The sequence below is a fragment of the Pseudomonas sp. 210_17 TE3656 genome, from assembly GCF_054821965.1.
Map to the genome: position 1 here is coordinate 1,062,015 of NZ_JBTRBC010000001.1, position 115,343 is coordinate 1,177,357.

Annotated in this window: 104 protein-coding genes, 5 tRNA genes, 2 pseudogenes and 1 riboswitch (2 of these 112 cut by a window edge); of the genes and pseudogenes, 33 read left to right on the forward strand and 78 right to left on the reverse strand. The window is 59.8% G+C overall.

What is annotated here, in order from left to right:
- From ACVI9W_RS05030 to ACVI9W_RS05175, 30 genes and pseudogenes are all read right to left on the reverse strand, one after another.
- A pseudogene (locus ACVI9W_RS05030) lies at positions 1 to 530 on the reverse strand (sensor histidine kinase); it reaches 686 nt to the left of the window's first position.
- A 204-nt stretch (positions 531 to 734) separates the two neighbouring features.
- On the reverse strand, positions 735 to 2,210 hold the full coding sequence (gene fleQ / locus ACVI9W_RS05035; RefSeq protein WP_038613372.1) for a transcriptional regulator FleQ: 1,476 nt from the start codon (positions 2,208 to 2,210) through the stop codon (positions 735 to 737).
- 170 nt (positions 2,211 to 2,380) lie between these two features.
- Positions 2,381 to 2,677 carry a flagellar assembly protein FliT gene (locus tag ACVI9W_RS05040; RefSeq protein ID WP_038613373.1) on the reverse strand — a complete coding sequence of 99 codons (297 nt, stop codon included), beginning with the start codon at positions 2,675 to 2,677 and terminating at the stop codon, positions 2,381 to 2,383.
- A gap of 9 nt (positions 2,678 to 2,686) precedes the next feature.
- Positions 2,687 to 3,082: a flagellar export chaperone FliS gene (gene fliS / locus ACVI9W_RS05045; RefSeq protein WP_461529366.1), complete on the reverse strand. Its 396-nt coding sequence runs from the start codon at positions 3,080 to 3,082 to the stop codon at positions 2,687 to 2,689.
- A gap of 126 nt (positions 3,083 to 3,208) precedes the next feature.
- Positions 3,209 to 4,594 carry a flagellar filament capping protein FliD gene (fliD, locus tag ACVI9W_RS05050; protein ID WP_038613375.1) on the reverse strand — a complete coding sequence of 462 codons (1,386 nt, stop codon included), beginning with the start codon at positions 4,592 to 4,594 and terminating at the stop codon, positions 3,209 to 3,211.
- A gap of 69 nt (positions 4,595 to 4,663) precedes the next feature.
- Positions 4,664 to 5,020, reverse strand: coding sequence for a flagellar protein FlaG (locus ACVI9W_RS05055; RefSeq protein WP_038613376.1), 357 nt, complete (start codon positions 5,018 to 5,020; stop codon positions 4,664 to 4,666).
- A 73-nt stretch (positions 5,021 to 5,093) separates the two neighbouring features.
- Positions 5,094 to 5,957 carry a flagellin domain-containing protein gene (locus ACVI9W_RS05060; RefSeq protein WP_038613377.1) on the reverse strand — a complete coding sequence of 288 codons (864 nt, stop codon included), beginning with the start codon at positions 5,955 to 5,957 and terminating at the stop codon, positions 5,094 to 5,096.
- 262 nt (positions 5,958 to 6,219) lie between these two features.
- A complete protein-coding gene (locus ACVI9W_RS05065) occupies positions 6,220 to 7,155 on the reverse strand; it encodes a ketoacyl-ACP synthase III (protein ID WP_461529367.1) in 936 nt (311 codons plus the stop codon).
- 416 nt (positions 7,156 to 7,571) lie between these two features.
- Positions 7,572 to 11,114 carry a glycosyltransferase gene (locus ACVI9W_RS05070; protein WP_461529368.1) on the reverse strand — a complete coding sequence of 1,181 codons (3,543 nt, stop codon included), beginning with the start codon at positions 11,112 to 11,114 and terminating at the stop codon, positions 7,572 to 7,574.
- A gap of 47 nt (positions 11,115 to 11,161) precedes the next feature.
- Complete coding sequence (gene rffA, locus ACVI9W_RS05075) at positions 11,162 to 12,316, reverse strand: dTDP-4-amino-4,6-dideoxygalactose transaminase (RefSeq protein WP_461529369.1); 1,155 nt, start codon at positions 12,314 to 12,316, stop codon at positions 11,162 to 11,164.
- Between the two features lie 24 nt (positions 12,317 to 12,340).
- Positions 12,341 to 13,720, reverse strand: a complete 1,380-nt coding sequence (locus tag ACVI9W_RS05080) for an NAD(P)/FAD-dependent oxidoreductase (RefSeq protein WP_461529370.1) — start codon at positions 13,718 to 13,720, stop codon at positions 12,341 to 12,343.
- Between the two features lie 10 nt (positions 13,721 to 13,730).
- Positions 13,731 to 14,498 (reverse strand): dTDP-6-deoxy-L-hexose 3-O-methyltransferase, encoded by a 768-nt coding sequence (locus ACVI9W_RS05085; RefSeq protein WP_461529371.1) that lies wholly within the window; start codon positions 14,496 to 14,498, stop codon positions 13,731 to 13,733.
- A 36-nt stretch (positions 14,499 to 14,534) separates the two neighbouring features.
- Positions 14,535 to 15,170: a class I SAM-dependent methyltransferase gene (locus ACVI9W_RS05090; protein WP_038613387.1), complete on the reverse strand. Its 636-nt coding sequence runs from the start codon at positions 15,168 to 15,170 to the stop codon at positions 14,535 to 14,537.
- Entirely contained in the window at positions 15,167 to 15,865 is a 699-nt protein-coding gene (locus ACVI9W_RS05095) for a WbqC family protein (RefSeq protein ID WP_461529372.1), read from the reverse strand. Before ACVI9W_RS05095 ends, ACVI9W_RS05090 begins: the two co-directional genes overlap by 4 nt.
- 110 nt (positions 15,866 to 15,975) lie before the next feature.
- On the reverse strand, positions 15,976 to 18,741 hold the full coding sequence (locus tag ACVI9W_RS05100; protein WP_461529373.1) for a glycosyltransferase family 2 protein: 2,766 nt from the start codon (positions 18,739 to 18,741) through the stop codon (positions 15,976 to 15,978).
- 54 nt (positions 18,742 to 18,795) lie between these two features.
- Complete coding sequence (locus ACVI9W_RS05105) at positions 18,796 to 22,362, reverse strand: glycosyltransferase (RefSeq protein ID WP_461529374.1); 3,567 nt, start codon at positions 22,360 to 22,362, stop codon at positions 18,796 to 18,798.
- Between the two features lie 81 nt (positions 22,363 to 22,443).
- Positions 22,444 to 24,021: a flagellar hook-associated protein 3 gene (locus ACVI9W_RS05110; protein WP_461529375.1), complete on the reverse strand. Its 1,578-nt coding sequence runs from the start codon at positions 24,019 to 24,021 to the stop codon at positions 22,444 to 22,446.
- Positions 24,022 to 24,034: 13 nt separating this feature from the next.
- Positions 24,035 to 26,071 (reverse strand): flagellar hook-associated protein FlgK, encoded by a 2,037-nt coding sequence (gene flgK, locus ACVI9W_RS05115; protein WP_461529376.1) that lies wholly within the window; start codon positions 26,069 to 26,071, stop codon positions 24,035 to 24,037.
- A gap of 10 nt (positions 26,072 to 26,081) precedes the next feature.
- Positions 26,082 to 27,287, reverse strand: coding sequence for a flagellar assembly peptidoglycan hydrolase FlgJ (flgJ, locus tag ACVI9W_RS05120; RefSeq protein WP_461529377.1), 1,206 nt, complete (start codon positions 27,285 to 27,287; stop codon positions 26,082 to 26,084).
- Between the two features lie 10 nt (positions 27,288 to 27,297).
- Positions 27,298 to 28,407 (reverse strand): flagellar basal body P-ring protein FlgI, encoded by a 1,110-nt coding sequence (locus ACVI9W_RS05125; RefSeq protein ID WP_461529378.1) that lies wholly within the window; start codon positions 28,405 to 28,407, stop codon positions 27,298 to 27,300.
- A 12-nt stretch (positions 28,408 to 28,419) separates the two neighbouring features.
- Positions 28,420 to 29,115, reverse strand: coding sequence for a flagellar basal body L-ring protein FlgH (gene flgH, locus ACVI9W_RS05130; protein WP_422416404.1), 696 nt, complete (start codon positions 29,113 to 29,115; stop codon positions 28,420 to 28,422).
- Between the two features lie 54 nt (positions 29,116 to 29,169).
- The gene (flgG, locus tag ACVI9W_RS05135) at positions 29,170 to 29,955 is read right to left on the reverse strand and encodes a flagellar basal-body rod protein FlgG (protein WP_157193521.1); all 786 of its coding nucleotides are present in this window, start codon (positions 29,953 to 29,955) and stop codon (positions 29,170 to 29,172) included.
- A 45-nt stretch (positions 29,956 to 30,000) separates the two neighbouring features.
- Entirely contained in the window at positions 30,001 to 30,741 is a 741-nt protein-coding gene (locus tag ACVI9W_RS05140; RefSeq protein WP_422416406.1) for a flagellar basal body rod protein FlgF, read from the reverse strand.
- Between the two features lie 190 nt (positions 30,742 to 30,931).
- Positions 30,932 to 31,120 carry a hypothetical protein gene (locus ACVI9W_RS05145; protein WP_096335684.1) on the reverse strand — a complete coding sequence of 63 codons (189 nt, stop codon included), beginning with the start codon at positions 31,118 to 31,120 and terminating at the stop codon, positions 30,932 to 30,934.
- 72 nt (positions 31,121 to 31,192) lie between these two features.
- On the reverse strand, positions 31,193 to 32,518 hold the full coding sequence (gene flgE, locus ACVI9W_RS05150) for a flagellar hook protein FlgE (protein ID WP_461529379.1): 1,326 nt from the start codon (positions 32,516 to 32,518) through the stop codon (positions 31,193 to 31,195).
- A gap of 30 nt (positions 32,519 to 32,548) precedes the next feature.
- Entirely contained in the window at positions 32,549 to 33,277 is a 729-nt protein-coding gene (gene flgD, locus ACVI9W_RS05155) for a flagellar hook assembly protein FlgD (protein ID WP_038613411.1), read from the reverse strand.
- Positions 33,278 to 33,292: 15 nt separating this feature from the next.
- The gene (gene flgC, locus ACVI9W_RS05160; protein ID WP_028945514.1) at positions 33,293 to 33,736 is read right to left on the reverse strand and encodes a flagellar basal body rod protein FlgC; all 444 of its coding nucleotides are present in this window, start codon (positions 33,734 to 33,736) and stop codon (positions 33,293 to 33,295) included.
- 3 nt (positions 33,737 to 33,739) lie between these two features.
- Complete coding sequence (gene flgB, locus ACVI9W_RS05165) at positions 33,740 to 34,147, reverse strand: flagellar basal body rod protein FlgB (protein ID WP_461529380.1); 408 nt, start codon at positions 34,145 to 34,147, stop codon at positions 33,740 to 33,742.
- A gap of 172 nt (positions 34,148 to 34,319) precedes the next feature.
- Complete coding sequence (gene cheR / locus ACVI9W_RS05170) at positions 34,320 to 35,147, reverse strand: protein-glutamate O-methyltransferase CheR (protein WP_422416411.1); 828 nt, start codon at positions 35,145 to 35,147, stop codon at positions 34,320 to 34,322.
- Between the two features lie 51 nt (positions 35,148 to 35,198).
- Positions 35,199 to 36,128, reverse strand: a complete 930-nt coding sequence (locus ACVI9W_RS05175; protein ID WP_038613417.1) for a chemotaxis protein CheV — start codon at positions 36,126 to 36,128, stop codon at positions 35,199 to 35,201.
- A 71-nt stretch (positions 36,129 to 36,199) separates the two neighbouring features.
- Between ACVI9W_RS05175 and flgA the strand changes: the two genes are divergently transcribed.
- The 4 genes from flgA (at position 36,200) to ACVI9W_RS05195 (ending at position 38,772) form a co-directional block, all read left to right on the forward strand.
- A complete protein-coding gene (gene flgA, locus ACVI9W_RS05180) occupies positions 36,200 to 36,952 on the forward strand; it encodes a flagellar basal body P-ring formation chaperone FlgA (protein ID WP_461529381.1) in 753 nt (250 codons plus the stop codon).
- A 168-nt stretch (positions 36,953 to 37,120) separates the two neighbouring features.
- Complete coding sequence (gene flgM, locus ACVI9W_RS05185) at positions 37,121 to 37,435, forward strand: flagellar biosynthesis anti-sigma factor FlgM (RefSeq protein ID WP_038613421.1); 315 nt, start codon at positions 37,121 to 37,123, stop codon at positions 37,433 to 37,435.
- Positions 37,436 to 37,480: 45 nt separating this feature from the next.
- Positions 37,481 to 37,948, forward strand: a complete 468-nt coding sequence (locus ACVI9W_RS05190; protein ID WP_038613423.1) for a flagella synthesis protein FlgN — start codon at positions 37,481 to 37,483, stop codon at positions 37,946 to 37,948.
- Positions 37,949 to 38,028: 80 nt separating this feature from the next.
- Entirely contained in the window at positions 38,029 to 38,772 is a 744-nt protein-coding gene (locus ACVI9W_RS05195; RefSeq protein ID WP_038613425.1) for a flagellar brake protein, read from the forward strand.
- 81 nt (positions 38,773 to 38,853) lie between these two features.
- On the opposite strand, the gene ACVI9W_RS05200 is transcribed toward ACVI9W_RS05195, so the two are convergent.
- From ACVI9W_RS05200 to bkdR, 3 genes are all read right to left on the reverse strand, one after another.
- A complete protein-coding gene (locus ACVI9W_RS05200) occupies positions 38,854 to 40,194 on the reverse strand; it encodes an MFS transporter (RefSeq protein WP_461529382.1) in 1,341 nt (446 codons plus the stop codon).
- 93 nt (positions 40,195 to 40,287) lie between these two features.
- Positions 40,288 to 41,529, reverse strand: a complete 1,242-nt coding sequence (locus ACVI9W_RS05205; RefSeq protein WP_461531794.1) for a glutamine synthetase family protein — start codon at positions 41,527 to 41,529, stop codon at positions 40,288 to 40,290.
- 228 nt (positions 41,530 to 41,757) lie between these two features.
- Complete coding sequence (gene bkdR / locus ACVI9W_RS05210) at positions 41,758 to 42,243, reverse strand: Bkd operon transcriptional regulator BkdR (protein WP_038613431.1); 486 nt, start codon at positions 42,241 to 42,243, stop codon at positions 41,758 to 41,760.
- 202 nt (positions 42,244 to 42,445) lie between these two features.
- Here bkdR and ACVI9W_RS05215 point away from each other — a divergent pair, with 202 nt between their 5' ends.
- From ACVI9W_RS05215 to lpdA, 4 genes are read left to right on the forward strand one after another with little or no spacing between them, the layout of a single operon-like run.
- Positions 42,446 to 43,678, forward strand: a complete 1,233-nt coding sequence (locus ACVI9W_RS05215) for a 3-methyl-2-oxobutanoate dehydrogenase (2-methylpropanoyl-transferring) subunit alpha (RefSeq protein ID WP_038613433.1) — start codon at positions 42,446 to 42,448, stop codon at positions 43,676 to 43,678.
- Between the two features lies 1 nt (position 43,679).
- Entirely contained in the window at positions 43,680 to 44,738 is a 1,059-nt protein-coding gene (locus tag ACVI9W_RS05220) for an alpha-ketoacid dehydrogenase subunit beta (protein ID WP_157193530.1), read from the forward strand.
- The gene (locus ACVI9W_RS05225) at positions 44,739 to 46,031 is read left to right on the forward strand and encodes a dihydrolipoamide acetyltransferase family protein (protein ID WP_461529383.1); all 1,293 of its coding nucleotides are present in this window, start codon (positions 44,739 to 44,741) and stop codon (positions 46,029 to 46,031) included.
- A 2-nt stretch (positions 46,032 to 46,033) separates the two neighbouring features.
- Positions 46,034 to 47,419, forward strand: a complete 1,386-nt coding sequence (gene lpdA, locus ACVI9W_RS05230; RefSeq protein ID WP_461529384.1) for a dihydrolipoyl dehydrogenase — start codon at positions 46,034 to 46,036, stop codon at positions 47,417 to 47,419.
- A gap of 63 nt (positions 47,420 to 47,482) precedes the next feature.
- Here the strand turns inward: lpdA and ACVI9W_RS05235 are convergent, their stop codons facing one another.
- Positions 47,483 to 48,379, reverse strand: a complete 897-nt coding sequence (locus ACVI9W_RS05235; RefSeq protein WP_461529385.1) for a LysR substrate-binding domain-containing protein — start codon at positions 48,377 to 48,379, stop codon at positions 47,483 to 47,485.
- A gap of 204 nt (positions 48,380 to 48,583) precedes the next feature.
- Between ACVI9W_RS05235 and ACVI9W_RS05240 the strand changes: the two genes are divergently transcribed.
- On the forward strand, positions 48,584 to 49,258 hold the full coding sequence (locus tag ACVI9W_RS05240) for a glutathione S-transferase family protein (protein WP_461529386.1): 675 nt from the start codon (positions 48,584 to 48,586) through the stop codon (positions 49,256 to 49,258).
- 78 nt (positions 49,259 to 49,336) lie between these two features.
- Here ACVI9W_RS05240 and ACVI9W_RS05245 read toward each other — a convergent pair whose 3' ends face one another.
- Genes ACVI9W_RS05245 through ACVI9W_RS05280 form a run of 8 tightly spaced genes read right to left on the reverse strand, consistent with a single transcriptional unit; the run spans position 49,337 to position 58,798 of the window.
- Positions 49,337 to 50,791 carry a pyridoxal phosphate-dependent decarboxylase family protein gene (locus ACVI9W_RS05245; protein ID WP_461529387.1) on the reverse strand — a complete coding sequence of 485 codons (1,455 nt, stop codon included), beginning with the start codon at positions 50,789 to 50,791 and terminating at the stop codon, positions 49,337 to 49,339.
- 22 nt (positions 50,792 to 50,813) lie between these two features.
- Positions 50,814 to 52,121 carry a SidA/IucD/PvdA family monooxygenase gene (locus ACVI9W_RS05250; protein ID WP_461529388.1) on the reverse strand — a complete coding sequence of 436 codons (1,308 nt, stop codon included), beginning with the start codon at positions 52,119 to 52,121 and terminating at the stop codon, positions 50,814 to 50,816.
- A 1-nt stretch (position 52,122) separates the two neighbouring features.
- Entirely contained in the window at positions 52,123 to 53,094 is a 972-nt protein-coding gene (locus ACVI9W_RS05255; protein WP_461529389.1) for an ABC transporter substrate-binding protein, read from the reverse strand.
- On the reverse strand, positions 53,091 to 54,230 hold the full coding sequence (locus ACVI9W_RS05260; RefSeq protein ID WP_461529390.1) for an NAD(P)/FAD-dependent oxidoreductase: 1,140 nt from the start codon (positions 54,228 to 54,230) through the stop codon (positions 53,091 to 53,093). Before ACVI9W_RS05260 ends, ACVI9W_RS05255 begins: the two co-directional genes overlap by 4 nt.
- Positions 54,223 to 55,737: a methionine--tRNA ligase gene (locus tag ACVI9W_RS05265; RefSeq protein WP_461529391.1), complete on the reverse strand. Its 1,515-nt coding sequence runs from the start codon at positions 55,735 to 55,737 to the stop codon at positions 54,223 to 54,225. Before ACVI9W_RS05265 ends, ACVI9W_RS05260 begins: the two co-directional genes overlap by 8 nt.
- Entirely contained in the window at positions 55,734 to 56,102 is a 369-nt protein-coding gene (locus tag ACVI9W_RS05270) for a cupin domain-containing protein (RefSeq protein ID WP_461529392.1), read from the reverse strand. The genes ACVI9W_RS05265 and ACVI9W_RS05270 overlap by 4 nt, the downstream gene beginning before the upstream one ends.
- A complete protein-coding gene (locus ACVI9W_RS05275; RefSeq protein ID WP_461529393.1) occupies positions 56,099 to 57,469 on the reverse strand; it encodes an aspartate aminotransferase family protein in 1,371 nt (456 codons plus the stop codon). The genes ACVI9W_RS05270 and ACVI9W_RS05275 overlap by 4 nt, the downstream gene beginning before the upstream one ends.
- A gap of 3 nt (positions 57,470 to 57,472) precedes the next feature.
- Positions 57,473 to 58,798: a lysine N(6)-hydroxylase/L-ornithine N(5)-oxygenase family protein gene (locus ACVI9W_RS05280; RefSeq protein WP_461529394.1), complete on the reverse strand. Its 1,326-nt coding sequence runs from the start codon at positions 58,796 to 58,798 to the stop codon at positions 57,473 to 57,475.
- A 593-nt stretch (positions 58,799 to 59,391) separates the two neighbouring features.
- Here ACVI9W_RS05280 and ACVI9W_RS05285 point away from each other — a divergent pair.
- The 4 genes from ACVI9W_RS05285 (at position 59,392) to ACVI9W_RS05300 (ending at position 66,481) form a co-directional block, all read left to right on the forward strand.
- Positions 59,392 to 60,309 (forward strand): LysR substrate-binding domain-containing protein, encoded by a 918-nt coding sequence (locus ACVI9W_RS05285; RefSeq protein ID WP_461529395.1) that lies wholly within the window; start codon positions 59,392 to 59,394, stop codon positions 60,307 to 60,309.
- 359 nt (positions 60,310 to 60,668) lie between these two features.
- A complete protein-coding gene (locus ACVI9W_RS05290) occupies positions 60,669 to 61,829 on the forward strand; it encodes an efflux RND transporter periplasmic adaptor subunit (protein WP_461529396.1) in 1,161 nt (386 codons plus the stop codon).
- Positions 61,830 to 61,835: 6 nt separating this feature from the next.
- The gene (locus ACVI9W_RS05295; protein WP_461529397.1) at positions 61,836 to 64,916 is read left to right on the forward strand and encodes an efflux RND transporter permease subunit; all 3,081 of its coding nucleotides are present in this window, start codon (positions 61,836 to 61,838) and stop codon (positions 64,914 to 64,916) included.
- Positions 64,917 to 64,954: 38 nt separating this feature from the next.
- On the forward strand, positions 64,955 to 66,481 hold the full coding sequence (locus ACVI9W_RS05300; protein WP_461529398.1) for an efflux transporter outer membrane subunit: 1,527 nt from the start codon (positions 64,955 to 64,957) through the stop codon (positions 66,479 to 66,481).
- 39 nt (positions 66,482 to 66,520) lie between these two features.
- On the opposite strand, the gene ACVI9W_RS05305 is transcribed toward ACVI9W_RS05300, so the two are convergent.
- Positions 66,521 to 67,426, reverse strand: a complete 906-nt coding sequence (locus ACVI9W_RS05305; protein WP_461529399.1) for a LysR substrate-binding domain-containing protein — start codon at positions 67,424 to 67,426, stop codon at positions 66,521 to 66,523.
- A gap of 132 nt (positions 67,427 to 67,558) precedes the next feature.
- Between ACVI9W_RS05305 and ACVI9W_RS05310 the strand changes: the two genes are divergently transcribed.
- The 3 genes from ACVI9W_RS05310 (at position 67,559) to ACVI9W_RS05320 (ending at position 69,885) form a co-directional block, all read left to right on the forward strand.
- Positions 67,559 to 68,194, forward strand: coding sequence for a glutathione S-transferase family protein (locus ACVI9W_RS05310; protein WP_461529400.1), 636 nt, complete (start codon positions 67,559 to 67,561; stop codon positions 68,192 to 68,194).
- Positions 68,195 to 68,218: 24 nt separating this feature from the next.
- Positions 68,219 to 69,265, forward strand: coding sequence for an LLM class oxidoreductase (locus ACVI9W_RS05315; protein WP_461529401.1), 1,047 nt, complete (start codon positions 68,219 to 68,221; stop codon positions 69,263 to 69,265).
- A gap of 80 nt (positions 69,266 to 69,345) precedes the next feature.
- Entirely contained in the window at positions 69,346 to 69,885 is a 540-nt protein-coding gene (locus ACVI9W_RS05320) for a methylated-DNA--[protein]-cysteine S-methyltransferase (RefSeq protein ID WP_461529402.1), read from the forward strand.
- Between the two features lie 78 nt (positions 69,886 to 69,963).
- On the opposite strand, the gene ACVI9W_RS05325 is transcribed toward ACVI9W_RS05320, so the two are convergent.
- The gene (locus tag ACVI9W_RS05325) at positions 69,964 to 70,977 is read right to left on the reverse strand and encodes a sensor domain-containing diguanylate cyclase (protein ID WP_461529403.1); all 1,014 of its coding nucleotides are present in this window, start codon (positions 70,975 to 70,977) and stop codon (positions 69,964 to 69,966) included.
- A 205-nt stretch (positions 70,978 to 71,182) separates the two neighbouring features.
- Here ACVI9W_RS05325 and ACVI9W_RS05330 point away from each other — a divergent pair, with 205 nt between their 5' ends.
- Positions 71,183 to 71,797 (forward strand): hypothetical protein, encoded by a 615-nt coding sequence (locus ACVI9W_RS05330; RefSeq protein WP_461529404.1) that lies wholly within the window; start codon positions 71,183 to 71,185, stop codon positions 71,795 to 71,797.
- An 86-nt stretch (positions 71,798 to 71,883) separates the two neighbouring features.
- On the opposite strand, the gene arsH is transcribed toward ACVI9W_RS05330, so the two are convergent.
- The 4 genes from arsH to ACVI9W_RS05350 all read right to left on the reverse strand — a co-directional run bounded on the left by arsH (position 71,884) and on the right by ACVI9W_RS05350 (position 73,648).
- Positions 71,884 to 72,585, reverse strand: a complete 702-nt coding sequence (gene arsH / locus ACVI9W_RS05335) for an arsenical resistance protein ArsH (protein ID WP_038613443.1) — start codon at positions 72,583 to 72,585, stop codon at positions 71,884 to 71,886.
- Between the two features lie 12 nt (positions 72,586 to 72,597).
- A complete protein-coding gene (locus ACVI9W_RS05340) occupies positions 72,598 to 73,068 on the reverse strand; it encodes an arsenate reductase ArsC (protein WP_461531795.1) in 471 nt (156 codons plus the stop codon).
- A 23-nt stretch (positions 73,069 to 73,091) separates the two neighbouring features.
- Positions 73,092 to 73,439, reverse strand: coding sequence for a metalloregulator ArsR/SmtB family transcription factor (locus ACVI9W_RS05345; RefSeq protein ID WP_461529405.1), 348 nt, complete (start codon positions 73,437 to 73,439; stop codon positions 73,092 to 73,094).
- 132 nt (positions 73,440 to 73,571) lie between these two features.
- Positions 73,572 to 73,648, reverse strand: a tRNA-Arg gene (locus ACVI9W_RS05350).
- A gap of 42 nt (positions 73,649 to 73,690) precedes the next feature.
- Here ACVI9W_RS05350 and ACVI9W_RS05355 point away from each other — a divergent pair.
- Positions 73,691 to 73,846, forward strand: coding sequence for a hypothetical protein (locus ACVI9W_RS05355; RefSeq protein WP_461529406.1), 156 nt, complete (start codon positions 73,691 to 73,693; stop codon positions 73,844 to 73,846).
- Between the two features lie 103 nt (positions 73,847 to 73,949).
- A complete protein-coding gene (locus ACVI9W_RS05360) occupies positions 73,950 to 74,165 on the forward strand; it encodes a hypothetical protein (RefSeq protein ID WP_461529407.1) in 216 nt (71 codons plus the stop codon).
- A gap of 3 nt (positions 74,166 to 74,168) precedes the next feature.
- On the opposite strand, the gene phnN is transcribed toward ACVI9W_RS05360, so the two are convergent.
- A complete protein-coding gene (phnN, locus tag ACVI9W_RS05365; protein ID WP_461529408.1) occupies positions 74,169 to 74,765 on the reverse strand; it encodes a phosphonate metabolism protein/1,5-bisphosphokinase (PRPP-forming) PhnN in 597 nt (198 codons plus the stop codon).
- A gap of 343 nt (positions 74,766 to 75,108) precedes the next feature.
- On the opposite strand from phnN, the gene ACVI9W_RS05370 reads away from it, so the two are divergent.
- The gene (locus ACVI9W_RS05370; protein WP_038616878.1) at positions 75,109 to 75,435 is read left to right on the forward strand and encodes an Arc family DNA-binding protein; all 327 of its coding nucleotides are present in this window, start codon (positions 75,109 to 75,111) and stop codon (positions 75,433 to 75,435) included.
- Between the two features lie 64 nt (positions 75,436 to 75,499).
- On the opposite strand, the gene mgtE is transcribed toward ACVI9W_RS05370, so the two are convergent.
- The 8 genes from mgtE to alaS all read right to left on the reverse strand — a co-directional run bounded on the left by mgtE (position 75,500) and on the right by alaS (position 82,245).
- Entirely contained in the window at positions 75,500 to 76,942 is a 1,443-nt protein-coding gene (gene mgtE, locus ACVI9W_RS05375; protein ID WP_157193543.1) for a magnesium transporter, read from the reverse strand.
- Positions 76,943 to 77,274: 332 nt separating this feature from the next.
- Positions 77,275 to 77,351, reverse strand: a tRNA-Arg gene (locus ACVI9W_RS05380).
- Positions 77,352 to 77,428: 77 nt separating this feature from the next.
- Positions 77,429 to 77,505: transfer RNA gene (locus ACVI9W_RS05385), tRNA-Arg, on the reverse strand.
- 77 nt (positions 77,506 to 77,582) lie between these two features.
- Positions 77,583 to 77,659 (reverse strand) — tRNA-Arg (locus tag ACVI9W_RS05390).
- Between the two features lie 108 nt (positions 77,660 to 77,767).
- A tRNA-Ser gene (locus ACVI9W_RS05395) sits at positions 77,768 to 77,858 on the reverse strand.
- A gap of 72 nt (positions 77,859 to 77,930) precedes the next feature.
- Complete coding sequence (gene csrA, locus ACVI9W_RS05400; RefSeq protein WP_002554426.1) at positions 77,931 to 78,119, reverse strand: carbon storage regulator CsrA; 189 nt, start codon at positions 78,117 to 78,119, stop codon at positions 77,931 to 77,933.
- A 183-nt stretch (positions 78,120 to 78,302) separates the two neighbouring features.
- Positions 78,303 to 79,538: an aspartate kinase gene (locus tag ACVI9W_RS05405; protein WP_038613454.1), complete on the reverse strand. Its 1,236-nt coding sequence runs from the start codon at positions 79,536 to 79,538 to the stop codon at positions 78,303 to 78,305.
- A gap of 88 nt (positions 79,539 to 79,626) precedes the next feature.
- Positions 79,627 to 82,245 (reverse strand): alanine--tRNA ligase, encoded by a 2,619-nt coding sequence (alaS, locus tag ACVI9W_RS05410; RefSeq protein WP_461529409.1) that lies wholly within the window; start codon positions 82,243 to 82,245, stop codon positions 79,627 to 79,629.
- Positions 82,246 to 82,539: 294 nt separating this feature from the next.
- Positions 82,540 to 82,692, forward strand: a riboswitch (FMN riboswitch).
- Between the two features lie 93 nt (positions 82,693 to 82,785).
- Between alaS and ACVI9W_RS05415 the strand changes: the two genes are divergently transcribed.
- On the forward strand, positions 82,786 to 83,292 hold the full coding sequence (locus ACVI9W_RS05415; protein WP_461529410.1) for a 6,7-dimethyl-8-ribityllumazine synthase: 507 nt from the start codon (positions 82,786 to 82,788) through the stop codon (positions 83,290 to 83,292).
- Between the two features lie 29 nt (positions 83,293 to 83,321).
- Here ACVI9W_RS05415 and astE read toward each other — a convergent pair whose 3' ends face one another.
- The 13 genes from astE to acs form a co-directional block, all read right to left on the reverse strand.
- Positions 83,322 to 84,329 (reverse strand): succinylglutamate desuccinylase, encoded by a 1,008-nt coding sequence (gene astE / locus ACVI9W_RS05420; protein ID WP_461529411.1) that lies wholly within the window; start codon positions 84,327 to 84,329, stop codon positions 83,322 to 83,324.
- Between the two features lie 10 nt (positions 84,330 to 84,339).
- Positions 84,340 to 84,630, reverse strand: a complete 291-nt coding sequence (locus ACVI9W_RS05425; protein ID WP_461529412.1) for a topoisomerase II — start codon at positions 84,628 to 84,630, stop codon at positions 84,340 to 84,342.
- A gap of 14 nt (positions 84,631 to 84,644) precedes the next feature.
- The gene (gene astB / locus ACVI9W_RS05430) at positions 84,645 to 85,994 is read right to left on the reverse strand and encodes an N-succinylarginine dihydrolase (protein ID WP_461529413.1); all 1,350 of its coding nucleotides are present in this window, start codon (positions 85,992 to 85,994) and stop codon (positions 84,645 to 84,647) included.
- Between the two features lie 24 nt (positions 85,995 to 86,018).
- Entirely contained in the window at positions 86,019 to 87,485 is a 1,467-nt protein-coding gene (astD, locus tag ACVI9W_RS05435) for a succinylglutamate-semialdehyde dehydrogenase (protein ID WP_461531796.1), read from the reverse strand.
- A complete protein-coding gene (gene astA / locus ACVI9W_RS05440; protein WP_157193550.1) occupies positions 87,482 to 88,507 on the reverse strand; it encodes an arginine N-succinyltransferase in 1,026 nt (341 codons plus the stop codon). The genes astD and astA overlap by 4 nt, the downstream gene beginning before the upstream one ends.
- A 74-nt stretch (positions 88,508 to 88,581) precedes the next feature.
- Positions 88,582 to 89,601, reverse strand: a complete 1,020-nt coding sequence (aruF, locus tag ACVI9W_RS05445; protein ID WP_157193551.1) for an arginine/ornithine succinyltransferase subunit alpha — start codon at positions 89,599 to 89,601, stop codon at positions 88,582 to 88,584.
- Between the two features lie 133 nt (positions 89,602 to 89,734).
- Complete coding sequence (locus tag ACVI9W_RS05450; RefSeq protein WP_461529414.1) at positions 89,735 to 90,955, reverse strand: aspartate aminotransferase family protein; 1,221 nt, start codon at positions 90,953 to 90,955, stop codon at positions 89,735 to 89,737.
- Positions 90,956 to 91,283: 328 nt separating this feature from the next.
- A complete protein-coding gene (gene argR / locus ACVI9W_RS05455; protein WP_038613475.1) occupies positions 91,284 to 92,264 on the reverse strand; it encodes a transcriptional regulator ArgR in 981 nt (326 codons plus the stop codon).
- A gap of 98 nt (positions 92,265 to 92,362) precedes the next feature.
- A complete protein-coding gene (locus tag ACVI9W_RS05460) occupies positions 92,363 to 93,127 on the reverse strand; it encodes an ABC transporter ATP-binding protein (RefSeq protein WP_045189755.1) in 765 nt (254 codons plus the stop codon).
- Between the two features lie 66 nt (positions 93,128 to 93,193).
- Entirely contained in the window at positions 93,194 to 93,892 is a 699-nt protein-coding gene (locus ACVI9W_RS05465) for an ABC transporter permease (protein ID WP_038613479.1), read from the reverse strand.
- Positions 93,889 to 94,578, reverse strand: coding sequence for an ABC transporter permease (locus tag ACVI9W_RS05470; RefSeq protein WP_038613481.1), 690 nt, complete (start codon positions 94,576 to 94,578; stop codon positions 93,889 to 93,891). The genes ACVI9W_RS05465 and ACVI9W_RS05470 overlap by 4 nt, the downstream gene beginning before the upstream one ends.
- Positions 94,579 to 94,668: 90 nt before the next feature.
- Positions 94,669 to 95,454: an ABC transporter substrate-binding protein gene (locus tag ACVI9W_RS05475; RefSeq protein ID WP_038613483.1), complete on the reverse strand. Its 786-nt coding sequence runs from the start codon at positions 95,452 to 95,454 to the stop codon at positions 94,669 to 94,671.
- Between the two features lie 576 nt (positions 95,455 to 96,030).
- Entirely contained in the window at positions 96,031 to 97,992 is a 1,962-nt protein-coding gene (gene acs / locus ACVI9W_RS05480) for an acetate--CoA ligase (RefSeq protein ID WP_422418375.1), read from the reverse strand.
- A gap of 405 nt (positions 97,993 to 98,397) precedes the next feature.
- Here acs and ACVI9W_RS05485 point away from each other — a divergent pair, with 405 nt between their 5' ends.
- A complete protein-coding gene (locus ACVI9W_RS05485; RefSeq protein ID WP_038613487.1) occupies positions 98,398 to 98,658 on the forward strand; it encodes a DUF2790 domain-containing protein in 261 nt (86 codons plus the stop codon).
- A gap of 122 nt (positions 98,659 to 98,780) precedes the next feature.
- Here the strand turns inward: ACVI9W_RS05485 and ACVI9W_RS05490 are convergent, their stop codons facing one another.
- Entirely contained in the window at positions 98,781 to 100,340 is a 1,560-nt protein-coding gene (locus tag ACVI9W_RS05490; protein ID WP_342622903.1) for a sigma-54-dependent transcriptional regulator, read from the reverse strand.
- 292 nt (positions 100,341 to 100,632) lie between these two features.
- On the opposite strand from ACVI9W_RS05490, the gene phhA reads away from it, so the two are divergent.
- The 5 genes from phhA to ACVI9W_RS05515 all read left to right on the forward strand — a co-directional run bounded on the left by phhA (position 100,633) and on the right by ACVI9W_RS05515 (position 104,634).
- Positions 100,633 to 101,421 (forward strand): phenylalanine 4-monooxygenase, encoded by a 789-nt coding sequence (gene phhA / locus ACVI9W_RS05495; protein WP_038613490.1) that lies wholly within the window; start codon positions 100,633 to 100,635, stop codon positions 101,419 to 101,421.
- 42 nt (positions 101,422 to 101,463) lie between these two features.
- The gene (locus ACVI9W_RS05500; protein WP_038613492.1) at positions 101,464 to 101,820 is read left to right on the forward strand and encodes a 4a-hydroxytetrahydrobiopterin dehydratase; all 357 of its coding nucleotides are present in this window, start codon (positions 101,464 to 101,466) and stop codon (positions 101,818 to 101,820) included.
- Positions 101,820 to 103,013 carry an amino acid aminotransferase gene (locus tag ACVI9W_RS05505; RefSeq protein ID WP_461529415.1) on the forward strand — a complete coding sequence of 398 codons (1,194 nt, stop codon included), beginning with the start codon at positions 101,820 to 101,822 and terminating at the stop codon, positions 103,011 to 103,013. The genes ACVI9W_RS05500 and ACVI9W_RS05505 overlap by 1 nt, the downstream gene beginning before the upstream one ends.
- Before the next feature lie 186 nt (positions 103,014 to 103,199).
- The gene (locus ACVI9W_RS05510) at positions 103,200 to 103,328 is read left to right on the forward strand and encodes a hypothetical protein (protein WP_256584467.1); all 129 of its coding nucleotides are present in this window, start codon (positions 103,200 to 103,202) and stop codon (positions 103,326 to 103,328) included.
- Between the two features lie 100 nt (positions 103,329 to 103,428).
- Positions 103,429 to 104,634 carry an MFS transporter gene (locus ACVI9W_RS05515; protein ID WP_461529416.1) on the forward strand — a complete coding sequence of 402 codons (1,206 nt, stop codon included), beginning with the start codon at positions 103,429 to 103,431 and terminating at the stop codon, positions 104,632 to 104,634.
- Here the strand turns inward: ACVI9W_RS05515 and arfB are convergent.
- The 7 genes and pseudogenes from arfB to ACVI9W_RS05550 form a co-directional block, all read right to left on the reverse strand.
- A complete protein-coding gene (arfB, locus tag ACVI9W_RS05520) occupies positions 104,628 to 105,041 on the reverse strand; it encodes an alternative ribosome rescue aminoacyl-tRNA hydrolase ArfB (RefSeq protein WP_038613496.1) in 414 nt (137 codons plus the stop codon). The two genes, ACVI9W_RS05515 and arfB, sit on opposite strands and share 7 nt — an antisense overlap.
- An 86-nt stretch (positions 105,042 to 105,127) precedes the next feature.
- Positions 105,128 to 106,546, reverse strand: coding sequence for an amino acid permease (locus ACVI9W_RS05525; RefSeq protein WP_461529417.1), 1,419 nt, complete (start codon positions 106,544 to 106,546; stop codon positions 105,128 to 105,130).
- Between the two features lie 628 nt (positions 106,547 to 107,174).
- Entirely contained in the window at positions 107,175 to 108,314 is a 1,140-nt protein-coding gene (gene rluB, locus ACVI9W_RS05530) for a 23S rRNA pseudouridine(2605) synthase RluB (protein WP_461529418.1), read from the reverse strand.
- Positions 108,315 to 108,479: 165 nt separating this feature from the next.
- A pseudogene (scpB, locus tag ACVI9W_RS05535) lies at positions 108,480 to 109,238 on the reverse strand (SMC-Scp complex subunit ScpB); the annotation flags it as partial.
- Between the two features lie 14 nt (positions 109,239 to 109,252).
- The gene (locus ACVI9W_RS05540; protein WP_167335151.1) at positions 109,253 to 109,951 is read right to left on the reverse strand and encodes a segregation and condensation protein A; all 699 of its coding nucleotides are present in this window, start codon (positions 109,949 to 109,951) and stop codon (positions 109,253 to 109,255) included.
- Between the two features lie 128 nt (positions 109,952 to 110,079).
- Positions 110,080 to 110,709, reverse strand: a complete 630-nt coding sequence (locus ACVI9W_RS05545; protein ID WP_461529419.1) for an L-threonylcarbamoyladenylate synthase — start codon at positions 110,707 to 110,709, stop codon at positions 110,080 to 110,082.
- A gap of 13 nt (positions 110,710 to 110,722) precedes the next feature.
- Entirely contained in the window at positions 110,723 to 111,586 is an 864-nt protein-coding gene (locus tag ACVI9W_RS05550; RefSeq protein ID WP_038613506.1) for a PHP domain-containing protein, read from the reverse strand.
- Positions 111,587 to 111,652: 66 nt separating this feature from the next.
- Between ACVI9W_RS05550 and ACVI9W_RS05555 the strand changes: the two genes are divergently transcribed.
- The 6 genes from ACVI9W_RS05555 to ACVI9W_RS05580 form a co-directional block, all read left to right on the forward strand.
- Complete coding sequence (locus ACVI9W_RS05555; protein ID WP_461529420.1) at positions 111,653 to 112,249, forward strand: septation protein A; 597 nt, start codon at positions 111,653 to 111,655, stop codon at positions 112,247 to 112,249.
- Position 112,250: 1 nt separating this feature from the next.
- A complete protein-coding gene (locus ACVI9W_RS05560) occupies positions 112,251 to 112,550 on the forward strand; it encodes a YciI family protein (RefSeq protein ID WP_038613510.1) in 300 nt (99 codons plus the stop codon).
- Positions 112,551 to 112,669: 119 nt separating this feature from the next.
- Entirely contained in the window at positions 112,670 to 113,074 is a 405-nt protein-coding gene (locus tag ACVI9W_RS05565; RefSeq protein ID WP_038613512.1) for a translation initiation factor 2, read from the forward strand.
- Between the two features lie 7 nt (positions 113,075 to 113,081).
- The gene (locus ACVI9W_RS05570; RefSeq protein WP_038613514.1) at positions 113,082 to 113,759 is read left to right on the forward strand and encodes a response regulator transcription factor; all 678 of its coding nucleotides are present in this window, start codon (positions 113,082 to 113,084) and stop codon (positions 113,757 to 113,759) included.
- A gap of 119 nt (positions 113,760 to 113,878) precedes the next feature.
- The gene (locus tag ACVI9W_RS05575; RefSeq protein ID WP_461529421.1) at positions 113,879 to 114,292 is read left to right on the forward strand and encodes a Spy/CpxP family protein refolding chaperone; all 414 of its coding nucleotides are present in this window, start codon (positions 113,879 to 113,881) and stop codon (positions 114,290 to 114,292) included.
- 66 nt (positions 114,293 to 114,358) lie between these two features.
- Positions 114,359 to 115,343: the 5' portion of a sensor histidine kinase gene (locus ACVI9W_RS05580; RefSeq protein ID WP_461529422.1), read on the forward strand. The gene runs 335 nt beyond the window's last position; the window shows 985 of its 1,320 coding nt (coding positions 1-985); the start codon lies at positions 114,359 to 114,361; its stop codon lies off the right edge, out of view.

A 115,343-nucleotide genomic window follows, 5' to 3' on the forward strand; every position in this document is an offset into this window, starting at 1 on the left:
GCCAGCTCACCCTGCAGGTGACGGGTTTCGGTCAGGTCGTTGAGCAGCACCAGCTGGCCTGGCTCAGCATCCAGCGAACGGGTGGCAATCGACAGGCGTCGACCATCACGCAGCGACACTTCGTGGCCGTCATCTTCACGCGGGGCGAAACTGCGGGCGATCACCTGGCGCCACAACTCGCCCACCAGCGGCTCGCCAAGCAAATCACAGGCGGCAGGATTGGCCTCACGCACAAGGCCCTGGCCATCAATGACAATGACCCCGCCCGGCAACAGATCAAGCAGGTTCTGCAGACGATTGGCCAGGCGCTCCTTCTCAGCGAGCTCGGCCATGCGCTGGGCACTGACTACCGCCAGCTCACCTTTGAGCTCGGTAACCCGGGCTTCGAGCAGGTTATAGGATTGATTCAGCTGACTGGAGACCTGGTCGAACAAGGCGAAGGCCTGTTCCAGGCCAAGACGACTTTCCTGCTCGGCAGCGTTCTGCCCCTTCGATTTGGGGACACTGGAGATGGGGGCGGCCTGGGGCATCATGCTCTCTCGCGTGGCTGACCGTCATAAAACGGTATGTTGCCTGCGTTATAGCAATAGCCGTGCCGGATAACCTGAGGCTTTGTGCCGCGAGCCGCCAGACAGAGCAGCAAAGGCCGATGAGACGGGCGCTACAGCCCTTTGAATGGTAGGGATATTGTGCACGGCGGAGCGTCCTTGCTCTCCACCCTGGCAAGACAGGCGTCAATCCTCCGCCTGTTCTTCCCCATCACGGCGGCTCATGCCGTACTTGCGCATTTTTTCCACCAGGGTCGTACGCCGGATGCGCAGACGCTCGGCGGCGCGTGCAACGATGCCATTGGCGTCATCCAGCGCCTGCTGGATCAGCCCCTGCTCCAGACCGCCCAGGTAGTCTTTAAGGTCCAGGCCTTCGGGCGGCAGCATGGCGTGGGTAGCGAAGCTCGGCGAGCCACCATTGATTGCCACACGCTCTTCCAGGTCCGAACGCAAGCTGTCGACCAGATGCTCGTCTTCGTCATCGACGTAGCGGAATTTCTTTGGCAGCTCCGTCACGCCGATTACACCGTAGGGGTGCATGATCGCCATACGCTCGACCAGGTTGGCCAGTTCGCGGACGTTGCCCGGCCAGCCATGCCGGCACAGGGACATGATTGCCGCCGAGTTGAAGCGGATCGAGCCACGCTTTTCGTGCTCCATGCGCGAGATCAGCTCGTTCATCAGCAACGGGATGTCCTCGACACGCTCACGCAGCGGGGCCATCTCGATGGGGAACACATTGAGGCGGTAATACAGGTCTTCGCGGAAGGTGCCCGCTTCGATCATGCTTTCCAGGTTCTTGTGGGTCGCGGCGATGATGCGCACATCGATACCCTGGGTCTTGTTGCTGCCAACCCGCTCGAAAGTCCGCTCCTGCAGCACGCGCAGCAGCTTGACCTGCATCGGCAGCGGCATGTCGCCGATCTCGTCGAGGAACAGGGTACCGCCATTGGCCAGCTCGAAGCGCCCAGCACGACTGGTGATGGCACCGGTAAAGGCGCCCTTCTCGTGACCGAACAACTCGCTTTCCAGCAGTTCGGCCGGGATCGCTCCGCAATTGACCGGCACGAATGGCGCTTCGCGGCGCTTGGAATGGTAGTGCAGGTTACGTGCAACCACTTCCTTGCCGGTGCCCGACTCGCCGAGGATCAGCACGCTGGCATCGGTATCGGCCACTTGCTGCATCATCTGGCGCACGTGCTGGATGGCGCGGCTGGTGCCCACCAGGCTGCGAAACAGGTTCGGCTCGCGCTGGCGACCGCGCTCACGGGCCTGGTCGTACATCTCGCGATAGACCTGGGCACGGTGCAGCGAATCGAGCAGCTTGCTATAGCTCGGCGGCATTTCAAGGCTGGAAAGAACGCGGCGGCGCAGCTCTTCCGGCAACTCGGCAGAAGAAATTTCACCAATTAACAGAACCGGAAGGAACTCATCCCACGCAGCCACTGTCTTAAGCAAGCCCATCAGACTTGCCGGAGCGTTCACGGTCCCGATCAGGACACAGAGTACTTCACGACTGGATGACAACGACTCAACCACCTGCTGCCAGTCTTGGCTTGAGCAGGATAGATTTTCTTCGCCAAGAAAATTCAAAACCACCGCCAGGTCGCGGCGGCGGGCGCTATCGTCATCGATCAGCAGAATTTTGGTTTCACGCCACATGCAATAGCAACTTCCCTAGTCATCTCGGCGCCCTATTGTGGGCAAGCTCGACATCATTCCGACTGAACGGTCAGTGTTCGGACGTCTGAAATTTGAAAACAGCCACTAGTTAAGTCAAAAAACCGCACAGAGTCAAATTTATGGCGCCCTGTTTCTGGTTTTGCCCAGCTTCAGCTGAACAAATGGTATACCTTTGCCGCGTTTTTGGCTTGCCGGATCTGCGTCATCTCATCGACTATTGTTTGACGCTCGTCACTTGCAACCTCAATTAGTTGCCGGTACACCCTGAGCAACTCTTCAAGACTGCTACGCAATACATCTTCGTTGACCGATGCTTCGGCCAGCACATCATCGACACACAACCGGCAGTTGACGTCGAGCTCACTGATCGCCTCCCAGTCGCGACTGGCCAGGGCACCCAGCAATGCTTCGCGGGTTTGTTCGATACGTTCGAGCACGACACTCATCACAGCCTCCTAGAGTTCGGCAGGTTGATCGCCGATTCCATCCCAACCTTCCTTGAGGGTAATCAGCAAACGGGCTACCTCATTGAGGATTTCCGGGTCGTTCTGCACGTTGGCTTCGACCAGGCGTTTGCTCATGTAGGAATACAAGCTATCGAGCTCCGCCAGCGAGTCGCCATGATTTTCCAGATCCAGACCTTCGCGCAGACCGCCGACAATACCAATTGCCTTGCCGATCAGAATGCCGCGCTGGGCGATGTCATTGCGCGCCATGGCACCTTTGGCCTGGGCAATGCGATCAAGACCACCCTGCATCAGCATCTGCACCAGTCGATGCGGGCTGGCCACCGAGGTCTGGGCCACACCGTTGACTTTCTGGTACTGCCGAAGGGCCAACATCGGATTCATGTTCTACCTCGTCACAACTAAAAGGTTTCGTATACCGCTTATATCGCCTAGGCGTCAAAAAACTTTAGGGGAAAAGAAAAAGCCCGGCACACCCAAAGGATGTTGCCGGGCTTTTGGCGATCAATATCACTTCTTGGCTTGAGCGTTCATGGCCTCGAAAAGCGAAGTAATACCAGCGGCCTGAGACTTGAGCTTGCCGACCGCGACATCCATCGCAATGTATTTCTTGGTCAGCGAGTTGGTCAGACTTTCAATTCGAAAATCCAGCGCCTCCTGCTGCGAAGCCAAATAACGTTGCGAGCGGTTGAGCGCATCGTTGCGCTTGTCGAGTGAGCCACCCGACTGCAGGAACGGCTCAATGGCCTTGTTCATCCGCGCGATCACGCCATCTTCCTGGGTGAACAGCTTCTGTACTTCACCACCGAGCTTCTTGTCGTTCAACGCTGCCTTGAACTTGGTATCGTTGAATTCGAGGGTACCATCCTTGGCGGTGTTGATACCCAGCTGACTCAGCGAGGTCAGGCCACCACCGGTTTGCGCAACTGCCAGCTCGGAGCGTATCGCGGCCAACAACGAACGCGAGGTCGGATCACCGGTCAGCGACCCCAGAACCGTATTGCCCTCTGCATCCTTGCTCACCGCAGTCAGACCGTTAACCGTCTGGACCAAAGCGTTGTAGGCATCGACGAAGGACTGTACATCTTTCTTCAAGCCGTCACTGTTGAGGCCGACTGTCACCGTCGACTTCTCACCCTGAGCTTTCAGCTCCAGGGTCAAACCACTGACAGTTTTATCCAGCTTGTTGGATTTGCTGGTAATCGTCATGCCATCGATCATGACCTCGGCATTGCCTGCCAGCTCACCGATACGACCAGCCGCATCACCCGCCATTACAACAGTGTTGTTGATGGCCAGCTCGGGAATGCCGCCGACTGAAATATCCGACAGTTCCCCGGTAGTTGTCGAACCAAACACCAGACGCGACTTGCCACCATCATTGATGATGTTGGCGGAGATGCCATCTTTGCTCAACGTGCTGTTGATGCTGTCGCGCACCGTCTGCAGGGTCGCATTGGCGCCTACTTCGACCTTGTAGACCTTGCCGTTCTGAGTAATTTCAAGGGTGCCCGGGGAAATCGGCGCGTCGGAGCCTGCGAACGTCTTACTGGCTACTCGCGAAGAGGTGGCAAGCTTGAGAACTTCGACCTGGTAGGTGCCGGCCACCGCCGAGTTATCGGCTATCGCCGTTACAGCCTTGTCATTGCTGCTGGTTGCAGCAAAGGCGAGAAAGGCTGGCGCGTCTTTGTCATTGAGCTTCTTCAACGCCGCCTGATACGTCGACAACGCACTCTTGAGCGAGGCAACGCCAGAGATCATCGCCGAGTTATTGGCCGTCTGGCGCTTGATCTGACTCGACTTCGCCGCAGTATCAGAATCAACCAGTACTTTGACGATTGCACCAATGTCCATTCCTGAACCGGTGCCGATGCTCGCTGTAATTGGGCTTGCCATGAGTAACTCCCTCTCCGTTGCACTGCTCCCTAGCAAACAACTCTAGCGAACATTTGAATCTTTAAGGTATCAGACCTTGGCGTCGAACAGCAGACTGCTCACGTCGCTCAGGCTGTGGGCGATGCGCAGCACTTCTTCCGATGGAATCTGGCGGACCAGTTCACCGGTTTCACTGGCGATCACTTTAACGACAATTCTGCCGGACTCTTCATCCGTGGAAAATTCGAGATTGCGGCGGTTCGAGGCGAGAAACTTCTCGATATCCTTGACCGCGGTTTTCACTTGTTCAGTTTCAGACTTTTTGTCCCCGGCAGGTGCCTGGGCTTCATTAGCTGCCTGGACCACCTGGGTCGCCGCCTTGTCGGTGGCCTGTTCGGCCGGGCGTGCAGCCGGATAAGACAAGTTCAGCTTGACGCTCATATCCATGTCTACAACCTCTTAATGCAAAAAGCGGGGAAGCACCACACGTGCGCTCCCCCGCTCACAGCCGTTAAGCAGATTAGCCCAGCAGCTTCAGTACAGCCGATGGCAGCTGGTTAGCCTGGGACAGAATCGAAGTCGAGGCTTGTTGCAGAGTCTGCTGCTTGGTCAGCTGGGCAGTTTCAGCAGCGAAGTCGGTGTCCTGTACGCGGCCACGGGCAGCTTCGGCGTTTTCGTTGATGTTTTGCAGGTTGTTGATGGTGCTGGTCAGACGGTTTTGCGCGGCACCCAGGGCGGCACGGTTATCGTTGATCGCATCCAGAGCGCTGTCGATAGCGGTCATGGCGCTGCTGAAAGCAGCTTCGGCGGCAGCGCTGGTGGCACCCTTGATGTTCTTACCAGCCAGTGCAGTCAGAGCCGGGTTGGTACCACCGGTGGTCTTCATCGCACCGCTCAGGGAGATGGTGATCTGGTTTTGCGTACCGGTGTTGGAACCAACCTGGAAGGTCATGACGCCAGCGGTGCCGTCCAGCAGGTTTTTGCCGTTGAGCTGGGTGCTGTCGGCAATACGGTCGATTTCCAGCAGCATCGCCTGGAACTCTTTGTCCAGTGCGTCACGGTCAGTTGGGCTGTTCGAGTCGTTTCGCGACTGAACGGCCAGTTCACGCATACGCTGCAGGATGTTGCTCTGCTCTTGCATCGCGCCTTCAGCGGTCTGGGCGATGGAAACACCGTCGTTGGCGTTTTTGATCGCCATGGTCTGACCACGGATCTGCGAGGTCATACGGGTAGCGATCTGCAGGCCAGCGGCGTCGTCTTTAGCGCTGTTGATTTTCAGGCCGGAAGACAGGCGGGTCATCGAGGTGCTCAGTGCATCGGAAGCACGGTTCAGGTTTTTCTGAACGCCCAGAGAGGTGGTGTTGGTGTTAACGGTCAAAGCCATGACGAATTCCTCGTTGGATTGGGTACTACGGCTTCCGGCCTTGGCAATTCGCCGAGGGTGGCACAGAGAACCTTCGTAGTAGTTATCGTCGTCAGGGCGGGTTGCTTTAGCGGATTTTCAAAAAAAATTACTGGCATCCTGCCACCCCAATGAAATCGGGGGCTTCTGACCTCAACCCCTTTACTGCAGGAGCCTTGCGCAGATGCGCCACAAATAAAAACGCCGCCCGGGAAACGGCGGCGTTTTTTATTGCATACGACGGTCAGTCGCGTCGTTCGATGATCGCAGAGCCCCATGACAGCCCCACACCAAAGCCACTCAAGGCGACGCGCTTGTGCTGCGAGCCAAGCACATGTTTTTCCAGCAGCAACGGGATGCTGGACGACACGGTGTTACCGGTCTCACTCATGTCCTTGACGAACTTATCCCTGTGCTCGCCTTCCTTGAAGCGCGCGGACACGGCATCGACAATCGCCGCGCTGCCCTGATGCAGGCAATACAGGTCGATATCCTCGGCTTGAAGCTGGCTGGCTTCGAGCAGCTGCTGCAAATGAGCCGGGACCTTGACCAAGGCGAAGTTATACACCTGGCGCCCGTTCATGAAGAACTTGCCATCGGTGGTGCGCAGGTGCTCGGCGCCGCCGCCATCGCTACCGAACAGTGACTTGCCGAGCTGCCAGGCGGCGTCCTCCCCCATCCACGTCGCCGTTGCGGCATCGCCGAACAGCATGGTCGTGTTGCGATCTTCAGGGTCGACGATCTTCGAATACGGATCAGCAGTGATCAGCAGGCCGTTCTTCAGACCTGCAGCTTCCATAAAACCTTTCATGGCATAAATGCCATAGACATAGCCGGAGCAACCCAGCGAGATATCAAAGGCGGCAACCGTGGTCGGCAGGCCCAGCTTGTGCTGGACGATCGCGGCGGTATGCGGCAGGCCTTCGGCATCACCGTTCTGGGTGACGACGATCACCACATCGATAGCCGCCGGATCAAGCGCCGGGTTGGCAGCGAACAACATCCGGGCGGCCTCGACGCCCAGGTCGGAGGTTTCCTGGTCAGCTTCCTTGCGCGGCAGGAAGGTGGAACCGATCTTGCCGAAGATGAAATCCTGGTCCTTGCCGAACTTCGCACCCTGGGCGTAGTTGTCGACACCCTCTACAGGTACGTAACTGGCGATGCTTTTGATGCCAATCATTGTGGCTTCCCAATGGAAAAGGCGAAAATTCACGGGCTTTGCGACCAAGGCCTATGCCTTGCACGGCGCGTCGACGTGGCTGCCCGCTGACTCAACAGATTAGAGATGCACGTTTCGACTGCCAAGTCACGCAATCTTGCACCGCATGTCTGCGGACCCAAAAATCACCCCGGCCAACCGGCCAGACGCCATCATTCAATGTACCGGCCGACGCACCACTGGGTTTGGGCGCATATCTTGCGTATTCAAGGTTGATCAGGGGATTACCCCTGAAACGATACAGGACACCTCAATGAAGGTCTGCTACACCTATCGAGGATACCTGTACCACCTGCCGGGTTCGATCGTTCAAGTCATGGAGAAACGACCGATTGTCGCGGAACCGCAGAGCTTGCGCGGTGAAAATGCGCTGGTGATCAATCAGCCAGCCAGGCGCGTCGCCAGCCCTCCAGCCTTTGCCCTTCCAGCAACCATTCACTACGCACGATCGCCTGCAGGGAATCGCCCAGGGCCGCAGAAGCACCAAGGTCCTCCAGGTGCAGGCGGATCGCCCGGACCCAGTCGGCGGTCTGATTGTTCACCCGCGACAACGGCAAGGCATCGCCGCCGGCAAAGCCTGCAACCCGACTACAGATGACCGCCTGACCGCAAGCCGCATGCTGAAGCACGCGCATATCGCCGGAGCACGCATTGACCAGGTTTTCAGCCATGGGTACCAGGGCAATGTCCAGATTCAGGGCCGCCAAATCGACACCCAGGCAATGCGGCTCCACAGCTGCGTGATGCTCTGCCAGGTACGGCCGCAAGGCGGCAGGGCAATCGCCCAGAACCACCCAGTCGACTTCACCCGCCAGCATCGGCACAACCTCGGCGAGCAAGTACGCATCATGGCAGCCCAACCATCCCACACGCGGCTTCTCCCCCGCGCGCCGAGCCCCCTGCAAACGCCCCCACGAGGGGGGCAGGACGTTCTCGAGCAGCCGTACATCATCGTGCTGGTCCCGCACCAGCTCGGCCAGCGCTGCCGTGGCAACCAACACCCTGTCAGCCTGCATCACCCCGAACCGGATACGCTGCTCCAGATCCTCGGCAGAACGCACCTGACCATCGCCGATGCCCTGCAGATAACGATCCAGATCATAGACCTTGAATGCCTGCGAAAAAGCACGCAGGCGACGCAACGCCAACAACCCCGAATCATCCAGTGGACGCTGCAGCACGATGCTTGAAGGGTTGTAGCGTTCTATCTCCATCGGCGACAGCACTCCAGCGATCACCGCACCTTCGATACGCCCTGCGTCGCGCAAGGCCTCCATAGGCCCCAGCAGGCGCGAACTTACCGCGCCGTCCTGATCGGCCGCGCAGGCAAGCACGGTCGGTACCATCCCCCGCAATGGTCGCCAGCTCATATCGCCCCCCTGGACGGCAAACTCCTCGCCCGCACTCAGCGAGAAGTTGACGTTGTACGCTGGGTCACGTGCCAGCTGCGGCAACCAGCGCGCATACAGTGCATCCTCCTGATCGGCGCTGGCCGGCTCGTCCTCCGAGGCGTCCAGCAAAAGCCGGGCGTGGGGCGTCCAGACATTCAGGTAACCGGCCTGAAGCAGCCTGAGGCACAGGTCCACAGCCACCCAGCGAGAAAACAGAGGATCAATGTCGAAGCCACCGGACTCAATGAATAGCGAGCGGCGCACCATGAGGCATTCGCCACCGACAGCCGAACAATCCTGTTCCAGCCCAAGACGCCCCATGTAACCGGAGTCCTGCGCGGAGCGGCCTTCGAAGGCGCGCCCAACCCCGCCACCCAGCCCCAATACCAGGGCCGCCTGGCGAACAGCACTGTCGCGGGTCACCAGCTTGCAACCAACGGCACCCACTTCCGGGCGCTGCGCATGGTTGAGCAACGCCTGCAGCCATTCGCCATCGAGCACGGCGCTGCCGGCATCCAGCCACAGCAGGTATTCACCCCGGGCCTCCTCCACTGCCGCGTTGCACATGGCCGCACGCGTGTAACCGGGCTCGAAGCGCAGGATGTTGAAGCGCCCTTCCCCCATCCGCCCGACCATCGCAAGCCAATCCAGCAACACGGGATCATTACTGCCCGGCTCAATCAGCAACACCTCATAGTCGGCAAAGGTTGTCTGCGCCATCAAGCTCTCCAGGCAGCGCTGGAAGTGCAGCAGCTGTCCTTCGAGGAAGATGACGATGCTGACCGAAGCCTGCTGCTGGTGTGCATAGTCGATACGGTAACGACCCGGCGCTGCCGCCAACGGCAGCGCTTGAGCAGCGGTATATCCACGGCCTTGCAAATGCGCTTCGATGACCGCGCACTCGTCGGCACATGCCTGCAACTGCAGGGCATTGCCGATCAACAACGGCTCGCTAACGTGACCGACGCACCCCAGCCCCCGCTCGCTGATCAAGCGCAGTTGGAAATCAAGTTCGAACGCCCGGCCACCCGCCTGATTGAAGCCCCCAAGCTGGCGCCAGGCATCGCATCGGTACAACCAATGCCGCGACAGGTAGCCTGGGAAGGCCAGCAACATGTCCAGATTCAGGTCGGGGCGCAATGCGGTATCGACCACTCCCTGCGCTTGGCACAGGGCTTCATCCGCATAGACAGCCAGGCAGTCCATGGGAACCCGGGTCAACTCCAGTGCCGTCAGCAACAAGCCGCTGGCGGTGAATTCGCTGCCGGCGTTCACCAACATGAACCAGTCGCCGGTGTGCCCACGCAGACAGGCATCGATCGCAAGGACCGGCCCTGCTGGATCGCACTGCACCCATTGGACGGCACGCAGTCCTGGATTCTCCTGCCCCAACACGCAAACCTGCACACCCGGGTACAGGCCACGATCGAGGCTGTCCAGGGTGAGCGCCAGCGCCACGGGGTCACCGTGGTCGACCACCAGCACAACAAAGCGCGCATCAGTTGCATCCGCCAGCCGGTCTTCGATCAACCGCATCTGCTGCGGCTGTGGATAACGTTGCCGCAGCCAGTCCCGCACGCCCAGCTGATTGCCCACAGCCTCACGACGGGCGGATGCCTGGGTCTTGGTGATGAAAACGTCCAGCTGGCTCCAGAACGGCGCCGTTCGCTCGACATAGCGTTGCAACGCGCCATCCAGGCCGGCCTGGGCATGGATCAGCGCATCGTCGCGGTCCAGCATGGCAAAACCAGCGCTGCCGACGAAGCTGGCATCGAGAAACGCCTGATCGATGCCGTGCCCGGGGATGAAGATGACCGGGCATCCGCAGAGCACCGCAATTACGCAAGTCATCGACCACTCATGGGTGTACATCACCTCTGCCCGTCGGAGCAGTTGCGCCAGCTCTGGCAGTGTCAGGGCTTTGGCCATGCTCAGCAGACGAACATCCGCCGGCAGTATCGAGTAGTCAATGGTGTCGAGAGGAAAGCGATTCTGGTAGAGGTAACGGCCTTCACGCTGACTGTGCGGCTGCCCGGCACAGAACAGGTCAACGTCGATTGTCGGCAGGCACAGCAAATCACCGTCCGGGTGGCCATGATCTTCGGCAATCAATTTGCCCGAGTAGAACAGCAGATCGCTGGGCGCAGCCTCCATGCCCCGGCCAGAGATGAACCCCTCGAAGTTCAGCAGGAAACGCGCCACGACCGAACAGTTGAACGGATTGCCCGCGGCAACTTCCGGATAGACCGCAATCGGCACCCGACCTGCAAGCTCGTGACGCTGCCTGGCCTCGTCGTCAAGCAACGGCGTCTTCAGCTCCGGGTTCACCACCTTGCCGCCGCAGATGTACGCCTCTCGTCCATTCAGGTTGAGCAGATGGCAGAGGTAATGGAGCGAGGCGATCCCCGATGAGGTCTCCCGGTAATCCGGCGCCATGATGTAGTACGGGTGCTCCGGCCGGGCATACATCAATCGGAGACGCTTCATGGCCTGCTCCAGGCCCGCGCCAACCTGCACGGAATTCGACATGGGGTGAAACTCCAGAAATCAGCTGAACAATCGCGAGCCTAAGGCAGTCACGCCTCCCGAGCACCTGCGAAGAATTGGAAGATGGCTGCGCACACCTGAGCAACCTGGCGGCTACTCATGTCGGAATAAAGCGGCAGGCGCACCAGGCATGCAGAAACCTCCTGCGTGACGGGCAAGTCACCGACACTGCGCGAGTAACGCAATCCGGCAGGGGAGTCATGCAGGGGGACGTAATGGAACACGGCATAAATGCCCCGTTCGCGGAGAAACTCAATCAGTTCACCGCGCTCTTTGTTACTGCGCATCAGCAGATAGAAGATATGCGCATTGGCCGGCTTGCCGCCCTGGGCACGGGGCAAGGTGAAATAGCCGTCCGCTTCAAGGGACGCAAGCTGATGGTAATAGGACTCGTACAACGAGCGGCGATGAGTGTTGATACTTTCCCCCTGCTCCAGCTGGGCATACAGGAAAGCAGCCGTCAGCTCGCTGGGCAGGAATGAGGAACCCACGTCGACCCAGGTGTACTTGCTCACTTCCCCGCGGGAAAAAGCTTTGCGGTTGGTGCCTTTCTGCCAGATGATTTCAGCCCGCTCGATTAACCTGGGGTCGTTGATGAGCAGAGCCCCACCCTCACCACTGATCACGTTTTTCGTTTCGTGAAAACTCAGGCAACCCAGATGGCCCAAGGTCCCCAGTGCACGGGTTTTCTCCCGGGCAAGGATCGCCTGGGCGGCGTCCTCGATGAGGATCAGCCCGTGCTTGTCGCACAGGCGTAGCAGGGCATCCATGTCACAAGGCTGGCCCGCGTAATGCACCGCGACGATCGCCTTGGTCTTCTCGGTGATTGCCGCCTCCACCAGGCGCTCGTCCAGGTTCAGCGTATCCTTGCGTACATCCACAAAGACCGGGACTGCGCCGCGCAGGACAAAGGCGTTTGCCGTGGATACGAAGGTGAAAGACGGCATGATGACTTCATCGCCCGGCCCGATATCCGCCAGGATCGCCGCCATCTCCAGGGCCGCCGTGCACGAATGCGTCAACAGTGCCTTGGGGCATCCCAGGTTGACCTCCAGCCATTCCTGGCATAAGCGCGTGAATTGCCCATCGCCAGCGATACCGCCATTCATCACCGCCTGCGCGATATAGAACAGCTCTTTGCCAACGACAAAAGGCTTATTGAAAGGAATGATCTGCTTGCTCACATTCGTGACTCCGGCGTTCTGGCTTCAGGCAAAGTCCGAGAGGGAAAGGTAACCACCCAACAGCGCGTCCAGGAAATCCACCTGAACGGTCTGCTCGAGCCCATGCTTGTCGAAGAAGGCACGTGCACGCTGGTAGTAGTAATGCTCCACCGCCTGGTCAGCATCGGTATGACCGGCATCAAAGCCATGCTGCGACAACGCCGAGCATTTGACCGCTGCATACTTGCGACAGCATGCCTCCACCGACTGATCTAGCCATGCACTGCGCTGCGGTCGGGTGAAGTGGAAATAGTCTTTGGCCTGCGCCGAAACAGACTTGTCCAGCAGCAATGCAGCCAGGTTGTCAGCCAGCCATGGTGCAAAATGGTAGCCATCCCTGCGGGTGCCGGAGGCAATGAAAGTGTTGTCGTTAAGCTGGCCGATGACCGGGTAGCCATCAAGGCTCAGCGGGCGGTAGCCGAAGTTGTAGCGGATGAACCCACTGGTGCGGTGCAGGTGGTTGACCTGATTGATCGCACCGTTGATCAGCGCCGCCACCGACTCTGCCCGCGGGAAGTGTTCGTCGGCGGTGGTTACCAGGTTGGTGGCCCCAACGACGAACTGGTCGTCCTGATAGGGCGCATGGTAGATGCCACAGGCGCCGCCACGGTTGGGAGTACGCAGTACGTAGCGCCCCTTGATGCCGGGGTTCTTCAACACCACGGTCGCGCCGACACCATTGACCACCCGAATGCAGCCTTCCTCGTCCCACAATCGCGTCGCCATACTGCCATTGGCCAGCACGACACGCTCCCCGCTCAGCACGCGCCCGTCTTCCAGGGTCACGCCACGAGTACGACCATTGACCTTGTCCAGCGATTTCACCACGCCGTCGACAAAACGCACACCGCGTCTTTCCAGCGTTGCCTGCAGCGCATGGATCACACCATCCGGATTAAGCACGCCTTCGCGCGGCAGGAACAGCGCCTGACGCGTGCGATAGTTCGCCCCTGGCACATAGGCGGGTTCAAGGTGCGGGTCGACACGTTCGTACGGCTCGGCGAATTCGTCAAGGTATCCGGCGATCGCATCGAACGCGGCATCCTCGAAGCTGTTGGAGGCGTTGTTATTCACCAGCACGGTACCCAGGCGATAGTACTCGGCGGGAATCTCGAACTCTTCGACAAAGCTCCCCCACAGACGGGCTGATGCCTGGCTCAACTCGAACTTCAGACGGTCACGCGGTTGATCGAGTGCGCCCGGCTCGAGCTCGGCGAAGGAGTTGAGCATGGCCGCGGCGGCCATGGAAGCGCTATAAGGACGTGTAGCCGGTCCAACCACCTGGATGCGCTCACCTGGAACACTACGCGACAGGCCTGCGGCGATAGCCAGGGCAACCATTCCATTGCCAACAATCAGAAACATGGGGCGCTCCTTACAGCAGCTTGACGATGCACAGTGACGGGTAGGTTTCCGAGCGTTTGATCTCGTGACGCACCTTCCCCAGAATCTCGGCGACATAGGCATAGCCCTCGCCCGGCAGGAAGTCGCGCTGCAACTGGAAGAACACCAGCAATGCGCCAGGCACGCAGCGTGGCAAAATCTGCTCCAGGGCAAATCGGGTCGGCCCCTCCAGATTCATGTCGAAGAAAGCGAGGGCCACCAGCAGGTTGCGTTGCTGCTCGATGAACTGCGGCAAGGTGTCCTTGATATCCCCTTCCACCACCTGATGCCCGCCTGGTACTTGAGGCAAAGCATTGATGCCTTCATGGAGGGTCAGCAAGTGACGCAGGTAATCCGCATAGCCATTGCCAGTGTCATAGCAACCGTCCTGGAAATGCGCGTTGGCAACCTGTCCGTCGCCGGTATGGGATTTGTAGCCGGCAAAGGTATCGAACGCCGCGATCCGGCGCTGTTTGTTGAACGGTTCAAAGATCGCGCGAAGATTTTCACAGAGCACGGCGTTCTGCCCACGCCACGTACCGAAGTCCAGTACCGAGCCAGGCAACCGGACAATCTCACGATAAAGATCGGAAACCGCCAGCATCCGCGCTAACGATGCGGAGCGGATGAACAAGCCGAGATTGCGCTCTTTTTCGGCATCATCCAGAGGCGCGTTGTGGAAAGCCTGCCAGAGCTGCTCACGGGCTTCGAGCTGGCTATCGCTGGACTGTGTGACGGAGGTGGAACCGCTTTTGAGCATAGTATTCGCCAAGAGACAGAGTGGTCGGACAGGTCGTCAAGAAGCCTTGCGCACAAGCAAGGTGAACTCGTACAAACCATAATCATGCAAGAGTGCCACCTCTCTGGAGTAGTTTCTTTTGCACAGATCAAAGTAGAAGCAGGGATCACCGTAATAGAGGTAATCACGCATGAAAGGAGGGTCTGAATAAGAGGTCAGACAGTTGAAGGCGAAGCCCTTGCGACTGCAGGCATCCATGGTGCGCAGCACGTCGGCGATATATGCCTCCCAGGTTGCACGCGGGGTATCCTGGCAGACATTGAAAATGCCACTGGCCACCGCGTAATCCGCCTGCCATGGGGCACTTTCGGCCACCTCGAAGCGCACCGCGTCGTTGGCCGGATGCTGTTGGCGGGCTGCCGCGATCATCTGTTCCGACAGGTCGTACCCATGGTAATCGACCGCCAGGCCATGCTCACGCAACCACGTCAGCAGCGCACCGTAGCCACACCCGACATCGATCAGGCTGAACCCTTCCTGCTGTTCTTTGGCAGGCACCAGTTTTAGCAACTGGGCAAACCGCAGTTGCTGCGATGCGCTGCCGTTCCAGTCGACCCCTTCGGGGGTGGCACCATGTGCACGGATTCGCGATGAGTAGTAATCCGCCACATCTTGCATGATGTCCGTGCTCATGAACGTCGCTCCAGAAAAGTTGACGCATCGCTGCCCGTGTTGAACAACAAGTCGATGACACTGACGGCATGTTGAAACTCGCCGAACAACTGTGGGTACTCGGGATAGCCGGCATAACTCATGTACGACACTTCGAGCCCGGCAGTGGCAAAGGCCGCTTCGTCCAGATAGCAGCTGGCCGCAGGCCCCGAAAGATACTCGGTGGCATCCAGGGCCTGACATAGCTGGATCAGCCGTTCATTCTTACCCTCGCTGCGCCCCAGGTCCTCGGAGCGATACAGCGGCGTGTGAATATCGAGCAACGCGCACAGGCCGCTGATGAACAGCTCATTGATGCGAGAAAGACTCTCGATGCTGGCAGCCTGCTCGTAGAGGGCGCGAATCGGTGCCTCCATCTGGGTAAAGCAAGCCGCTCGCCGGTAGCTCATCTCGATGGTCTTCCAGTGTTTGGCTGCCCAGTCCGGTTCACTGACCTGCACTTCATTGATCAACTGCTCGTATCGCCCACGGTTCTTCACCGGGACACTCAACCAATGCTCGCCCTGGGCAGTCTTGATCTTGTTGCGATTGCGCCAGTCCCGCCGGGTGTACTGGACATCGTCATACAAGATGAACGCATCGACGCTGCGAATCAGATCGAAGTATCCCTTCCAGGGGATGTAGTTCGACTGCACCACAGCTACTTTCTTTTGCATCCTGAACCTCACGTGCGCAACGCAAAACCGAGTCACTGGCCTGTCAATAAATCGCCACCAGACATGAAAAAGCCGGGTACTGGACCCGGCTTTTGCAATTCCCGCGCCAGCTATCCCAACTGCGCGAGCCATTGCAGCTGTGAACGCGAGGCATCCACGTCATTGCCGCCACCGAACTGCACTCGTGCGTTGAACGCCGTCGGCCACCGGGCTGCCAACGCCTGACTGAGGCTGGCGTCCGGGGTTGCCACGGCACTGACGAGCAATTGCGAACGAGGTGTCCAGACCACCATCAGCCCCGTTTCAGCCACCGCCAGGCACAGGTCGATATCTGCGCCAGCGGCTGCCTGCAGCCCGCCAAAATGCTCGAACAGCTCCTTGCGCACCATCAGGCAATCGCCGGACACCGCCGGGCAGCTGCGCACCGACAGCGACCAGCTGTGCCTGGCACCCACCTCAAGCGGCAGCCCTTGCCATGGCGCATACACCTGTGGATCGGCGAGCAACTCATAGCCCGCATGGGCCAGTGTGCCGTCAGTCGCGTGCAGGCATGCGCCGACGACACCGACCTCCGGACGCTGCGCCTCATTGAGCAAGGCCTCGATCCACGCCGGAGTGATCACCTGGCAGCGCTCTGACAGCAGCACCAGATAGTCACCACGGGCCTGACTGGCCGCCAGATTCAGCAACTCGCCACGCGATGCACCTGGCTCAACGCCCAGCCAGCGGATGCGCCCGGCAAAAGCCTGGGATGCGCTGACCTCGGCTTCAAGCACATCACTGGCACACGCCACCAGCACTTCGTAGCGTGGATAGCGGGTACGCTGCAGCACTGCGGTCAGGCTAGCCTGGAGCTGCGCCGAGTCCCCTTCGAACGCCAACAGAATGCTGACCAGCGGCGTGGCCGAATGACGGAAATCGATAACCAGGCCGGACGCTCCCTGATTGCTGATCTGGCTGCGATAACCCAGTTGCGTCAGGTGCCGGTTGAGAATCGCCTGCGCCTCTGTGACCAACGCTGGCGAGGCCTGCTGGCCGATGACCAGATAATCGTCCATATGGGCCAGGCTGCCCTGCCCCTGCTCCTCCACCAGACGCAGCAACAGGTCAAGCTCAAGGGCCTGGCGATGAGTCTCGCTGTAACCACCCAGATCGAGCACGGCCTGGCGACGCACCAGCCAATGCCGGGACATCAAGCCCGGCTGGCTGCGCAGCAGGTCCAGATTGCCCCCTGGACGCACCACGCTGAGCAGGCGCCCCTCGGTATCACGCTGGACTTCGTTGGCAGCGATGGCCTGACATGCAGGTGCCTCGCCAAGCTCCACCGACAAGCGCTGCAATCCACCGGCAAGCAACACGTCACCGGCCTGCAGCAGCAGCAACCATTCGCTTGGCAGTTGGCGTACGACCTGGTTCAGGTGAGTCACCCAGTTGCTTTCAGTCACCCGAATGAAGTGCAGGGTGTCGCGCGCCGTGGTGATCGTCGGTGGATTGCCGCCTTTGAGCACCACCAGCTTGAAGTTGCGCACGCCACTGGCCAACAGGCTGTCAAACGTGGCTTGCAGTGCCTGATCGTCATCCTCAAGGTCCACAACCACAAAGGCGATTTGCGGGGCCGGGTGCTTGGCCAGATGCGCCATTACGCGCTGGCGTCCCGCCTGATCCGGCGTGGCCGCAGCGATGGCATCGAGCACCTGGCCGGAAGGAGTGGCACGCAGCCTTGCCTGCATGTCGATACCCGGCACCTGCTCAAGGCGCTGGAGCCAGTTCTCCAGTTCACGAGCGTGATCGATATCGTCATCGTCGTTCAACATCGGCATCAGTTGCTGGCAGACGTCCAGGTTGAACAGACCCAATGCCAGCGCTTGCCAATAGCGTTGTTTCAAGCTCTCTGCGACATCATTGGGATGTTCCTGCATCAGATCGCGCTGGCGTACCCAGATTCCTTCCAGGGCCTGCTGGTGTTTCTGGCCAGTCGGCCAGGCATGGCAGAGAAACTCCAGTGCTGTCAGCTGATTGAACAAGGCACTGTTGTAATACGGCAGCTCAACATACTGGCGCGGCTCGAAAGCACGCTCAGGATCATCGACAACACTGTTCCACGGGGACGTGAACAGCAGCGGCTCCTCGCCTTGGTCATAGGTACCGCGAACGAATCGATTGAGCAGCACGATCCCCGCTTCGTCGGCGCACAGCCCCTGATGAGCAGCGTCCCATTGGCGCAGCGTGCGCACCACCTGATTCAGGTGCTCTTCGCGAATCACCGGCGTCAGTGTGCAAGGCACGTACTCACAGATCACATCGGTCTGTTCAAGGTGAGCGATCTCTCCCTGAGCCAGCACGGCGCAGGACAAGGCCACGCGCAAGCCGGCAAAGTCCAGCTCCCCCGGCACGATAGCCAGCGCCTGCTGCAAGGCCTCGACACGCAACACCGCGCGCCAGGCCTGCTGACCCGCCAGAGCATACTGCTTCAGACGGGCAGCCGCGCCCTCTTCAGCCAGTGGCGCAAACGGCGAGCCAATCTTGTGATAAGCCACTTGCGCGTTACCCGGGGCATAGGCCAGGGCATAGCCTTGTACCGCCACGGCCTGGGACTGCTGATGCAGGCACGCCGCAGCGCTGTCCAGTGACGCCGCGAGGACGAAATCGGCATCCAGGGCCAGGGTCACGAAAGGTGTGGTGACTTGCGCCAGCGCCTGCGCCAGACGCTCGCGGCACAGCTCGGCCGGCGTGGCCGCAAGCAGCGACTCCAGTGGCAGGCAAGGGACGCCGGCCTGGTCATAGTAATGCAGCGCACGGACACGGTGATCCGCCTGCTCATGTCCCAGCAGGACAACGGTCACATCACTGCGCGACCCAGTTGCGATTTCGATCATAGTGCACCTGTTCAAGTTATCGTTTCAGCATCCGGCCGCGCCGGGCGCCAAGGTTCAGTCAGCCAGCCAGGCGTTCGCCCAATGCTGCAGATGGTGTTCATTGAGCACAAAGTCGCGCAACACGGCTTCGCGCAGGGCATCACCCTGGCGGTAACTCGCCAGCGGATCGCCAAGATGCATGCGAATTGCCTCCAGCCACTGCTCGGTGGTGTTCTCGCGTACTCGCGTGCAGGGCAGATAGCCGGCATAGGCCTTGGTGTCGGTACAGATCACCGGGAAGCCGCAGGCGCCGTACTCCAACAACCTCAGGTTGCTCTTGCAGTCGTTGAACAGGTTCTGTTCGAGCGGTGCCAGGGCCAGGTCGAGGTTGAGGCTGGCCAGTTTGCGAGGATACTGAGCAAAAGAAATGCCCGGATGGAACTCCTTCACATAGGGGCGCAACACGTCCGGGCACATACCAAAGAATACCCAGTCGACCTCGTCCGCCAGCGTCTTGACCACATCCAGCAGCAGTTCCAGGTCACCCCGGTGACTAGTACCACCCGCCCAGCCCACCCGTGGCCGCGCGCTGCTCTGGCGCTGGCTGAAAAGGCCGGTCCACAGCTCGGCGGCGAGCATATTGGGCACCACACGGATATCGCTGTGCATGCTCGACAAGGCATCGGCCAACGGCTCGGTGGAAACCACTACGCGGTCACACAGAGCAATGGCCTGACCGACCAGTTCGCGCATATTGCTCGGCATATTGCGCGCATGGTCGTTCTTCTTCGGCGGATCGATGACGTAGTCGTCGAGCTCGTAAATCCGTCGCGCGCTGGAAAAGCGCTTGTACTGGGCAATGTCCTCGACGCTCCCCCAGCCGTAACGACACTGCAGGATCACCACATCGGGCTTTTCCCGTTCCAGCTCGATCAGGCCTGGAGAGGTGTAATCGAGCCGGCCTTGAATCCAGCCACCAAGTTCCAGCTCGGTGAAGGGCTGGATAACCCGGTAATGCCCTACTGCCGTGGTGTTACCCGGCAACCCCAGCACCGATGGCATGGCCCGCGCGATAAATGGATCCCAACCGCTGCGCAGGCCCGGTTCAAAATTGAAATTCGCCAGCTTCAGGCTGAGATTGCGATTGTAGGCAGGGTCCAGGGCGACTCGGGCCAGCCAGCGTTGAAGAAACGCCGCCTGGTCCGCTTCGCCGTTCACCGTCAACCCATTGTCGGCAATGGGCTGCCTGGCAACTCTCGAGAACGGTGTCCAAACCACCAGGTAGCCCAGTTCGTGCGCCCGTAGACACAGATCGGCATCGAACAAGGCACTCTGCAAGGTGGCGGTATCCAGCCCCTGCAGCTCTTTGAACAGCTCACTGCGGACCAATAGGCAGTCGAGGCTCAGCGCGCTCCAGTTCTGCACCAGGCTCAGTCGGCTCATGTAACCGCCTGTAGTCGCCGCGCAGCCGAGGAATGAACTACAAGCAGCGCCTCCCAGGCCCAACGCCAAACCAGCCGAAACCACCTCACCCTTGCTGTCGAGCAACTTCGGGCCAACCAGACCGACTTCCGGACGCTGGGCCTGATGCATCAACTCGTGAAGCCACTGGCTGTCGAACAGCAGACAACCGCAATCGAGCAATAGCAGGTAATCGCCACGGGCCTCGAGGCTGGCCTGGTTCAGGCTCGCGGCCTGGCCCTGGGCTGCAACCGCAATAACGCGCAGTTGCTCACTGCCCAGCCCGGCCATCGCAGCCAACCACTCACGAATCTCGGCGGGCGCGTCATCATCAACGACCAACAGCACTTCAAAGTTGCCATACGCAGTATGCTCAAGCAGCGATTCGACACAACGGATCAATGCCGACAGGTCTGCCCCGGCATAGATCAGTATCGACACACTCGCCGCCCACTCATGCTGGTAGGTCACCCGGCTCATCATGCTGCCGTCGATGCCAGTCACTTGCGCGCTTACCCCCAAGCGCTGCAAGTGCGCCTGCACCACACGTGATGCCTGGGCATGACCGCTCGGCTCGCTCAACCAATCGGCAAAACTGCATTGACTCTGCACCAGCACTTCGGCGATGTGCTCCACCACTTGCAGGCCATGGGCCTCGACCATGCGCCAGAGCAGGTCATGTGCAGCCAGGCTGTCGAAGCCATCATCGAAGCCGCCCAGCGCACGCACCGCATTACCTTTGAAGGCCAACATGCGACCGACATAGGGCAGGCTACGCATCAGGTCGAGGTTGAAGTCCGGTTTGAAAATCGGCTGCGAAGGCGCAAGGTTGTCATTGGCGCCTTCATCGGTGTACAGGCACAGGCTGTCAGTACGCAGCGCCATACGCTCGGCCATGATCACCAGGGCGTGCGCATGCAGACGGTCGCCAGCACGCAGGAGAAAGAACCAGTCAGCCTGGTGGTCATTGTCCAGCCACTGGTTGAGCTGGACAAAACCGGTACCCGAGCGGACCAGGTACTGCACCTCTGTATTGACCGCTCCCAGGAGCGATGCCGGGCCGAGGACAACAATGCGCTGGGCGGCATAGGACTGTATTGCCAGGCTGTCGAGGGTTACGCGCAACGCGGCTTCATCGTCGTCGCAGATAATCACCGGAACAATCCGTGGCTGGCTTGCCCACTGCTCGATACGTTTGGGCAACAGACGCAGTTGTCCCGCCGACAGCGTGCGGCACTCCAGCCATTCAGCGTATAGCTCGGAAAAACTGAGACTATTGCTGCCGACCTGCTGATTGAAGTTAGCCATCTGCGCGGAAAAACTGAGCCGCAGATCAAGCTCCTTCCAGACCTGTTGCGCACTGCCGTTGTAGGCCGACAACGGAAGATAACGCACCCAACCGTTGGCCGGAGCGGCCTCACCGGTACGCGCCTCCAGCATCTGCAGCAGCCACTCGGTCTCGACTTTGAACGCTTCGGTCATGCCGCTCTGGTGACTCAGTCTGCCGGGGTAAACACGCTCCAGGCTCAGTACCTGATTGAGGCTGCACAACTGACCACGCCGCAGCAGACAGGCGTACAAGGCCATGTCCAGGCGCGCGACAAAACCCTGCCCTTCCTGAACCAGGGTTGCCAGGTAGTCCGCCACTTGCGCCCGACGAAACAGGGCGTGGCTGATCCCGCCAAACAGGTTGACCGCATTGTCGGCAATGCTCTCCAGCAGATCGGTGCCATTGAACACAGCACTCTGCGTCGACAAGATGAAGTTGAGCGCGCGCGAAGGCAGCAAAACGTCGTCGGCAGCACATAGCAAGCGCAGGCTGGTGACCATGCTGACGTGCGCCCAGTCGCTCATGACCCTGGCTTGCTGGCTGATGCAACTGCTGAACAGGATATCGTCGTCGCAGAGGAACTTGATCAGTTCCCCGGACGCGTTCATCAGACAGGCCTGGAGGTTACGGGCAAAGCCCAGACGTTCGGGGTTGCGCACATAGTGCACGGGCACCGCTGAGTCCTTGCGCAACTCCTCGCAGATCGCCTCGATCTCTGCACCCGGGCTGTCGTCGCAAACAACGATCTCCAGATTCGGGTAGTCCTGGGCAATCGCGCTGGCTAACGTGCTGCGGAAAAATTCGGCATTGAAAGCTGGAATGGCGATGCTGACAAGGGGCTGTTCGTTCACCGAGGAAAACCTTGAAGAAGATCTATGCGCCCACCCTACTGGGTAAAGCAGGCGCACGAACCATTAACGCGAAGGAAGGGTTCAGAGCCGGTTGAACAGGCTCAGCGAAGAGATCTTGGAAAACGCCAGCTGCGAGGCTTGCAACATCGTCTGCTGCAGGTTCAAACGCATCAGCACCTCGGCAGGATCTGCATCGCGGATTGAGCCCTGGGTCTGGGTATTGGCCATTTTCAGGCTTTCGTTTGTGTCTGCCTGCACATCCAGCGCTGCGCCTCGGGCACCGATCGAGCTGATGGATTCGGCAACCTTGTTGGCACCACTTTCCAGGTTACCGATCGCCGAGTCCAACGCTGCCTGGTACTTCTGCTTCGAGGCAAGATCGTTATCCACCGGCATCTCCAGCGCCTTGCGGAACTGCGAGATGGTATCGAGGATGTTTTGAGTCTGGTGGGTGTCGACCTTGACCGAAAACTGATCGCCGCTCTTTGGCTCATTTGGCGCAGCGGTGAAGTCAAATTCGACACCGGCAATGGTGGCTTTGCTACCCGTCAAGCTGCCGGTGGCAACGGGGCGGGCATCCGGCCCCATAGGCTGGGCATAGACTTCATAGGCGGTATCGCTGGTGAACTTGATGATCGCGCCACTACCCGGAAAGGCATCGTGGTAAGCAGCAGGATCGACGATGTTGGCGCCGGTCATTTGCGATGACGACGGGTTGCCCGGGCTGCGCGAGCCACTGATCGAGTCAGGCTTGGAAGCCAGGTTGAAGGTATGGCCCGCGATGGCTGCATCCGGGTCGGCGCTGTCGCCGGGCTGGAGGTTGATGTCCAGGCGCATGTCGACACCACGGAAACCGATACTGCCAGCCGGGGCATTCGGATCGAGGGTACCGCCCCCCGTTGCCTCCAGCGTGACATCGTTGTTATTGGCATCGGTGATCTTGAATTGGGTGCTGCTGGTGAACGTGATGGTATAGGGTTCGCCGCTGCGGAAACGGTCGTTGTACACCGTACTGCCGGTGAGCTGGCCATCGGAAAGGCGCACACGACCATCGTCCGGGGTTGGCGCGGTGAGCGAGGTCTGGCTGCGGCTGGTATTGAGTGCTTGCTCGAAGACGCTGTAACCGCTGTCGTTGGTGGCCATGCTGAGCATGTCGCCGACCTGCAGGCTCAGGGTGCTTTGATCGCCCTGGTAGCTGTAAGTACCGTCAGCGTTGCGCACGTAGGGCGGGGTGTCGCCACGCGAGCCGGAGAAAATGTACTTGCCGTTCTCGTCACGGCTGTTCATCAGGCTGTAGAGCTGCTCTTCGAGCTGACTCAACTCTTGGGCGTTGGCCTTGCGATCGGCATCGGTAAAACCACCGCTACCGGAACTGATCGCCAGCTCCTTGACCCGCGCCAGCACGTTGGTGATGGAGGTCAGGGTCGACTCGGAGGTCGCCAGGCTGTTGCGCACACTGGTGATGTTGCCATTGTACTGATCGAGCAGATTGCTCTGCTGCTGCAGTTGCAGCAAGCGCGCAGCCCCTACCGGATCATCGGCAGCCGTGCGCACACGAATGTTGTCACTGGCCTGCTGACCGGTCTTGACCAGATTGGAGAAGTTGTTCGAGTAGTTCGAAGCACTGGTCTGGTAGAACTGGGAAGTAGAAATACGCACGGTCTACCACTCCTTAAAGGGCATTGATCAGCGTGGAGAAGATTTCCTGCGCCGCTTTGATGATCTGCGACGAGGCCGTGTAGTACTGCTGGTACTTGATCAGGTTGCCGGCTTCTTCATCGAGCTGGACGCCCGACAGCGAATCGCGCGAAGCCTTGGCCGAGGTGTGCAGGGCCGTGGTCGAATCCACGTCCATCTGTGCCTGGGCAGTCTTGCCGCCGACGTTCTCCACCAGTTTGCCGTAGGCGTCGGTGAGGCTGATGCCCTTGCCGTTGGCACCGACTTCAACCGTACCCTTGGTTTGCAGGTCGATCACCGCCTGGCCGTTACGGTTGTTGTCCGAGCCAGGACCAGTCAGCGATACGGTGTAGTTGTCACCTTCCTTGGGCGCTCCGGACACTTCCATCTCGAAGGTGAAGGTCTTCTGGACACCGTTGGCATCGTTGATCGGCGCTCCGGTGGAGTCGACCATCGGCACCGAGAACTGCAGCTTGTTGGCCTGGCCTGGAATAATGGTGCCGGAGCCCAGCGGGTCACCCTTGGCGTCGAGCAGTTTGTAGGTCTGCGGCGTGGTTTTGTCATCACCGAACACCAGCTTGACCGGCGTCGAATACTTCAGGCCGTTCTGCAGATCCAGGCGTTGGGCCGGATCGTAGATATCCAGCGACGAGGTCAGATCAGGCTGACCGATGATGCCGGTGCCCTTGTTGCCCGAGCCGCTGGTAGCGGTCAATGGCGAGGCCAGCGCCAGGCGCTTGGGATCGGTGAGGACGGTGTCGAGGTTGCTCGCCGCATTGCGGGTCGGGGTGATCTTGAAGCTGTCACCGGCGCTCATGCCACCACTATTGAGCTTGAGGGTGAAACCGTCGATTACCTTGGGCGGATCATCGTTGATATCGAAGGTGCCCATGTCGGTACCTTCCGGCAGCTTCTTGACGCTGTAGCCGGTGGCGCTGGTGAAGGTCACCTGGTAGTCGCTGGTACTCAGCTTGCCGGTGTCCTTGATAACCACATCGAGCATGCCGTTGCCGGTGTTGCCGGCTTTGGCGATGCTGCGCTGGCTGATCAGTTCAGGGCTGTTGATGTTGTTGAACAGCGCGGCACCGAACTCGCCGTTCTTGTCGATACCCTGGGCCAGCTGACGGTTGATCTGGTCAGCCATGACCAGCGCCACGCGCCCCAGTTCATTGAGCGACGGGTCGAGCACTTCACTGCGATAACGCAGCAGGCCGCCGATCTCGCCGCCGTTGAGGCTGGAAGTGACGTCCATCACCGTGGTGCCACGGTTGAGCTGGATGCTGACCCGGGTCGGGTCGTTCTTGCTCGGCACGGTCTGCAGGGTGTTGATGGTTTTGCCCATCACCAGCGGCTGGCCGTTCTCCAGATAGATATCCAGGTTGCCTTCACGTTCGACCACCTGGGTACCGACCAGCTCGGACAACTGACGCACCGCTTCGTTGCGCTGGTCGAGCAGGTCGTTCGGGGTGCCCTGCATCTGCGAGATCTGGTCGTTGTACTGGGCAATGGTTGCCGACAGCTTGTTGACCTGCTCGGCCATCGACGACAGGTTGCCGTTGATGTTGCTGTTCTGCTCGTTGAGCTGGTTGGCGATGGTGTTGAAGCGCTTGCTCAGCGATTGCGCACTGGTCAGCAGCAACTGGCGCGAAGCATCTTCATTGGGCTTGGCCGCCGCGCTCTGCATGGCGGTGAAGAAGCTCTTCAAGGCGCCGGTAATGCCAGTGTCGGCATCGGACAGCATGCTGTCGAGCGGCGCGACCTGATTGAGGTAAGCCGCCGCATCGCTGTTCAGCGAGGTGGTGGTACGCAACTGGTTTTCCAGGTAGGCGTTGTACACCCGGCGCACATCGGACAGGGTCGTACCGGTGCCGATGAACACATTGCCATTCTGCTGCGAACCGTTGGCCCGCTGCACGTTCTGCTGGCGCGAATAACCAGCGACATCGGCATTGGTAATGTTGTTACCCGTGGTGTGCAGGCCTGCCTGACTAGCGCCGAGCCCCGACATTCCGATGTTGATCAAACTCGCCATGGTTCAAACCTTATAGTTGCGTAGTGGTGCCAATCGCTGCGTAGCTTTCGTAGGATTTCATTTGCCTGGCGATCTGCGAGATCTTGCTCGCGTAATCCGGGTCGGTTGCATAACCGGCCCGTTGCAGCTCGCGTACAAACTGTTCCGGTTTATCGGCAGCCTTGACCGCTTCTTTATAGCGAGCGTTGTTCTGCAACAGGCTCACCAGGTCATGGAAACTGTCCTGATAGGAATCGTAGGAACGGAACGCCGCCGTCTCCTTGACGAACTGACCATCGCGAAACTCGCTGGTGATCGCCCGCGCCTGTTCGCCCTGCCAGTTGCCGGTGGCCTTGATGCCAAACAGGTTGTGACTGCTGCGGCCATCGGCCTGACGCATGACCGACTTGCCCCAACCGGTTTCCAGCGCGGCCTGTGCCACCAGGTAACGCGGATCGACACCGATGCGCTTGGCGGCCTGCTCGGCCATCGGCAGCATGGTGGCGACAAAGTCATCCGAAGAACTGAAGGCACGCTTGGCCGGCGCCAACGGCGGCTGGGCCATGGCGCGACCGTAAATGCGCAGGTTGCCTGGCGCGGCAAAAGCTTGCGCCGGTTGCCAGTCACCTTTGACCACGGCGTCGCCAGCCAGGGTCGAACGCCCGGGAATCGGCGCCGTGTTGGTGGTGGCAGGTACAGCCCCGGCCGCCGGTACCAGGCCCGCCAGCAAGCGATCGGTGAGCTTGCCCGGCAACGCCAGACGACGGGAGTTGAGCGCCGCCACATCGTTGCGGGTGACCGCAGTTTCCTGTGGCCGCTCAGGCACGCCGACTGCTGTCGCGCCCAGTGGCCGCGCCTGGATATCGAAGCGCGGGAACGGACTGCTGCTGCTCGCCGCCGACGCAGCTTTCTGCTTGGACAGCTGACGCATCAGCACCTCCTGCAGACCGATACCGCCGCCTTCGCGGGACATACTCACCGCCAACTGCTGGTCGTACATCTGCTGGTACTGCTTGGTGGTTTCGGTGTTGAGCGGATTGTCCTTGGCCAGCACATCGCTGGCCGAACGCATCGACTTGAGCATCTCGTTGAGAAACAGCGATTCGAATTCCTGGGCCACTTTGCGCAGGTTGGCGTCGCTGTCGCGGTCGCCGACCTTCAACGAACTGAGTCGATTGAGGTCGGTATAGGCACCGCTGTCAGCCGTGTTGGCTATCGGGTTTTTCGGCATATCCATGCGCCAGTCCTCAGATCACGATCAGGTCGGCTTGAAGCGCACCGGCCTGCTTCAGGGCTTCGAGGATTGCCATCAGGTCACTCGGGGCTGCCCCCACCTGGTTCACCGCACGGACGATTTCATCCAGCGTGGTGCCCGGGCCGAACTTGAACATCGGCTTGGCTTCCTGCTCGGCATTGACCCGCGAGCGCGGCACCACCGCGGTCTGGCCATTGGAGAACGGCCCCGGCTGGCTGACGATCGGGTCTTCGGTGATGGTCACGGTCAGGCTGCCGTGGGTGACCGCCGCAGGCGACACTTTGACGTTCTGGCCGATAACGATGGTGCCGGTACGCGAGTTGATGATGACCTTGGCCACCGCCTGGCCCGGATCGATTTCCAGGTTCTCGAGAATCGACAGGTAATCGACACGCTGGCTCGGATCGAGCGGCGCGGTAACGCGCACCGAACCACCGTCCAGGGCCTGGGCCACACCCGGACCAAGCAGTTCGTTGACCTTGTCGACGATACGCTTGGCGGTGGTGAAGTCCGGACGATTGAGGTTCAGGGTCAGGCTGTTGCCCTGGTTGAATCCGCTGGGCACGGCACGCTCTACCGAAGCGCCGCCGGGAATGCGCCCCGCCGACGGTACGTTGACGGTGATCTTCGAGCCGTCACGGCCTTCGGCATCAAAGCCGCCAACCACCAGGTTGCCCTGAGCGATCGCATAGACGTTGCCGTCGATACCCTTGAGCGGCGTCATCAGCAAGCTGCCGCCGCGCAGGCTCTTGGAGTTACCGATCGAAGACACCGTGATGTCCACTACCTGCCCCGGCTTGGCGAACGCCGGCAGGTCGGCATGCACCGAGACCGCCGCGACGTTTTTCAGCTGCACGTTGCCCGAACCTGCCGGCACCTTGATGCCGAACTGCGACAGCATGTTATTGAAGGTCTGCAGGGTGAACGGCGTCTGGGTGGTCTGGTCACCCGTGCCATTGAGCCCCACCACCAGGCCGTAGCCGATCAGCTGGTTGCTACGCACGCCGGAAATGCTGGCGATGTCCTTCAGGCGTTCGGCCTGTGCGGCGTACGCGACGGACATCAGAAGCGCGGCGGTGATCAGCTGCTTGAAGTTGAACATGGTCATCCGAACCTAGAAAGGCCAAAGCGGGCTGAGGAAGAAACGGTCGAGCCAGCCCGGCTGGCTGGCATCGGCAAACGAGCCGGTTCCCGAGTAGGTGATGCGCGCATCGGCAACCCGGGTCGAAGGCACGGTGTTGTCGGTGGCAATGTCGTCGGCGCGGATCATGCCGGCGATGCGCACCAGCTCGTCGCCGGTGTTGAGGGTCAGCCACTTCTCGCCACGCACGGCAATGATGCCGTTGGGCAGCACATCGGCAACGGTCACAGTGATCGAGCCGGTCAGGCTGTTGCCCTGCCCTGCTTTACTGTCGCCTTTGGTTGCACGATCACCGCTGTACCCGGCGCTCAGGCTCAAATCGCCATCGCTGAACGGGTTGTTGGTGGTCATCGAAGAGCCGAACAACGAAGTCAGAGCGATATCGGCCTTGCTGTTCTTGGCGATCTGCGAGTTGGCGTTCTTGCTCGCCTGGGTCCGCTCGTTGAGGGTGATGGTGATGATGTCACCGACCCGGAAAGCCTTGCGGTCGCTGTACAGGTTCTGATCGAAACCGGCCTGGTAGATCGAGCCGTTGTTGGCCGCTGCCGGCAGTGGCGTACGCGGCAATACCGGCGCGTAGTACGGATCATTGGGCTTGGGCGTCGGCGCAACGCAGCCGGCCAGCACGCTGACCCCACTCAGGGCAAGTACGCAAAACAAACGACTCATGACTCTGACCTCACGGTGTAACAGGCGCCGTTAAAGCGACCTCGAAGACTTCACTTACAGGTTCTGGGTAACGAACGAGAGCATCTGGTCGGCGGTGGAAATGACCTTGGAGTTCATCTCGTAGGCACGCTGGGTGGTGATCATGTTGACCAGCTCTTCCACGGTGCTGACGTTGGAGTTTTCCAGGGTCTGCTGCTGGACCACACCGAAACCGTTCAAGCCTGGAGTGCCAACTTGCGGCGCGCCGCTGGCGGCGGTTTCCAGGAACAGGTTGCCACCGGTGGCCTGCAGGCCGGCCGGGTTGATGAAGTCGGCAGTCTGGATGTTGCCGATCACCTGCGCCGCCGGGTTGCCTGCGGTGGTGATCGAAACGGTGCCGTCACGACCCACAGTGAAGGTCTGCGCCTCAGGCGGCACGACGATCGCCGGCTCCAGGGCGAAACCGCTGGCGGTGACGATCTGGCCGTCGGAGTTCAGGTGGAAGGTACCGTCACGGGTGTAGGAGACGGTGCCATCGGGCTGCAGGATCTGGAAGAAACCGCGACCATCAAGCGCCATGTCCAGCGGGTTCTCAGTGGTCTGCAGGCTACCGGCGATGAAGCTCTTCTGGGTACCGACGATGCGCACACCGGTACCGGTTTGCAGGCCCGAAGGCAGCTCGCTGTCCTGGGTCGATTGCGCACCCGGCTGGCGCTGGGTTTGGTAGAGCAAGTCCTGGAACTCGGCACGATCACGTTTAAAGCCAGTGGTCGAAACGTTGGCCAGGTTGTTGGAAATGACGGTCAGGTTTTTGTCCTGTGCGGACAGACCGGTTTTACTGACATAAAGTGCTGGAAGCATGCCGTTCTCCTCGCGCGCCTGTATTCCGGCGCTACGCCTGTGTGATTAGCCGATCTGCAAAACCCGAGCCATGGCTTCGTCGCCTTCTTTGGCCGTGGTCATCATCTTGATGTGCAGTTCGAATTGCCGAGACAGCGCCAGCACCGAGGTCATTTCCTCGACGGCATTGACGTTACTGTTCTCAAGGAAGCCCGACACCAGCTTGACGTTGGCATCGGCCGGCGCAGGTTGGCCGGTGGTGGTGTGGATCAGACCGTCCAGGCCTTTGGTCATGGTCTTGAGGTCGGGATTGACCATCTTGATCCGGTCAACTTCGGCCATCACCCGTGGCCCCTCGCCCATGGCGCGGATGGTGATGGTGCCGTCTTCACCGACCTCGACTTTCTGCTCCGGCGGCACGGCAATCGGCCCGCCGTTACCCATGATCGGCATACCGTTGGCGGCACGCAGCACACCCAAGGCATCGATGTTCATGCTCGCGGTACGCACATAGGCTTCACTGCCATCAGGCGCCTGCACGGCGATAAAGCCGTCACCACCAATGGCCACGTCCAGGTCACGCCCGGTTTCCAGCATCGAGCCTGGCGAAAAATCCGTCGCCGGGCGCTCGGTCATGGCATAGGCGCGCGCCGGAAAGCTGTCACCAAACACCGGCATCGAGCGCGCCTGTTCCAGGTCACGCTGAAAGCCGGTAGTGGAAATGTTCGCCAGGTTGTTGGCATGCGCCTTCTGCGCCAGCGCGTTCTGGCTGGCACCGGTCATGGCCACGTACAGCATCTTGTCCACAGTATTTCTCCCCTGCGCTGGCGAACACTTGCCGCTCGCCGCTGCTTTGCAGTGCTTGAAGCAAGTTTCAAACCAACTTTGCAGAAGTGGCCAAAAGCCCCGCCAGACAAGGACTTGTTCGCCGCACAGGTATGCAACCGGGAGAAGCGCCGTCGAAATTACGGCGCCAGCTTGCCGCTAGCGGCAAGCCTCAGTAGTCGCGGCACGCCGCGTTATTGAAGGGACCGGCGAAGCGCTTCCAGCCATCGCCCGGAGAAAACTGGGCACAGACCAGGCGCCCATCTGCCTGGCTTTCCCAGCGATACCAAGGTGCGGCATCAGCCCTGACCTGAGTCATCAGCAACACCGCAAACACCGCTAACGCCAATCGTTGCAACATGATCGATACCTCTGAAACGACAGACCCCTTCCGAGAAAGGGGTCCGTCCACACCTAGCACTTCACAGCAGCATCAGGTCATCTGAATGATGGTCTGCATGATGGTGCTCTGGGTAGAGATGGTCTTGGCGTTCGCCTGGTAGTTGCTCTGCGCCTTGATCAGCTCGACCAGCTCAGTGGTCAGGTTGACGTTGGAGGCCTCCAGCGAGTTGGAGGCGATAGCACCCAGAGTACCGGTCTTCGGCGCGTCGATACCCGGGATACCCGAGGAGTAAGTCTCGGTCCAGCGCGTACCACCCATAGGCTGCAGGCCCTGCTCGTTGGCGAAGGAAGCAATGGCAACCTGACCGATTGCGCGCGACTGCTGGTTGCTGAAGCTGGCGAACATCACACCGCTGGAGTCGATGCTCAGGCTCGACAGAATACCGGTAGCGTAACCGTCCTGGCTCTGCGACAGACGCGTGGTCGGGGTGTTGTAGGAGGTGGTATCAGTCATGTCGATGGCGATACCGCCAGCGCTAGCCTCGGAACCATTGGAGCCCCACACCGGCGGTTTGGCATTCGGATCGGTAACGGTGGCAGGAATCCAGCCGGTCAGCTTGAACACCTTGTTCACCACTTCGTAGCCAGAACCTGCAGCACCCGCGGTCATGGTATCGACACTACCGTCAGGCTTGAAGGTGATGACGCCTTCCAGTGGCTGCGGCGGCTCCTGAGTAGGATCGAGCGGGTTACGGCCATCGACCAGGGTGTAAGACTTCCACTCATTGGTGTCGGTCTTGACGTAGTACTGATCCATGATGTGCTCGTTACCCTGGCTGTCATAGATCTTGGTGGCGAAGGTCTTGTTCCAGGTGGTGTCGTCGGTTGGATCGAACGTGGTGGTGCTCGGGATGACCTTGTCCGACGAGTTCAGGTTGATGCCCTGATCGATCGAGGTAGTGGACTTTGGCGCCAGTGCCGAGGTGTCGATCTTCAGGTCGGTCAGCACACCGTTGATGATCTTGCCGTTCTCGTCCACACCATAGCCACGCAGGCGCAGACCATCAGCGGTGGTCACGTAGTTGTCTTTGTTGGTCTGGAAGGCACCGGCACGGGTGTAGCTGAGCGAGCCGTTGTCGCTCAGGACGAAAAAGCCCTGACCCTGGATACCCATGTCCAGCACGTTGCCGGTATTGGTGATATCGCCATTGGTGAACTGCTGCGAGACCGAAGCCAGACGCACGCCGTTACCGACGCTCTGGCTGCCGACGCCGAGCTTGTTGGCCGAGTAGACGTCGGCGAATTCCGCACGCGAGGATTTGAAGCCGGTGGTGGCAACGTTGGCAATGTTGTTGCCGGTCACGTCCAGTTGTTTGTTGGCTGCATAGAGACCGCTAAGGCCGATATTGAATGACATCTTTCACTCCTTGTGCCGCGTTAGCCGGCTCTATATACCGATGGTTTGGACTTTGGACAGCGCAATGCTGCCCAGGCCGGCAAGATTGAGCATCATCTCGCCGCCGGTCTGACTGATGGTGACGCTGCTGACCGTGGCCGGCAGCATGGTGTACATGTCATGCTGCTTGCCATCGATGGTGGTCTTGGCGGCAAAGGTGTAGGTGCCAGGATCGACCTTCTCACCCGCGTCATTGGTGCCATCCCAGACGAAGGCGGCATTGCCGGCCTTCTGCTCGCCCAGGTCGATGGTCTTGACCACCTTGCCATCCTTGTCGGTGATGGTGACGGTGGCATTGCTCAGCGACTGCGGCACCACCACCGAGCCATTGAAGCTCTTGGTGGTGTCGACCACGGCCTTGTCGGTCTGGGCGATCACCGAGCGACCGACCAGCGACGACGCCTGCAGCGCCTGGGACGATTTGTAGCTGCCAGAGATCGCAGTCACCGACTCATTGAGGGTGGTGATACCTTCCAGGCTACTGAACTGCGCCAGCTGGGCGACGAACTCGCTGTTGTCCTGAGGATCGAGCGGGTTCTGGTTACGCATCTGGGTAACCAGCAACTGCAGGAACGCATCCTTGCCCAGGGTCTGGTTGCCGGTCTTGCTGTTGGTTGCCGAAGCAACGCCACTGGAGTTGGTCTCGGAAGTCTTCTTGACCGACGCCTTGAGCACGTCGTTCAGGTTTACACCGGCGGTGGTGTCGTTAACGCTTGCCATTGGCTTCGTCCTTTATCACTGACCCAGGGTCAGGACCTTCTGCATCATGGTCTTGGCCGTGTTCATCAGCTCGGCGTTGGTCTGGAACGAGCGACTGGCAGAGATCATGTCCGCCATCTCCTCGACCACATTGACGTTCGGGTAGTAGACATAACCGTCTTTGTTCGCCGCCGGATGATTCGGCTCGTAGCGCGCTTCAAGGTTGCTTTGATCCTCCACCACACCGAGCACCTGAACACCCTGACCGGCCTCGCCCTGATCCTGGAACAGCGACTGGCTGACACCGCCCTGGGCTTGCTGGAAGGTGGTGGCAAACACCGGATGGCGCGCGCGATAGGTCTGATCGATGCTCGACGAAACCGTCTCGGCGTTGGCAATGTTCGAAGCGACGGTGTTCAGACGCGTGGTCTGCGCACTCATGCCGCTACCGGCAATGTTGAAGACACTGGCGAGGGACATGACTTACTCTCCGCGCAGGGCCGATACCAGCCCTTTGAATTTACTGTTGAGCAGCGTGAAGCTGGCCTGAAAACCTACGGCGTTTTCCGCGTAGCTCGACTGTTCAAGCTGGGCATCGACGGTGTTCTGGTCGATCGACGGCTGCATCGGCGTGCGGTACTGCAGGGTTTCATCACCCACGCTCAGGCCTTCAGCCTCGATGTGCCGGGTATTGGTACGATCCAGCGCAAAATGCCCCTTGCTTGTCTTCTCGGCCTGAGCCGCCAGGACTGAGGCGAAGTCCATGTCACGCGCTTTGTAGTTCGGCGTGTCGGCGTTGGCGATGTTGTTGGCCAGCACCTCGGCGCGCTGGGCGCGAAAGCCCAATGCCTTTTCGTGGATGCCGAGCGCTTTGTCGAAGCTGATGCTCATGTCGGGGAAACCTTCGAAGGTTTTTCGTTGACTGAGCTAGAGCAAGAGCCATGCCAAAAAACAAAACCCCGTAAATACGGGGCTTTGAGTGATTTGCCGCTGGCGGCAATGCCAGAAAAGCGGCAAAGGATTTCCGCTCGGCGCCAGCAAAGCGGCAATTCTGGAGAGCGGCCTACTTGGCCTGGTAGATGATCCCCGGGCTGCACTGAACCATCTGGTAATGATCCGGCAAGCCATTGAGCGCTTCGGACGCCCCGAGGAACAGATAACCACCCGGCTTGAGCGTGCTGTGGATACGCAACAGGATGTCTTTCTTGACCTGGGCCGAGAAGTAGATCAGCACGTTGCGGCAGAACACGATGTCGAACTTACCCAGGCTTGCGTAACTGTCGAGCAAGTTGAACGAGCGAAATTCCACGCGACTGCGAATCGGCGCCTTGATCGCCCAGCGCCCGGGCGCCTTGACATCGAAGTAGCGCTGCAGACGTTCCTGGGACAATCCACGGGCAATCGCCAGGCTGTCGTACTCACCGGTCTTGCAGTTATTGAGCATGGCGCCGGACAGGTCAGTGGCAACAATCTGCGCCCCCATCTTCAGCTGGCCGATGTTGCTGCGCTCGAACTCATCGATCGCCATCGAGATCGAGTACGGCTCCTGCCCCGAGGAACAGGCGGCCGACCAGATACGCAGGCGCTGTCCGGGATTGGCCTTGATCTGCTCAGGCAATACCTTGTTCTTCAGCACTTCGAAGGGATAGGTGTCACGAAACCACAGGGTTTCGTTGGTGGTCATGGCATCCACCACCAGCTCGCGCAAACCGCTGCGCGGCTGGCTCTGGATACGCTGTACCAGTTCGGTCAGGGACTTGATGCCCTGCTGCTCCATCAGCTTGTTGAGACGGCTGGAGACCAGGTACTGCTTATTTTCGCCCAGCAGGATGCCACAGGCTTTTTCCAGGAAGACCCGGAACTGTTCGAAATCCAAATTACCCGTAGACAAAGATGCCGCCTCTTAAATCGTGTGAACCGCCAGGGGCACAGCCCCCGGCCGTTAGTGCGTGGCCTTGATGCGATCGACGACGCGTTGGGCGAGGTCGTCCGGCTTGAACTTGGCCAGGAAATCATCGGCCCCGACCTTCTTGACCATCGCCTGGTTGAACACTCCGGAAAGCGAAGTATGCAGGATGATGTGCAATTTTTGCATGCGCGGGTCGCTGCGAATCTCGGCCGTCAGGGTGTAGCCGTCCATCTCCGGCATCTCGATATCGGAGATCATCATCAGGAATTCTTCTTCCGGACGCTTGCCCTCATCCACCAGCTTGCGCAGGTACTCGAGCGCCTGGCGGCCATCATTGAGCGCCACCACTTCGACCCCGACCGTCTGCAGGCAACGACTAACCTGCTTGCGCGCCACCGACGAATCGTCGACCGTCAGTACCCGCAGCAGCACTGCCTTGTCCTGCACCTCGGCATCGACCACCCCGGCAGAAATCGACTCGGACGTCGGCGCAACTTCGGCGAGGATCTTCTCCACGTCGATGATCTCGACCATCTTGTTGTCGACCCGAGTCACCGCCGTCAGGTAGTGATCACGCCCGGTACCCTTGGGTGGCGGATGGATCTCCTCCCAGTTCATGTTGACGATGCGCTCCACCGAGTGCACCAGAAAGCCCTGGGTCTTGGTGTTGTACTCGGTGATGATCACAAAACTCTTGCTGACATCTTCACTCAGACCGGGCATACCGGTCGCCATCGCCAGATCGAGGATCGGGATGGTTGCCCCACGAATATTCGCGACACCGCGCACTACCGGATTGGACTTGGGCATCACGGTCAGGGGTGGACATTGCAGCACCTCCCGCACCTTGAACACGTTGATCCCGTAGAGCTGCTCGCCATTGAGACGAAACAGCAACAGCTCCAGGCGATTCTGCCCCACCAGTTGCGTGCGCTGGTTCACTGAATCCATTACACCAGCCATGCAAGACTCCCTCACCAAACGCTTCGAACTTCGTACCCAGTCTCGGCACGCGCTTTGCTTTTTTTAATCGTATGAACACGAAAACGACATTTTTCCGACGCCTGACCGGCCACCTGACCAGCTATCTTGCTGCGCTGTGCCTGCTGATTCCGGGCACCCGACTTCTGGCTGACGCTTTCACCTTGCCTGAACAGCTTATCGGCGTCACCCAGGGGTTTCTTGAATTCACTGTTGAAGACTACCTGGCCAGCAGCCAGACCCAAGGCCGCTACGAAATCCAGGTCAACACCCTCGACCCGCGCCTGCGCATGCCGCAGTGCGACCGGCAACTGGACGCCAATCTGGAAAGCCCGGCACAGCCGCTGGGCCGCGTGACCGTAAGGGTGCGCTGTAACGGCAGCTCACCTTGGACGGTGTTCGTGCCCGCCCAGGTACGCCTGTTTCGCAATGTTGTCACCGTGGTGCGCCCGCTCAAACGCGAAAGCATTGTCGGCGAACAGGACGTCAGCCTGCGCGAACGTGATGTCGGCGCGCTGAACCAGGGGTTTCTGAGCGATCTGGAACAGGCGATCGGGCTCAAGGTTATCCGACCGACGGTCATGGATCAGGTGCTGACCCCTCAACACCTGGAACAGGCCGAAGTGGTCCGCAAGGGTGATCAGGTGGTCATCACCGCCCGCAGCGGCACGCTCAGTGTACGCATGCCAGGCGAAGCCCTGAGCAAAGGCGGCCTGAGCGAACAGATCCGGGTACGCAATCTCAACTCCAAACGGGTGGTCAAGGCCAGGGTAACCGGGCCCGGCCAGGTCGAAGTGTCCATGTAAACGGGAGAACCACGAAGAACTCTGGCGATAAGGAACCGCTTTTCCTAAACTGTGTCCCATTGGGTGCCCGGAACCTGCTGCGCAGTCTGCACTGCAATTGCGCCTAAAGTTTCTTTCGGGTTGGCCGAAAACAAGGCAAGCGTCCCTATACCCAGAGGTTTTCTGATCATGGTCATCGACTTCAGTCGTTTGAATAACTCCCCGTCGGTTGCCGGCGTGCGTACCGGCAACAGCCAGGAAAGCACTGCCAGCAACACCGCCGCCAAGGCCGATTCCGTCGCCCAGGGCAGCGCCAGCGGGGAAGCCGTACACCTCAGCCACGAGGCCCAGCAGTTGCAAAAGGTCAGCGACAAGCTGCGCGACCAGCCGATTGTCAACAGCGCCCGGGTGGCGGAGTTGAAGCAGGCGATCGCCGACGGCAGCTACCAGGTCGACAGCAACCGCGTCGCCAGCAAACTGCTTAATTTCGAAGCTCAGCGCTAGCCCCTGGCGCGCTGACTTCAGGACGCTTGAACCAAAGAGCCAGCCATGCACGACACTACCTTGCTGCAATTGATCGAAGATGATTTTGCTCCAGCGCAACAATTGCTTGAATTGCTGCAGACCGAGTCGATCGCCCTGCACGGCCGTGACATGCCGCTGCTGGAAGACATTCTGGCGCGCAAGCAATCGCTGGTAATCCTTCTTGATCAGCAAGGTCGGCGGCGCAGTGAACTGCTTGCCAGCCTTGGCCTGAGCCAGGACCGCGAAGGTGTTGCACAACTGGCCAGCCAGTCATCGCTGGGCGAGTTGCTGCTGCAACAGCTGGACGTACTGGGCAAACTGCTTGCCGACTGCCAGGCCGTCAACGAGCGCAATGGCCGCTCGATCCAGCTTCAGCAAAGCACCACAGCCAATCAGATCAGAATCCTCATGGGCGGCGAATCACCGTCGCTGTATGACGCTCGGGGATCGACCTCGCCCCTTGCCAAGCCACGGGCGCTCAGCCAGGCTTGATTCCCTGTATCAAGGCACGGAACATACTGGCAAAATGCCGTTACTTGCGTGTGCCGTTTATGCCTGGAGATTGATTACCCGTGTTCAATGAAGCAGAAGCTCCGCAGCCACCAAAGGTGCTCACCACTCCTTTGGAAATTGCCGCCAACTTGCGGTCGCTGCAAGAGAGCCATGACCCGCTGATCATCACCTTCCACGAACGCAGCCAGCGTTTCCAGAGCTATGTGGTCGAGGTCGACCGCGAAAGCAATCGCCTGGCGCTTGATGAAATGGTCCCGCGCGACGGTGAGCGCTACCTGGAGAACGGCGAGCCGTTCCGGGTCGAGGGCTTTCATGATGGTGTGCGGATCGCCTGGGAGTGCAATACCCCGCTGAGCATCAGCGAAGTTGACGGCCATCGCTGCTACCGTGGCGCACTGCCGACTGCAGTGGCCTACCACCAGCGCCGCAATGCCTTCCGTGCTGCACTGAAACTGTCGCAACTGGTCGACGTCAAGCTCGATGGCGACAAACTCAAGGGCAATGGTGAATTGCGCGGCAAGTTGCTGGACATCTCCGCTACCGGCTGCAAGCTGCGCTTTGAAGGCAATGTCGAGGAGCGCCTGCAACTGGGTCAGGTCTACGAGAAATTCGCCTCCGGCGCACCGCTGGGTTTGTCCCAGGTCGAAGTGGAGCTGCGTCATCTGCATTTCGAAGAGCGCGTCAACACCACCTTTGCGGGTGTGCGCTTTCACAACCTGAACGGGCAGATGCAGCGCAAGATCGAAACCTTTGTCTATCAGCTGCAGCGTGAAGCGCGACGGTTCGATAAAGACGATTACTGAGTTTCACAGCATCGCGGGGCAAGCCCGCTCCCACCGGATATTCACCCTCCCAGTGGGAGCGGGCTTGCCCTGCGATAAAGTTCACACCGGTGCCGGTTTCTCCTCCGTCCCGGCTGCATCACCCTCCTCCTGATCGCTATCCTCCTCGGTATCCTCAGCCGCCACCGGCGTCTGCATCTGATCCTGCACGCTCTGCTCATCAACCCGCGGATCGAGTGCGGCCGACAAGGGCGAACCCGCCGCCGGCATGGCCACGTGATTGAGCGGCGCATCGTCGACCTGGTGCAGACCGGTGACCGCCTTCGGCCGAATCCGCCAGACCAGCACCAGGGCAAAGAACACAAAAAAGGCATACAGCATCTGCGTGCCGAAAACCTTCATCAGCACCCCCGCCACCAGCGGCCCGATACTGGCGCCGACACCGTAGGTCACCAACAGCATGGCAGTCAGCGAAACCCGCCGCTCGCTTTCCACATGGTCGTTGGAAAAAGCCACCGCCAGGGGATACAGACAGAACTGCAGCAACGACACGGCAAAGCCGGCAGCGAACAAGACAACCAGCGGCACCGTCGGCATGATCGCCAGGGGCAACGCGGCAATCGCCAGGCCCACGGCTACGCTACGGATCAAGACCGCGCGATCATAGCGATCCGACAGCCAGCCCAACGGCCACTGCACCAGCAGGCCGGCAAAGATGCAGCAGCCCATGAACAGACCGATGTACTCGGTGCTCAGCCCTTGCTTGGCTGCATACAACGGCGCCAGACCATAGAAAGAGCCAACGATCAGCCCCGAGCCCAGCACCGTGCTCAAAGACTGTGGCACCCGCTTGATAAAGAAGCGCGGTTCCATCGGCGCCGGGCGCAATGGTGCCGGGTGAATGCGCCGGGTCATTGCCACCGGCACCAGGCACAAGGCAAAACACATGGCCACCAGCATCAACAGCTCCGGCCCCAGTTGCGGATGCGCGACCAGTATCAACTGCCCCAGCACCAGGCCCAGGTAGGAGGCAATCATGTAGCCGCTGAACACCGCCCCACGCTGTTTGGCATCCGCCTGCTCGTTGAGCCAGCTTTCAATGACCATGTACTGGCACATCATCCCCAGACCGACGATCACCCGCAGCACCACCCAGGCCGGCAACCAACTGACCAGGCCATGCCCGAGCACCGCCGCACCGACGATCCCGGCACAGGTGGCATAGGCCCGGATATGGCCAACCCGGGCAATCAGGCGGTGACCGATCTTGCCGCCCAGGGCCAGACCGAAATAGTTGGCCGCCATGAGCGCACCGACCCAGAGGCTGTCGACATGATCGGCAGCCAGGCGCAAGGCCAGGTAAGTACTCAACAAGCCGGAACCAATCAACATCATCAGCGCAGCGAAATACAGCGCGCGAAAAGACTTCCAGATCTGTCGCATCAGCGTCCCGAACGGCCCCTTGAGCAGGTGGAAAAACTGCTTGAAAGCATAAGTGAAAATAACCGTGCTGCAGGTCTGGGGACTAAAAAAACACTAGGCCTGAGCCGCCAGCACGCGACGCTCCCACGGGGTGATTTCATCGAAGAAACTGGTCAGTTCCAGCGTCTTGGTGGCGATGTAGCCGTCGATGAACTCGGCACCGAACAACTCCCGTGCAAGCGCACTGTGCTTCAGACGCTCAAGCGCCGCATGCAAGGTACATGGCAGGCTCAAATGCTCCGGCACCTCGAACTCACCCTGGATAGCCGGCGCAGGCTCCAGCTGCTGCTCGATGCCATACAGACCGGCGGCAAGGCTGGCGGCGATAGCCAGATAGGGGTTAGTGTCCGCACCGGGCAAACGGTTCTCAACCCGCCGCGCCACCGGCGAACTGGCCGGAATGCGCAGGCCGGCAGCGCGATTGTCTTCTGACCAGCAGGCATTGTTGGGCGAAGCGTAAGGGTGACACAGGCGCTGATAGGAATTGACGTTCGGCGCAAACAGCGCAGTGAAGTCCGCCATGCAGGCCTGCAAGCCACCGATGAAATGACGGAAGGTCGCAGTCGGTTTGCCGTCGGCGTCGCTGAACACGTTGCGGCCGCCGTTGATCTCTACCAGGCTCTGGTGAATATGCATGGAACTGCCCGGCGTGTGTGCCAGGGGCTTGGCCATGCACACCACGGTCAGGCCATGCTTGAGCGCAACCTCTTTGAGCAAATGCTTGAACAGCAGGGTCTGGTCGGCTAACAACAAAGGATCGCCGTGCAGCAGGTTGATCTCGAACTGGCTGACACCCATTTCATGCATGAAGGTGTCGCGCGGCAAGCCCAAGGCTTCCATGCAGCGATAGACCTCGCTGAAGAACGGGCGCAGGCCGTTGTTGGAACTGACGCTGAACGCCGAATGCCCCTCTTCGCGACGACCATCCTTGCCCAGTGGCGGCAGGAACGGCTGGTGCGGGTCGGTATTGGGCGCGAAGACAAAAAACTCAAGCTCGGTTGCCACCACCGGTGCCAGGCCGCGGGCTGCGTAACGCGCAATCACCGCCTTGAGCAAACCACGCGTGGAAAGGCCTGAGCTTGCGCCGCTCAGTTCGACCGCATCACAAATCGCCAGGGCACGCGGCTCGTCGCTCCAGGGCAGACGGTGGATCTGCTGAGCATCGGCTACCAGGGCCAGGTCGCCATCGTCGCTACCGTAGAAGCGCGCTGGCGGATAGCCACCCATGATGCACTGCAGCAACACCCCTCGGGCCATCTGCAAACGCCGGCCTTCGAGAAATCCTGCGGCAGTCATTACCTTGCCGCGCGGCACGCCATTGAGGTCCGGCGTAACGCACTCGATCTCATCAATGCCGCTCAATCGCTCCGCGAGCGCACACTGGCCACTGGTCGTCATGACACTATCCTTATTGTTTTCGCATGCCGTGAAAGGCGATAGCTACAACATAGGCACCAGGCGTTCGGAATTTCAAGCACCCAGACTGGGCATGATCGAAATTTTCTACAGGCCTGATTTCTGCAGTCACCCGGGCAAGGTCATGCCATTGGCCGGCAACGGCAAGGCAGTCTTGTAGCGCACCTGCTTCAAGGCAAAGCTGGAGCGGATGTTGGCCACGCCGGGCAAACGCGTGAGGTAATCAAGAAAGCGTTCCAGCGCCTGGATGCTTGGCAGCAACACCCGCAACAGGTAATCCGGGTCCCCGGTCATCAGGTAGCACTCCATGACCTCCGGGCGCTCGGCGATTTCTTCTTCAAAGCGGTGCAGGGATTGCTCCACCTGCTTTTCGAGGCTGACATGAATGAACACATTGACGTCCAGCCCCAGTACTTCCGGGGCCAGCAAGGTTACCTGCTGACGTATCACGCCCAGCTCCTCCATGGCCTTGACCCGGTTGAAGCAGGGCGTCGGCGACAGGTTGACCGAGCGCGCCAGCTCGGCGTTGGTGATCCGGGCGTTTTCCTGAAGGCTGTTGAGAATACCGATGTCGGTGCGATCCAGTTTGCGCATGAGAAAATTTCACCTGTTTTTTGTCTTTATAAAGAATGTTTATCCGCAAGCCCGAACAAAGGCAATGAACTTGAGAGAAATATTCTTCAGGCGCCCGAATATCATGTAGGACAAGACTGACTCCCTGGTCACAAGCCGGGGTTTCAGCAGCGACCGCTTCAAAGCTCAACAAAAACACAAGACAGAGCGAGCGTAAAAAAGCATGAACGAGTACGCCCCCCTGCGTCTGCATGTGCCCGAGCCTACCGGCCGGCCAGGCTGCCAGACTGATTTTTCCTACCTGCGTCTGAACGATGCCGGCAAGGTCCGTAAACCTCCCGTCGATGTAGAAGCCGCCGATACCGCGGATATCGCCTATAGCCTGATCCGCGTACTGGATGACAAAGGCAATGCCCTGGGCCCATGGGCCGAGGACATCGGTCCCGACGTCCTGCGCCAAGGCATGCGCACCATGCTCAAGACCCGGCTGTTCGACAGCCGCATGGTGGTCGCCCAGCGCCAGAAGAAAATGTCCTTCTATATGCAGAGCCTGGGCGAGGAAGCCATCGGCAGCGGTCAGGCCATGGCCCTGAACCGCACGGACATGTGCTTCCCCACCTACCGCCAGCAAAGCATTCTCATGGCCCGCGACGTGTCGCTGGTAGAGATGATCTGCCAGCTGCTGTCCAACGAGCGTGATCCGCTCAAGGGCCGCCAGTTGCCGATCATGTACTCGGTACGTGAAGCCGGTTTCTTCACCATCAGCGGCAACCTCGCGACCCAGTTCGTCCAGGCTGTCGGCTGGGCCATGGCCTCGGCGATCAAAGGCGATACCAAGATCGCCTCGGCCTGGATCGGTGACGGCGCCACCGCCGAATCCGACTTCCACACCGCCCTGACCTTCGCCCACGTATACCGCGCGCCGGTGATCCTCAACGTGGTCAACAACCAGTGGGCAATCTCCACCTTCCAGGCGATCGCCGGGGGTGAATCGACCACCTTCGCCGGTCGTGGCGTCGGTTGCGGCATCGCTTCGCTGCGGGTCGACGGCAACGACTTCATCGCCGTCTACGCCGCCTCGCGCTGGGCCGCCGAACGCGCCCGCCGTGGCCTGGGCCCGAGCCTGATCGAATGGGTCACCTACCGCGCCGGCCCGCACTCGACTTCGGACGATCCGTCCAAGTACCGCCCCGCCGACGACTGGAGCCACTTCCCGCTTGGCGACCCGATCGCCCGCCTCAAGCAGCACCTGATCGCCATCGGCCACTGGTCCGAGGAAGAGCACCAGGCGGTTACCGCCGAACTCGAGGCCGAGATCATCAAGGCGCAGAAAGAAGCCGAGCAGTACGGCACCCTGGCCGGCGGCCAGATGCCAAGCCCAGCGTCCATGTTCGAGGATGTCTACAAGGAGATGCCGGAGCACCTGCGCCGGCAGCGCCAGGAACTGGGGATCTGACATGAACGATCACACCACCACTATTCAGTTGGAAACCGCCATGGCGACTACCACCATGACCATGATCCAGGCCCTGCGCTCGGCCATGGACATCATGCTTGAGCGCGATGACAACGTGGTCGTCTATGGCCAGGACGTTGGCTACTTTGGCGGCGTGTTCCGCTGCACCGAAGGCCTGCAGACCAAGTACGGCAAGTCGCGGGTCTTCGATGCACCGATCTCCGAAAGCGGCATCGTCGGTACCGCCGTGGGCATGGGCGCGTACGGCCTGCGCCCAGTGGTCGAGATTCAGTTCGCCGACTACTTCTACCCGGCCTCCGACCAGATCGTCTCCGAGATGGCCCGCCTGCGTTATCGCTCGGCGGGTGAATTCGTCGCCCCGCTGACCCTGCGCATGCCGTGCGGCGGCGGCATCTACGGTGGCCAGACCCACAGCCAGAGTCCTGAGGCGATGTTTACTCAGGTCTGCGGCCTGCGCACCGTTATGCCGTCCAACCCCTACGACGCCAAAGGCCTGCTGATCGCCTCGATCGAGAACGACGACCCGGTGATCTTCCTTGAGCCCAAACGCCTGTACAACGGCCCGTTCGACGGCCACCACGACCGCCCGGTAACCCCGTGGTCGAAACACCCGGCTGCCGCCGTCCCCGATGGCTACTACACCGTGCCGCTGGACAAGGCCGCCATCACCCGCCCCGGCAATGACGTCACCGTGCTCACCTATGGCACCACGGTTTACGTGTCGCAAGTGGCCGCCGAGGAAACCGGTGTCGATGCTGAAGTCATCGACCTGCGCAGCCTGTGGCCACTGGACCTGGAAACCATCGTCGCCTCGGTGAAAAAGACCGGCCGCTGCGTGGTCGTCCACGAAGCCACGCGCACCTGCGGTTTCGGTGCCGAGCTGATCGCGCTGGTCCAGGAACACTGCTTCCATCACCTCGAAGCCCCGATCGAGCGCGTCACCGGTTGGGACACCCCCTACCCGCATGCGCAGGAATGGGCGTATTTCCCCGGTCCCTCACGTGTGGGCGCGGCATTGAAACGGGTCATGGAGGTCTGAATGGGCACGCACGTCATCAAGATGCCGGATATCGGTGAAGGCATCGCACAAGTTGAACTGGTGGAATGGTTCGTCAAAGTCGGCGACACCGTCACCGAAGACCAGGTCGTGGCCGATGTCATGACCGACAAAGCCACCGTGGAAATCCCCTCGCCGGTCAGCGGCAAAGTGCTGGCGCTGGGCGGGCAACCCGGTGAAGTCATGGCGGTGGGCAGCGAGCTGATCCGCATCGAAGTCGAAGGTGCGGGCAATTATCAGGAAGGTGCGGCAGCACCGGCAGCACCGGCAGCTGCAGTTGCCGCCCCGGCTCCGGTCGCGGCCAGCAAGCCGGAACCACAAGCCGAAAAACCTGTGCCTGTCACCGCAGCCGCGCCAGCCAGCACACACGCCCCGGCCCCGATCGTCCCGCGCGAAGCCAACGAGCGCCCTCTGGCCTCGCCGGCTGTGCGCAAACGTGCCCTGGATGCCGGTATCGAACTGCGTTACGTACATGGCAGTGGCCCGGTCGGCCGCATCCTGCATGAAGACCTGGATGCCTTCCTCACCCAGCCGACAATAAGCACGCAAAGCGCACCGGGCGGTTACGCCAAGCGCAGCGACAGCGAGCAGATCCCGGTCATCGGCCTGCGCCGCAAAATCGCCCAGCGCATGCAGGACGCCAAGCGCCGCGTCGCGCACTTCAGCTATGTCGAAGAGATCGACGTCACCGCCCTGGAAGAGCTGCGCCTGCACCTGAACAAGAAGTGGGGCGACAGCCGCGGCAAGCTGACCCTGTTGCCGTTCCTGGTACGCGCCATGGTCGTGGCCTTGCGTGAATTCCCGCAGATCAACGCCACCTACGACGACGAAGCCCAGGTCATCACCCGCCACGGCGCGGTGCATGTCGGCATCGCTACCCAGGGCGACAACGGCCTGATGGTACCGGTGCTGCGCCATGCCGAAGCCGGCAGCCTGTGGAGCAACGCTGGCGAAATCGTACGCCTGGCCAATGCCGCGCGCGGCAACAAAGCCAGCCGTGAAGAGCTGAGCGGTTCGACCATTACCCTGACCAGCCTCGGCGCCTTGGGCGGCATTGTTTCCACGCCGGTGGTCAACACGCCGGAAGTGGCCATCGTCGGCGTCAACCGCATGGTCGAACGGCCGATGGTGATCAACGGCCAGATCGTCATCCGCAAGATGATGAACCTGTCCAGCTCGTTCGATCACCGGGTGGTCGACGGGATGGACGCGGCACTCTTCATCCAGGCCATCCGCGGCCTGCTCGAACAACCTGCCAGCCTGTTTGTGGAGTGACCATGCAACAGACCCTCAACACCACCCTGCTGATCATCGGTGGCGGCCCTGGCGGTTATGTCGCGGCCATTCGCGCCGGCCAGCTGGGCATTCCCACGGTTCTGGTCGAAGGCCAGGCCCTGGGCGGCACCTGCCTGAACATCGGCTGCATTCCCTCCAAGGCGCTGATCCATGTCGCCGAGCAGTTCCACCAGACCCGACAGCACAGCCAGCAGTCGAACCTGGGCATCAAGGTCTCGGCGCCGAGCCTGGACATCGGCCAGAGCGTAGCCTGGAAAGACGGCATCGTTGATCGGTTGACCAGCGGTGTCGCCGCCCTGCTGAAAAAGCACGGGGTCAAGGTGATCCATGGCTGGGCGAAGATCCTCGACGGCAAGAGCGTCGAAGTCGATGGCCAACGCATCCAGTGCGAGCACCTGCTGCTGGCCACCGGCTCCAGCAGCGTCGAATTGCCGATGCTGCCGCTCGGCGGCGCGGTCATCTCTTCCACCGAAGCCCTGGCGCCGAAAGCCCTGCCCAAGCACCTGACAGTGGTCGGCGGTGGCTACATTGGCCTGGAACTGGGTATTGCCTACCGCAAACTCGGCGTCGAGGTCAGCGTGGTCGAAGCCCGCGAGCGGATTCTGCCGACCTATGACAGTGAGCTGACCGCGCCGGTAGCCGAGTCGATCAAAAAGCTCGGGATCAAGCTTTATCTCAAGCACAGCGTCGAAGGCTTTGATGCCGACAGTCAACGCCTGCAGGTGCGTAACCCGGACGGCGAATTGCTGCAACTGGATACCGATCAGGTCCTGGTCGCCGTAGGTCGCAAACCGCGCACCCAAGGCTTCAACCTGGAAAGCCTGGCGCTGAAGATGAACGGCGCGGCGATCGCCATCGACGAACGTTGCCAGACCAGCATGCGCAATGTCTGGGCCATCGGCGATCTCAGCGGTGAACCGATGCTCGCCCACCGGGCCATGGCCCAGGGCGAGATGGTCGCGGAAATCATTGCCGGCAAAACCCGGCGCTTCGAACCCACTGCCATTGCCGCAGTGTGCTTCACCGATCCGGAACTGGTGGTGGTCGGCAAGACCCCGGAGCATGTCGAACAGGAAGGCCTGGACTGCATCGTTGCGCAGTTCCCGTTCGCCGCCAACGGCCGGGCCATGACCCTGGAATCAAAAAGTGGTTTTGTGCGCGTGGTCGCGCGTCGCGACAATCACCTGATCCTTGGTTGGCAAGCCGTCGGCGTCGGCGTTTCGGAATTGTCGACGGCGTTCGCCCAGTCCCTGGAAATGGGCGCCCGCCTGGAAGATGTGGCCGGCACCATCCATGCCCACCCGACCCTTGGCGAGGCAGTCCAGGAAGCGGCATTGCGGGCACTCGGTCACGCCCTGCACCTGTAACACACTGAAGCGGCTGCGGCCGATTTGACCCGCTGTGCGCAAGCGCAGCGGGTCTTTTTTTGCCTACGCAGCCACACCCCGAACCTCATTGAGCACCCATTCGCAGAACGCTCTTACTTCCAGGCGCTCGGCAGCCTCCTTCTGACTGACGATGTAGTAGGAAAACTGCGCAGGCCAGGGCTTGTCGAGCACCTTGATCAATTTGCCCGCGGCCATTTCCTGCCTTGCATGGTCTTCGGATACCAGCGCCAGGCCCTGGCCGGATTCGGCCGCACGAATCAACAGCAAATCATCCTCAAAGCTCGTGCCGCGCTCGCTACGCGGATCTGCTGGCACACCATGGGCACTGAGCCAAAGCGCCCAGTCGGCGCGGTCGGTGTCATGCAGCAAGGGGTAGTTCAGGCAGTCCTGCGGCTCTTTGACGGGCGCGCCCGCGGCCAGCAGTTCGGGACTGGCCACCGGCACCATCACCGGGGTGATCAAACGCGTCACATGCAGGTCCGGATAATGTCCCAGGCCGTGACGCAGGGCGATATCCACTTTGTCGCGGCGCAAGTCGACCAGACACCCGGTGGTCTCGACCCGCACCTCGATCTGCGGGTACATCCGCGTAAAGCCGCCCAGACGTGGTACCAGCCAGGACGCAGCAAAGGCAGGCACGGTGCTGATCGTCAGCACCTGCCGCTCCTTCACACCTTCCAGGCCACGCACAATGCTCTCGATCTGACCGAATGCTTCATGCAACAACGGGTGCGCCTGCGCTCCCGCCTCGGTCAGGCGTACACCGTGATGTTCGCGAATAAACAGCGAAGTACCGACACGCTCTTCCAGTAGACGGATTTGCTGACTGACTGCCCCGGAAGTGACATTCAATACCTGCGCGGCTGTTTTGATACTCCCGTAATGACCAACTTCAACAAACGTACGCAGTGCGAGCAATGGAATCGAAGGCTTGATCATGGTTTAGTTTTTCTATCCTTACTTTTAAGCATTTATCGTTTCCCATCCACAATAAAGCAGGACACCCTATTCCTTCAGGAGCTTTGTTTTATAGGCCGAGTAACGATGACAGCTTCGAGGATAAACAGTTTCGAAACAAATTCAACGGTGAATTTTTCTTAACCCAGGGTATAGAAAAACACAGGGCGCAATTTACGTTCTGTGATGTTTCCTGCGTCGCCACGTTCTTTAAACCTGCGCGACATCACGCTCAGTGAAGGCCAATTAATGATTTATCTTTATGCAGACAATACGCCCGAAAGTTTCAAGGTAACTATTACCCTGGAGGAGCTTGGCCTGAAGTACCAGCTTGAAGATATCGACGTAAAGCAACCGCCCCCGGCCTTTATGGAGCTCAGTCCGCGAGGCAGAATCCCGTTGCTGATTGATGACTACAGTGGCGTGTGCCTGCAGGAAACCTCGGTGATCCTTTTCTATCTGGCAAGCAAGGCAGACAGCCTTCTACCCCGCCACCAAGGCAACTGGGCCATCCTCAACGAGCTGGCAGCACACACGGCCGATATTCCTCCGGTCTTACAGCAATGGCGGTACTTTGCCCACGAAGACACCTCGCGCAATACCGAGGCGATTGAACATTTTCGTAGCATGGCCAACACCAGGTTGCACGCCCTCGATAGACGATTGCGCGAACAGCCTTATTTAATGGGAGAGCACTACACGATTGTCGACATTGCCAACTTCGCCTGGACCCACGGTATCCAGTTACTTGGTTTTGACTTCAGTCACTTCAAGGACTTGAGTGACTGGCACCAACGCGTTGCAACAAGGCCAGCGGTGCAGCGCGGGCTTGTTTTACCCGCACCGGCCTTTGCGCACTGAGCAGGTGGCCAACAGCATTCTGCTGGCCACTTTTCAGGCAACCCCGACTACCTTTGGAGTTGTTGAGCATCCCGCCTTTCAGCCCGCCTTGCGCACGGCATCGCGGGCCTTGTTCAGTTGCTCCAGCAGATTGTCGACGTCCGCCGTGGTCGAACGGTAGCTGGTGATGCAGGTTCGCAAAGTCTTCTCCTTGTTGAAGGTGGTCGATGACAGCCAGACCTGGTTGGCGGCCAGCGTCTGGGCCAGGATCTGTTCCACATCGGCCTTGCCCGCGTCCTTGAAGCAGATAACCGGCAGTTGCGTGGCGTTCACCACCACCCAGCCGTGCTGCTCAAGTGAAGACTTCAAATAGGCGCCCAGCTCGACCTGATAGTCGATCATCTTGCAAAAGCCTTCGCGACCGAGAATCGCCAAGGGGATGAACAGCTTCAATCCATTGAAACGCCGCGACCACTGCATGGAGTTGATGTAGGGATCGATATTGACGTCGTCGCCCGCCGGCATGTAGTTGGTAGAAACCGCGAACGGCTCGTTGAGCAGGGTTTTGTCGGCGCAGATGAACATTCCGGTACCCATGGGGGCGGTCAGCCACTTGTGCGCGTCCAGGGTGATGGAGTCGGCCTGATCGATGCCGCGCAACAGCGGGGAATGACTTTCGCTGAGCAGGATCGCGCCTGCCCATGCCGCATCGACATGGAAATACAGGTCGTGCTGCCTGGCCACATCAGCCATCTGCGCCAGCGGATCAATTACTCCGGCGTTGGTTGTGCCTGCAGTCCCTACCAGCATGAAAGGCAGGAAGCCGAGCCGACGATCTTCGGCGATGGCGGTGTTCAGTTGCGCGATATCCATTTTTCCGTGGCTATCGACCCCGACCAGACGTACAGCGTTATGCCCAAGCCCGGACTGCAGTGCAATCTTCAACCAGGCGAGGTGGCTATCGGCCGAAATGTAGAACACCGGTTGTGAAGCTTGAGATTGCAAGCCTTGCTTGGCGAACCCTGGGACCTTACGGGTCAGGGCGCAGATCATTGCCGTACAATTGGCCTCTGCGCCGCCGGTGGTGAAGGCGCCTCCGACGTGCGACGGGGCAAAGCCCGCCAGCAGGCCCAGATAGCGGATGAGCTTCTCTTCGATATCCACACAAGCCGGCGCGTGACTCCAGACAGCCAGTTGCGGATTGTAGAGGGCCGTAATGAAGTCGGCGATGCCGCCCCAGAACGAAGTGGTGGGATTGAACAGGCCAAAGTAATTCGGGCTGGTCACATGCACCATGCCCTGCTCCATCATACCCACTACATCCTTCAATACTGAGGCTGCCGAGTGGCTGCCATCAAAATCGTAGCGGGACATGACCCCGGCAATGTCCGCCTTGGACATCGACGGATTCACCTTGATCGTCGAGATGTCAGCGACATAATTCTCCACCACATCTTTGAGAAAGCCGAAAATTTCTGTGCGCTCGCCTTGCTCTGGAAAGAATGAGCTGATGATTTCGCGACTGACATCCGGGTCGATACGTGTTGCACTCATGATCAAACGTCCTTGAATCACATCAGATGGAATAGTCGAAAGGAACAACCACACTGGCCTGCAACGCGTCGAAGATTACGCCGGCACGGTAGGCAACCGCGGAGAACGACTGACCATCACTGATGCCATGCGTACGCTCCGACAGACCGTTGACATAGATCTGAACCCCCTCGCTGTTACGCAGCTTCACTTTGTACTGGCCATCGACTTCCAGCCCGCCTTGAGTGTCCTTGACCAGGTACTCTTCCAGCGGTTTCAGCAAGCCTGGCACCATCGGCTGTTGATAACCGGTTCCCAGCGCAATGGCATCGACAACGTATTCACTCAGCGCCCCGGTAAAGGAGTCACGCAGCGTCACGTGGTACCCCTCGGCAGTCTTGGTGAGGGTCAGAATTTCCGAGTTCACCGCCATTTTCAGGCGCTCCCGGCCGACGATCTCGTCTTCATAAATCACCGAGTAGAGATGCTGACTCTCATCAACGTCGATACCCGAATAGTTGGTGCTTTTGACATGACTGAAGAAGCGGTTGCGCCCTTCTCCATCGAGGCCTTTGAAGTACTCGATGTTCTCCGGCAGAAACACCAGGTTGGGGAACTGCCCCAGCTGCGCCACCTTGAAGCCGATCGAGCGATGTACCGAGACAACATGGATATCGTCTTTCTTCGCGATCAGATCAGCAATCACCTCACCGGCACTCTGCCCCGAGCCCAGCACTAACCAGCGCTTGGGAATGTCACCATTGAATGCTTTGAGCCGATCCAGGTACTCACTGGCATGAAATACATGGGTGCCCATGCTTTGCTCGAACAGTGGCGGAACATTCGGCGTCGAGCCGTTGGAAAGAATCAACTTGCGGGTTTCATACGTGAAGCCCTGCCCGCTGACCTTGAAACCACTGAGCTGGCCGTCCTTCAGAATCGGCTCGATGGTGCTGACCGCATGGTCGTAACGCACGTACTCCGACAGTTTTCCGGCAACCCAGGTCATGTAGTCCGACCATTCGAAACGACTTGCCGGACGCCCCAGCAGACCGAACTTGAACAGCCGGTTCTTCTCCTTGAGGTACATGGCAAAGCTATACGGGCTTTGCGGGTTGCGCGGGGTCACCAGGTCACGATAGACGTGGTGGTTGATATCGGTATTGCTCAACAGCAGGTTCGGGTGCCAGGCACAGCTGGCAGCTTTTTCCAACGCCAGGAACGCGTGTCTGCCGCTGCCACCATGGGTGGCGAATTCTTCATCGTAGACACAAGCCAGGGCCAGGCCCGCCGGACCAAACCCGATGCACAGGGTATCGATGTAATGGTTGGACGTCGTCGCATGATTCATTTCAGGACACTCGATTAGTTTGAATGAGTTCGACTGGTCGCATCTGCTGATTGTCGTTGTTGGTCCACAGGCACAGCGCAGCGCGGCGCTGTTCGCCCTTGATGAAACTCAACGTACCCAGAGAAGTGGTGAAAGCGCCGCGATTGAGGTCGGCAATAAAGTCGTCGGAGGTCGCCTGCAGTTCGCTGACGATTTCCAGCGCCGCGATCGTCTCGAGAAAGAACACCCCAGGCATTTCACCGTAGCGCCGGACATATTCGCGCACGCATGGCGCCTCAGGATTGATCAGCCCGGCAGGCGCGAAGCCAACGCCGCGAATGCGCCCTGCGTTGATCGACGCTGGAATGCCCAGATGTGCACAAGCGGCATCGTCGGTGAGGATGAAATCGCGGTGTACTTCCTTGCTCTCGCAGGCCTGCAGAAACATCTCACTGCGGGCTCCGGTGCCGATGAAGACAATGCTCGAGTCTTTTTCAGCCACGCCAGAATCACGAGGCCGGCAGGCCAGCGTCGACTTGAGAAGGCCGGCCAGGTTCTGTGCATAACTGGATTCGTCGGTGTAGACCTCGATGTTGAACTCATCGCCTGGCGCGAACAGGCCCAGCATGGTCTCGACGATATCCCGGTTGTTTGCGCACACCCGGAACACCGAATCCCGATCCAGCGTCAGGTTGGTTTCCGTCGCGGAGGGCAACAACACGGCAATCCCGTGCTCGGCATAGAAACCGGCGGCACCGATTGCCGAGCTGCTTGCATAGTGCCCCACCACTACATCGACCCCCTGGGACACCAGGTAGTCGGCGGCGTGCGCGCCCCCTTCCAGCGAGCCATAGTCCTCACAGAGGATGAACTCGATCTCGTCACCTACGAACAGATCCTTGTAGATCTGCAAGGCACGCAGGACCGTCTCGGTGTGTATCGACCTGGCAGGATCCAGAATAGCGGCGAAGCCGCAGCGCAGTGATTTTTTCATTGGACCAGATCGACCTCGGGAAAACGTGCAAGGCCGTACACTGCGCTACCTTGTCCGAGTACCGGCCGCCCCTGGGAGCGCCCCGACAGCAACGTATTCTTGACGTTCTGGGCAACGGCCAGCGCGATCTTGTAGCCAATGCCGCAGAAGCCGGTGGCGGCAATGCAGCGATGATTCGCGTCGACGAAATCCAGTACCGGGCGACCATCCACGGTGTAAGAGTCAAAACCCTTGAGCACCGAAACCACATCATCGGCACGGTGATTGATCTTCGATCCCCCTAAGCGCGCGAGGATATCCGGCGCAATCAGCTTCTGGTCATAATCGAGCGCCTCGGGATTTTTCGCCGACACCCTGATCTTCGACCCGGCCTGGTAGAAGCCTCGATTGAGCGGGATAAGGTGGGTGCCGGTCTTGGTGTCGATGATCGGCAGGGGAATCTCGTGAGCGGTCGACAGGCTGGCCAATGGAATGCTCTTGGTATCAATCGGCAAGAACTCACAAAGGTCACCGGACCAGGCCCCTGCGGCCAGCACCACATAATCGGCCTCAAGCACGACATTCGCGCACCGCACCGTGACGCCACTGGCCGTGGTGCTGAAGCTGTCGACCTGAGTGTGCTCCATCACTGTATTACCAGCAGACTTGACCATGAACGCCAGATCACGCGCGGCCTTGCGGATATCACCAAAGCCGCCCTTGGCCTCATAGAGAACGGTGCGCACGTTGTCAGCCGAGTAGCAACCGCAACTGAGCTCGTAGGCTTTTTGTGCGCTGATCAGTTCCAGCGGATACAACGCATCGCTATAGGTGTTGATGCACTCGTTGATCGAGTCATAGTTGAGCTGGGTCTTTTCGCAGGCATAGAGAATCCCCGAGCGTTTCAGACTCTGGGCGAATACCTGACCTACCCGGGTCTCTTCCATCATCTCGATGCTCAGACGCGAGAGCTTGGCAATCTCCCGATCCGGGTCGTATAAACGAAACAAGGCCCCTGAAAATTTGGTTGCGCCATTGCCACCGATCGTCTCCTTTTCCAGCAAGGTGACCTGATGGCCTTCGACAGCCAGATTGGCGGCAATGGTGGTGCCGATGATCCCGCCACCAATGACGATAATACGTGCTGAATTAGTCAATCCGAGGCTCCTTGCCTGATTGTTCAAGGCCCAGCAGCGAAGAGAAGGTGTCCAGTTCATGCGCACTGAGCTGACTGCGCAGGACACCGGCGAGCTTCGGCATGGTTGGCGCACAGAGCAGAGTGAACAGCACCATCAGATTGCGCCGTACTCGGCCCTGCTCGATATCCATGTCCAGCGCCTCAAGCATCACCATCAGCATCTGCGCAATGTGCTTGATCGAAAAATTGTCATGCCGGGAACACTGCTGCCATTGCTCGACAACAGCTGCTTCGAAGTCAGACAACAACAGTGCATCGGAGGTATGCGCAGCCTGCGCCTGATCGAAAAACGCCGAGGAAATCTTCGGCAGCAGTTCAACGAAAATGCGTTTGCGCCAGGCCCAGAACTCTTCAGGGGAAAAGTTCTCGGTCTGCTCCTCTGGAGCGATCAATGACACGTAAAAACGCACGCTGTCGGAACAGGCATCACACACCAGGTCGCGAACCCAGATGGCATGACCGCGACTGGTCGAGAAATCCAGGCCATCGAGCTTCAGGAATGCATTGGTGTAAAACGCATTGCTGAACTTGAACTGCTCGTTCAGCAACACCTGCGCGGGATAGGCCAGCACATGGCTGTAGGAACAATCTATGCCAAGGAAATTGACCATGCGCGTCTTGTCGCTGAACAACAGCTCATAGGCATCGCGCGCTTGTTCGTTGCTCTCGGACAGCGCCTTGAGCGCGGCAAAGTAACCCGCCTGCCCCATGAACCAGGTATGCACCCGGTGCGCTTCATCATCATAGAGCTTGAGGCCCGACTCATCGGGACGGGTCACGCCCCAATCGAGCACGCCACGGGCAAACGCGTCGTCGATCCAGGCCCTGAGCTGCGGACGCATTGGCGACTGGGCCAGCCGTGCGCGCAACGCCGGAGCCACCGCAGAAAACTTGAGAAACTTGCGTTCCACCGGCAGGTGAGAAACCGGTTGTTTACACAGAATGCACTTCAGATCCTTCATTTCCAGGGCATTCGGTGCCATCGCACAAAACTCGCACTGACTCGGGTCAGAGCTGTTGCCACAATGGTTGCAGCCGCCCCGGGCGAATGCTTCGTAACCCCATACCTGGCAATGCTCACAGTAGGGCTCGATACTGGGCTTGGACTGGATCAGGCCACTGTCCAGGCCATGCTCGTAGAGCATCCGCGCAGCCGCTTCGAAATGACTGTTCTGGTACGACTCCAGCCAGTAGTCGACCTCAATGCCGACCATGCGCAGCGACTGCTGGATCTTCGCCGAGTTCTCCTTGGCCAGTGCCACTTCATCACCGGAGATTTCCATGGCCTTGCGTCGCAGGTACGACTGATAGTCATCCGAATAAGACACCAGATAACACGGGTTGCCCCTCAGACGCTGAGTTCGGGTAAAGATGTCGGCACTCAGAAACGGACCGGCAATATGGCCGATGTGCAGATCACCATTGGGCGTCGGCGGAGTAATGGTGACAATGAACTGATCATTCATGGCTGTTCTCCCAGCGACTTGAGAAAGTCTTTCGAACTTTCCCGGTCCCACCAGATCGAATAGAAGTGAAAGTCTGCCTCGCTGTCATTGATCACCGAGTGCTCGGTGTTCAACGGCAGCAGAATCAGATCGCCTTTTTCAGCCACCACGAATTCTTCACCGACCCGGACATTTGCCCGGCCATCGATAGCGATGAACAATTCATACTCATCATGGGAATGGCGCCGACTCTCGGTACCAGGACGAACCACGCACCAGGCGCCACCGAAGGGCGACTTCATGCCCTCCCAGGGCAGCAGCCTGGAACCATCCAGGTCATACTCATGAACCAGCGCCCCCCAGTTCATCTTGCGAAAGACCGTCATTGCCCGGCCTCCTCGCTGGCATCGAGCGCACTCATGTGCTCGGCCAGAACCTGCTCCAGAACCGCCAGCGCCTGGTCGACGCTTTCAGCGCTGACATTCAACGGTGGTAGCACCCGCAGAACGGTATCGTCGCGCCCGCCCAGCTCGGTGATCAGGCCATGGCGCAACGCGCGCTGCTGAATCTTCGCCGCCGTTGCTTCACAGACTTTGCCCGTGCGCGGGCTGAGAATTTCGACCCCCAGCATCAAGCCAAGACCGCGAACCTCACCCACCAGGGCAAAGTCCCGCTGCAGGTTTTCGAGGCGGCTGCGGATCTGTTGCGAGCGCTCGCGGACATTGCCCAGCACATCATCGCGCTTGAACACTTCAATCGCCTTGGCGCCTGCAACGAATGCCAGCTGATTACCGCGGAAGGTGCCGATATGACTGCCCGACGGCCAATTTTTCAGCGACTTCTGGTAGAACATCAGTGCCGATGGCAAGCCAATGCCACTGGTACCTTTTGAGGTCACAAAGATGTCCGGAGTGATGCCGTACTGCTCGAATGCATACCAGGTCCCGGTGCGTCCGCAGCCGGTCTGGATTTCATCGATGATCAGCGGAATGGAAAATTTCTTCGCTACCCGGGCAACCCGCTCGACAAAGGTTTTGTCGGCCACATAAGCCCCGCCTTCGCCCTGTACCAATTCAAGGATGATCGCCGCGACATTGCCAAGCCCGGAATTGACATCTTCGAGCGCCGACTCCAGCAGCAGCGCAGCATCCACTTGTGCCTGGTTCAACACAGCGCTGGCTTGCGAGCGGGAAGTCGATCCATAAGGGAAGAAATGCACACCCGGCATTTTCCCGGGCACATTCTTTTTCATGCTGCGGTTGCCGGTCAGCGACAGGGCACCGTTGGTACAACCGTGGTAACCACCGCGGAAACTGATGACTTCATCGCCACCGGTAACCGCCTTGGCCAGTTTGATCGCAGCTTCCACCGCATCTGCACCGGTCGGACCGCAGAAATGCATGCGGTAGGTGTCACGCACCGCGGCAGGCAGCATACTCAAATGCGCATCGGTAAATTGCTCTTTGGCCAGCGTCGGAAAATCCAGGCCCATGCACAGTGTCCCGGCCTGCTCTACAACTTGAGCAACAACTTCCGGATGCGAATGGCCCAGTGGCAAAGAGCCGGCCCCCGAAAGGAAATCAATAAATACGTTGCCATCAAGGTCTTCTACATAACAACCCTGGCCTTTCGCCAATGAAATAGGCAGGCGTTTAGGGTAGGAAATCGCCGTCGACTCCTGCTCGGACTGTTTGAGCAACGCTTGTTGTGAACGAGGTCCTGGGATGTCAGTCTGCACGCTTATTTTATTCATGGCTCAGGCTTCTGTTTTCATCATGTTGGCGGACGCGGTACGATGCCCGCGAAGTTGATTGATCGACTCGACAATATTCTTCGAACGAATCGACACCAGACTTAACGAGCCGGCATCACCCATCCCGTGGGAAGACTCGCAAAGTCCGTTCAGGTACAACCCCAACTCATCAAGACCGTCCAGCTCCAGGCGATAATCACGACCGACCTGCATATCACCAGACTCATCTTTTTCCAGGAGTGGCTGTAATGTATTCAACAACGGCGGACAGGCCTCCTGATGCGCCAACCGGCCGAAATCACGAAAACCGGTGGCAGAAATAACCAGATCGACTTCCAGTGAAGTAATTGCCTCATCGCTGTGCGCCGCGACCAACTCCAGTGACACCGTCGAATCGATCATCACGGCGCTGACAATTTCCACTGAGTTGTGCACTTTCAGTTTATTGTTGCCAAAATGCCTGTCGCGATACAGGGTCCGGTACAACTCATCCAGCACATCGGCGTCGGACGCTGAGTAGTTGGTCAGATTCAGATCATCCTTGAGCCGTTGTTTATGCTCAGGCTTACTGCTGTAAAACAGATCAACAAACCCAGGAAAGTAAACTTCCCCAGTAAACGGCGAGGTATCTTTCAGGCGATAACCAAATTTTCGCGATACGCCATGAACGGCCACATGGGGAAACTTATCGGCCAGGTAGATCATGATTTCGATCGCCGACTGACTGCCCCCGACGATTGCAACACTGGTGATTTCACCGGCATTGAGTCGATCGATAATGGTGTTGAACTTCGCCCCATGCACCAGCTGCTCGCGGCCCAACCCGCTGAGCACCGGCGGAATGAACGGCGTGCGCCCGGTTCCCAGGACCAGATTCATGCAGGTATAGGTCTTGCCCGCCTCGGTTTTGATCTCGAAGCGTGCTGTGCCCTCGGACTCCGGCAGCGCACGGATGCTGCTGACAACCGTGGAGTACTCCACCGACTCATTGAAATGTTCAGCGGCCCACTTGATGTAGTCACGATATTCATAGCGATAGGGAAAGTACAGGCCCATGTTCAAGTGCTCGAACAACCGCCCCTTCTCGAACAGGTAGTTGGTAAAAGAATAATAGCTTCGCGGATTGCGCGGTGTGGCCAAGTCACGCAGCGGATGGTTCTGAATATCGGAGTTGGCCAGCAACAAACCTGTTTGCCATTCACTCGATGCTTCTTTTTCCAAGAACAGACATCGCGCCCCCGGCGACTCCTCTTCCAGCGTAATTGCCAGCGAAATATTCGAAGGCCCGAAGCCCACACCAATTATGTCGTAATGCGCAGATGCACTCACCCTTAGCCTCCTTCTAATATTGAACCGTCCATACAACACTTTGGCGATACCAACACCTCGCCCAACGAGCACTTGTTACACCGAAAATACCGACTATGCTTATTGCTTAAGAGTTGGTCCTACCAACAACCAGCAAAACGCTATCACTTGCATTTACCGATGCATAATCATTTTATCTAAAGACACTGTTTAGTTTTTCTAAGGTCAAGTCTTTACACAAACTATTGCGCAACTGAAAAATTACCGTCACACTTTTTCAGTACACCGTAGATCAACCTTAAAGTTACCCACGCACAAAAAGTAATAAGCTTATTCTTTTTTTGCTTGGCGCCACCAAGATTGCCAAGGGGCGTTGCCAATCAGTCAATTCGTAACCATTTGTTTCAAGAGTCAGAAAGCACCAGACATCTGGTCTTAGCGTGGCTTCTTAGTTAGCCAAGGCAGGCGACGCCTGAAACCACGGCATCGTGAAAATGCACTCTGTGTAAAGCGAGGCAGTGATCGTTGAAATACGCAGCGCTCATTGTTCAGGTTCCACGCTGTGGTAGCATCGCGGCGCTTTGAATAAGATCATCAATACAAGGAGCATATCGATGACTGCCGTCTTACCGCTATTGGCACTCAGGGCTTTTACTGAAGTCGGCAGACGAGGGAGCGTTAAAGCTGCTGCGCAATCCATGGGGGTATCGCCCGGCGCAGTCAGTCAACAAATCAGAATTCTCGAAGACCGTGTCGGCTTCTCGCTGTTTTTGCGCACCTCCAAAGGCATCAAACTCACGGCACGTGCCGAGCGGGTTTACGACACCCTGCTGATATCCTTTGACAACATCGACAAGTCGTTGAAATCGCTGCGCGCGATGCAGTACGAGCATAAAGTCTCGATCAACACCACGCCGGCATTCGCCGCTTCCTGGCTGATCCCCAAACTCACCGAGTTCTATAGCAAGTACCCCCACATAGAAATAAGCATCGAGTCGTCCAACGAGCTGGTCGACCTGAAGCGCAGTTCCACCGATATCGCCCTGCGCCATGGTCTGGGCAACTACCCGGGACTGAGCACCATGCGCCTGATCGCACCACGCCTGATTCCAGTCGCCACCCCCGCGCTGCTGGCCAGTGGCCCTGCCATCCATAATGTTGAAGACTGCCTGCATTACACCTTGCTGCAGGATTCGGACCGGGCGGACTGGCACTTATGGCTGCAGGCCCACGGTATCAACGATGATGTCCGCGCACGCAAAGGGCCAAGTTTCGAGGATGATTTTCTGCTGGCCCGTGCCGCCGCAACCGGTCAGGGGCTGGCTCTGGTTCCAGAGTTCTGCGTCGAGGAAGAGTTGCGCGAAGGCAAATTGTGCGTTGCCCTGGAAAAAACCTGGCCTGCGCGGTTTGCTTACTACGCCGTGACACTCCCGGAAACACTGCGCCGCTCGGAGATCAGAGAAGTACTCAACTGGCTGATCGAACAGACCCATGACGAGCAGGTGTTCGAACAGGACGTGGCGCTGGGTTAGCCGCGCCATTCCCCCAGCAGCCGCACGCACTCCACAACCGCTGTTGCCTTTCCAGATCCGCCAGGCCAAGACACTCCTGCCACCCCCAGGCTTGCAGACATCTTTTCAGAGACCGCCCTCCAGTCGAACAGGTTTAGAAAAACTATCCCGAAACCTCAGGGAATATCGTTTTTCCTCTTGCTAAAAGCTCAATAGTATCCGGATACCAAAATCCATAAAGCTTTAGCAAATCTCACCTTTCGGCTGGGGAAAATCATGTCTACGACACCTGTCATCCAAGTACTAGCTCGATATCGACACGCCTTGCGATCAGTTCAGCCTGGCTTATGCCAGCCGCACACTCTGGGCCGAGGCAAATCATGAAGACTCAAGCACAGCACCCTCAGCGTTTCTCGAAGCCGCTGGCATTCACAGCCCTCGCCCTGCTCTGCGCCATTGGCGGACTTTACCTCTACGACAACCATCGCAAGCACGCGGCTGAACAGGCAGCGCTGGCTACGGGTGAAGCAGATCCGATTCCTGTTGAAGTAGCCGCGGTGCGCAGCGAGGTGCTTCCGGCAACGGTCAAGGCCATCGGCACCGTGGTCGCCGATCATCAAGTGCTGGTCGCCGCCGAAGTGGCCGGGCGCATCACCAAAGTGCATTTCACCAGTGGCCAGACCATCAGTGCCGGCACCCCCCTGGTGCAACTGAACGACGGCCCGCTGCGCAGTGAACTGGAACGTCGCCAGGTCGCTTTGCGCCTGGCCCAGACTCACCTGGAACGGGCCAAGCGCTTGCGTGGCCAGACCATGTCCAACGCCGAGTACGAACAGCACGTGGCCGCCTATGACGAAGCCCGCGCGCTGGTCGCCCAATCACAGGAAGACATTTCCCAACGCCTGGTACGCGCACCGTTCGCCGGTGAGCTTGGTCTCAGGCGCATCAACCTTGGCCAGTACGTGGAAGCTGGCACGCCGATCGCCACGTTGACCGACAACCGCGTGCTGCACATTGATTTCACTGTCCCCGAGCGCAATCGCGCAGCGCTCAAGACCGGCCTGCAGGTACGGGTCAAAGGTGATGGCGACAGCGCCAGGACCATCGCCGGGCAAATCACGGCAATCGATCCGCAGGTGGACAAGGAAAATCACGCCATACGCGTACGTGCCACCCTGCGCAAGGATGCCCAAGACGCCTTGTGGCCCGGTAAATTTGCCCACGTCGCACTCGAACTGACGCCCGGGCCTGCCGTCACCACCATTCCTACCGTAGCTCTGGAATCGTCGCTAACCGGCGAGCGCATCTATGCCCTGCGAGAAAGCGAAGGAGCGTTGCGCGCGCAGCTGGTTTCCGTGCGTACCGGTGCGCAATCGGATGGCCGCACCGAAGTGCTGGGCAACACCTTGAACGAAGGCGATCTGGTGGTCATAGCCGGTCAGATCAACCTGCAGGACGGCGTCCTGGTTGCGCCCCGGCAAACCGAGGCACTTGCCCCCGGGAGCGAAACTGTCGGCTCCTACACCGGTAAAAAGGAATAGACCGCCATGGCTTTCACCGACATTTTCATTCGTCGCCCGGTGCTGACGCTGGCCTTTGCCTTGCTGATCGCCCTGGTGGGCATTCGCGCGCTGATGGACCTGCCCCTGCGCCAGTACCCCAAGATTGAAAGCGCCGTGATCACCGTCACCACCGAGTACCCGGGCGCGCCGGCCGAGCTGATGCAAGGCTTTGTCACCACCACCCTGGCCCAAGCGGTCGCCACCACCCAAGGTGTCGAGTACTTGAGCTCATCCTCGGAACAGGGGTTGAGCACCATCACCGCCTACCTGCGCCTGAACGCCAACTCTGACGCGGCCCTCACCGAGGTACTGGCCAAGGTCAACGAGGTACGCTACCTGCTTCCCGAAGAAGCCTACGACCCGGTGGTAGTACGCCAGGCTCCCGGTGCGATCGGGGTGATCTATGCCGGTTTCAGCCCTGAGCAAGGCGAACCGTTGACCGGCATCACCGACTACCTGATGCGCGTCGCGCGCCCCATGCTGACCACCGTCGAAGGCGTGGCGGCAGTCAACGTACTGGGCGGACAGAACCTGTCGATGCGTATCTGGCTCGACCCACTGCGCATGGCTGCTCACGGCATTACTGCTGCCGACGTTGACCGGGCCATCGAAGAAAATAACTACCAGGCGGCGCCCGGCCAGATCAAGGGGGCGCTGGTGGTTGCCAACGTCCGTATCGACACCAACCTCAACACGGTCGAAGGCTTCAAGCGACTGGTAGTGAAAAAAGGCGAAAGCCTGGTGCGCCTCGAAGATATTGCCACGGTCGAAATCGGCACCCAGAGCCGCGACCAGATCACCGGCATGAATGGCGAGGCAGCGGTGTACCTTGAGGTCATGGCGACACCCGGGGGTAACCCGCTGACCATTTCACGCCAGGCCAGGCAGGTACTCGACAAACTGAACCTGCCACCGGGAGTGAAAATGGCGATCCCCTACGATGTCACGGTGTTCATCGATGCCGCGATTGACAACGTCCTGGTCAAGTTCGTGATTGCCGGCCTGGAAGTGGTGCTGGTGATTTTCCTCTTCCTTGGTTCCATGCGTGCGGTCGCTGTACCCGTGCTGAGCATTCCGCTGTCGCTGCTCGGCGCGGCCGCGATCATGCTTGCCCTCGGCTTCAGCCTCAATCTGTTGACGCTGCTGGCGATGGTCCTGGCCATCGGCCTGGTGGTCGACGATGCGATTGTGGTGGTGGAAAACGTCCATCGGCGCATGGAAGAAGGCGAATCATCATTACAGGCCGCCAAGAACGGCGCCCGGGAGATTGCCGGCCCGGTGCTGACCATGGCCGCAACCCTGGTTGCGGTGTATGCGCCGCTGGGACTGATCGGCGGCCTGACCGGCGCCTTGTTCAGCGAGTTTGCCTTTACTCTGGCGGCCGCCGTCGCAGTATCGGCAATTGTCGCCCTCACCGTTTCACCAACCGTGGCTGCCAAGCTGCTCAACCACGGTTCACCCAGCCGCTTTGCACGCGGTGTCGAGTCCGTCACCAACCGCGTGGTCGATGCCTATGACCGTGTGCTGGGCAAGGTACTCAAGGATGTTCGCCTGGCGCTGGTGATTGGCCTGGGGGCCATGGCAAGCCTGCCCGTCCTGTTCAATGGCCTGCAGTCGGAGCTGGCTCCGGCCGAGGACCAGGGCGAAATCGTCGTCGATATGAAGGCACCGCAAGCCAGCAGCCTGGAGTTCCTTGAAGCGCAGGCCAAACGTGTCGAGGCGACCTTGCTGTCCATTCCGGAGACCGGCACGGTCTATATGGTGGCAGGCGTTGGCGCCTCGTTGAACAAGGGTTGGGCCGGGGTCATGCTCAAGCCCTGGAGCGAACGTGAACGCTCGGCCGAAGAGATCATGGCCGAACTGCAAGGCAACCTCGCCTCGGTGGAAGGCATTGCCGGATCGGCCTTCCTGCCTGCACCACTACCGGGATCGGTAGGTGGTTTTCCGGTGCAATTGGTGGTGACGTCTGCCGCCAGGCACGAGGAAGTCTATGAAAACATGGAGAAGGTCAAAGCCGCGGCACGTAACAGCGGACTGTTCGCCTTCGTCGACTCCGACCTGACCTTTACCAACCCCACCGTGCTGGTACGTGTCGACCGCTCCAAGGCTCACGACCTGGGCCTGGACATGAAGGAAATCGGCGATACCTTTGCCCGCCTGGTAGGCGAGTCCTATGTCAACCGCTTCGGCGCCCAGGGCCGCTCCTACGATGTCATCCCACAAGCGCCGCGAGACCAGCGCCTGACCGCAGAGTTTCTCGAAAGCTACTACATCCGCACTGCCAGCGGCGGACAGGTGCCGCTCTCGACAGTGATCAGCCTGGAGCGCGGGGTCGAGGCCAACGCCCTGACCCAGTTCAATCAACTCAACAGCTCGACCCTGGTGGCGATCCCGGCACCCAACGTCACCCTCGGTCAGGCCGTGGCCTTCCTGCAGCAAGAAGTCGCACAGCTGCCGGCAGACTACCAGCATGACTTCCTCGGGGAATCACGCCAGTACCTGCAAGAACAGGGTGGCTTTGCGATCACCTTCGCCTTTGCTCTGGCCTTCATTTTCCTGGTGCTGGCAGCGCAGTTTGAAAGCGTTCGCGACCCACTGCTGATCCTGACCACCGTCCCGCTGGCGGCCTGCGGAGCGCTGACAGCGATGTTCTTCGGCTTTGCAACACTGAACATCTACACCCAGATCGGCCTGGTAACGCTCATAGGCCTGATCGCCAAGCACGGGATCCTGATCGTCGAGTTCGCCAACGCCGCACAGCGTAACCTGAACCTGGACAGGGTCGAGGCCGTACGTGCCGCTGCCCGCACCCGTGTCCGCCCAATCCTGATGACCACTGCGGCGATGATTGGCGGGCTGCTGCCGCTGCTGTTCGCCAGCGGCGCCGGTGCTGGCAGCCAGAGCTCGATCGCGGTGGTGCTGGTGGCGGGCCTGATGGTCGGCACCTTGTTCACCCTGTTCGTCCTGCCTGCGGTATACGCCCGCTTTGGCCGGCAATTGGCGGCCACAGCCACACAACCACAGGCACACGATCAAGCGCTGCAGGCAACCCCTGATCATCTCTGACCCATGCCTTCAGGACCGCTCAGCGAAAAGGATATCCAATGACAATCATCGAAAAAGTTTCCACTCCCACCGGCGCTCGATTATCGCTGACCCTGGGCTTGCCCTTGGCCCTGGCAATACTCAGCGGCTGTTCGCTCACCCCCGATTACTCACGCCCGGACGACGCCGGGAACTGGGTGTACAAAGAAGCGCCGGCACTGCCACAGCATCAGGCTGGTTCCTGGAAGCAGGCACAGCCGTCTGAAGAGCAGCTTCGCGGCCAGTGGTGGCGGGTGTTTGGCGACCCGCGCCTCGACCAGCTTGAAGAACAGGCCGTACTGGCCAACCCCGGACTGCAGGCCGCCGCTGCGCGGCTCAAGCAAGCGCGCGCCTTGCAGCGCGACGCCCGCGCAGAAAAAATGCCACGCATCGATGCTGCCTTCGGTCCATCGCGCCAGCGCGAGTCTCCGGCCTCTCAGGACCTGCCCGACGGTGGCCCGGCCAACACCTTCACACTGTGGCGCGCAGAGCTGGGTATCAGCTATGAAGTTGACCTGGCCGGAAGGATCGACGCGCAAGTTGAAGCGGCCACGGCCGAACTGGAGAAAAGCGGCGCACTGTATCGCACAGTACTGCTGGCTTTGCAGGCCGATGTCGCGGAAAACTACTTCCTGATTCGTGAACTGGACACACAACTGTATGTCTATCGACGCACCCTGGAATTGCGCAATGACACCTACCGCCTGATCAAGCACCGTCACGACAATGGCGATGCCGGCGAGCTCGATCTGGTCCGCGCGCACAGCGAACTTGAGGCCGCACGCTCCGAAGCGCTGGGTGTCGAGCGCAATCGCGCCTCGGCAGAACACGCCCTGGCCATCCTGCTCGGACTTGCTCCGGCAACGTTCAGCCTCGAACCCCAGTTGCTCACAGCGAAAGACATCGAAATCCCTCCTGGCCTGCCCTCTTCCCTGCTCGAGCGCCGACCGGACATCGCCGCTGCAGAACGTGCCATGGCGGCAGCCAACGCGCGCATCGGCATCGCTAAAGCGGCGTTCTTCCCGAAGCTGGAACTCACGGCTTCGGGCGGTTTCGAATCCAGTGAACTGGGTAATCTGTTCGAGTGGTCCAGCCGCACCTTCCTGCTCGGTCCGCTGGTAGGCGCCGCGATGACGCTGCCCTTGTTCGATGGTGGTCGTCGCCAGGCCGGCGTGGACTACTCGCGCGCAGCCTACGAGGAGGATGTAGCGCGCTACCGGGAAGTGGTGCTCAAAGCGTTCGCGGAAGTCGAAGACAATCTTGCGCTCTTGCGCATCATGGCCGAACAGAGCCGCGCGCAGCAGATCGCCCTGTCAGCGTCGGAGCGGGCAGCACAGCTTTCCCACCTGCAATATCGCGAAGGCTCGCATACCCAGCTCGATACCATTGATGCCGACCGCACCATGCTCGCCCAGCAACTGGCAAGTGCCCGCCTCAACAGCGACAAGGCGCGCTCAACCGTGCGCCTGGTCCGGGCGCTGGGTGGCGGCTGGGAAGATGCGCTGCAAAAGCAGCACGCCATTGTCAGCAACATCCGCAGCGAATGATCAAGCGCCGCCCTGGCTATCAGCAGGGGCGGCGTTTTCTTACAAAGCAGGCAGCGCTGCCATACTGTTGGCCTCGGCAACGACCCAGTCGATAAACGCCTGCACCTCGGGACGTTGCGTGGCATCCGGACGCGTGACCACGTAGTAGGCAAAACGTGACGGCCAGGGCTTGTCCAGCGCCACAACCAGTTTGCCGGAGTCGATATCTTCCTGGACATGAGTGTCCTGGACCAAGGCAATACCCTGCCCTGCTGCGGCTGCACGCAACAACAACAGATCCTCTTCAAAACTCATCCCGCGCCGCGCCTCGTCTCCCACTTGCACACCATGGGCTTGCAACCAGAGCACCCAGTCGGCGCGATCACCGTCTTGCAGCAGCGGGTAGTCAAGGCAGTCGGCAGGCTCACGTATCTGCGGCCCCTGGGCGAGCAATCCTGGACTTGCAACCGGCAGCAACACCGGCGCCATCAGCCGGATCGACTCCAGCCCCGGATAACTGCCCAACCCATGACGCAGCGCCACATCGATTCTGTCGCGTTTGAAGTCGACAATTTTCGCCGAAGCCTCCACGCGCACTTCGATCTCCGGGTGCAGCTCACTGAAACGCCCGAGGCGCGGCACCAGCCAGGCCGAAGCGAACGAAGGCACCGTGCTGATGGTGAGGGTTTTTTCCACCGCCAGCGTTTCCAGAGTGGAAAGCGACTTCTCGATCTGGTCAAAACCGCGCAACAAGCCAGGGTGTACACGCGCCCCCGCTTCGGTGAGATAGACCCCATGGCGTCCGCGCACAAACAGCGCTACCCCTATGCGCTCTTCCAGCAAGCGGATCTGCTGACTGACCGCCCCCGGCGTGACACCCAGGCTTTCAGCTGCTGCTTTCAAGCTCCCCAGGCGCCCTGTCTCAGTAAAGGCACGCAGTGCGAGCAACGGTAAGACTGCTCCCATGTGTCTATCCTCAGTTTAGAAAATCTAACGCGCCGAAGGAGAATTCATCGTTTCTCAATCAAGCGGCTCATCACTAGGATAGCAACTGAGGCACTGACTAGAAAGCAGCATATCTAAGGTAGACAGTGGAAAATGAAAACCCCTGATTTAATCCTTTATACCGATAGTTCACCTAACGGATTCAAGATCACCATTGCCCTTGAAGAGCTGGGACTGCCATACGTACTCAAGCACGTACGCATCGAACAGGGAGAACATCGCCAGCCTGACTTTCTGAAACTCAACCCGCACGGCCGTATTCCCGTTCTGGTCGACGAAGATACCGGCGTCACCTTGTTCGAGTCTGCGGCAATCCTGCTTTACCTGGCCGAAAAGACCGGCCGCCTGCTGCCCAGCAATCTGATCATGCGTTGGTCGGCGATCAAATGGTTGATGTTTCACACCTCGAGCACGGGTCCGATCCTCGGGCAACGTGTGCACTACGAGCTATTTGAAAGCACACAGAACCCAGCTGTGATCGAACGCTATCGGCGCCTCACCGAAGACGCCTTCGCCACGCTCGACAACCAGCTCAAAGACAACTACTGGCTGGCCGGCTCGGAGTACAGCATCGCCGACATAGCCACCTTCGGCTGGATGCACATTGCCCGCATCATCAATTTCGACTTCAGCCACTTCACTCACCTGAGCACCTGGTTCGAACACGTCAGCCAGCGCCCTGCAGTGCAACGTGGCATCAGCAAACCCCAACCCGCGACCGGCCCCTGACACTTACCGCAGAAGAGAATCGGCATGAACGAGACCGTGATACGCACCGACCGCACAACCACCCGAGGCGCCAGCGCGCCAGCCTTTGCCGGGCACCCTGGCTACAACCGGATGTTCGCAGCAGACCAGCTGACGCTGGGCATCTTTCTGCCATTGCGCTTCTACGAAGGTGACATGAGCGTCCTGGTCGGGCAGGCCGACCTCGTCAGCGAGATCGACCGGCACGGGTTCGCTGCCGCCTGGGTCAGGGACGTGCCGTTGTTCGATCCGTACTTCGGCGATGCCGGGCAAGTCTTCGACCCCTTCACCTACCTGGCCTACCTGGCCGCCAGGACCAAGCGAATCAGCCTGGCCACCGGCAGTGCGATTTTTTCCCTGCGCCATCCGATCGACCTGGCCAAAGCTGCTTCGACGATTGACCAGCTGTCCGGTGGCCGTCTGGTCATGGGGATTGCTTCGGGTGACCGGCCTGTCGAGTTTCCAGCTTATGGCCTGGAGCACAGCGAACGCGGCGAACGCTTCGCCGAAGCGGTGAGCTACTTCCGTCAGTTACTGCAAAAGGAAGAAAAAACCATCGTCTCTACACTCGGGCACCTGAGTGGGGCGCAGCTTTTGCCCAAACCTGCCACAGGCAACATTCCTTTGCTGGTCACCGGCTCTTCACGCCAATCCATGCAATGGCTGGGTGAACATGCCGATGGCTGGCTGACCTATCCGCAATCAACGCAAAACATTGAGGGCCCGAGGCGACTTGCGCAGAAGATCAGCGCCTGGCGCAGTCAAATTCCAGACCGGGGTTTCCGTCCCCACGTCACCAACGAATGGATCGACCTGCACGAGAACCCGAACTTTGCCCGCAAAGAGCTGCGCGGAGGTTATGTGCTTCAAACCGGGCGCAACGGTTTGATCGATCTGCTCAGTGAATGGCGCGAGGCCGGCGTCAACCATGCGGCGATCGGTATCCACCTGGCACAACGTCCTGCGCACGAAATCATTCAGGAACTGGGTGAAGAGGTGCTGCCATTGTTCCCTTCTCACGATGGACCGAAGCCTCTTCCACAGCACTGGTAAACAACTTGCACGCAGCTGCCGGAGTGCCCTTGCAACGCCGGCAGCCTGCAATACCTTCAGCCATCACAAGGACCATTCGGATGCACCTCGCCAGGACGACCTTCTACCGCGGCCACTTCGACAGCCAACTGGGGCGGATAGACCTTTTGGTCGATGGCAACGGTGCACTGTTGCGACTGGACTTCGCCTTACCCGGAGCGCTTTACACACGTGTTGAATACGCCAATGCCGTTTTCCAACAGGACGCAGTCAGGCAAATCAGCCAGCAATTGAACGAGTACTTCACCGGTAGCAGGACCGACTTCGATATTGAACTCGCACCGACCGGCAGCCGTTTTTTACATGAGGCCTGGGCATTGCTCAGGACGGTGCCCTACGGCACCACCACTACTTATGGCGCACTTGCCAAGGCCATGGGCAAACCAGGATCGGCGCGCGCCATCGGCATGGCCAATGCGGTGAACCCGATCTCGATCATCGTCCCCTGTCATCGGGTTATCGCCGCCAGCGGCGCCCTGACCGGTTATAGCGGCGGCCTGGACAAAAAGCGTGGCCTGCTTGTGCTGGAAGCCGAGCACTCGCGCAACGACCTGGCGTGCGCACCCGACAGGCAAACCTGAAGGCAGGCGCGCCAGCGCCTGCCATTTACTGACAACAAACACTTTTTCTACCCACTGTGCGCATCGCGGTGGGTTTTTTTATTCACCCACCCGGTCCTTGCCCGCCGTCTTGGCCCGATACAACGCCTGGTCGGCTCGCGCCATCAGCTGCGCCTGATCCTCGCCATCCAGGCGCTGAACCACGCCGTAGCTCATGGTCAGTTGGCACTCGCCTATCGGCGGCGCCTGCTCCAGCACCTGGCGAATGGTCATCGCCAGCCTGCGCGCATCATCAAGTGACGCGCCGGCCAGCACCACGGCAAACTCATCACCGCCCCAACGCGCCAGTAGCTGCGACTCACGCAAACAACTTCTGATGCGCCCCACCAGGTCGACCAGGGCGCTATCACCCCGCGCGTGACCGTATCGATCATTAATCGGCTTGAAGTCGTCCAGATCCATAACGATCAACGACAGTGGCTGACGAAAACGCCGGGCGCGTTCACATTCTTGCTGCAGGACTTTTTCCAGGCGATAGCGGTTGGCGATAAGGGTCAGGGCATCACGTTCAGCCAGGTCGCGATTTTCGTCCAGTTGACGCTGCAACTGCTGATTGACCCACGACAGTTCACGCGTACGCTCGGCGACCAGTGCCTCGAGTGAATGATTCTGCTGCTCCAGCTGCTGCAACAAACGCTTGCTGGCGTCGATGTTGCGATGGGCGCCGAGCATCCGCGCCACCGAGCCATCCGGGTTGCGCGCAATGATATGGCCGCTGTCTTCGATCCACAGGTAGCTGCCATCCTGACATTTGCAGCGGTACTGCACTCGATACTGTTCAGCGCGCTGGGTGATGTAGGCCTCAAAATGCTCCATCACCCGCGGATAGTCGTCGGGATGGATGACACTCTCCCAGGTGAACACCGAGTTATCCAGCGAGTGGTTGGCATAGCCAAGCATCTGGTACCAGCCTGGATTGCGGTAGACGTATCCGGTATTGGCGTTCCAATCCCAGATACCGTCACTGATCAGATCCAGCAGCGTTTGCAGCTGCGCGCGCTCAAACGTTACAGAGGGAACCCCGGATCCTGTCGATTCAGGTGCTTGACTCATGGACTTTCTCCCTTGTCCGGACGTCGTCGTTCCAGTCTTGCCTTATCACGGTCTCACTGATTGATTTGCCGTCGACGGCAAGGAATTTCCCCTTCTAGGCAAACATGCTCCGAGGGTGCGTCGACCGCTCTACTGCACAACCCCTAATAGAGTAGAGCCTAACGGGACGTTGACCAGCTGGCACAGGTTTTGCCCTTGATGGAACGTGTTCCTGCATTCATTCAAGGAGATCGATCTGGTGAACATCGTCAATGGAGTCGGCTGGCAACAGCAGGTAATCAATCCTATACGCAGCACGCCTGAGGCAAGCGCCGAGTTGCAGGCCCAGTTTCGCGCCCCGGTTGCCACCAGCGGCGCGGCCGCACAACAGCAAAATAGCGGCAACACTGCACAGCAGAACGCCGACGATGCCCGCGAAGAAGCCTTCGCCAAGCTCAAGGTACAGTTGCAAAACCCGGATATTGCCCGACGCGAACAGGCCAGTGCCGCTGCAACTGACACTGCGACTACCGGCGCCGCCCAAGAGTTTCGCGACTACATGGCCCTCTCGCCAGCCGAGAAGATCAAACTCAAACTGCTCAACGATCTGGGCATCACTGAGGAAGAGTTCGACGCCCTGCCCCCAGAGCAGCGGGAGATAATCGGACGGAAAATTGCCGAACTGCTGAACAAAGAAACCGAACTGCAATCGCTGGCCACGCTCAATGCGCATATTCAGGAGCCTGAATTGTCGGCGAATCTGGTGGCGCAGCTGACACCGACGGACTCGACACAGACCAGTACCGCCGACGATCCGCGGGAAAAAGATCCCCTGCTTTGAGCGAAAACCGCAAGGCGATTAGCCAGCCAGTTGTAAGGCCCGCCGGTGAGGCGGGCCAGTCAATGGTAGTGAGGTTAACGTCAGCCTCAGATCGAGCGCTGGTTTACACGGGCCGAGAGTTGCTCGGCGCTCTCCTTGCGCTCCGAGTAGCGATCCACCAGATATTCCTGCCGGTCGCGAAGCAGCAGGGTGAATTTCACTAACTCCTCCATCACATCGACGACCCGGTCGTAGTACGCCGACGCTTTCATCCGGCCTGCTTCGTCGAACTCCATGAACGCCTTCGGCACCGAGGACTGGTTGGGGATGGTGAACATCCGCATCCAGCGACCCAGCACCCGAAGCTGATTAACCACGTTGAACGACTGTGAACCGCCACAGACCTGCATGACTGCCAGCGTCTTGCCCTGGCTGGGGCGGATGGCGCCTAGCGCCAGCGGAATCCAGTCAATCTGCGCCTTGAACACTGCCGACATCGCGCCATGCCGTTCCGGCGAACACCAGACCTGTCCCTCTGACCACAACACCAGGTCACGAAGCTCCTGCACCTTGGGATGCTCTACAGGGGCATCGTCAGGCAGGGGCAACCCGCAAGGATTGAACAGGCGGGTTTCTGCACCGAAGTGCTCCAGGAGTCGTGCAGCCTCCTCCACCAACAGCCGGCTGAACGAGCGCTCACGGGTTGATCCATACAACAACAGAATGCGCGGCTTGTGATCGCTGGGGCGGCTCGCGCCCGATGCACCGTCGAACAGGGAAAGGTCCAGGTTGGGTAGTTGCTCTGACATATGTCCTCCTGCTCAGAGAGCGCCGATTCGATCCAGCTCGCGCTGGAGCTGATCGCGGCCGAGATGGCTAAAGGGAAGGTCGAAGAATGCTTTGCAGCGTTGCTCAATGCGGCTCAGCGTTGCGCGGAACGCCGCAGCAACCACAGCGTCGTCCCCCCTCACGTCGGATGGATCTTCCAGGCCCCAATGGGATTTCAGCGCCGGGCCGAAGTACACCGGGCAGGTTTCGCCCGCCGCCTTGTCGCAGACGGTAATGACGATATCCGGAGGGCTTTCCTCGAAAAAATCGTTGCCTTTGCTGCTCAAACCTTCAATGGAAATGCCGGCCTGCTGCAGCGTGGCCAGACTGAGCGGGAGTACCACTCCCTTGGGAAAGCTGCCGGAACTCACCGCCTCGAATCCTTCCGGCGCCAGGTGATTGAACATGGCTTCCGAAAGAATGCTGCGACAGCTATTGGCCGTGCACATGAACAGTATTCGCATGGAAAATTCACTCATCAGGGGATTCAGCAACAAGCCGCATCGCGGACAGGACGTTCATCCATGTTCTGCAGACGCGACGCGTTGCTTTGCAGCCAGTCGCTGTTTGCCTGGAATGTCACCTGCAGGATTTCGTGCACCCAGCCAGGAAGATCTGGATTGAGGCGGTAATAGACCCATTGCCCCTGGCGACGATCCAGCAGCAGACCGCTGCTGCGCAATTGAGCGAGGTGACGGCTGATCTTCGGCTGACTGTCGTCGAGTGCGCACATCAGCTCGCAGACACAAAGCTCGCCCTGATTGGCGATCAGCAGAGTGGCACGGGCACGGGTCTCATCCGCAAGACTTTTGAAGACCTCAGGAGGAGTGATCATTCGGAACAGCCTTTATATATGGATAATCGAATATACGGATATCCATATATTAAAAGCAATACGTTTTTCCGTAGAGCCGATCCATTGCGGTCTGCCGATACCAGCAGCTATGCGAAGAAGTTTTGAGCAAGATGGTGTCCCAGGGCAGGTTCGAACTGCCAACCTTCCCCTTAGGAGGGGGATGCTCTATCCAATTGAGCTACTGAGACGCTGGGCCGGCAACGAGCGCTGCACGACGGAGGACGGCGTGCATGTTAACCAGCATACCGGCATTTGTCATGTCATCCGTGGGCTTTTTGCCTGTAGCTTTTAGCCCGCTGGCGATGGGGATCGTGCATTTTGCAACAAGGCAGTGGGCCATTACTGCAAAATGCACGGATAAATCGCGCGAAAATCAACATAAGTAATTGATTTTAAAGGATTAAAAACCAGAAAAAGACTGGCATGCAGCGTGCAATTTGATAACAAAGTTGCCCGGCAACCGCCCTTCACTGCTGTGGAGTATGCCTGATGAACCGCACACTGCTTTTGCTCAACGTCCTGGCATTGGCTGTACTGCTGGCCTTGATGCTGCAACCGCAAGGCGCAGTGGCAACCTCCCCGGCCGGAACAGCGCCGGCAATGGCTCCACAGCTGACAGAATTCGACACCGCTACAGAAACGGTGCCGGCCTCGATCCAGCCGCCCAGGCTGCAACCCACATCCGAACAGCGGCTGACCTTCTAAGCCTCAACGGCCAGCAAGCAGACCCTGTTGACGCAGCAACTCGAGCAATCGTTCCACGGTGTCTTCGAGCCGGGCGGAGTTATCCAGCACGTACACATCCTCACCAGGCAGCTGCAGTTGCTGGCTGCGCGCCAGGCGACGCTCGATATCCTCCAGACTCTCCCGGCCACGGGCGAGCAGGCGCTGACGCAATACCTGGGGCTCGACAGTCAGCAGTACCGCCAGAAGATCAGGATAGCGTTGCCGCGCCTCGGCCAGGTGCGCGCGCGAGCCATTGACCAGCACGTTCCGCCCCTGCTGCAACCAGTGGTCGATCTGCACCGGGATGCCATAGTCCAGACCATTGGCTCGCCAGCACAGGGCAAAGTCGCCCTCGGCATGCATGTGTGCAAAACGCTCAGGCGAAACGCCAACGGCATCCTCCCCCTTGGCTTCAGCCGAACGAGTGATCACCCGTCGAGCAATTGCCAGGTGGTGAGCCGCCAATGCTTCGCGGGCAGCATCAATCAATGAGTCCTTTCCGGAACCAGAGGGCCCCATCAAATAAACCAGACGCCCAGGGAGTGCTGTACGGGGCGCGGCGCTTGCGTCATGCTGCATAGCCACTATGCTCATCGGTAAGGAAGCCTGCGCATTCTAGACGCTTTCAACGGCCTTTTTCGCCTGGTACCAACAGGTGATGGCAAAGACAGCGACGGATCGCTGAATGAAAAATGAAAACTTTTCAAACCAGTCCTCATTTCTGATAATTGGTACTGGCAAAACGCCTCCACCCGGTTCAATATTTGTCACAGAATTGACGCCAAGGAACCGGCGACAATGAGGCATGATTCACACCTCATTCACAATTCAGGTTGAACATTTTGTCGCCGTGATGGTCGTACTGAGATCGTGCGGCCAATTTCGAGAACCGCTTCCCCCTGAACTAAAACCGGTCAATTATATGCGCCCAATGAAACAGGCTGTTTACTCTAGCCGCACCGCTGACAAATTCGTCGTCCGCCTCCCCGACGGAATGCGTGAGCGCATTGCCGAAGTAGCGCGCCACCACCATCGCAGCATGAACTCGGAAATCATCGCCCGCCTGGAGCAGAGCCTGATCCAGGAAGGAGCCCTGGGTGACGAGCTGAGCATGCGCCTGGACAGCCCGGAGCTGTCGCTGCACGAACGTGAATTGCTGCAACGCTTCCGCCAACTTTCCCATCGCCAGCAGAACGCGCTGGTGGCCTTGATTGCTCACGACGTCGAGATGGCTGCGGACGCTTCCTGATTCACTGCCCGCCGCAATAAAAAAAGCCAGCGAATGCTGGCTTTTTTGTGTTCCGGTGGGGCGCTTACAACAGGAAGATGGTCGCAAGACCAAGGAAGATAAAGAACCCGCCACTGTCGGTCATGGCAGTGATCATCACGCTGGCCCCCATGGCCGGGTCGCGCCCCAGGCGTGCCAGGGTCATTGGAATCAACACGCCCATCAGTGCTGCAAGCAGCAGATTGAGGGTCATTGCCGCGGTCATCACCACACCCAGCGACCAGCTGCCATACAGCAGATAGGCCACCACACCAATCACTCCGCCCCACACCAGGCCGTTGATCAAGGCCACCGCCAGCTCTTTGCGCATCAGCCGCGTGGTGTTGCCCGGACTGACCTGGTCAAGCGCCATGGCACGCACAATCATGGTGATAGTCTGGTTGCCGGAGTTGCCGCCGATTCCCGCCACGATCGGCATCAGTGCCGCCAGCGCCACCAGCTTCTCGATCGAGCCTTCAAACAGGCCGATCACCCGCGAGGCCACGAATGCTGTAATCAGGTTGATCGCCAGCCACGCCCAACGGTTGCGCAACGAACGCCAGACCGAGGCAAAGATGTCTTCCTCTTCGCGCAGACCGGCCATGTTCAGCACTTCGGTCTCGCTTTCCTCACGAATCAGGTCGACCATCTCGTCAATGGTCAGACGGCCGATCAGGCGACCGTTCTTGTCCACGACCGGCGCCGATACCAGGTCGTAACGCTCGAACGCCTGCGCGGCGTCGTAAGCGTCTTCTTCTGGCTGGAACACCACCGGGTCATCGGCCATGACTTCGGCCACCTGCTTCTCGGGGTCGTTGACCAGCAGACGCTTGATCGGCAGCACACCCTTGAGGATGCCGTCGTAATCGACCACGAAGAGTTTATCGGTATGCCCGGGCAGCTCTTTGAGCCGACGCAGGTAACGCAACACCACTTCCAGGCTGACGTCTTCACGGATGGTGACCATCTCGAAGTCCATCAACGCACCGACCTGCTCCTCGTCATAGCTCAACGCGGAGCGGACGCGCTCACGCTGCTGGGCATCGAGGGTTTCCATCAGCTCATGGACAACGTCGCGGGGCAACTCTGGCGCCAGGTCGGCCAGTTCGTCGGCGTCCATTTCCTTGGCGGCGGCGAGCAGCTCATGATCGTCCATGTCGGCGATCAGGGTTTCACGAACCGAGTCGGATACTTCCAGGAGGATGTCGCCGTCGCGCTCGGCCTTGACCAACTGCCAGACGGTCAGGCGATCGTCCAGGGGCAAGGCTTCGAGAATGTAAGCGACGTCAGCGGAGTGCAGATCATCGAGCTTGCGCTGCAGCTCGACGAGGTTCTGGCGGTGAACGAGGTTTTCTACCAGGTCATGGTGATGACCTTCCTGACGGTGAGTCAGGTCTTCGACCACGCGTTGACGCTGCAGCAGCTCGACCACCTGAGCCAGGCGATCCTGCAAGCTCTCTTGCGTCTTTTTTACTTCGATTTCAGTCATAGGCGAACTCCACTCCCAGCAGCGGAGCACGCCGGGAGAATCAATCAGTCAGATCTTGATTGGCAAAACTTGCTATTGAGTAACTACTGGGTAAGTCCATGGTGGTTTTCCACAAGCCCCGGCGGGGCTGACGGGCGCAATCATACACCGCTTGGGCTGTCAGGGTGCTGAAAAAATCGTGGCTAGAACAATCGTTTGCGAGACATCGCTATGACAATCTCAGCCGCTATCAGTGCGACGGCGACCAAGATAAAAAAAACACATGTCAGGAAGAAAAACACAGAACGCAGAAAAGCAAAAAGCCCGCCTTGGTAGGCGGGCTTTCTGTTGTATGGTGCACTCAGGAGGATTCGAACCTCCGACCGCTCGGTTCGTAGCCGAGTACTCTATCCAGCTGAGCTATGAGTGCAGGGTTGGCGCTTGATGGACCAGGTCACCTCTGGTTGCAGCTGAAACAACTTTCAAGATGAAAACTGTTTCGTCGTATGGTGCACTCAGGAGGATTCGAACCTCCGACCGCTCGGTTCGTAGCCGAGTACTCTATCCAGCTGAGCTATGAGTGCAGGGTTGGCGCTTGATGGACCAGATCACCTCTGGTTGAAGCTGAAGCAACTTTCAAGATGAAAACTGCTTCGTCGTATGGTGCACTCAGGAGGATTCGAACCTCCGACCGCTCGGTTCGTAGCCGAGTACTCTATCCAGCTGAGCTATGAGTGCATTTGTTACCGCGCATTATAGGCCGCTAAATCTTTTTGCCAACCACTTTTTCGTTTAATTTCAACGACTTAGGCGATTCAGGCAGATTACAGCGTCCTACATGAATAATGGCGGAGAAGGGGGGATTCGAACCCCCGATACCCTTGTGAGGTATACTCCCTTAGCAGGGGAGCGCCTTCGGCCACTCGGCCACCTCTCCGCAACACGGGGCGTATAATAACCAGAGGCTTCCCCGTTTGCAAACTCTTTTTTGAAAAAAACTCGATAAAAATTAATGGCTTGGTTCTTCGTCCTTCTCTTTCTTGATCCGCAGGTAGATTTCCTCGCGGTGGACGGCCACTTCTTTAGGGGCGTTTACACCGATTCGCACCTGGTTTCCTTTGACGCCGAGCACGGTCACGGTGATTTCGCCGTCGCCAATGATCAAGCTCTCGGCGCACCGACGAGTCAGAATCAACATACCTTTCTCCTCACGAAATTCAGTTCAGGGACAACAGTCTGCAAAAAAAAGGGCTTCAGCCCGCAGCCTGTGACGGCTACCGACCTACGCCTAAGTATTGACTAGCGCGAGTAAAACGACAGATTTCTCACACCCGCCAGAAATGCGAAGGGCGCGGCATAGCCGCGCCCTTGAGGCAACGCCTTACTCACCCTGTCGGGTAGGGGCGTCCAGTTCGAAAGCGGTATGCAGGGCGCGTACCGCCAGTTCCAGGTACTTCTCTTCAATCACTACCGAGACCTTGATCTCGGAAGTGGAGATCATCTGGATGTTGATGCTCTCTTTAGCCAGGGCTTCGAACATGCGGCTGGCAACACCGGCGTGCGAGCGCATGCCAACGCCAACGATCGAGACCTTGGCAATGTTGGTGTCGCCCACCACTTCGCGAGCGTTGAGCTCCTCGGCGGTTTTGCCCAGGACCTTGTGGGCCTTGTCGTAGTCGTTGCGGTGCACGGTAAAAGTGAAGTCGGTGGTGTTATCGTGCGAAACGTTCTGCACGATCATGTCGACTTCAATGTTTGCGGCGCTGATCGGGCCGAGGATCTTGAAGGCAACGCCCGGGGTATCCGGTACGCCGCGAATGGTCAGCTTGGCTTCATCGCGATTGAAGGCGATGCCGGAAATGATCGGCTGTTCCATGGATTCCTCTTCATCAATAGTAATGAGGGTACCCGGACCCTCCTGGAAGCTGTGCAGCACGCGCAGCGGAACGTTGTACTTGCCGGCGAACTCGACGGCACGGATCTGCAGGACCTTGGAACCGAGGCTGGCCATTTCCAGCATCTCTTCGAAGGTGATCTTGTCCAGACGCTGAGCCTGGGACACCACACGCGGATCGGTGGTGTAGACACCATCGACGTCGGTGTAGATCTGGCACTCGTCCGCCTTGAGCGCAGCCGCCAGGGCAACACCGGTAGTGTCGGAGCCACCGCGACCGAGCGTGGTGATGTTGCCGTGCTCGTCCACACCCTGGAAGCCTGCGACCACGACCACGCGACCGGCCTTGATATCGGCACGAATCTTCTGGTCGTCGATTTGCAGGATGCGCGCCTTGTTGTGCGCGCTGTCAGTGAGGATGCGCACCTGGTTGCCGGTGTACGACACCGCAGGAATCCCCCGCTTCATCAGGGCCATGGCCAGCAAGGCGATGGTCACCTGCTCGCCAGTGGACACGATCACATCCAGCTCACGCGGAACCGGCTGATCACTGATCTGCTTGGCCAGGTCGATCAGGCGATTGGTTTCGCCACTCATCGCCGATAGCACAACCACCAGGTCATCGCCGGCCTCGCGGAATTTCTTGACCTTTTCGGCAACCTGCTCGATTCGCTCGACCGTGCCGACCGAAGTGCCGCCAAATTTCTGTACGATCAACGCCATTTCAAAGCCGCCTCAGCCCATGAAGGGCACCCAATAAACATTCAAACGACGCCACGGCCCGCCACTAGACGACGGGCCGAACAGCGCCTTAAACGCCCTGTTCCACGAATGGCACGGTAAGGGCCAGCGCGTTGTCCAGCGCGGCGGTATCAACGCCACCACCTTGCGCCATGTCCGGACGACCGCCGCCCTTGCCGCCCACTGCGGCAGCGGCTTGCTTCATCAAATCACCGGCTTTGAGTTGGCCAGTCAGGTCTTTGGTCACACCGGCAACCAGTACAACCTTTTCCTCATGGACACTGCCGAGCAGGATCACTGCGCGGCCGAGTTTGTTCTTCAGCTGATCGACCAGCGCCAGCAGCGCCTTGCCGTCCTGACCATCCAGGCGTGCAGCCAGGACTTTGACGCCCTTGACCTCAACGGCCGAGTTGGACAGGTCGTCACCGGCGGCACTGGCGGCCTTGGCCTGCAGTTGCTCCAGCTGTTTTTCCAGCTGGCGGTTGCGCTCGAGCACGGCCGAAAGCTTGTCGATCAGGTTGTCGCGACTGCCCTTGACCAGTTGCGCGGCTTCCTTGAGCTGCTCTTCGGCAGCATTGAGGTAAGCCAGTGCCGCCTCGCCAGTGACCGCTTCGATACGGCGCACACCGGAGGCTACACCGCCTTCACTGATGATCTTGAGCAGGCCGATATCACCGGTACGCTTGGCGTGGATACCACCGCACAGCTCGACGGAGAAGTCGCCGCCCATGCTCAGTACACGCACGCTGTCGCCGTATTTCTCGCCGAACAGCGCCATGGCGCCCTTCTGCTTGGCGGTATCGATATCGGTCTCTTCGGTTTGCACCTCGGAGTTCTTGCGCACTTCGCGATTGACGATGTCTTCCAGAGCCTTGAGCTGCTCAGGCTTGACCGCTTCGAAGTGACTGAAGTCGAAACGCAGGCGCTGACTGTCGACCAGCGAGCCTTTCTGTTGTACGTGATCGCCCAGCACCTGACGCAGCGCTGCATGCAACAGGTGAGTGGCGGAGTGGTTCAGCGAGGTGGCGTGCTGCACATCGGCGTCGACCTTGGCCTGAACCTTGGAGCCGACCACCAGCGTACCGCTGGCGACCACACCGTGGTGCAGGAAGGCGCCGCCGGTCTTGGTGGTGTCACGCACGTCAAAGCGTACATTGCCGGCTTGCAGGTAACCGGTGTCACCCACCTGGCCACCGGATTCGGCGTAGAACGGCGTGCGATCGAGGATCACTACGCCCTGCTCACCTTCAGCCAGTTGCTCGACGACTTTGCCGTCCTTATAAAGAGCAACGATGCTCGCTTCACCTTCGGTGCTGGTGTAGCCGGTGAATTCGGTGGCCACATCAACCTTGACCAGGGTGTTGTAGTCCAGGCCAAAGGCGCTGGCGGAACGCGCGCGCTCACGCTGCGCTTCCATTTCCCGCTCGAAGCCTTCTTCGTCGATAGTCAGTTCGCGCTCGCGAGCGATGTCGGCGGTCAGGTCCATCGGGAAGCCGTAGGTGTCGTAGAGCTTGAACACCACGTCACCTGGAACCACGCTGCCTTTAAGCTCGGCCAGATCCTGCTCGAGGATCTTCAGGCCCTGCTCCAGGGTCTTGGCGAACTGCTCTTCTTCAGCCTTGAGCACACGCTCGATGTTGGCTTGCTGCTGGGTGAGCTCCGGGAAGGCTTCGCCCATCTCGGCGACCAGCGCTGCAACGATCTTGTAGAAGAAGCTGCCAGTGGCGCCCAGCTTGTTGCCGTGACGGCAGGCGCGACGAATGATCCGGCGCAGTACATAGCCACGACCTTCGTTGGACGGCAATACACCATCGGCAATCAGGAAGCCGCACGAACGGATGTGGTCGGATACCACCTTGAGCGACGATTGCTCTTCGTTCTTGCAGCCGATGGCCGCGGCAGACGCTTCGAGCAGGCTGCGGAACAGGTCGATCTCATAGTTCGAGTGCACGTGCTGCATGACCGCACTGATGCGCTCCAGGCCCATGCCGGTATCCACCGACGGTGCCGGCAGCGGGTGCAGTACGCCGTCGGCGGTGCGGTTGAACTGCATGAAGACGTTGTTCCAGATCTCGATGTAACGGTCACCGTCTTCTTCCGGCGAGCCGGGTGGGCCGCCCCAGATGTCCGGGCCGTGATCGTAGAAGATCTCGGTGCAAGGACCGCACGGGCCGGTATCGCCCATGGTCCAGAAGTTGTCGGAGGCGTAAGGCGCGCCTTTGTTGTCGCCAATACGCACCATGCGCTCGGCCGGGACGCCGATTTCCCGGGTCCAGATGTCGTATGCCTCGTCATCGCTGGCATAGACGGTGACCCAGAGCTTTTCTTCCGGCAGGTTCAGCACCTTGGTCAGGAAGGTCCAGGCGTAGGTGATGGCGTCTTTCTTGAAATAGTCACCGAAGCTGAAGTTACCCAGCATTTCGAAGAATGTGTGGTGACGGGCGGTGTAGCCGACGTTTTCCAGGTCGCTGTTCTTGCCACCGGCGCGCACGCACTTCTGGCTGCTGGTCGCGCGGGTGTAGGCGCGCTTTTCCTGGCCAAGGAAGCAGTCCTTGAACTGGTTCATCCCCGCGTTGGTGAACAGCAGGGTCGGGTCGTTGCCCGGAATCAAGGAGCTGGAGGCAACTCGGGTATGTCCCTGCTCTTCGAAGAAGCGAAGGAAGGCTTCACGGATTTCTGCGCTTTTCATAGGTTCTTCCACGGAAACGGCGGCCTTACGGCAAATGCTTGCGTCAAATTGACGAAACGACGGCAAAGGGCCGCATTATATCGGGCCTTAGGCTCGGATGCAGTGTGTTTATGCTATAGAAACCGTCAATTGGACGCTCTGCAACCTTCAGCTGATCGCGTATTACTGGGGATGCGAGGTGGAATTGGCAAGGTTTCCCGGATGAAATGCCATTCATCCGCAAAAATATCGTTAGCAGCCTATACGTTCGCTTCACATATGTGCTAATAATTCTCCGCCGCCGACGCTCGGTGGCAACGTTCTCAGGGCGGGGTGCAATTCCCCACCGGCGGTAATTGCGCAACCTGCGCATAGCCCGCGAGCGCTTGCAGGCTTGCCTTGCAAGGTCAGCAGACCCGGTGTGATTCCGGGGCCGACGGTCATAGTCCGGATAAAGAGAGAGCGGGATAGGCACACCTGTGCCTGTCGTTGCGCACCTGCGTGGCGAAATCCCCTTCGATCCAGATGCCCTGTTTCTCATACAAACAGGAGTCCGTTTCAATGCAACCTACCGCAATCGATAGCAAAAACCCTTCCCACGAGCGCATCGCCTTCATCCAGGCCTGCTGGCACAAGGATATTGTCGATCAGGCACGTAAAGCCTTCGTCGAGGAAATGGGCGTTTTGGGCTATCAGGCAAGCGATATCGATTTCTTTGAAGTCGGTGGCGCCTTCGAAATCCCCCTGCACGCCAAACTGCTGGCCCGTAGCGGCCGCTATGCCGGCATTGTTGCCGCTGGCCTGGTCGTCGATGGCGGCCTGTACCGCCACGAATTCGTTGCGCAGTCAGTAATCAGCGGCCTGATGCAGGTTCAGCTGGAAACCGAGGTACCGGTGTTCTCGGTGGTCCTGACCCCGCATCACTTCCACGCAGGCGATGAGCATCAGAACTTCTACTTCGAGCATTTCCTGGTCAAGGGTGCCGAGGCGGCGAAGACCTGTGCCGATACGCTGCAGAAGTTGCGCGCCCTGCGCCGCAATGACGTGCCACAGAAACGCGTAGGTTGATACAGCTGTAGGAGCGGATTTATCCGCTCCTACACCAACTGATCGGGCGTGGTAGGCACGATCAGAATCCCCGCCCGCAAGCCATTCTTGACCTTGGGATTGGGGAAAATGATCCGCGCCCCCTCCTCTTCGACGATCCAGCGCGTGCTGCTCAGATCTTCTGCCAGCAGATAGCCCTTGGACAACTCTGAAAAATTCTCGATGTCCGCTGGCAGATGCAAGTGGAAGCTGTCGCTGTGCTTGATGATCTCGCGGGCTACGCTAAACAGCTGCAAGCCATCCAGCGCTTCAGGCTCCTCAGGCTCGTTGCCTTCGATGATCTGCTTGAGGCGGGTGTCCAGACGCTCAAGGTTGACCTGCGCGTTCTCTCCAAAGGGCCGCGCCTTGCCCAGTTCCAGGGTAAAGGCTTCAGCATCGAGCGTTTCGTAGGTGTAGGCGGTAAAGGTGACCGACGTCTTGCTTTGCAGCAACACAGCCTCCATGCCTGCCGCACGCAGGCGCGCCAGCTCGCGACGAGAATGCTGGCGGCCTTCCTTGAACGGATAGAGTGCAAATTGTTCGATCTTCGAGCCACGAATGGCGGTGTGCAGATCGTAGTGCAACCGGGTACGTCCGGGCACACTGAAAAAGGTGGTGGCCAGACGCTCCAGCTCGCAAGCGCGCAACGCTTCCGAACCACTGGAGAGCTCATGCCGACCATTGAACAGGCGGTTGACGTCCTGCTCCAGATAACGCTCGCCCTTGCGGATCGCTTCGGGGTTGCCAAACAGGAACAGAATCCGCGCCCGCGGCTTGATCTCGCCCTTGGCGATGCCATGCAGCAACTCGTCGAGCAGCTCGATGGGGGCGGTTTCGTTACCGTGGATACCTGCCGAAAGCAGCAGGTCCATGCCGTTGTCACGCGCTTCAGGAGGGCGCACTTCAAGCGCCCCCTCGCCAAGCCAGCGCATGCGCACGCCGTCGACAGTCAGCTGGGTCTTCTCTGCCGGTTCACGACCGGCAAGGGTCAGTTCGAGCAGTTTGCCGAGGGCGAGCATGGGCTATTCCTTAGTGATGGTGGCCGCAATCAGGACCATGTACGTGATCATCATCGCCGCCGGCGTCAGCCGGTTCCATTTCCAGCTGCAGGCTAACCAGGTTGGTGGCCAGCGGGCGCAGCAACAGATTGGCGTATTCAGCGTCGTCTTCTTCGACGTCGACACCGATCAGCAGCTGACCACGGCCATCCTGCTGAATCCATACCTCCTTGCCTTGCCAGACCACCGCAAAGCGGGTGCAGGAAGTTTCCAGCTGGGTACCATCGTCATCTTCAAGGATCAGCTGCAGGGTGTCGGACATAGTCGAATTCTCTCTCAAGGTTGGAGTTGGAACGGATAGACCGAACCCAGTTTGAGGATCTGGGTCAGCTCATCCAGTGCCGTACGGCACTCCAGCAACAGTTGCGGGTCCGCCAGGTCGGCTTCGCTCAGGCGGTCGCGGTAGTGCTTGTCGACCCACTGGGTCAGGGTGTCGTACAGCGGCGCCGTCATGATAACCCCTGAATTGACCGCTGCCAGTTCAGTTTCATTGAGTGCCACGCGCAAACGCAGGCACGCCGGGCCACCGCCGTTCTGCATGCTCTGCTTGAGGTCGAAAACCTTGACCTCGGCAACCGGACCACCCTGGCCGGTCAACGCCGACAGGTAGGCCCAGACACGCTCGTTGTTGCGGCACTCTTCCGGGACGATCAGCAGCATCGAACCGTCGGCACGGGTCAGCAGCTGGCTGTTGAACAGGTACGAACGCACCGCATCCTCTACCGTGACAGCCGAGCGTGGCACGCAGATCGCCTTGAAGTTGCCACCCCGTTTAGCCAGTTTAGCTTGCAGTTGGCCAAGCATCGCCTCGGTCTCGAGGAAGGCGTCTTCGTGGTAGAACAGCACCTCGCCGTTACCCACCGCGATCACGTCGTTGTGGAACACACCCTGGTCGATAACCGCCGGGTTCTGCTGGGCAAACACCACACCCTCCTCGCTCAGCCCGTGCAGCCGGGCGACCGCCTGGGAAGCCTCGAGGGTCTGGCGTGCCGGGTACTTCTGCGGGGCCGGGTAGCGGGTGTCGAAGGCGCTGCGGCCATAGACGAAGAACTCCACGCCAGCCTCGCCGTAGCTCCGGCAGAAGCGCGTGTGGTTGGCGGCACCTTCATCACCGAACTGCGCCACCGCCGGCAACGCGGCATGGTGGGCAAAGTGCTTGCTGTCGGCGAACATCGCCCCGAGCACACGGCTGGTGGTCGGGTGTTCGATGCTGCGGTGATATTTGCAGTTGAGGTTGGCGGCGGTGAAATGCACGCGACCGTCGGCGGTGTCGGCACTCGGGCTGACCGTGGCGGCGTTGGCCACCCACATGCTCGACGCCGAGCAGCTGGCAACCAGCAATGGCATCGCTTCTTTGGCGGCGCGCTGGATCACCTCGGCATCAGTGCCGGAGAAGCCCAGACGGCGCAGTGCGCCAACGTCCGGACGCTCCTGCGGCGCCAGTACGCCCTGCTGGAAACCCATCTCCATCAGCGCTTTCATCTTCGCCAGGCCCTGACGCGCGGCTTCGCGCGGGTTGGACGCCTGCTGGCTGTTGCTCTGCGAGGCAACGTTGCCGTAGGACAGCCCGCCGTAGTTATGCGTCGGTCCCACCAGACCATCAAAGTTCACTTCAAACGATTTCATCGGCAAGGCTCCGTGGACCTTTTGTTATAGGGAGACGCCTGGCGTCAGCGTGGCAGGCAGGGTCAGGCTGGCAGTCTCCAGCGAGGCTACCGGGTAAGCGCAATAGTCGGCTGCATAGTAGGCACTGGCGCGATGGTTGCCGCTGGCACCTACACCACCGAACGGCGCACTGCTAGCAGCACCGGTCAGCTGCTTGTTCCAGTTGACGATGCCCGCGCGGCTTTGCAGCCAGAAGTACTGATAACGGGCATGCGAGTCGGACAGCAAACCGGCGGCAAGGCCGTACTGGGTGTTGTTGGCTTCAGCAATCGCCGCGTCGAAATCGCTGTAGCGAATGACCTGCAGCAACGGGCCGAAAAACTCTTCGTCCGGGCGCCCGGCTACAGCGGTTACATCGACGATACCCGGGGTCAGCAAGGCAGCAGAGGCTTGCGGCTGGGTCATGCCCAGCAGCGACACACCACCGTTGCTCAGCAATTGCGCCTGAGCATCGAGCAGCGCCTTGGCGGCCGCCAGCGAGATGACCGAGCCCATGAACGGTGCCGGTTGCTGATCGAAGGCGCCGACGGAGATGGTCTTGCACACCTCGACCAAACGCTTGAGCAGTGAATCGCCCCACGCGCCTTGCGGTACCAGCAGACGACGCGCGCAGGTGCAGCGCTGGCCGGCAGAGATAAACGCCGACTGGATGATGGTGTAGACCGCCGCATCCAGATCCTTGACCTCATCGACCACCAGCGGGTTGTTGCCGCCCATTTCCAGGGCCAGGATCTTGTCCGGGCGGCCGGCGAACTGCTGGTGCAGCAAGTTGCCGGTACGGCTGGAACCGGTGAAGAACAGGCCATCGATGCCCGGGTTGGCGGCGAGGGCTACACCAGTTTCACGCGCGCCCTGCACCAGGTTCAAGACGCCCGCTGGCAAGCCAGCTTCGATCCAGCACTTGACCGTCAGTTCGGCGACCTTGGGCGTCAGCTCGCTGGGTTTGAACACCACGGTATTACCCGCCAGCAGCGCCGGAACGATATGACCGTTAGGCAGATGACCAGGGAAGTTGTAAGGGCCGAACACCGCTACCACACCGTGCGGCTTGTGGCGCAGCACGGCGGTGGCATCGGCCAGCGGGCCGCTTTTCTCACCGGTACGCTCGCGGTAGCTCTGCACCGAGATGGCTACCTTGTTGACCATGCTGGTCACTTCGGTAGCGGCTTCCCACAGCGGCTTGCCGGTTTCTTCACCAATGCAGTGAGCCAGTTCGTCAGCGTTGGCCTTGAGTGCCGCAGCAAAGGCTTCGAGCACACTGATGCGAGCCTCCAGCGACTGTAGCGCCCAGCCGGCAAAGGCCTGGCGCGCCGCCTTGACGGCGCTATCGACCTGCTCGGCACTGGCACCCTGGCCTTGCCAGATAACCTTTTGGCTGACCGGATCCAGCGATTGCAGCGCTTCGCCCTGCCCCGCCTGCCAACTGCCGGCGATAAAGTGAGTCGTCATTATTTGGCCTCCCGGGCAGCAGACAGCGGCACGGCACGCACCTGATCACCGGCGCTCAGGCGCAGGCGTTTTGCGGTCAACGGATCGACCACCAGGGTTCCGGCCGCCAGACGCGCCGGCGCCGCGGTGATGCGGCACTCTTCGCGCTTACGGTTGTGGATGATGAATGGCGTGGCATCGTCGCCCGGCGTGCCAACGGCCAGCACCAGCGCCTGGCTGTCGTGCACCGCACGAATCTTGCTGGTTTCGCATTCCACAGCGGGGCCTGCGTCGAAAATGTCGACATAGCCCTGGTAGCTGAAGCCTTCGCTCTTGAGCATGGCCAAGGCCGGCTCGGTGTCGGTGTGGACACGACCGATCACGCCACGAGCGGCTTCGGAAAGGAAACAGGTGTACAGCGGAAACTTGGGCATCAGCTCGGCGATGAACGCTTTGTTGCCGACACCGGTCAGGTAATCGGCCTGGCTGAACTCCATTTTGAAGAAGTGTCGGCCCAGGCTCTCCCAGAACGGTGAGCGCCCCTGTTCATCAGACATACCGCGCATCTCGGCAATGATCTTGTTGCCGAACAGTTCGGCAAACTCGGCGATGAACAGCAGGCGCGCCTTGGCCAGCAGACGGCCGTTGAGGCCACTGCGATGGTCGCTGCGCAGAAACAACGAACACAGCTCGGAATTGCCGGTCAGGTCGTTGGCAAGAAACAGCGTGGGGATCTCGCGGTAGATGTTCAGCTCTTGCGAGGCGCTGACCGTCAGGCCGACCCGGTAGTTGTACCAGGGCTCACGCAAGCCGACCGCGCCGGCGATGGCGGAAATCCCGACCACCACGCCTTCGTCGTTTTCCAGCACGAACAGGTAGTCAGCGTCGCCACGCTCCGCTTCGCCACGGAAAGTTTTCTCGGCCCAGCTGACCCGGTGCGCCAGGCGCTCCTCGTTGGCCGGCAAGGTGGTCAGGCCAGTGCCGGTGCTGCGCGCCAACTCGATCAGCGCCGGTAAATCGCTGCTGCGTACGGGACGAACGATCATGCTATCTCCTCGGGCGGCGGCCTTTGGCCTGCCGCGAAACTCGACCTGGGGGCTCGGTTATCGAACCGCAGGAATCAAACCGCGACCAGGCGCACACTGGCGCCTTCACCGACGCCCAGGGCTTCGGCGGCTTCAAGACTCAGGGTGACCGGTTTGCCAGGCACCCAATCCAGCTCCAGGAGCACGGCGCGGTAATCCTGCAACTGGCCATTGCACACCAGGTAAGGACGCCCGCCCTTGACCACGGCGCTGTCGAGCTTGACCGGCACCACGCGGCTCTGGGCAATCGAACGGATGCTCGAGACCCGCGCATGCAAGGTTGGGCCACCGTCGAAAATGTCGATGTAATGATCGGTCTCGAAGCCTTCGCGCATCAGGATGTCGAAGGTGATCTGCGCACGCGGATGCACCTGGCCCATGGCCTCTTGCGCGGCATCCGGCAGCAGCGGCACGTAGATCGGGTAATGCGGCATCAGCTCGGCCAGGAAGGTCCGGCTCTTGAGGCCACACAGGCGCTCGGCCTCGGCGTAGTTGAGGTCGAAGAAGTTACGCCCGATGGCATCCCAGAACGGCGAATCACCGTTCTCGTCGCTGTAGCCGACGATCTCGGTCACCACCGAGTCGGCGAAACGCTCGGGATGAGCGGCCATGAACAGCAGGCGACCACGGGAGTTGAGCTCCGACCAGCCGGTGCCGACCAGTTCTGGCAGGACGTAGAAGCTGGTCAGCAGGCTGTTGCCGGTCAGGTCATGGCACTGCGAAAGCACATGGATCTTGTTGTGGATCTTCAGCTCGCGCGAAGCATGCACAAAGGTCTCGTTGCGGAAGCTGTAGAACGGCTCGGAATAACCCGCCGAGGCGACGATCGCCGAGCAGCCGACCAGCTTGCCGGTGCCGCTGTCTTCCAGGACGAAGAAGTAGCTCTCTTCGCCGTTGAAACTGACTTCGGCAGCGAAGGACGTCTCCGAGGCGGCAATCTTGTCGCTCAGACGCTCGGCATCATCCGGCAAGGACGTGACACCAATGGGGCTGTCCGCTGCCAGACGCTGTACTTCGCCCAGATCAGCCATTTGCGCGGGGCGCATCACCAGCATGGTGTCACTCCTTTCGGGAAAACAGGCCAGCCATCGCCGGCACAGGAAAAATCAGCAAGCGCCCGTTGGGCACTGGCTCTGGAATTCGGATTCACCGGCCCCGAAGGGCCGGCGAAAGCACCGCAGGCGCTTATCAGGCCTGGGTCAGTTTTGCCGCAGCACGTTCGAAACGATCCAGGCCTTCGTCGATATCGGCATCCTCGACCACCAGGCTCGGGGCGAAACGCACAACGTCGGGACCAGCCTGAAGCACCATCAGGCCTTCTTTCTCGGCGGCGTTGAACACGTCCTTGGCCTTGCCTTTCCAGGCATCGGACAACACGCAACCGATCAGCAGACCAATGCCACGCACCTGGGTGAACAGGCCGTACTTCTCGCCGATCTGCTCCAGGCGGGCCTTGAACTTCTGATGCTTGGCCTTGACGCCCGCCAGCACCTCAGGGGTGTTGACCACGTCCAGCACGGCATTGGCCACGGCGCACGCCAGCGGGTTGCCGCCGTAGGTGGTGCCGTGGGTGCCGACGGCCAGGTGCTTGGCCAGGGCTTCGGTGGTCAGCATGGCGCCGATCGGGAAACCGCCGCCCAGGCTCTTGGCGCTGGAGAGGATGTCCGGGGTCACGCCGTAGTGCATGTAGGCGAACAGCTCACCGGTACGGCCAACGCCGGTCTGCACTTCGTCGAAGATCAGCAGCGCATTGTGCTTGTCGCACAGCTCGCGGGCGCCTTGCAGGTAAGCGACGTCTGCCGGGACCACACCGCTCTCACCCTGGATCGGCTCGATGACCACGGCGCAGGTCTTGTCGGAGATCTGCGCCTTGAGCGCTTCCAGATCGTTGTACGGCACATGGCTGATGCCGGTGATTTTCGGGCCGAAACCGTCGGAGTACTTCGGCTGACCGCCGACACTCACGGTGAACAGGGTACGACCGTGGAAGCTGTTAACGGTGGCGATGATTTCGTGCTTTTCCGGGCCGAAACGGTCATGGGCGACACGACGGGCCAGCTTGAACGCGGCTTCGTTGGCTTCAGCGCCGGAGTTACAGAAGAACGCGCGCTCAGCGAAGGTCGCGTCGACCAGCTTGTGGGCCAGACGCAGCGCCGGTTCGTTGGTGAACACGTTGGACACGTGCCACAGCTTGTTGGCCTGCTCGGTCAGCGCGCCAACCAGCGCCGGATGTGCATGACCCAACACGTTTACGGCAATCCCGCCCGCGAAGTCGATCAGCTCGCGGCCCGACTGATCCCAGACTCGGGAGCCCGCACCACGAACGGGGATAAAGGCCGCCGGTGCGTAATTGGGAACCATTACCTGGTCGAAATCGGCGCGTTGCACCGGAGCTTGCTCAACGGACATCGGAGTCTCCTGAAGAGGAACGCCTGCCTGAAACTGGCGAGCGATGGGGGGATTGTAAGGACAGATCGGCGCCCGACCTTGTCGCCAAGCGACAACTTCTTATAGCGCCAAACCCTGTTTTACCAAGGCTTACGGCAATGCGACAAATAGGGTCGCAAAGGCGCAGTTTAAACGGTGTGCAGGGATGGGTGGGAGATTCTGTATGGACGGTTCTGTGGGAGCGGATTCATCCGCGAAGGACTGCGCAGCAGGCCCGTCTTCAGGGCTGCGTTGCGACCCTTCGCGGATGAATCCGCTCCTACAACATAGACAACACCGCGATAAAAAACTAACCGCGCTCGGCAGGCACCGAAGACAACTCAAAAGGGCTGCTGCTTCGTCGCTGGTTGCGATCTTCCCGCGGCGTTGCGCCGAAGAAATTGCGATAAGCGCTGGAGAAGTGCGGCCCCGAAGAGAAGCCGCAAGACAAACCGATCTGGATGATCGACTTGCTGGTCTGCATCAGCATCTGCCGCGCCTTGTTCAGGCGCAGCTCAAGGTAGTACTGACTCGGCACGCGATTGAGGTATTGCTTGAAGATTCGTTCCAGCTGACGCCGCGAAACGCACACATGCTGAGCGATCTCATCGGTGGTCAACGGCTCTTCGATGTTGGCCTCCATCAGCAGCACGGCCTGGGTCAGCTTCGGATGACTCGAACCCAGGCGGTTCTGCAACGGAATGCGCTGGCGCTCACCGCCCTCGCGAATCCGCTCGACCACCAATTCTTCCGACACCGCACCGGCAAGCTCGGCGCCATGATCGCGGGCCAGCACCGCCAACAACAGGTCGATCACCGACATCCCGCCACACGCGGTCAGGCGATCACGATCCCAGTCGAACAGGTGGCTGGTGGCGATAACCTTGGGGAAACGCTCGGCAAAATCATCCTGCCAACGCCAGTGCACTGCCGCACGATAGCCGTCGAGCAAACCCAGCTGCGCCAACGGGTAAACGCCCGCCGACAAACCACCGACGACACAACCGGCACGGGCCAACTGCTTGAGCGCACTGGCCAGCCCGGATGCCACCGCCTGAGGCGGCTCGTCAGCCAGCAAAAACAGCTTCTGGAGACCTTCCAGGCGCCCTGCCCACGGCTCGCCCGGCAAGCGCCAGGCGCCTTCGGCCGCAGGCTCGGCCTGCAGGAACGCCAACTCGTAGACCACCTCTGGATGGACGCGCTGGGCAACCCGCAAAACCTCTTCGGCCAGCGCCAGGGTCAGGGCTTTGGTGCTGGGCCAGATGAGAAAACCGATGCGCTGGGTGGTCATGGGATGCGGTCCGAAACCTGAGAGGGGTCAAGAAGATAGAGCCTGGACATGCTGCGACGAGCTCGCAGCATGACCCATTTTGGTGCGGATCAGCAATCTTACTTGAGGCTGCCCGAAAGGAATTGCTGCAGACGCTCGGATTGCGGATTGACCAGCACCTCGCGTGGGTTGCCGCTCTCTTCCACCAGACCTTTATGCAGGAACACCAACTGGTTCGACACCTCGCGGGCAAAGCCCATCTCGTGGGTCACCACCACCATGGTCCGGCCTTCCTGGGCCAGCGCCTGCATGACCTTGAGCACGTCACCGACCAGCTCGGGGTCGAGCGCCGAGGTCGGCTCGTCGAACAGCATGACTTCCGGCTCCATGGCCAGCGCACGGGCAATCGCCACACGCTGCTGCTCACCACCGGACATATGCCCAGGGTAGGCGTCTTTACGATGAGCAACACCCACCTTGGCCAGGTAATGCTCGGCTTTTTCCAGGGCGTCCTTCTTCGACATACCCAACACGTGAACCGGCGCTTCGATGATGTTTTCCAACGCGGTCATGTGCGACCACAGGTTGAAGTGCTGGAACACCATCGACAGCCGCGAGCGCATGCGCTGCAGCTGCTTGGGATCGGCGGCCTTGAGCGCGCCGTCCTTGTTGGCCACCAGCTTGAGCTCTTCATTGTTGAGCAGAATCTTGCCCGCATGCGGCTGCTCAAGCAGGTTGATGCAGCGCAGGAAGGTACTTTTTCCCGAACCGCTGGAACCGATGATGCTGATCACGTCGCCTGCCTTGGCCGCCAGGGACACGCCCTTGAGCACTTCGTGACTGCCGTAGCGTTTATGCAGATCTTGGATTTCGAGTTTGTACATGCTGTCGATTCTCACAAAGCAGTCAGTCTTGAGCTAACGCTCAGGGCGAAAAAGTTGGCGCAGGCCTCAGTGCTTGCGCGGCGCCAGGTAGCCGAGCCAGCGGCGCTCAGCCAGCTTGAACAGGCGCACCAGAATGAAGGTCAGGCACAGGTAGAACACGCCGGCGGTGATATAGGCTTCGAACGGCAGGTAGTACTGGGCGTTGACCGTGCGCGCCGCACCGGTGATGTCGATCAGGGTGACGATCGACGCCAGACTGGTGGTCTGCAACATCATGATCACTTCGTTACTGTACTGCGGCAGTGCCCGGCGCAGCGCCGATGGCAGCAGGATGCGGCGGTACATCTTGACCCGCGACATACCCATGGCCTTGGCTGCTTCGATCTCGCCATGGGGCGTGGCCTTGAGGCTGCCGGCAATGATTTCCGCAGTGTAGGCACTGGTGTTGATGGCGAAGGCCAGGCAGGCACAGAAGGTCGCACTCGACAGCCATGGCCAGAGGAAGCTTTCACGCACGGCTTCGAACTGAGCCAGACCGTAGTAGATCAGGAACAACTGCACCAGCATCGGCGTGCCGCGGATTACGTAGGTGTAGAGCCAGGCGGTCATGTTCACCAGCGGCTGCTTGGACACCCGCATCAACCCCAGCGGGATCGCCGCCAGCAAACCGAACAGCAGCGACAGCGCCAACAGCTTGAGGGTGGTCAGCAAACCGCCCAGGTACAGCGGCAGCGCTTCCCAGATGACGTTGTAGTCGAAAATCATAGTTCAGCCGCCTTTACGCCAACCGAGTAGCGCTTCTCGAGGTAACGCAGGGCCAGCAGCGAGACACTGGTGATCACCAGGTACAGGGCCGCGACCGCCAGGAAGAAGGTGAAAGGTTCGCGGGTGGCATCTGCCGCCTGCTTGGCCTTGAACATCATGTCCTGCAGACCGACCACCGAAATCAGCGCCGTGGCCTTGGTCAGGACCAGCCAGTTGTTGGTGAAGCCTGGAATCGCCAGGCGAATCATCTGCGGCACCATGACCCGGAAGAACACCTGCAGGCTGCTCATGCCGTAAGCCATGCCAGCCTCGGCCTGGCCCTTGGGAATCGCCATGAAGGCACCACGGAAGGTTTCCGAAAGGTAGGCACCGAAAATGAAGCCCAGGGTACCGATACCCGCCATCAGCGGATTAAGGTCGATGTAATCGTCATAACCGAGCAGCGGTGCTACGCGGTTGAGCAGGTCCTGACCACCGTAGAAAATCAGCAGGATCAAAACCAGGTCGGGGATCCCGCGGATCACCGTGGAATACAGGTCGCCCAGCCACGCCAGCCAGCGCACTGGCGACAGGCGCAGGGCCACACCGATAAGGCCGAGTACAATGGCCAGGGCCATGGACGACAAGGCAAGCTGCAGCGTAAGCCACACGCCGTCGAGGATAACTGCCCCGTAGCCTTTCAACATGATGAGGTCCTCGACCTTAGGGATGAAAAAATGGTGCAAACCTCAGAGCCTCTGCTGCTTGCACCATTACACAGGTGAAACGTCGACGATTTACTTGGCTTCAGGGCCGTAGATGTCGAAGTTGAAGTACTTGTCCTGGATCTGCTTGTACTTGCCATTGGCGCGGATAGCGGCGATGGCAGCGTTGATGCGATCCAGGTTGGCCTTGTCGCCCTTGCGCACGGCAATGCCGACACCGTCACCGAAGTACTTCACGTCAGTGAAGGACGGACCGACGAAGGCGTAGCCCTTGCCAGCGTCAGTCTTGAGGAAGCCATCTTCAAGCAGCGTAGCATCGGCCACGGTGCCATCCAGGCGACCGGCTGCAACGTCCAGGTAGATTTCGTTCTGGGTGCCGTAAGGAACGATGGTGGCGCCTTGCGGAGCCAGGACTTCCTTGGCGAAACGGTCGTGGATCGAGCCACGTTGAACACCGATTTTCTTGCCCTTGAGCTCAGCCAGGTTGTCGCTGACGGTGGTACCTTCCTTCATCACCAGGCGCGCCGGGGTCAGGTAGTACTTGCCGGTGAAGTCCACGGACTTCTTGCGATCTTCGGTGATCGACATGGACGAGAGGATGGCGTCGATCTTGCGCACTTTCAGTGCCGGGATCAGGCCGTCGAATTCTTGCTCGACCCAGGTGCACTTGACCTTCATCTCTTCGCACAGGGCGTTGCCGATGTCGTAGTCGAAGCCGACGATGCTGCCGTCTGGCGCCTTCGAGGCGAACGGTGGGTAAGCGGCCTCGATACCGATTTTCAGCGGTTTCTCATCAGCCAGCGATGCCAGGGAAAACACGGACAGCGCCAGTGCGCCAAGCAGTGCGAGTTTCTTCATCTGGAACTCCATCGGTAAAGGGCAATACAAGGCAGCGTGAAACTTCTGCCCGATATGCGAATGGGTACAACGCGAGCTGCGCGGGGTCGACGAAGGTCGAACGCCACGAGCGAGTGATCGGCATTTTAACGACAGCACCGAAGCCGATATTTCTTCAATGCGACAACTAGTTACAGAAGCGCAGGAACGCGAGGCCGGAGATATTGACAGCTTTCGCGGAATATGCAAAAGCAAAAGACAAATAACCAATCAATGAAGCAATAAGCGGGCCTATTATTGGCAAAGCCTTCTAATCCGGCAAGCGTAGCGTTTCAGCGGGTTGAAATCAGCTCAGGAAACGCCCTGTTAGCGGGCGAAAACGTTTCGCTTTGCCCCGCTGGCGAGCAATTGGGGTGACAGAATGGTTACCGATGATTGTCGGAGTAACAGAAAGCACAAAGCCCCGTCGGCAGATTTCCGAAGGGGCTTTTGAGTAACACATGAGGGCCTCATCGTCGGCAAGGCCAGCTCCCACAGAGTATGCAGCCCCTGTGGGAGCCGGCCTTGCCGGCGATAGGCTGCGAAGCAACCTCAGACTCAGGCGGACGCCTTGCTCATGTCCTTATGGGTATCGATCAGATGCTGGACCACACTCGGATCGGCCAGGGTCGAGATATCGCCCAGGGCGTCGTACTCGGCAGTGGCAATCTTGCGCAGGATGCGACGCATGATCTTGCCCGAACGGGTCTTGGGCAGGCCCGGCGCCCACTGGATGACATCCGGTGAGGCAATCGGACCGATCTCTTTGCGTACCCAGTTTTTCAGCTCCAGACGCAGCGCTTCGTTCGGCTCCTCGCCACCATTGAGGGTGACGTAGACATAAATACCCTGCCCTTTGATGTCGTGCGGCACACCGACCACTGCTGCCTCGGCGACTTTCGGGTGGGCAACCATGGCGCTTTCGATCTCGGCTGTACCCATGCGGTGCCCGGAAACGTTGAGCACGTCATCGACGCGGCCAGTGATCCAGTAGTAACCGTCTTCATCGCGACGGGCGCCGTCACCAGTGAAGTACATGCCACGGAAGGTCTTGAAGTAAGTGTCGACGAAACGATCGTGATCGCCATACAGCGAACGCGACTGGCCCGGCCAGGAATCGAGGATCACCAGATTGCCTTCGGCAGCGCCATCGATCAGGTTGCCCAGATTGTCCACCAGCGCCGGCACCACACCGAAGAATGGACGGGTTGCCGAACCCGGCTTCAGCGCGGTAGCACCTGGCAGCGGGCTGATCAGCACGCCACCGGTTTCGGTCTGCCACCAGGTGTCGACGATCGGGCAACGCTCTTTGCCAACGGTCTGGTAGTACCAGTTCCAGGCTTCCGGGTTGATCGGCTCACCCACCGAACCGAGCAAGCGCAGGCTCGAGCCATCGGCACCCTCAACCGCAGCCTGACCTTCAGCCATCATTGCGCGGATGGCGGTCGGGGCGGTGTAGAGGATATTGACCTTGTGCTTGTCGATGATCTTCGACACGCGAGTGATGTCCGGATAGTTCGGCACACCTTCAAACAGCACCGTGGTCGCGCCATTGGCCAGCGGGCCGTAGACGATATAGCTGTGACCGGTCACCCAGCCGACGTCGGCGGTGCACCAGTAGACCTCACCCGGACGGTAGTCGAACACCCGCTCATGAGTCAGCGCGGCGTAGACCATGTAGCCGCCGGTGGTGTGCAGCACACCTTTGGGCTTACCGGTGGAGCCGGAGGTATAGAGGATGAACAGCGCTTCTTCGGCACCCATCTCTTTCGGTGCGCAGTGGCTGGAAGCGACCTTCATCAGGTCTTCGTACCAGATGTCACGATGCTGGTGCCAGGCGATGTCGCCACCGGTGCGTTTGCACACGATGATCTTCTGCACGCTGGCGGTTTCCGGGTTGGTCAGGGCCAGGTCAACGTTGGCCTTGAGCGGCGTGCGACGACCGCCACGCAGACCTTCGTCGGCGGTGATCACCACTTTCGACTTACAGTCGATGATGCGTCCGGCCAGCGCCTCGGGAGAGAAGCCACCGAAGACCACCGAGTGGATCGCGCCGATACGGGCGCAAGCCAGCATCGCGACTACGGCCTCGGGAATCATCGGCATGTAGATGGTCACCACGTCACCACGGTGCACGTCCTGACCGCGCAGGGCGTTGGCAAATTTGCACACCTGTTCGTGCAGTTCGCGGTAGGTAATGTTGCGGTGCTCGGAAGGATCGTCGCCTTCCCAGATGATTGCGACCTGATCACCACGCTCGGCAAGGTGGCGGTCCAGGCAGTTGTAGGAGACGTTCAGAGTGCCGTCGGCAAACCATTTGATATCGACATGGTGGTCGTCGAAGGAGGTCTGTTTGACCTTGGTGAAGGGCTTGATCCAGTCCAGGCGCTGCGCCTGCTCACGCCAGAAGCCGTCCGGGTTGATCACCGACTGCTGGTACATGGCCTTGTAGGTCGCCTCATCAGTCAGGGTGGTGGCCGCAACCTCGGGACGAACGGGATACAGGGGAGCCGCACTCATCTTTATCTACCTCGGTGTAATAGTTGTTTTTGTATGACCTCGTTGTAACTGTACCAGACCCGCTAGGCCATTCGACGTTGGTAGTAACGCCCTGCTCTTTTGCACCCATGCAATTGACCGCAGGCTCAAGGCCGGGCATGTGCGCAGAGAAAATAAATTCCGAAGATGTCAAGCGAGCGATTGTTACAGTTTTCGCCAACAGTGTTTATCAAAACATCATCTGTTTAACACAAGCGCCCGCCCCTAAAATTCGCCCCGCCAGCAACGGCATCGCGATTAACTTCTTGTTACAGCCCCCACGAAGGCCGTTAATCCCGAGATAACTGTGATAGTTGAACGTTAGTTGTACACGCGGCGCCACAAGCGCTGCGTGCCCCCTTACGACCTTAGACAGGTAAAATGAAAATGAAAGCTTTACTGGTATTGGCACTTGGCAGTCTTTGCAGCGTGGCGGTGGCCGACGAAGTTGCAAACGGCGGCGCCGAGCAGATTCCGGTTGAACAGTACAGTTACTCGCAGCACCTGGACATCGCCAAAGTCATTTCCATGAGCGAAGTCCCGAACGTCTGCGAAGTGGTCCCGGCGCGCATGACCTATGAGGACTCGCAGGGCCAGCGGCATATTCTCGAGTACCGTGTGATGGGTAACGGTTGCTCCAACGGATAATCTGAAGATTACCGCTCGCCGCGCCTCGATCGCCGCTGACCGAGGCGCGCGGTTCAAACAATCGATATTGAATCGTTGCGCTACAACTAATCCACGCTGACATTTCTGTCATTACAGCTTATTTACTCTGCCGACTTGCCAACACCGTGTTCGCGCAACTTGTTGGCTATCGTGGTATGTGAAACTCCAAGGCGTTTACCCAACGCCCGGCTGCTCGGATATTCACCCATCAGTTGTTCCAGCACAGCTTTTTCAAAGCGCCCGACAATCTCGCCCAGGTCACCCTCAAGGGAAAACTCACCCAGCGGTTGCCGCGCACCATAGTCTGGCAAGCGAATATGTTCGCTTTTAACCACCCCGCCATCACACAGCGATACCGCCTGGAACAATACGTTCTCCAACTGACGCACGTTACCCGGCCAGTGATACTGGCTCAGGCGCTCCATGGCCGCCGGGGCCAGGCGCGGCAACGGGCAACCGATCTGGCGACTGGCCTGATCGAGAAAATGCTCGACCAGCGGTGGCAGGCCATCCAGGCACTCGCGCAGCGGCGGGATATGCAGTGAAAGCACATTGAGGCGATGGTAAAGATCCTGGCGGAACTCGCCGCGCGCACAAAGCTCCGAGAGGTCGACCTGGGTCGCGCAGATAACCCGCACATCCAGATACACCTCCTCGTCACTGCCGACCCTACGGAAGCAGCCATCCTGCAGAAAGCGCAACAATTTGACCTGCAAGCGCGGGCTCATTTCACCTACGCCATCAAGAAACAACGTGCCGCCTGCGGTCAGCTCCAGCAGACCCAGTTTGCCTTCAGCCCGCGCACCTTCGAATGCACCCGGCCCGTAGCCGAACAACTCGGTCTCGGCCATGGATTCCGGCAGGCCGGCGCAATTGAGCGCCATCAACGGCGCCTGCCCACGCGGGCTGGCCAGGTGACAGGCACGGGCCAGCAGTTCCTTGCCGGTGCCGGTCTCCCCTTCAATCAACAGTGGCGCGTCCAGCGGCGCCATACGCCGAGCCTCGCGCACCACCGCAGCCATTACCCGCGAGCTCTGGAAAATACTGTCAAAGCCGCGCAACTCCTGCTTGCGCACGTTATAGATACGCTCACCAATGCGATCGGCACGGTGCAGGGTCAACACCGCCCCTGCCAGGGCCTCGCTGTCGTCATGCTCGGATTGCAGCGGCGCGATGTCGGCCAGGAACACATCGCCCTTGACCTTGACCCGCAGGCCGTTGATCCGCGATTTGTTGGCCCGCACCAGCTCCGGCAAGTCAAAGTCTTCGGCATAACGCGACAAGGGGATACCCGGCACCTCATCCACCCGCACCCCGAGCAACTGCGCCGCCGCCCGGTTCGCGGCGACGATGGAACCGCCCATGTCGATCGACAGCACCGGGAAATCCAGCGCCCCCAGCAAGGCATTGAGTTCCATATGCCGCCGTTCGCTCGGCATCAAGCCCACACGCTTGACCCCGAACACCCCGGCAATCGACTCGAACTTGGGCCGCAAGGCCTGGAACTGCAAGTTGATCAGGTTGGGACAGTGCAGGTAGATGGCATTGCCATGCTCGCCGCCGACCTCGCCGCGGGCGACGTTGATGCCGTATTCCACCAGCAGATTGAGGATGTCGCGCAGAATGCCGATGCGGTTCTGGCAATGCACTTTGATACGCATGAAGTGTCCTACTAATAGGTCTGGAACAAACCCTGACAGCCAGCGGGCTGGGAATTTTCTACCAACTCGGAAGAATTTTCGTAAAGATTACGTGACAAAACACCGGTTACCGAGGCCCAACACCCCTCGATTTTTCGGCCCTCTGCCAAATCCGTAAAGTAATCGTTACAGAAAACCCGCCACTTAGCCAGTCCCAGACGCTGGCGAACCGATGCAAAGTGCGGCTCAGCGGGTTATCTCTTAAGCAACGGCTTGATCACATAACAAGAACGGCCCTCAGCAGGAGAGCAGTATGAAACAGACGCAATACGTGGCTCGCGAGCCCGATGCGCAAGGGTTTATCGACTACCCGCAACAGGAACACGCGGTGTGGAACACCCTGATTACCCGCCAACTGAAAGTGATCGAGGGCCGCGCGTGCCAGGAATACCTGGACGGCATCGAACAACTGGGCCTGCCGCACGACCGCATCCCGCAGTTGGGCGAGATCAACAAGGTGCTCGGCGCCACCACCGGCTGGCAAGTCGCCCGCGTGCCTGCGCTGATTCCTTTCCAGACCTTTTTCGAGCTGCTGGCCAGCAAGCGCTTTCCGGTGGCGACCTTCATTCGTACCGAAGAAGAGCTCGACTACCTGCAAGAACCGGATATTTTCCACGAGATCTTCGGCCATTGCCCGCTGCTGACCAACCCCTGGTTCGCCGAATTCACCCACACCTACGGCAAACTCGGCCTTCAGGCCACCAAGGAAGAGCGCGTCTACCTGGCCCGCCTGTACTGGATGACCATCGAGTTTGGCCTGGTCGATACCCCGCAGGGTCGCAAGATCTATGGCGGCGGCATCCTTTCTTCGCCGAAAGAGACCGTCTACAGCCTGTCCGACGAGCCCGAGCACCAGGCCTTCGACCCGCTGGAAGCCATGCGCACGCCGTATCGCATCGACATCCTGCAACCGCTGTACTTTGCCTTGCCGAACCTCAAGCGCCTGTTCGACCTGGCCCACGAAGACATCATGGGCATGGTTCACACAGCGATGAAGATGGGCCTGCACGCACCGAAATTTCCACCTAAGGTTGCTGCCTGAGCCACCTTGCAAACCAATAACAAACCACTTGCGGAAAACCTTATGAACGCCTTGAACCAAGCTCACTGCGAAGCCTGCCGTGCCGACGCTCCACAGGTTAGCGATGAAGAACTGCCGGTACTGATCAAGCAGATCCCGGATTGGAACATCGAAGTCCGTGACGGCATCATGCAGCTGGAAAAAGTCTTCCTGTTCAAGAATTTCAAACACGCCCTGGCCTTCACCAACGCCGTCGGCGAGATCTCCGAAGCTGAAGGCCATCACCCTGGCCTGCTGACCGAATGGGGCAAAGTCACCGTGACCTGGTGGAGCCACTCGATCAAAGGCCTGCACCGTAACGACTTCATCATGGCTGCGCGTACCGACGAGGTCGCCAAAACCGCCGAAGGCCGCAAGTAATGCACTTCAGCGCAATCGGGCGCGTACCCGGTGATCCGATCCTGGGACTGATGGAGGCCTACGCCAACGACAGCAACCCAGACAAGTTTGACCTGGGTGTGGGCGTCTTCAAGGACGCCCAGGGCCTAACGCCGATTCCAGCGGCGGTCAAACTCGCCGAACAGCGCCTGCTCGACCAACAGTCGAGCAAGAGCTACGTCGGCGGCCATGGCGACGCTGAATTCGGTCGTCTGATCAGTGAACTGGTGCTGGGTAGCGGCTCGCCCCTGCTGGCCAGCAAACGCGCCGGTGCCACCCAGACACCGGGCGGCACCGGCGCCCTGCGCCTTGCCGCGGAGTTCATCGAACACTGCCTGCCGGGCCGCGGCATCTGGCTGAGCGATCCGACCTGGCCGATCCACGAAACCATCTTCGCCGGTGCCGGCCTCAAGGTCAGCCACTACCCTTACGTCGGTGCGGATAACCGCCTCAACGTCAGCGGGATGCTGGCCACGCTGGAAGCGGCACCGAAAGGCGACGTGGTGCTATTGCACGCCTGCTGCCACAACCCGACCGGCTTCGACCTGTCCCAGGACGACTGGCGCGCCGTACTGGAAGTGGTCCGCCGCCGCGAGTTGCTGCCGCTGATCGACTTCGCCTACCAAGGCTTTGGCGATGGCCTGGAAGAAGATGCCTGGGCGGTACGGCTGTTTGCCGCTGAGCTGCCCGAACTGCTGATCACCAGCTCCTGCTCGAAAAACTTCGGCCTCTACCGCGACCGCACCGGCGCCCTGCTGGTGTGCAGCGATGATGCCGAGAAGCTGCTGGATGTTCGCAGCCAACTGGCCCTGCTGGCGCGCAACCTGTGGTCGACGCCGCCGGATCATGGCGCTGCGGTAGTCGCGCAGATTCTCGGCGATGCCGCGCTCAAGCAGCTGTGGGTCGAAGAAGTCGAGGCCATGCGCCAGCGCATTGCCCAACTGCGGGTCGGGCTGGTCGAGGCACTGGCACCTCACGGTCTGAGCGAACGCTTTGCCCACATCGCCGCGCAACGCGGGATGTTCTCCTACACCGGCTTGTCGCCGGAGCAGGTCAAGCAACTGCGTGAGCGGCATAGCGTGTACATGGTCGGCACTGGCCGGGCGAACATCGCGGGTGCTGATGCAGCACGCCTTGACGCCCTGGCGGCAGCTATCGCTGACGTCTGTCGCTGAAAAGCATCGCGGGGCAAGTCCGCTCCCACAGAGATCATACAAATCCTGTGGGAGCGGGCTTGCCCCGCGATAGCCATTAAGCAGGAAAATTCATACTGTCATTCAGACTCCTGTATCCTGCACGAGCTTTTTACAAGCCATGCGCGCCTTGCGCAGCCTTTCCACACACTTGCGAGGAACGACGAGATGCATGAAATCCCGAATCTTCCCTTCCCAAGCCTGAACCCAGAAGAGCAGACACCTGCCACTCACAGCGCCGAACCAGCCCAGGCTGACCACGACGGCGACGAAACTTCCAGCGCCGACCAGGAATAACCGCGCAACAGTCAGACTGTGTGAAAACGGCTGATGCAGGGACTACCCCGTCAACGCGTTTTCACACCGTCAAGAATTCCCCGCCGACGAATAGCCGCTCATGCCCGACTCATCGCGCCCTCTGGCGGTCACCCAGCAAGTCGTCTCCATCGTTCTCTTCACCTTCATCGGCTACCTGAACATCGGCATTCCTCTGGCAGTGCTGCCTGGCTATGTGCATAACGATCTGGGCTTCAGCGCAGTGGTCGCAGGCCTGGTCATCAGTGTGCAATACCTGGCCACCCTGCTCAGCCGGCCATACGCCAGCCGCATCATCGACAATCAGGGTAGCAAGCGTGCCGTGCTCTACGGCCTGGCCGGCTGTGGCCTGAGCGGTGTGTTCATGCTGCTTTCGGCCTGGTTGCAGCACACGCCGTGGCTGAGCCTGGGGAGCCTGCTGGTCGGTCGCCTGGTGCTCGGCAGCGCTGAAAGCCTGGTCGGCTCCGGGTCGATTGGCTGGGGGATCGGTCGGGTCGGCGCCCAGCACACCGCCAAGGTCATTTCCTGGAACGGCATCGCCAGCTATGGCGCACTGGCCATTGGCGCGCCCCTGGGTGTGGTGCTGGTGCAGCAACTGGGCTTGTGGAGTATGGGCGCCAGCATCGTCTTGCTGTGCCTGCTCGGCCTGGCGCTGGCCTGGCCAAAGACCGCCGCTCCCATTGTCAGTGGCGAGCGCCTGCCCTTTCTGCATGTGCTCGGGCGGGTGTTTGGCCACGGCGCAGGGTTGGCCCTGGGCTCGATCGGCTTCGGCACCATCGCCACCTTCATCACCCTCTACTACGCCAGCCACGCCTGGAACAACGCGGCCCTGTGCCTGAGCCTGTTTGGCGCCTGCTTCATCGGCGCACGCCTGCTGTTCGGCAATCTGATCAATCGAATCGGCGGCTATCGGGTAGCCATCGTCTGTCTGTCGGTGGAAACCGCCGGCTTGCTGCTGCTCTGGCTGGCGCCCAGCGCTGAACTGGCGCTGGCTGGCGCGGCACTCAGCGGCTTCGGCTTTTCTCTGGTGTTTCCAGCCCTGGGGGTTGAGGCGGTGAATCTGGTCCCTGCCGCCAATCGCGGCGCGGCAGTCGGCGCCTACTCGCTGTTTATCGACCTGTCCCTGGGCATCACCGGGCCGCTGGCCGGAGCAATTGCTGCAGGGTTCGGGTTTGCCTCGATCTTCCTGTTCGCCGCGATTGCTGCCATCTGCGGCCTGCTGCTGAGCCTTTACCTGTACCGACAGGCACGGCTGTTCCCCACGCGAGTATCACAAAAGCTTCAGTAATCGACCTTGCCGCGTCCGGCCTTGATCGTTCCACGCTTGCTCTTGGTGTCCAGCCGCCGGGTTTTCGAACCCAATGTCGGGCGGGTCGGACGTCGCGCCTTCTCTACCTTGACCGCCGCCAGGATCAACTCACGCAAGCGCTCCAGAGCATCTGTGCGGTTCTGCTCCTGAGTGCGGTATTGCTGTGCCTTGATGATGATCACCCCGTCACGGGTAATGCGACTGTCGCGCAACGCCAGCAAGCGCTCTTTGTAGAACGGCGGCAAGGATGAGGCCTGAGTATCGAAACGCAGGTGCATGGCACTGGAGACCTTGTTGACGTTCTGCCCACCTGCGCCCTGGGCGCGGATAGCCGTCAGCTCGATTTCCTGGTCGGGAATGTGCACGGAATTGGAAATGATCAACATGGGTCACAGGCCTGATAAGGCCATGAGGATACCGCAAAAACAAAAAGCCCGGCGCAAGGCCGGGCTCCTTCAACACACACTGCGCCTTACTTGGCCGCAGTGCTCGCCTCAGGCAGGCAACGGGCCTGGCGATTGTTCTTCAGGCCGTAGCAGGCAAACATCACCACCAGCCACACCGGAATCGCGTACACCGATATCTGGATGCCTGGAATCTGCAGCATGATGCCCAGAATCAGCACCACAAAGGCCAGGACGACGTAGTTGCCGTAGGGGTACCAGAGCGCCTTGAACAGCGGCTTCTGGCCAGTCTTGTCCATGTGCTGGCGGAACTTCAGGTGCGAGTAGCTGATCATCGCCCAGTTGATCACCAGGGCCGCCACTACCAGCGACATCAGCAGCTCAAGCGCATGCTGCGGGATGAAGTAGTTGAGCAGCACGGCCACCAGGGTCACGGCCGCCGACGCCAGGATCGAACGTACCGGCACACCGCGCTTGTCGATCTTCGCCAGGCCGGCCGGGGCATCGCCCTGCTCGGCCATGCCGTAGAGCATGCGGGCGTTGCAGTAGGTGCCGCTGTTGTACACCGACAGCGCCGCGGTCAGGACCACGAAGTTGAGGATGTGTGCAGCAACATCGCTACCCAGCAGCGAGAACACCTGCACGAACGGGCTGGCGCCATAGGTGCCACCGGAAGCATCGAGGCTGGCTACCAGGCTATCCCACGGAGTCAGCGACAGCAGCACCACCAGGGCACCGATGTAGAAAATCAGGATACGGTAGATCACCTGGTTGATCGCTTTCGGGATCACGGTTTTCGGCTTGTCGGCTTCTGCTGCGGTGAAACCGAGCATTTCCAGACCGCCGAAGGAGAACATGATGATCGCCAGGGCCATGACCAGGCCGCTCACCCCGTTCGGGAAGAAGCCGCCATGCTCCCACAGGTTGCTCACCGAAGCCTGCGGACCGCCGCTACCGCTGACCAGCATGTAGCTGCCCAGGGCAATCATGCCGACGATGGCCAGGACCTTGATGATCGCGAACCAGAACTCGGCCTCGCCGAACACCTTGACGTTGGCCAGGTTGATCGCGTTGATCAGGATGAAGAAGGCTGCAGCCGAGGCCCAGGTCGGGATCTCAGGCCACCAGTAGTGCACGTACTTGCCGACGGCGGTCAGCTCCGACATACCGACCAGGATGTACAGGACCCAGCAGTTCCAACCGGACAGGAAGCCAGCGAAACCGCCCCAGTATTTGTGGGCAAAGTGACTGAAGGAACCTGCCACCGGCTCTTCGACGATCATCTCGCCGAGCTGGCGCATGATCATGAAGGCGATGAAGCCACAGATCGCATAGCCGAGAATCATCGACGGGCCCGCCGACTTCATCACCCCGGCCGATCCGAGAAACAACCCGGTACCAATTGCACCGCCCAGGGCGATCAACTGGATATGGCGATTTTTCAGGCCGCGTTTCAGCTCGCCTGAATGCGTGTTTTGTCCACTCATGAACGAAGTCACCTGCATTGTTTTTATCTGTGACGGAATCGGACCCACCGCGCTCGTGGCGCAGCGGAATTAACAAGGTGGTTACCTTGAGGATCTTGGCCAACTGCTGCCCATCCAGGGCAAACGCCGTGGGTAAATCAGCCGGGTGTCAGCAAGAGTGCGCGGTACGCATTGGGGTCACAGGTAAAACGCGGCGCATTGTATACCCCTGCAGACGCGCAGGGGTCAACACGTTGCGTGATTGTCTGATGACAAAACGCACCGTTCCTGAGGAAAGAATGAAGCCTGGGAGGGTAATCGGCGTACATGGCGCCTCCATTTGTTCTTATTGAATGCCCGGCTCTCCGGCCCGGCTTTGCACACGGCAATGGCACACATCTCACCGTTCCCAAGGGTTGCGGGCAAGCACTTGACGTGCACGTAAATCGCACTGGGCCGGGCTTTGCGGCAAGTTCTGTTTACAGCGGCGGCAGATCCCGGAAACCACCCTGCGGGGCGGGCGGTTTTGTAACGATTTGTTTACATGGCGGTTTAAAAACTTTCCAGTGCTTACGGAGACGCCTGTAACACACGGTTTTTACAGACAAAAAAAAAGCCAACCCGAAGGTTGGCTTTTTCGTTCAAGCCCTTAAGGGCGAGGCTTGTTGCGGGTGCTGCCTGGACGCTTGGGCGCCGGCTTGCCACGCTTGTTCATCTCGCTCGGGCGTTCCGCCACGGTGCTGCGACCACGGCCGGTGTCCTTGCGCGGTGCTTCGCCGCGAGGCTGGCGAGCCGGACGCTCGGCTTCAGCGCCACGCGGCTGACGGGCTGGGCGCTCGGCCTCACCACCACGCGGTTGACGGGCCGGACGCTCGACTGCAACTGCACCGTCCTGAGCCGGACGCAGGGTACGCACGCGCTCACCACGACCCAGCGGACGGGTGGACTTGCGCTGCAGACGCTCCAGTTTGTCCTTGGACTTGTGGTTCAAGACTGGCATCGACACCGGGGTCAGACCAACTTCAGCGGCGAGAATGTCGACTTCCTGCTGGCTCATTTCGCGCCAGCGCCCCATCGGCAGATCGGAGTTGAGGAACACCGGACCAAAACGCACACGCTTCAGGCGGCTAACCACCAGGCCCTGGGATTCCCACAGGCGACGCACTTCACGGTTACGGCCTTCCATCACCACGCAGTGGTACCAGTGGTTGAAGCCTTCACCGCCAGGCGCTTCCTGAATATCGGTGAAACGCGCAGGGCCATCTTCGAGCACGACACCGGCCTTGAGGCGGGCAATCATGTCTTCGTCGACTTCACCACGCACACGCACCGCGTACTCACGGTCCATTTCGTAGGAAGGGTGCATCAGACGGTTGGCCAGCTCACCGTCAGTGGTGAACATCAGCAAGCCGGTGGTGTTGATGTCCAGGCGACCGATGTTGATCCAGCGGCCTTCTTTCGGCCGTGGCAGGCGGTCGAATACGGTCGGACGGCCTTCCGGGTCGTCGCGGGTGCAGATCTCGCCATCGGGTTTGTTGTACATGATCACCCGGCGCACGGTCTCGGCGGACTCTTCGCGCTTGATCAGGCGGCCATCGACGGAAATCGCATCATGCAGATCGACGCGCTGACCCAGGGTGGCATCCACGCCGTTGACCTTGATCCGGCCCTGGCTGATCCAGGCCTCGACGTCACGACGCGAACCCACGCCGATACGTGCGAGAACTTTTTGCAGTTTCTCGCCTGATGGCGGCAATGGCTGGGTTTCTTGCAGGTCTTTGTCACTCATGCTGGGCACCTCCCGGTGTAAGTATTGAAAGCTGATTGGGCGAACAAGCGCCAAAAAGGTCGCGAATCATACGCTGATCACGCGCCGAGCGCACCTGAGACTAGTTGAAATTCTCCAGGTCGACGGTTATTTCTGCCCGAAGGCCAAAGCTTACTGCCTTGGCGTTTCGGGCTCCGGATCAAGGACCTCGGCGCCTTCAGCTGCAGGTTCTTCATCCAGCAGGTCGTCAAAGTCGGTCTTGAGGCCCTCCTCCATGGAGTCGAGCTCGACCAACAGGCTACGGAAGCTGGTTTCTTCCTTGGGCTCCTGCGGCTCGGCGCTTTCATCGGCGAGGGCCTGCAGATGGGCCGGCACCGGGGCATCATCCAGTTCCAGCACCGGCTCCGGTTCCATTTCGCGCAGATCGGCCAGGGCCGGCAGATCATCGAGGTTCTTCAGGTTGAAGTGATCAAGGAAGGCCTTGGTGGTGGCGAACATCGCCGGCTTGCCCGGCACTTCACGGTAGCCAACGATGCGGATCCATTCACGTTCGAGCAGGGTCTTGACGATATTGGTGTTGACTGCCACACCTCGCACGTCTTCGATTTCGCCGCGGGTGATGGGCTGACGGTAGGCGATCAGGGCCATGGTCTCCAGCAGCGCGCGGGAGTAACGCTGCGGTCGCTCTTCCCACAAACGACCTACCCAGGGGGCGTAGTCTTCACGGATTTGCAGGCGATAGCCCGACGCCACTTCCTTGAGTTCGAAAGCGCGGCCGTTACAGGACTTGCGCAACACCTCCAGGGCTTTCTTGAACACGGCAGGCTCGGGGCGCTCGGCTTCTTCGAACAGCTCGAACAACCGCTCCAGCGATTGCGGTTTTCCCGAGGCCAGCAAAAAGGCTTCAAGCAGGGGCGCCAGGTCGCGCGGATCATTCAGGTTCATGGCGTTGCTCGTTGTCACTCAGCCCGGGCGCGGACGTGGATCGGCGCGAAGGGCTCATTTTGCACCAGTTCGATCAAGGATTCCTTCACCAGTTCAAGAATTGCCATGAAGGTCACCACCACGCCCAGTTTGCCTTCCTCGGCAGTAAACAGCTCGACGAACGGCACAAAGCCGCCACCCTTGAGGCGTTCGAGCACTTCACTCATGCGCTCGCGGGTCGATAACGCCTCACGGCTGATCTGGTGACTTTCGAACAGGTCGCCACGGCGCAGCACCTCGGCCATCGACATCAGCAACTCTTCCAGGCTGACTTCCGGCAACAGTTTGCGCGCCTTGGCCTGGGGCGCATCGAGGCGCGGCACGATAATCTCGCGCCCGACCCGGCTAAGACCGTCAATGCCCTCGGCCGCAGCCTTGAAGCGCTCGTACTCCTGCAGGCGGCGAATCAGCTCGGCGCGCGGGTCACCCTCCTCTTCCTCGATCTCGGCCGATCGCGGCAAGAGCATGCGCGACTTGATCTCCGCCAGCATCGCCGCCATCACCAGATACTCGGCCGCCAGCTCCAGGCGCACGGTCTTCATCAACTCGACATAGCCCATGTACTGACGGGTGATCTCGGCCACGGGGATATCGAGGATGTCGACGTTCTGCTTGCGGATCAGGTAGAGCAACAGGTCCAGCGGCCCCTCGAAGGCTTCGAGGAACACTTCCAGGGCGTCCGGTGGAATGTACAGGTCCACCGGCATTTCGGTCATGGCCTCGCCATAGACCAACACCAGTGGCAGTTCCTGCTGGGCGCCTGCTTGCGGATCGCTGTTCGGCCCGGTGCTGGATGCCTGGCTCACGCTTCAACCAGGAACGGTGCCGGATCACCGCAACCGACACGGATCACCTCAGGTTCATCGCCACTCAAGTCGACCACGGTGGACGCCTTGAGGTCGCCGTAGCCGCCGTCGATGATCAGGTCTACCTGCTTCTCCAGGCGTTCGCGAATTTCATAAGGATCTGTCATGGGCTCTTCATCGCCCGGCAGGATCAGGCTGACGCTCATCAGCGGCTCGCCAAGCTCTTCGAGCAATGCGAGCAAAATCGGGTTCTGCGGCACACGCAAGCCAATCGTGCGGCGTTTTTCGTGCAGCAGCAGCCGCGGCACTTCGCGGGTGCCGTTGAGAATGAAGGTGTAGGGGCCAGGAATGTGCGCCTTGAGCAGCCGGAAGATCCCCGTATCGATCTTGGCGAACAGGCCCATTTGCGACAGGTCGCAGCAAATCAGCGTGAAGTTGTGGTTCTTGTCCAGTTGTCGCAGGCGACGGACCCGCTCCACGGCGTTTTTGTCACCAATCTGACAACCCAGCGCGTAGGAGGAATCGGTGGGATAGACAACCACGCCCCCCTTGCGAATGATTTCGACCGCCTGCTTGATCAGGCGCGCTTGCGGGTTTTCCGCATGAATCTGGAAAAACTGACTCACATTCTCTTCCTGTTCAGACGGCCGCGTTTGGCTGTTCATGTTTGAATCGACGCCACAAAGGTGGCAGGTCCTCTGGCAATGGCCGGTAAGCACCGATCTCACCCCAGGTGCCAGGGCCATGGAAGTCACTGCCGGCACTGGCCAGCAGGCCGAATTCACGGGCCAGGATGGACATGGTGCCCACCTGTTCGGCCGGCATCATGCCGTTGACCACTTCCAGCGCCTGGCCGCCTGCTTGAATATAGTCGGCAATCAGCCGGCGGCGCTTGCTGCGTGTTAATTCATAGTGCATCGGGTGCGCCAGGCTGACCCAGGCATTGGATTTGCGCAGGGTTTCCACGGTCTCGTCGAGGGTTGGCCAGTGCAGCTTGACGTCACCCAGCTTGCCGGCGCCCAACCACTTGCGAAAGGCCTCGGCGCGGTCTTTGACGTGGCCTGCACGCACCAGGAACTCGGCAAAGTGCGGGCGTGCCGGGGCGTTGCCGCTGTCGCCCAGCTCCTGCTGGATGGCCCGTGCGCCCTCCAGCGCGCCCGGCATGCCTTTGGCTGCCAACCGCCGGTCGATTTCTTCAGAGCGCAACCAGCGCCCGCGATGCAATGACTCGACGGCGTCGAGCAAAGGCGCGGCGTCCAGGGCAAAGTTGTAGCCCAATACATGGATGGTCGCGCCGCCCCAGGTGCACGACAACTCGATCCCGCTGACCCACTGCATGTCCAGCGCCTGTGCAGCGGCGCGGGCCTCAAGTTGGCCTTCAAGAGTGTCGTGGTCAGTCAGCGAGAGCATCCGCACGCCGTGCTCATGGGCCCGGGCGACCAGTGCCGTCGGCGACAGGGCGCCATCGGAGGCCGTACTGTGGCAGTGCAGATCAACATTCATAGGTGGCGCTTTCGCTGTCATTGATGTTTGTTATTATGCCGTCACATCCTGCTTCTGGCTGCCACTGTGAAACAATTCATCGATTTCATCCCGCTGCTCCTGTTCTTCATCGTCTTCAAGCTCGATCCTCGCGCCGTCGAATTTGCCGGTCACAGCTTCGAAGTCGGAGGTATCTTCAGCGCCACGGCGATGCTGATCATCAGCTCGGTGGTGGTCTACGGCGCACTGTTCATTCACCAACGCAAGCTGGAAAAAGGCCAATGGCTGACTCTGCTCGCCTGCCTGGTGTTCGGCGGTCTGACCTTGGCCTTCCACAGCGAAACCTTCCTCAAATGGAAAGCGCCGGTGGTCAATTGGCTGTTTGCCCTGGCATTCACCGGTAGCCACTTCATCGGTGACCGGGTGCTGATCAAACGCATCATGGGCCATGCCATCAGCCTGCCGGAGGGTGTCTGGACCCGTCTGAACGTCGCCTGGATCGCGTTTTTCCTGTTCTGCGGCGCTGCCAACCTGTTCGTCGCCTTCACCTTCCAGGACATCTGGGTCGACTTCAAGGTGTTCGGCAGCCTGGGCATGACCGTACTGTTCCTGGTGGGCCAGGGTGTCTACCTGTCCCGCCACCTGCACGACAGCGACCCCACCACTCCCAAGTCTGAGGATTGACATGCTCTACGCCATCATCGCTACCGACGTTGCCGAGTCCCTGGAAAAACGCCTGGCCGCCCGCCCGGCGCATATCGAACGCCTGCAGCAACTCAAGGAACAAGGTCGCGTGGTGCTGGCCGGCCCGCATCCGGCCATCGACAGCAACGACCCAGGCGCCGCCGGCTTCACTGGCAGCCTGATCGTCGCCGAGTTCGACTCCCTGGCCGCGGCGCAAACCTGGGCCGATGCCGACCCGTACATTGCCGCTGGCGTGTATGCCAACGTCATCGTCAAGCCGTTCAAGCAAGTCCTGCCGTAAGCCGCTGCACGCGGTGCGCCACTGTGCGCACCGCACTCCCGCCTTTTACTGACGCTACTGCTCATTATTCTCGTCTGCCAGCCGACAACCTGCTGAATCGACAAGAATCAGGAGTCCCCATGCGTCAAGGTCCGTTGTCCCTGCTGCTGTGCCTGTTGTTGCTGACCCCGCTCGCCCAGGCCGAAGAATCCAGCGCCTCCAGCACCCCGCTGTCGCTCAGTGCCGGCAGCCAGATCACCGAGTTGCAGCAGCGTCTGCAGGAAAGCGAGCGCCTGCGCGAAGCGCTGACCCAGCAACTGCACAACGCCGACAGCGAACGCGAAAGCGCCCAGCTCACCCGCCTGCGCCAGGAGAACCAGCGTCTCAAGCTGACGCTCAAGGAACTTCAGGCCAATGCCCCGGAACGGCTGATCACCGACCAGCAACAATGGTTTGTGATTGGTGGTGCAGTTGCCCTCTTGGCGGCACTCTGCGGTATCTTTGCCAGCGGCGGACACAGAAAGCGTCGGCAATGGTTGAATTGAGTGAGTCATGAGCGAGCTGTTACTGATTGATGATGACCAGGAACTCTGCGAGCTGCTCGGCAGCTGGCTGACCCAGGAAGGTTTCGTGGTTCGTGCCTGCCACGACGGCCAGAGCGCGCGCAAGGCCCTGGCCGAGCAGGCCCCGGCAGCAGTGGTACTGGACGTGATGCTGCCCGATGGCAGCGGCCTGGAGCTGCTCAAGCAACTGCGCAGCGAGCATGCCGAACTGCCGGTGCTGATGCTCTCGGCCCGCGGCGAGCCGCTGGACCGCATTCTTGGTCTTGAACTGGGCGCCGACGATTACCTGGCCAAACCCTGCGACCCGCGCGAGCTCACCGCGCGCCTGCGTGCAGTGCTGCGGCGCAGCCACCCCAACGCCACGCCCAGCCAGATCGAAATCGGTGATTTGTGCTTCAGTCCGGCCCGCGGCGTGGTCAGTATCGACGAACATGAACTGACCCTGACTCTCTCCGAAAGCCGCATTCTCGAAGCCCTGCTCAAGCAGCCGGGCGAACCGCTGGACAAACAGGAGCTGGCGCAGATCGCCCTGGGCCGCAAGCTGACCCTGTATGACCGCAGCCTGGACATGCACGTCAGCAACCTGCGCAAAAAAATCGGCCCGCACCCTGACGGCCGCCCGCGCATCGTTGCCCTGCGCAGCCGCGGCTATTACTACAGCCTGTAATGTCAGCACGGCGCCCGGCCATCTTTACCTAAGCTTTACCCTTGCCTGACCGCCGCTGACCTTGATCTCCCTAAACTGGGCTCATCCGGTAATCACCGTCCCCAGAAAGGAGAGACACCATGCGCAAGACCCTTATCGCCCTGATGTTCGCTGCCGCACTGCCGACCGTCGCCATGGCCATGCCAGAAGGCGGCCCGCGCCACGGCGATCACCACCGCGGTGGAGCGCCTTTCGCCCAGCTGGACCTGAGCCGCGAACAGCGTCAGCAGATCGGCAAACTGATGGGCGAGCAGATGAAGAGCCGTCAGGAAATCACCCAAAGCTACCTGGAAAAACTCCCGGCAGCGGATCAGAAAGCCCTGAAAGACGAGCTCAAAGCCAAGAAGGACAAGACCCAGGCCGAGATCCGCGCCCTGCTCAAGCCTGATCAGCAGAAGAAATTCGATGAGCTGACGAAAGAGCAGGAGCAACGCCGCGCCGAATGGGACGAGTTCAAAGCCTGGAAAGCTGAAAAAGCCACCAAGGCTCAGTAAGCTGTCAGCCACCCACCCGGCCTGCCCTTGTGCAGGCCGGGCTTTTTGTCGTTGAAGGAGCCTCCCTTGCGTTCATTGTTCTGGCGCATCCTGGCCAGTTTCTGGCTGGCCATTGCCCTGGTCGCAGGCCTGTCGATCCTGCTCGGGCACATGTTGAACCAGGATGCCTGGATCCTCAGCCGTCACCCGGGCCTCAATACCCTGGCGCAGAAATGGACCCAGCGCTACGAACAGCAAGGGCCGGATTCGGCACAGCACTTTCTGGAAAGACGCAAACGCCATTACAACATTGACGTACAGGTACTCAACGACAGCGGCGAAGCCGTGGTTCCGGGCACCTTCCCGCGCCGTGCGGCAGCCTTCGAGGCGCGTCGGCACAACGACGACCGACGCCTGCCCTGGCGGCGCCTGACCGAGGAGTACACCAGCCCCGAGAGTGGCGAAACCTACCTGCTGATCTACCGTATTCCACACCCGGAGCTGGACGCCTGGCACCGCGACAGCCTGCTTTGGCCGTTGAGTGCGCTGGGTATTGCCCTGGTGGTACTGACCTTGTTCAGCCTGTTTGTGACGCTCTCCATCACCCGGCCACTGAGCCGCCTGCGTGGTGCGGTGCATGACCTTGGGCAGACCACCTATCAACAGAACAGCCTGGCACGCCTGGCCAACCGCCGCGACGAGTTCGGGGTACTGGCCAATGACTTCAACCGCATGGGCTCGCGCCTGCAGAGTCTGATCGGCAGCCAGCGCCAGCTGTTGCGCGATGTCTCCCATGAACTGCGTTCACCGCTGGCCCGCTTGCGCATCGCCCTGGCCCTGGCGGAACGGGCCGAGCCGGAACAGCGCCAGGCGCTGTGGCCACGCCTGACCCGTGAATGTGACCGCCTGGAGGCGTTGATCAGTGAAATCCTGGTGTTGGCACGGGTCGATGCCGAACAGGCGCGTGCAGAGCCGGTGGACCTCGATGCGGTGCTGCAGTCGGTGCACAAGGATGCCCAGCACAGCGCGCCGGAGCAGCAAATTCTGCTGCATCACGAAAACGGGCTGAGCC

Bases quoted from the DNA above. Each gene is read 5' to 3' on its own strand.
- fleQ (WP_038613372.1), bottom strand. From the start codon at position 2,210: ATGTGGCGTGAAACCAAAATTCTGCTGATCGATGACGATAGCGCCCGC.
- ACVI9W_RS05040 (WP_038613373.1), bottom strand. From the start codon at position 2,677: ATGAGTGTCGTGCTCGAACGTATCGAACAAACCCGCGAAGCATTGCTG.
- fliS (WP_461529366.1), bottom strand. From the start codon at position 3,082: ATGAATCCGATGTTGGCCCTTCGGCAGTACCAGAAAGTCAACGGTGTG.
- fliD (WP_038613375.1), bottom strand. From the start codon at position 4,594: ATGGCAAGCCCAATTACAGCGAGCATCGGCACCGGTTCAGGAATGGAC.
- ACVI9W_RS05055 (WP_038613376.1), bottom strand. From the start codon at position 5,020: ATGGATATGAGCGTCAAGCTGAACTTGTCTTATCCGGCTGCACGCCCG.
- ACVI9W_RS05060 (WP_038613377.1), bottom strand. From the start codon at position 5,957: ATGGCTTTGACCGTTAACACCAACACCACCTCTCTGGGCGTTCAGAAA.
- ACVI9W_RS05065 (WP_461529367.1), bottom strand. From the start codon at position 7,155: ATGATTGGCATCAAAAGCATCGCCAGTTACGTACCTGTAGAGGGTGTC.
- ACVI9W_RS05070 (WP_461529368.1), bottom strand. From the start codon at position 11,114: ATGTCGAATTCCGTGCAGGTTGGCGCGGGCCTGGAGCAGGCCATGAAG.
- ACVI9W_RS05080 (WP_461529370.1), bottom strand. From the start codon at position 13,720: ATGTTTCTGATTGTTGGCAATGGAATGGTTGCCCTGGCTATCGCCGCA.
- ACVI9W_RS05085 (WP_461529371.1), bottom strand. From the start codon at position 14,498: ATGCTCAAAAGCGGTTCCACCTCCGTCACACAGTCCAGCGATAGCCAG.
- ACVI9W_RS05090 (WP_038613387.1), bottom strand. From the start codon at position 15,170: ATGAGCACGGACATCATGCAAGATGTGGCGGATTACTACTCATCGCGA.
- ACVI9W_RS05095 (WP_461529372.1), bottom strand. From the start codon at position 15,865: ATGCAAAAGAAAGTAGCTGTGGTGCAGTCGAACTACATCCCCTGGAAG.
- ACVI9W_RS05100 (WP_461529373.1), bottom strand. From the start codon at position 18,741: ATGATCGAAATCGCAACTGGGTCGCGCAGTGATGTGACCGTTGTCCTG.
- flgK (WP_461529376.1), bottom strand. From the start codon at position 26,071: ATGGCGAGTTTGATCAACATCGGAATGTCGGGGCTCGGCGCTAGTCAG.
- flgJ (WP_461529377.1), bottom strand. From the start codon at position 27,287: ATGGATATGCCGAAAAACCCGATAGCCAACACGGCTGACAGCGGTGCC.
- ACVI9W_RS05125 (WP_461529378.1), bottom strand. From the start codon at position 28,407: ATGTTCAACTTCAAGCAGCTGATCACCGCCGCGCTTCTGATGTCCGTC.
- flgH (WP_422416404.1), bottom strand. From the start codon at position 29,115: ATGAGTCGTTTGTTTTGCGTACTTGCCCTGAGTGGGGTCAGCGTGCTG.
- flgG (WP_157193521.1), bottom strand. From the start codon at position 29,955: ATGCTTCCAGCACTTTATGTCAGTAAAACCGGTCTGTCCGCACAGGAC.
- ACVI9W_RS05145 (WP_096335684.1), bottom strand. From the start codon at position 31,120: ATGTTGCAACGATTGGCGTTAGCGGTGTTTGCGGTGTTGCTGATGACT.
- flgE (WP_461529379.1), bottom strand. From the start codon at position 32,518: ATGTCATTCAATATCGGCCTTAGCGGTCTCTATGCAGCCAACAAACAA.
- flgD (WP_038613411.1), bottom strand. From the start codon at position 33,277: ATGGCAAGCGTTAACGACACCACCGCCGGTGTAAACCTGAACGACGTG.
- flgC (WP_028945514.1), bottom strand. From the start codon at position 33,736: ATGTCCCTCGCCAGTGTCTTCAACATTGCCGGTAGCGGCATGAGTGCG.
- flgB (WP_461529380.1), bottom strand. From the start codon at position 34,147: ATGAGCATCAGCTTCGACAAAGCGCTCGGCATCCACGAAAAGGCATTG.
- ACVI9W_RS05175 (WP_038613417.1), bottom strand. From the start codon at position 36,128: ATGGCTGGTGTAATGGATTCAGTGAACCAGCGCACGCAACTGGTGGGG.
- flgA (WP_461529381.1), top strand. From the start codon at position 36,200: ATGAACACGAAAACGACATTTTTCCGACGCCTGACCGGCCACCTGACC.
- flgM (WP_038613421.1), top strand. From the start codon at position 37,121: ATGGTCATCGACTTCAGTCGTTTGAATAACTCCCCGTCGGTTGCCGGC.
- ACVI9W_RS05190 (WP_038613423.1), top strand. From the start codon at position 37,481: ATGCACGACACTACCTTGCTGCAATTGATCGAAGATGATTTTGCTCCA.
- ACVI9W_RS05200 (WP_461529382.1), bottom strand. From the start codon at position 40,194: ATGCGACAGATCTGGAAGTCTTTTCGCGCGCTGTATTTCGCTGCGCTG.
- ACVI9W_RS05205 (WP_461531794.1), bottom strand. From the start codon at position 41,529: ATGACTGCCGCAGGATTTCTCGAAGGCCGGCGTTTGCAGATGGCCCGA.
- bkdR (WP_038613431.1), bottom strand. From the start codon at position 42,243: ATGCGCAAACTGGATCGCACCGACATCGGTATTCTCAACAGCCTTCAG.
- ACVI9W_RS05215 (WP_038613433.1), top strand. From the start codon at position 42,446: ATGAACGAGTACGCCCCCCTGCGTCTGCATGTGCCCGAGCCTACCGGC.
- ACVI9W_RS05220 (WP_157193530.1), top strand. From the start codon at position 43,680: ATGAACGATCACACCACCACTATTCAGTTGGAAACCGCCATGGCGACT.
- ACVI9W_RS05225 (WP_461529383.1), top strand. From the start codon at position 44,739: ATGGGCACGCACGTCATCAAGATGCCGGATATCGGTGAAGGCATCGCA.
- lpdA (WP_461529384.1), top strand. From the start codon at position 46,034: ATGCAACAGACCCTCAACACCACCCTGCTGATCATCGGTGGCGGCCCT.
- ACVI9W_RS05235 (WP_461529385.1), bottom strand. From the start codon at position 48,379: ATGATCAAGCCTTCGATTCCATTGCTCGCACTGCGTACGTTTGTTGAA.
- ACVI9W_RS05240 (WP_461529386.1), top strand. From the start codon at position 48,584: ATGTTTCCTGCGTCGCCACGTTCTTTAAACCTGCGCGACATCACGCTC.
- ACVI9W_RS05245 (WP_461529387.1), bottom strand. From the start codon at position 50,791: ATGAGTGCAACACGTATCGACCCGGATGTCAGTCGCGAAATCATCAGC.
- ACVI9W_RS05250 (WP_461529388.1), bottom strand. From the start codon at position 52,121: ATGAATCATGCGACGACGTCCAACCATTACATCGATACCCTGTGCATC.
- ACVI9W_RS05255 (WP_461529389.1), bottom strand. From the start codon at position 53,094: ATGAAAAAATCACTGCGCTGCGGCTTCGCCGCTATTCTGGATCCTGCC.
- ACVI9W_RS05265 (WP_461529391.1), bottom strand. From the start codon at position 55,737: ATGAATGATCAGTTCATTGTCACCATTACTCCGCCGACGCCCAATGGT.
- ACVI9W_RS05270 (WP_461529392.1), bottom strand. From the start codon at position 56,102: ATGACGGTCTTTCGCAAGATGAACTGGGGGGCGCTGGTTCATGAGTAT.
- ACVI9W_RS05275 (WP_461529393.1), bottom strand. From the start codon at position 57,469: ATGAATAAAATAAGCGTGCAGACTGACATCCCAGGACCTCGTTCACAA.
- ACVI9W_RS05285 (WP_461529395.1), top strand. From the start codon at position 59,392: ATGACTGCCGTCTTACCGCTATTGGCACTCAGGGCTTTTACTGAAGTC.
- ACVI9W_RS05290 (WP_461529396.1), top strand. From the start codon at position 60,669: ATGAAGACTCAAGCACAGCACCCTCAGCGTTTCTCGAAGCCGCTGGCA.
- ACVI9W_RS05295 (WP_461529397.1), top strand. From the start codon at position 61,836: ATGGCTTTCACCGACATTTTCATTCGTCGCCCGGTGCTGACGCTGGCC.
- ACVI9W_RS05300 (WP_461529398.1), top strand. From the start codon at position 64,955: ATGACAATCATCGAAAAAGTTTCCACTCCCACCGGCGCTCGATTATCG.
- ACVI9W_RS05305 (WP_461529399.1), bottom strand. From the start codon at position 67,426: ATGGGAGCAGTCTTACCGTTGCTCGCACTGCGTGCCTTTACTGAGACA.
- ACVI9W_RS05310 (WP_461529400.1), top strand. From the start codon at position 67,559: ATGAAAACCCCTGATTTAATCCTTTATACCGATAGTTCACCTAACGGA.
- ACVI9W_RS05315 (WP_461529401.1), top strand. From the start codon at position 68,219: ATGAACGAGACCGTGATACGCACCGACCGCACAACCACCCGAGGCGCC.
- ACVI9W_RS05320 (WP_461529402.1), top strand. From the start codon at position 69,346: ATGCACCTCGCCAGGACGACCTTCTACCGCGGCCACTTCGACAGCCAA.
- ACVI9W_RS05325 (WP_461529403.1), bottom strand. From the start codon at position 70,977: ATGAGTCAAGCACCTGAATCGACAGGATCCGGGGTTCCCTCTGTAACG.
- arsH (WP_038613443.1), bottom strand. From the start codon at position 72,585: ATGTCAGAGCAACTACCCAACCTGGACCTTTCCCTGTTCGACGGTGCA.
- ACVI9W_RS05340 (WP_461531795.1), bottom strand. From the start codon at position 73,068: ATGCGAATACTGTTCATGTGCACGGCCAATAGCTGTCGCAGCATTCTT.
- ACVI9W_RS05345 (WP_461529405.1), bottom strand. From the start codon at position 73,439: ATGATCACTCCTCCTGAGGTCTTCAAAAGTCTTGCGGATGAGACCCGT.
- ACVI9W_RS05355 (WP_461529406.1), top strand. From the start codon at position 73,691: ATGTTAACCAGCATACCGGCATTTGTCATGTCATCCGTGGGCTTTTTG.
- ACVI9W_RS05360 (WP_461529407.1), top strand. From the start codon at position 73,950: ATGAACCGCACACTGCTTTTGCTCAACGTCCTGGCATTGGCTGTACTG.
- phnN (WP_461529408.1), bottom strand. From the start codon at position 74,765: ATGCAGCATGACGCAAGCGCCGCGCCCCGTACAGCACTCCCTGGGCGT.
- ACVI9W_RS05370 (WP_038616878.1), top strand. From the start codon at position 75,109: ATGCGCCCAATGAAACAGGCTGTTTACTCTAGCCGCACCGCTGACAAA.
- mgtE (WP_157193543.1), bottom strand. From the start codon at position 76,942: ATGACTGAAATCGAAGTAAAAAAGACGCAAGAGAGCTTGCAGGATCGC.
- csrA (WP_002554426.1), bottom strand. From the start codon at position 78,119: ATGTTGATTCTGACTCGTCGGTGCGCCGAGAGCTTGATCATTGGCGAC.
- ACVI9W_RS05405 (WP_038613454.1), bottom strand. From the start codon at position 79,538: ATGGCGTTGATCGTACAGAAATTTGGCGGCACTTCGGTCGGCACGGTC.
- alaS (WP_461529409.1), bottom strand. From the start codon at position 82,245: ATGAAAAGCGCAGAAATCCGTGAAGCCTTCCTTCGCTTCTTCGAAGAG.
- ACVI9W_RS05415 (WP_461529410.1), top strand. From the start codon at position 82,786: ATGCAACCTACCGCAATCGATAGCAAAAACCCTTCCCACGAGCGCATC.
- astE (WP_461529411.1), bottom strand. From the start codon at position 84,329: ATGCTCGCCCTCGGCAAACTGCTCGAACTGACCCTTGCCGGTCGTGAA.
- ACVI9W_RS05425 (WP_461529412.1), bottom strand. From the start codon at position 84,630: ATGTCCGACACCCTGCAGCTGATCCTTGAAGATGACGATGGTACCCAG.
- astB (WP_461529413.1), bottom strand. From the start codon at position 85,994: ATGAAATCGTTTGAAGTGAACTTTGATGGTCTGGTGGGACCGACGCAT.
- astA (WP_157193550.1), bottom strand. From the start codon at position 88,507: ATGATCGTTCGTCCCGTACGCAGCAGCGATTTACCGGCGCTGATCGAG.
- aruF (WP_157193551.1), bottom strand. From the start codon at position 89,601: ATGCTGGTGATGCGCCCCGCGCAAATGGCTGATCTGGGCGAAGTACAG.
- ACVI9W_RS05450 (WP_461529414.1), bottom strand. From the start codon at position 90,955: ATGTCCGTTGAGCAAGCTCCGGTGCAACGCGCCGATTTCGACCAGGTA.
- argR (WP_038613475.1), bottom strand. From the start codon at position 92,264: ATGACCACCCAGCGCATCGGTTTTCTCATCTGGCCCAGCACCAAAGCC.
- ACVI9W_RS05460 (WP_045189755.1), bottom strand. From the start codon at position 93,127: ATGTACAAACTCGAAATCCAAGATCTGCATAAACGCTACGGCAGTCAC.
- ACVI9W_RS05465 (WP_038613479.1), bottom strand. From the start codon at position 93,892: ATGATTTTCGACTACAACGTCATCTGGGAAGCGCTGCCGCTGTACCTG.
- ACVI9W_RS05470 (WP_038613481.1), bottom strand. From the start codon at position 94,578: ATGTTGAAAGGCTACGGGGCAGTTATCCTCGACGGCGTGTGGCTTACG.
- ACVI9W_RS05475 (WP_038613483.1), bottom strand. From the start codon at position 95,454: ATGAAGAAACTCGCACTGCTTGGCGCACTGGCGCTGTCCGTGTTTTCC.
- acs (WP_422418375.1), bottom strand. From the start codon at position 97,992: ATGAGTGCGGCTCCCCTGTATCCCGTTCGTCCCGAGGTTGCGGCCACC.
- ACVI9W_RS05485 (WP_038613487.1), top strand. From the start codon at position 98,398: ATGAAAGCTTTACTGGTATTGGCACTTGGCAGTCTTTGCAGCGTGGCG.
- ACVI9W_RS05490 (WP_342622903.1), bottom strand. From the start codon at position 100,340: ATGCGTATCAAAGTGCATTGCCAGAACCGCATCGGCATTCTGCGCGAC.
- phhA (WP_038613490.1), top strand. From the start codon at position 100,633: ATGAAACAGACGCAATACGTGGCTCGCGAGCCCGATGCGCAAGGGTTT.
- ACVI9W_RS05500 (WP_038613492.1), top strand. From the start codon at position 101,464: ATGAACGCCTTGAACCAAGCTCACTGCGAAGCCTGCCGTGCCGACGCT.
- ACVI9W_RS05505 (WP_461529415.1), top strand. From the start codon at position 101,820: ATGCACTTCAGCGCAATCGGGCGCGTACCCGGTGATCCGATCCTGGGA.
- ACVI9W_RS05510 (WP_256584467.1), top strand. From the start codon at position 103,200: ATGCATGAAATCCCGAATCTTCCCTTCCCAAGCCTGAACCCAGAAGAG.
- ACVI9W_RS05515 (WP_461529416.1), top strand. From the start codon at position 103,429: ATGCCCGACTCATCGCGCCCTCTGGCGGTCACCCAGCAAGTCGTCTCC.
- arfB (WP_038613496.1), bottom strand. From the start codon at position 105,041: ATGTTGATCATTTCCAATTCCGTGCACATTCCCGACCAGGAAATCGAG.
- ACVI9W_RS05525 (WP_461529417.1), bottom strand. From the start codon at position 106,546: ATGAGTGGACAAAACACGCATTCAGGCGAGCTGAAACGCGGCCTGAAA.
- rluB (WP_461529418.1), bottom strand. From the start codon at position 108,314: ATGAGTGACAAAGACCTGCAAGAAACCCAGCCATTGCCGCCATCAGGC.
- ACVI9W_RS05550 (WP_038613506.1), bottom strand. From the start codon at position 111,586: ATGAATGTTGATCTGCACTGCCACAGTACGGCCTCCGATGGCGCCCTG.
- ACVI9W_RS05560 (WP_038613510.1), top strand. From the start codon at position 112,251: ATGCTCTACGCCATCATCGCTACCGACGTTGCCGAGTCCCTGGAAAAA.
- ACVI9W_RS05565 (WP_038613512.1), top strand. From the start codon at position 112,670: ATGCGTCAAGGTCCGTTGTCCCTGCTGCTGTGCCTGTTGTTGCTGACC.
- ACVI9W_RS05570 (WP_038613514.1), top strand. From the start codon at position 113,082: ATGAGCGAGCTGTTACTGATTGATGATGACCAGGAACTCTGCGAGCTG.
- ACVI9W_RS05575 (WP_461529421.1), top strand. From the start codon at position 113,879: ATGCGCAAGACCCTTATCGCCCTGATGTTCGCTGCCGCACTGCCGACC.